Source organism: Paraburkholderia sp. HP33-1, assembly GCF_021390595.1.
In the GTDB taxonomy this organism is placed as follows: Bacteria; Pseudomonadota; Gammaproteobacteria; order Burkholderiales; family Burkholderiaceae; genus Paraburkholderia.
Genome location: NZ_JAJEJR010000001.1, coordinates 1998495 through 2113837, shown reverse-complemented (window position 1 = coordinate 2113837; position 115343 = coordinate 1998495). Strand labels below are relative to the sequence as shown.

The following is a 115343-nucleotide window of genomic DNA, read 5'->3' as shown; positions in this document are numbered from 1 at the left end:
TGGATGCGCTTGGCGGCTGAGCGTCCCGCGCGGCGCGCCGCGAGCCACGACCGCAAGACGGTCTCCCTTAATCCATTTCCTGAATGCTTCGTCCACCGATGAATCTGCTGAAACGTTACGCCGTGCCCGTTATCTGTGCGATGACCGTCCTCACGCTGGCGGCTTGCTCATCCACGAAAGACGAGCGCCGTGTGCCGACGCCGCTCACCGAGTTCAAACCTGTGCTCGACGTGCAGCAGTCCTGGTCGGCCAGCGTCGGCAAGGCGGGCCGCTACATGTTCTCGCCGGTCGCGGTCGGCAATGCCGTGTACGCCGCCGGCGCGAACGGCACGGTCGCCAAGATCGACGCGCAAACCGGCAAGGACGTGTGGCGCATCAAGCTGCATGACGACCTGTCGGCGGGTGTCGGCAGCGATGGCACGCTGACCGCGGTCGGCGGCCTGAAGGGCGATGTGTACGTGCTCGGCGCGGATGGCAAGCAGTTGTGGACCGCGAAGGCGCCGGGCGAGATCATTTCGCCGCCGCTCGTCGGCAACGGCCTCGTGATCGTGCGCACGATCGACGGTCAGATCGTCGCGTTCAACGCGCAAACCGGCGAGCAGAAGTGGAACTACCGCAACCGCGCGGTGCCGCTGAACCTGCGCGTATCGTCGGGCATGACGTTCGCGGGCGATGCAGCCGTGCTGGCAGGCTTCCCGGGCGGCTCGTTCGCAGCAATCAACCTGCAGACGGGCGACACCTACTGGCAGACGCCGGTGTCGTATCCGAAGGGTGTGACCGAGGTCGAACGTATCAATGACGTGACCGGCCCGCCTACGCTGGTCGGTTCGGAGACCTGTGCGGTGACGTTCCAGGGCCAGATTGGCTGTTTCGATGCGAACTCGGGCCGCGCGCTGTGGGGCAAGGCGTTCTCGAGCACAAGCGGCCTCGCGCAGGATGAGCACAGCGTGGTCGCCGCCGACGACTGGTCGGTTGTGTCCGCGTTCGACGTGAACAACGGCACGGTGCTGTGGAAGAACGAAACGCTGAAGAACCGCGATCTGAGCGTGCCGATGCTGCTCGGCCGCGCGGCCGTGTTCGGCGACTACCAGGGCTTCGTGCATTTCCTGTCGACCGCAGACGGCACGCTCGTCGCGCGGGTGAAGACTGACGGTAGCGCGATTACTGCGGCGCCGGTGCTGGCCGGCGACACGCTGGTCGTGCAGACGCGCGACGGCGGCCTGTTCGGCTATCGTCCGCGCTGATCGCGGCGCATGGTGTCTGGCGCGCAGGCCGGCTTTGCCGGCCGCGCGTTTTTTAATTGAAGTCTGAGTAGTAGAAGTCTGAGTCGGCCTTGACGGGCGGCTCCCGCGTCGGTTTGCCACGCTGCCCGTCGCATGATGGGGCAGGCTCAATCGAATCAATCGCCGGACGGGCGGGTCCGGCAAGTCGTGTCGAGGTGCCGGCCGCCATGCAAGGCCGTGCGTGCGCTTCGTCGGCGGCCTTGCAAACCAAAGACGCGCTCGAAACCGAGCCGGCGAGCCGTCGAGCAGCCCGGTCTGAAGCGGACGGCCCCCGGTGGCGTCTGTGCCGCCTACTCCCGTCCGCCTGGATGCGCATATCGATCGCGTATCCGGAGCAGGCTGAATTCGTGATAATTTCGTCAAAACGCCGCCGCGTGGCGGCCGCCTGGCGTCGCCACGCGCGCGATCGGTTGAGATCCCGCGTTTCACCGTGAACAACATCTGATGAAACCCGTTATTGCCCTTGTCGGGCGCCCCAATGTGGGGAAATCCACGCTGTTCAACCGCCTCACGCGCTCGCGTGACGCGCTGGTTGCCGACCTGCCCGGTCTTACGCGCGATCGCCATTACGGCGAAGGACGCACTGGCGAGCGGCCGTATCTCGTCGTCGATACCGGCGGCTTCGAGCCGGTCGCGAAAGACGGCATCCTGCACGAGATGGCGCGCCAGACGCGCCAGGCGGTCGAGGAGTCGGACGTCGTCGTGTTCATCGTCGACGGCCGCAATGGTCTCGCTCCGCAGGACAAGTCGATCGCCGACTACCTGCGCAAGGTCGGCCGGCCGATCTTCCTCGTCATCAACAAGGCGGAGGGGATGAAGTACACCAACGTCGCGGCCGACTTCTACGAACTCGGCCTCGGCGATCCGCGCGCGATTTCGGCGGCGCACGGTGACGGCGTCACCGACATGATCAACGAAGCGCTCGAAGTCGCGTATGCCGGTCAGCCGGAGGAGGGCGAGGAAGACAAGGAAGCGCGCGGCGTGAAGATCGCGATCGTCGGCAGGCCGAACGTCGGCAAGTCGACGCTGATCAATGCGCTGGTCGGCGAAGAGCGTGTGATCGCGTTTGACATGCCGGGCACCACGCGCGACTCGATCTACGTCGATTTCGAGCGCAATGGCAAGCCGTACACGCTGATCGACACGGCCGGCCTGCGCCGCCGCGGCAAGGTGTTCGAGGCGATCGAAAAATTTTCGGTCGTGAAGACGCTGCAGTCGATCTCGGATGCGAACGTGGTGATCCTGTTGCTCGACGCACGCCAGGACATTTCGGATCAGGATGCGCACATCGCCGGCTTCGTCGTCGAGCAGGGGCGCGCGCTGGTGGTCGGCGTGAACAAATGGGACGGTCTCGATCCGCATGTGCGCGAGCGCACCAAGGCCGACCTCGAGCGCAAACTAAAATTTCTGGACTTCGCCAAATTCCATTTCATTTCCGCTGCGGAAAAGACCGGAATCGGGCCGTTGATGCGTTCGGTCGACGACGCATACACGGCCGCCATGTCGAAGCTGCCGACGCCGAAGCTCACGCGCGCGCTGATCGAGGCAGTCGAGTTCCAGCAGCCGCGCCGTCGCGGTCCGGTGCGGCCGAAGCTGCGCTATGCGCACCAGGGCGGGCAGAATCCACCGATCATCGTGATTCACGGCAATGCGCTCGATGCGATCACGGATACGTATAAGCGTTACCTCGAAAATCGCTTCAGGGAAACTTTCAAGCTGACCGGGACTCCATTGCGAATAGAGTTCAGATCGTCGACAAACCCTTACGCGGACAAAGGCTGAAACAGGCTGAAGCTGGTCTGAAACCCGCATGTATCCTGGGTTTGGCCGCGGGGCCCGGCCCCGCGCGGCGAAATGAAAATCAGCTATAGTGTAGCGGTTGGCGGCGGATCTCTTTTTCTTCGCCGTCAATTCAGTCAACCTGCAAAAAAATACGGAGTTTGCTATGAGCAACAAAGGGCAATTGTTACAAGACCCGTTTTTGAACGCACTGCGTAAAGAGCATGTGCCGGTGTCGATCTACCTGGTCAACGGCATCAAGCTTCAAGGGAACATCGAATCGTTCGACCAGTACGTCGTGTTGCTCCGGAATACGGTCACCCAGATGGTCTATAAGCACGCCATTTCGACGGTCGTGCCTGCCCGTCCGGTGAATTTCCACCCGGATTCCGAACAGTCCTAACCCTCGTCGCGGCCGGCACAGCGTCGCCCGTCGGCGATCACTCCCGGCCGCGTCATTTTGATACCCTCCAATTTGATCAATGCAGCACTCGTTGGCATCGACTTCGGCAAGATCGATTTCGAAGCCAGTCTCGAAGAACTCAGCCTGCTCGCGCAAAGCGCGGGCGCGAATCCCTTAGTTACCCTCACCGGACGCCGTTCCAGTCCCGACGCGAAGATGTTCGTCGGTAGTGGCAAGGCTGAAGAATTGCGCCTTGCGTGTGAAGCGAACGACATCGAGCTCGTGATCTTCAACCACGCTCTGGCACCAGCTCAGCAGCGCAATCTGGAGCGGGCGCTTAATCGGCGTGTGGTCGATCGCACCAGTCTCATCCTCGACATTTTCGCGCAGCGCGCGCGCAGCCACGAAGGCAAGCTGCAGGTCGAGCTCGCGCAGCTGCAATACCTGTCGACACGACTGATTCGCGCATGGACCCACCTGGAACGTCAGAAGGGCGGTATCGGTTTGCGCGGTCCAGGTGAAACGCAGCTCGAAACCGACCGCCGGCTGATCGGCGAGCGCATCAAGGCGCTCAAGATCCGCCTCGACAAGCTGCGCCGCCAGCATGGCACGCAACGCCGCGCGCGTAATCGCAACCAGACGATGTCGGTGTCGCTCGTCGGCTATACGAACGCGGGCAAGTCGACGCTCTTCAACGCGCTGACCAAGGCGCAGGCGTATGCTGCCGACCAGCTCTTCGCGACGCTCGATACCACTTCGCGGCGCGTGTATCTGGGCGACGAGGCGGGACAGGTGGTGGTCTCCGATACCGTTGGTTTTATCCGCGAGCTGCCGCACCAGCTCGTCGCCGCGTTTCGCGCGACGCTCGAGGAAACCATTCACGCGGACCTGCTGCTGCACGTCGTGGATGCATCGAGCGCGGTGCGGCTCGACCAGATCGATCAGGTCAACGAGGTGTTGCACGCCATCGGCGCGGACACGATCCGTCAGGTGCTCGTGTTCAACAAAATCGATGCGGTGCCAGAGCTGGCGGCCCGTGGCGACGCGGTCGAGCGGGACGAATATGGTAATATTTCGCGCGTCTTTTTGAGCGCGCGCACCGGGCAGGGGCTGGATGCGTTGCGCGCTGCCATCGCTGAAATCGCTACTGCCGAACCGCTTTCCGAGATGCCGCTCGATGCGTCGGAAGTTGAACGCACGGCGCATCTGCGCGACGACCACAAGGTTCCAGAACTCGGGCACTGACCCGTTCCAATTGCACTGACCCGCTGTCTACTCTGGTGAACGAATACAGGTGAACGATTACAACGAGCGGAGTATCTGGCTGCGTATGCGCGCCTTGCTTTCACTGAACGATCCGCGTTGGGGTCGGGGCGACGGCAATGGCGACCGGCAACGGCCGAACGATCCGAAGCGTCCGGCACGCGACGGTGAAGGTCCGCCCGACCTCGACGAAATGTGGCGCGATTTCAATCGCCGTCTCTCGCGGATTTTTGGGCGCAAGGGCGGCGGTGTCGGTGGCGGCCGCCCCGACAATGGACGCGGCGCACGTATCGGCGTGGGTATCGTGATCGGCGTGCTGATCGCGATCTATCTCGGCAGCGGCGTGTTCGTCGTGCAGGATGGCCAGGCGGCCGTCGTGCTGCAGTTCGGCCAGTATCGCTATACCGCGGCGCAGGGTGTGCACTGGCGTTTGCCGTATCCGTTCGAGTCTCACGAGTTCGTCAATGTGGGGCAGATCCATCAGGTCGAGATCGGCCGTAGCAATGTGGTGCGTCTCGCGAGCGTGAAGGATGCGTCGATGCTCACGCGCGACGGCGACATCGTCGACGTGCGCTTTGCCGTGCAGTACCAGGTTCGCAAGCCCACCGACTTTCTGTTCCGCAGCGCCGATCCCGATCAGAGCGTGATGCATGCCGCGCAGGCGGCGGTGCGCGGCATCGTCGGTGCGCAAAGCACCAGCGAGATCCTCGATCAGGATCACGAAACATTGAGTCAGAAGTTGATCGCGGCGATCCAGCAGTCGCTCGATCAGTTCCAGTCCGGTCTCGCCGTCACGGGCGTGACGATTCAGAGCGTGCAGGTGCCCGAGCAGGTGCAACCCGCATTCGACGCCGCCGCGAAGGTGCGCGACGAAAACGAACGCGCGAAGCGTGATGCGCAGGCTTATGCGGCCGACCTTCTGCCGCGTGCGAAAACCGACGTCGCGCGTCAGCTCGAGGAAGCCAGAACCTACAGCGAGACCACGGTCGCGCAGGCGCAGGCTGAGGCCGAGCGCTTCAAGCAGGTCTACGCGCAATACGCGAAGGCGCCGGCCGTCGTGCGCTTCCGCCTGTACATGGAAACCATGCAGCAGATCTACGCGAACGCGACCAAGGTATTCGTCGACGCGAAGAACGGCAACAACGTGCTGTATCTGCCGCTCGACAGGCTCGTCGAACTGAACCGCGAGCGCCAGGCCGCGGCGGCGGGCGCCGGCGCTTCGGGCGCCGCTGCCGCGGGCGCGCCGCAAGCGGCGAGCGCGCCGCAAGCGGCGAGCGCGGCCGCAGCATCGGCCCCGCCGGCGGCTGAGACAGGTGCTGCGGCAGCCTCTGCCGCCGAAGCGGCGTCCGGTCCCGCCGCTTCCGCACCTGCGCCGGCGAGCCGGCCGAGCGCCGCGTCGCTGCGTTCGCGCGAAGCGTTCCGCAATCGCATGCGCGAAGAAGACGTTCAATAAGGAGCGCACCAGAATATGAACCGAATCATTGCGCTCGTCGTCGCCGTCGTCATCGTGCTGTTCGCGGCATCGTCGATGGTGTTCGTCGTCGATCAACGGCATATGGCCGTGCTGTCCGCCCGCGGCGACGCAGCGCCCACGCTGCTCGGCCCGGGGTTGCACGTGAAGCTGCCGCCGCCGCTGCAAACGGTCACGCTCGTCGACAATCGCATCCAGTCCCTCGACGCACCCGACGAAGACCATTACGTCACGTCCGACAAAACCGATCTGCTGGTCAATCCGGTCATCAAGTTTCGCGTGACTGATCCACTCAAGTTGATCGCCGAAACGAAGGGGGACCTGCAGAGCCTGCCGGACCGGCTCGCGCTGCTGTCGCGCGGCGCGCTCGGTGACGCGTTCGGCAAGTTCACGCTGTCCGACGCGCTTGCCAAGCAGCAGGCGGTCGCTGAAGAGGCGCGCGGTGCGATGGACAAGGGCGCTGCATCGCTCGGCGTGTCGGTGGTGGACGTGCAGCTCACGCGGGTCGATTTCCCGGCGGCAGTGGCCGACTCGGTATTCAAGCGGATGATTGCCGCGCGCGAGCAGGCCGCGGCCGACGAGCGCGCGAAGGGCGCCGCCGAGGCCAACCAGATCCGCGCGGACGCGCTTGCGCAGCAGCAGGCGGTGCTTGCAGAAGGGCTTGCGCAGGCACAGGGCATTCGCGGCGAAGGCGATGCGAAGGCCGCGGAGATCGCCGCCGAAGCGTTCGGCAAGGACCCGCAGTTCTACCAGTTTTATCAAAGCATGCAGGCGTACCGGAAGACCTTCAAGCCGGGCGATCTGATCGTGGTCGACTCCAGCAGTGAGTTCTTCCGCTTCATGCGTAGCCCGACCGGCGGCGCCGCCCCGGACGCTTCCGCGCCCGCTGCGCGCAAACGCTGATTACCGAAGGCCGCGGCATTCGCATCGCGGCCGCTTCACTCGCATGGACATAGCTGGTTCGTTATTGCTCGCGATCGCGTTGATGCTGATTATCGAGGGGATGTTTCCCTTCGTTTTTCCGAGCGCCTGGCGCGACACGTTCCGTAAAATAGCGGAACGGCCGCCGCATCATATTCGCGTCGGCGGGCTCATCGTGATGTTGCTCGGGCTGATTTTGCTGTTCATCGCGACCTGAAGCGGCCTTCCTTGTCTGACGAACGCCGCGTGCCGGCGCATCTTGCCGCGTGTTTTGCCCGCTCGAGCATGGCGCCGGCTGTCCGGCCAGGGCGCGGCGCGTCGGACGCGCGTCGCAAAACGCGGCGCGCGCGTTTGTACTCACCGCCAGAATCAAGCCGCTGCACGCCATTCACACTCATTCATCGGCGCTTCAAGACGCCGTGTTCAACGCCGTAGGACTGTATCGATGTCGACCTGGTTGCTTCCCGAGAATATTGCCGACGTGCTGCCGTCGGAGGCCCGCAAGATCGAAGAATTGCGGCGTCATTTGCTGGACCGTTTCCGCTCGTACGGCTACGAGATGGTGATGCCGCCGCTGCTCGAATACCTCGAGTCGCTGCTGACTGGCGGCGGTCATGATCTGAATCTGCGCACCTTCAAGCTCGTCGATCAGCTGTCGGGCCGCACGCTCGGTCTGCGCGCCGACATCACGCCGCAGGTCGCGCGTATCGACGCGCATCTGCTGAACCGCCAGGGCGTCACGCGTCTTTGCTATGCGGGCAACGTCGCGCACACGCGGCCGCGCGGCCTGCATGCGACGCGCGAGCAGATCCAGATCGGTGCGGAAATCTACGGCCACGCGGGCCTTGAAGCGGACCTCGAAATCCAGCAGCTGATGCTCGACGCGCTGCGTCTCGCCGGCCTCGCGAAGGTGCGTCTTGACCTGTGTCACGCGGGCGTGCTGGCGGCGCTGATCGAAGCCGAGCCGGCCGCCGAGGAACTCGGCGAGGCGCTCTACGACGCGCTTGCCGGCAAGGACGTGCCGCGCCTCGTCGAGATGACCGCGCAATTCTCGCCGGTGATTCGTGATGCGCTGCGTGCGCTGCCCACGCTGTACGGCGACGCGTCGGTACTCGAAGAGGCCCGCGCGCGTCTGCCGAATTCGCCGGCGATCGCCCGCGCGCTCGACGACCTCGCGTTCCTCGCGAGCCAGGTCGACGGCGCCGAAGTGATGATCGACCTCGCCGATCTGCGCGGCTACGCCTATCACAGCGGCGTGATGTTCTCCGCGTACGTGGACGGCGTGCCGAACGCGGTCGCGCGCGGCGGCCGTTACGACCATGTCGGCCAGGCCTATGGCCGCGCGCGCGCGGCAACCGGCTTTTCGCTGGATCTGCGCGAAGTCGCGCGCATCTCGCCGATCGAAGCGCGCAGCAGCGCGATCCTCGCGCCGTGGCGGCACGACGAAGCGTTGCGCATCGCGGTCGCGGCATTGCGCGATGGCGGTGAAGTGGTGATTCAGGCACTGCCTGGCCACAAGCATGATCTCGATGAATTCGCGTTCGACCGGGTGCTGGTCGAGCGCAATGGCGCGTGGGTAGTCGAACCGCGCGCTTGAGCCGCGCATCCCTCGCAATACTCAACATAACGTGCATACCGTTGAGCGGAAACGGAAAAATTCCGGAGCCTTCCGCGAACCTAGGTAAAATACGTTTTTAACCAGCTTACGAAACAACATGTCTGCCAGCGCAGTGAATGTGAACCCCGGGCGCAACGTCGTCGTCGTGGGTACCCAATGGGGTGATGAGGGCAAGGGCAAGATCGTCGACTGGCTGACGGACCACGCTCAGGGCGTCGTTCGCTTCCAGGGCGGTCACAATGCCGGTCACACGCTAATCATCGGCGGCAAGAAAACCATCTTGCGTCTGATTCCGTCGGGCATCATGCATCCCGGCGTCGCGTGCTATATCGGCAATGGCGTCGTGTTGTCGCCGGAAGCGCTGTTCAAGGAAATCGGCGAACTCGAAGCCGCGGGCATCGACGTCCAGAAACGCCTGTTCATTTCCGAAGCCACCACGCTGATCCTGCCGTATCACATCGCCATCGACCAGGGCCGCGAAGCGCGCCGTGGCGCGAGCAAGATCGGCACGACCGGCCGCGGCATCGGCCCGGCCTATGAGGACAAGGTGGCGCGCCGCGGCCTGCGAGTGCAGGACCTGTTCGATGCGCAAGCCTTCGCCGAGCGTCTGCGCGAAAACCTCGACTATCACAACTTCGTGCTCACGCAATACCTGGGCGTCGCCGCTGTCGACTTCCAGCAAACGCTCGACACGATGCTGAGCTACGCCGACCGTCTGAAGCCGATGGTCACCGACGTGTCACGCCGTCTGTACGACGTCAACGCGAACGGCGGCAATCTGCTGTTCGAAGGCGCGCAGGGCACGCTGCTCGACATCGACCACGGCACCTATCCGTTCGTCACGTCAAGCAACTGCGTCGCGGGTGCCGCGACGGCAGGCGCGGGCGTCGGTCCGCAAAAGCTCAACTACATTCTCGGCATCACCAAGGCGTATTGCACACGCGTCGGTTCGGGCCCGTTCCCGAGCGAGCTGTACGACGCGGACAATGCGTCGCGCCAGGACCCGATCGGCCTTGAACTCGCCACCGTCGGCAAGGAATTCGGCTCGGTCACCGGCCGTCCGCGCCGCACCGGCTGGCTCGACGTCGCGGCGCTGCGCCGCTCGATCCAGATCAACGGCGTGTCGGGTCTGTGCATGACCAAGCTCGACGTGCTCGACGGTCTCGACGAAGTGAAGCTGTGCACCGGCTACACGATCGACGGCCAGAACGTCGATCTGCTGCCGCGCGGCGCGACGGAAGTCGCGCGCTGCGTGCCGGTCTACGAAACGTTCGCGGGCTGGAAGGAAAGCACGGTCGGCATCAAGGAGTGGGACAAGCTGCCCGCTAACGCGCGTGCGTATCTCACGCGCGTGCAGGAAGTCGCGGGCATTCCGATCGACATGGTCTCCACCGGTCCGGATCGCGACGAAACGATTCTGCTGCGTCATCCGTTCAAGGTCTAAGCGATGCAAGGTGTACCGATGATCGCGATGAAAGATCCGCGTAACGACGACAAGAACCTGTGGGTTGGCTGGGACGAATATCACCGGCTGATCGAGGTGCTTGCACTTGCCGTGCACGAATCGGGCTGGAAGTTCGACCAGATCCTGTGCCTCGCGCGCGGCGGTCTGCGCGTCGGCGACCAGCTGTCGCGCATCTATGATCTGCCGCTGGCGATTCTGGCAACGAGCTCGTATCGCGAGGCGGCCGGCACGCAGCAGGGCGAACTCGACATCGCGCAATACATCACGATGACGCGCGGCGAACTGCACGGCAACGTGCTGCTCGTCGACGACCTCGTCGATTCCGGTGTCACGCTTGCGCGCGTGCAGCAGCATCTGAAGGACCGCTATCCGGCGATCACCGCGGTGCGCTCGGCGGTGCTGTGGTACAAGGGCTGCTCGAAGGTTAAGCCCGATTATCACGTGCAGTATCTGCCGACCAACCCGTGGATTCATCAGCCGTTCGAGGAGTGGGACACGGTGCGTCCGCACAACCTCGGTGCGTGGATCAAACGCGGTATCGCGCAGGCCGAGGAGTCGTCGGACAAGTAACGCGAAGCCGTGCGCGTCATGGCGGTATCGCAAAACGGAGCCTGATGGGCTCCGTTTTTTATGCGCGCGCCGCGGCTGTCGCGACACCGGGATCGCGGCAGACGCGTCCATACCGCAGTGCTACACTGCGCGGACATCCACGTGGCGTATCCACAACAAGGCGGGCGGTGCTGGATGGGCAGTTTAGAATAGCGGTCGTTTTTTCCGCCCGGAAACGGATTCCCTCGCGTCCATGACAGATAACAATCACGTACACAAGCAGCCGCTACCCTCCCTTGCGATTGCCGCGATCGGAGTGGTGTTCGGCGATATCGGCACGAGCCCGTTGTACTCGCTGAAGGAAGCGTTCAGCCCGTCGCACGGTATCCCGTTGACCGATCAGTCGATCCTTGGCGTGATCTCGCTGCTGTTCTGGGCGATCGTGATCGTAGTCAGCGTCAAGTACGTGCTGTTCGTGATGCGCGCCGACAACAACGGCGAGGGCGGCGTCCTCGCGCTGATGGCGCTGGCGCTGCGCTCGGTAGATCAGAAGACGAAAATGGCCGGCGTTCTGATGATGCTCGGCATCTTCGGCGCCTGCATGTTTTACGGCGACGCGGTGATCACGCCGGCGATCTCTGTGATCTCGGCGGTCGAAGGTCTTGAGATTGCCGCGCCGCATCTGTCGCATCTGGTGATTCCGCTGACCATCGTGATCCTGATCGTACTGTTCTGGATCCAGCGGCACGGCACGGCCACTGTCGGCCGTCTGTTCGGGCCGATCATGACACTGTGGTTCCTCGTGCTCGCTGCGCTGGGCCTGTGGCACATCATGCAGTCGCCGAATGTCGTCCGTGCGTTCAATCCGTACTACGCGTACACGTTCATGGCCGCGCACGTGTTGCAGGCCTACGTGGTGCTCGGCTCGGTCGTGCTGGTGCTGACCGGTGCCGAAGCGCTGTACGCGGACATGGGGCACTTCGGCGCGCAACCTATCCGCATGGCGTGGTACGTACTCGTGATGCCGTCGCTGGTGCTGAACTACTTTGGCCAGGGCGCGCTGCTGATGCGCGACCCGAAGGCGATCGAAAATCCGTTCTTCCTGCTCGCGCCTGACTGGGCGCTGCTGCCGCTCGTCGTGCTATCGACGGTGGCGACGGTGATCGCGTCGCAGGCGGTGATTTCGGGCGCGTACTCGCTGACGAGCCAGGCGATCCAGCTCGGCTACGTGCCGCGCATGAAGGTGCTGCACACGTCCGAGCTCGCGATCGGACAGATCTATGTGCCAGTCGTGAACTGGATGCTGCTGTTCATCATTCTGTGCATCGTGATTGCGTTCAAGAGCTCCGACAATCTCGCGGCCGCGTACGGTATCGCGGTGACGGCAACGATGGTGATCACGACCATTCTCGCCTGCGTCGTGATGGTGAAAGTGTGGAAGTGGAACAAGCTGCTTGTCGGGCTCATCATCGGCGTGTTCATGGTGGTCGACATGGGCTTTTTCGGCGCGAACCTGCTGAAGGTCGAAGAGGGCGGCTGGTTGCCGCTGTGCATCGGTGGCCTGCTGTTCTTCCTGTTGATGACGTGGTTCAAGGGCAGGATGATCGTGAAGGAACGCACGGCCGCCGACGGCATTCCGCTGATGCCGTTCCTGCAGGGCCTGCTCGCGCATCCGCCGCATCGCGTCTCGGGCACCGCGATCTATCTGACCGGCAGCGACGCACTGGTCCCGGTGAGCCTGCTGCACAATCTGAAGCACAACAAGGTGCTGCACGAGCGCACGATTTTCCTGACCTTCATCACGCGCGACATTCCGTATGTGAAAGATGCCGACCGCGTGACCGTGAAAGACATGGAGGGTGGCCTGTATCTCGTGAAGGCAGCCTACGGCTTTAACGAAACACCCGACGTCAAGGCGGTGCTGCTCGAGGTCGGACGCACGCACGATATGACCTTCGAAATGATGGACACGTCGTTCTTCCTCGCGCGCGAGACGGTGGTGCCGACGCAATTGCCGGGCATGTCGGTGTGGCGCGAGCGTGTGTTCGCGTGGATGCATCAGAATGCCGCGAAGCCGACCGACTTCTTCAGCATCCCGGCTAACCGGGTCGTGGAACTGGGAACGAAGATCGAGATTTGACGGGGTGTGCGGAAGCGCAAACAAAAAGCCCACGCGAATGCGTGGGCTTTTTGTTTATACGCGTGTGTAAGTCGCTTACTTCTGCTTGAGCTTCGCAAACGCGGCCGCCATCGCGCCACCCGGCTCGGGTTCGCGCGAGCGTTGCGGCGCGCCGCGTCCCGCGCCGCCGCGATTGGAGTTGGCCCCCGAGCCGCCGTGCTCCTGCGCTGCGCCGCCGCTGCGCGCGGCCGCCGCGCCGGGTTCGTCGTCGAGACGCATCGTCAGCGCAATGCGCTGGCGCTTCACGTCGACTTCGAGCACCTTGACCTTGACGATCTGACCGGCCTTCACGACCTCGTGCGGGTCCTTGACGAACTTCGTCGACATCGCCGACACGTGCACGAGACCATCCTGATGCACGCCGACATCGATGAACGCGCCGAACGCCGCGACGTTCGTCACGACGCCTTCGAGCACCATGCCCGGGATCAGGTCGCTGACCTTCTCGACACCTTCGCGGAACGTCGCGGTCTTGAACTCGGGACGCGGATCGCGGCCAGGCTTTTCGAGCTCGACCAGAATGTCGCGCACGGTTGGCAGACCGAAACGTTCGTCGACGAATTCGATGGGTGACAGTCCGCGCAACGCGTCGCGATTGCCGAGCACTTCGCCGGCCTGCTTGCTGATCTTCGCGAGGATGCGCTGGACGACCGGATATGCTTCTGGGTGCACCGACGAGCGGTCGAGCGGATTCTCGCCGTTGTTGATGCGCAGGAAGCCGGCTGCCTGCTCGAAGGTCTTGTCACCGAGACGCGGGACCTTGCGCAGATGCTCGCGCGACGGGAACGGCCCGTTCGCATCGCGATAGTCGACGATGTTGCGCGCGAGCGTTGCATTGAGCCCCGACACGCGGGCGAGCAGGGCGACCGACGCCGTGTTCGCATCGACGCCGACCGCGTTTACGCAATCTTCGACGACCGCGTCCAGCGAGCGCGCGAGTTCGCGCTGGTTCACGTCGTGCTGATACTGGCCGACGCCGATCGCCTTCGGCTCGATCTTCACGAGCTCGGCGAGCGGGTCCTGCAGACGGCGCGCAATCGATACCGCGCCGCGCAGCGACACGTCCATGTCGGGGAATTCCTTCGCGGCGAGTTCGGACGCCGAGTACACCGACGCGCCCGCTTCCGACACGACGATCTTCTGCAACTTCAGTTCAGGATGACGCGCGATCAGTTCGCTGGCGAGCTTGTCCGTCTCACGCGATGCGGTGCCGTTGCCGATGCTGATCAGCTCTGCCTGCGTCTGCGCGGCGATTCGCGCAAGCTTCGCGAGCGAGCCGTCCCAGTCGCGGCGTGGTTCGTGCGGGTAGATCGTGTCGGTCGCGAGCACCTTGCCGGTGCGGTCGACCACCGCCACCTTCACGCCGGTGCGTAAGCCCGGATCGAGACCGATCACGGCCTTCGGGCCCGCGGGCGCCGCGAGCAGCAGATCCTTCAGATTGCGCGCGAATACGCGAATCGCTTCGTGTTCGGCTTCGTCGCGCAGGTTGGTCAGCAGCTCGTTTTCGAGGTGCGGCTGCACCTTCACGCGCCAGCACCAGCGGCATACGTCGGAGAGCCACTTGTCGGCGGGGCGGTTCTGATTGGCGATGCCGAAGTGCCGCGCGATCAGCGCTTCGCCCGGATGCGGCACCTGCGCGTCGAGCTCTTCGCCAAGCCCGAGCTTGATCATCAGCACGCCGGCATTGCGGCCGCGGAACAGCGCGAGCGCGCGATGCGACGGCACCGTGCGGATCGTTTCGGCGTAGTCGTAGTAGTCGCGGAACTTCTCTTCTTCCGCGGTTTCCTTGCCTTCCACGACCTTCGACGACACCACGCCCTGGTTGAACAGGTAGTCGCGCAGCTTGCCGAGCAGCTCGGCCGTTTCGCCGAACTGTTCGGAGAGGATGTCGCGCGCGCCGTCGAGCGCGGCCTTCACGTCAGCGACGCCCTTTTCGGCGTCCACGTAGGCGGCGGCTTCGGTTTGCGGATCGAGCAGCGGATTGCCGAGCAAGGCGTCGGCGAGCGGTTGCAAACCGGCTTCGCGCGCGATCTGCGCGCGCGTGCGGCGCTTCGGCTTGTACGGCAGATAGAGGTCTTCCAGCACCTGTTTGCTGTCGGCGCCTTCGATCGCGCTGCGCAGCTCGTCGGTGAGCTTGCCCTGTTCCTCGATGCTCGCGATGATCGCCGCGCGCCGGTCTTCCAGTTCGCGCAGATACAGCAGGCGTTCCTCGAGATTACGCAGTTGCGTGTCGTCGAGATTGCCGGTCACTTCCTTGCGGTAACGGGCGATGAACGGAACGGTCGCGCCTTCGTCGAGAAGTTCCACCGCGGCCGCGACCTGGCGCGGCTGGACGGACAGTTCGGTGGCGATGCGCTGGACGATCTTGAGTGCTACGGTTTCCGTCATAAGGTCTTGGTGTTCCTGCGGACTCAGTGATGGGCCGCGCGCGGGCGGCAAATCGGGACAGGCCGGGCGTGTGCCGCGACCAGGTTGCTAGAGCGGGGCATTTTGCCATAAATGCCAAAGGGCTCAAGCGCGGGGTGTTAGAATTTCGGGCATGTTCCGTGGACCCTCTACGACGTTGCCAATCTCCTTGTCCATCAACCGCCTGGTCACTTCGCTGGCGTCAGGATCGCTGCCGGGTTCGTCTCGGGGCTCGTCTCAATTGCCGCTCGTTTCATCGCGCTTGTTCCGTCGTTCGCTCGTGTCGGTCGCGGTGTCGTGCGTGATCGCTTCGGCGCTCGCCGTGCCGGTGTCGGCGGTGGCGCAGAGCGCGGCGCCCGCGCAAGGCATGGCATCGGGGCCGCAAGCTGCCGCAACCGTCGGCAGCCCCCAAAGCGCGAGTGACGCAGCCGCGCTGGACAAATCGTTCGAGGAGCGGCAACAGGTGCTCAATCAGCGCTCCGACGACAACAACTATCAATACGCGGTCGCGCAGCACAACTGCTACAGCCGCTTCTTCGTCAATCACTGTCTGAACCGCGCGCGCGACGCGATGCGCACCGTGCAGGCGGACATCCGCAAGGAACAGCTCGCGCTCGACGCCGAGCAGCGCGCGCAGCGCGCCCGCGAGCGCGACGAGCGCACCGCATTGCGCCGCGCGCGAAGCGAGGCGGAAGCGCCGCAACGTGCCGCCGAAGACGCGCGCAACGAGCAGGCGTATCAGGAAAAGCAGCGTCAGCATGCGCTCGATCAGGCGCAGCGCGAGGCCGAGGCGCCGCAGCGCGAAGCCAATGCGCAGGCGTATCAGGAAAAGCAGCGCCAGCATGCGCTCGACCAGGCGCAGCGCGGCATTACGCCGGCACAGGCGGCGGCCAATCAGCAGGCTTACGACCAGAAGCAGAGCGATTACCAGCGCAAGCTCGAGGAAGCGCGTCAGCAGGGTGCGCAAAAGGCCGCGGAGCGCCAGCAGAAGCAGGAGAATTTCGAGCGGAAGCAGGCCGACGCCGCGCAGCATAAGCTCGATGTCGAAACGCGTCAGAAGCAGGCCGCCGAGAAGGCCGAGCAGAAGCGTCAGGACGAATTGAAGCAGCAACAACTCGAAGAGCAGCAAAAACAGCAACAAGAGCAACAGTAAATGTGCCGTAGTGGCTGTGCCGTAGCGTGAGCCGTCGCGCTCGTGCCCAGGGCCGCCGTAGTCGCCGTAATGCGTTTTGAGCCGGACAGCAACCTCAGGCATCGGACCGCGCGCACGCGGTTCGTGCCGCCGACCAGAGGAGGCGAGCATGCGCGATCGTCATCACGTCATCGACGCGAACACACTTCGCGACCGCATTCTGCAACTGGAATCGGAGCATAGTGGACTCGACCGCTTGATCGACCGGATGTCGGATGAGCCTGGCATCGACGACTTCGAGTTGCAGCGCCTGAAAAAGCGCAAACTCAAAGTCAAGGACACCATCATCTTGCTGCAATTGCAGCTCGAACCGGACGCGCGCGCCTGAGTTCGCGGCCTGGCAGGCGCCGGGCGCGCAGCGCGCGAGCCGGACTTAGCAGGAACGCTTGCCTTGAATTCACCGCATGACACTTCATCCCGGGCCGCGCCGGGCAACGCATCAGCATCCGGCACGGCCGCGTCGGTGCCGGGTGCGTCGCTGAGTCGGCGCCGCGCGAGCGAGCTCGAAGATATCTTCGCCGACAACGGTCTGCTTGCGAGGCAGATCGACGGCTATCGGCCGCGTGCGTCGCAGATCGAGATGGCGCGCGCGGTTGCCGCGGCGCTGGAAGCGTCGGGCCGCACGATGCCCGAGCCCGCGATGTTCGAGGCACAGAAGCGCCCGGGGCGGCGCTTGCAGCAGACGGGCGCCGATACCGCCTCGGAGTCGAGCGGGAACAGCGCCGAAACTGATGGCGTGGAAGGCGGTGAGAACACGTTGATCGTCGAAGCGGGTACCGGTACCGGCAAGACCTATGCGTACCTCGTGCCGGCCATGCTGTGGGGCGGCAAGGTGATCGTCTCCACCGGCACCAAGCATCTGCAGGATCAGCTGTTCCAGCGCGACATTCCGACCGTGCGCGACGCACTCGCGGTACCGGTGTCGGTCGCGATGCTGAAGGGCCGCGCGAACTACCTGTGCCACTACTACCTGCAACGTACCGCCGACAACGGCCGTCTGCCGTCGCGCCAGGAAACCTCGTATCTGCAGGACATCGTGCGCTTCGCGAAGATCACGCGCACCGGCGACAAGGCCGAACTCGCGAGTGTGCCGGAGACCGCGCAGGTGTGGTCGATGGTCACATCGACGCGCGACAACTGTCTCGGCCAGGAGTGTCCGCATTACAAGGACTGCTTCGTGATGCAGGCGCGCCGCGAAGCGCAGCAGGCCGATATCGTGGTGGTCAATCACCACCTGTTTTTCGCGGACATCATGTTGCGCGATACCGGCATGGCCGAGCTGCTGCCGACCGCGAACACGGTCATCTTCGACGAAGCGCATCAGCTGCCCGAAACCGCTACGCTGTTTTTTGGCGAGACGTTGTCGACCGCGCAGTTTCTCGAACTCGCGCGCGATTCGATCGCCGAGGGCCTCGGCCATGCACGCGATGCGGTCGACTGGGTCAAGCTCGGCGCGACGCTCGAGCGCGCGGCGCGCGACGTGCGCCTCGCGTTCAAGGAAGACACGGTGCGTCTGTCGATCGGCCAGTTGCCCGATGATCACCCGCTGTTCTCCGCGCTGGAGACGCTCGAAGCCGAGCTCGACGCGTTGGCCTCGGCGTTGGCGGGGCAGGCCGAGCGAGCCGAATCGCTCGGCTCTTGTCTGCGTCGCGCGCGCGAGTTGCAGGACGTGCTGGGCGGCTGGACCACGCCGCCGACGAGCGCCGAACGCGACGCGGTAGCCACACGCGACGGTGACGCCAACTCTGAGCGCGCCGATCCGAACGAAAAAGTGCGTTGGGTCGAGGTGTTCTCGCACACGGTACAACTGCACGAAACGCCGCTGTCGGTTGCGCCGATTTTCGCAAAGCAGCGCGCCGGTGTGCCGCGCGCGTGGATCTTCACGTCAGCGACGTTGTCGGTGCGCGGCGACTTCACGCACTATGCCGCGCAGATGGGCCTGAACTCGAAACGCTCGATGACATTGCCGAGCCCGTTCGACTATCCGACGCAAGGGCTCCTCTACGTGCCGCGCAACCTGCCGCAACCCTCATCGCCGACGTTCACCGACGCCGTGTTCGATGCCGCGTTGCCTGCGATCGAAGCATCCGGTGGCGGCGTATTCATGTTGTGCACGACGCTGCGTGCGGTGGACCGCATCTCGATGAAGCTGCGCGATGTGATCGAGGCGCGCGGCTGGGACTATCCGTTGCTCGTGCAGGGCGACGCGAGCCGTACCGAATTGCTCGACCGCTTTCGCGCGTACGGCAATGCGATTCTGGTCGGCAGTCAGAGCTTCTGGGAGGGCGTGGACGTGCGCGGCGACGCGCTGTCGCTGGTGGTCATCGACAAGCTGCCGTTTGCGCCACCGGACGACCCCGTGCTGGCCGCGCGGCTCGATGCACTGACGAAGAAAGGCTTGAGCCCGTTCGCCGTGCACCAGCTGCCGCAGGCCGTGATCACGCTGAAGCAGGGCGCGGGGCGGCTGATTCGTGCGGAGACCGATCGTGGTGTGCTGATGATCTGCGATACGCGTCTCGTCGATAAGCCGTATGGCCGCCGCATCTGGCAGAGTCTGCCGCCGTTCAAACGGACCCGGGAGATCGACGTGGTCCGCGAATTCTTCGAAGAGAACGCAGTGTCGCGAGCAAACACCCGATAAACCGGGTGAGGTTGTACGCTGGAATAAACGCCGCTATAAAAAGCGGCGTTTTGTTTTTCAGGCGACGGGGCCGTTATCGGGGCGTCAACGCGGGAAAAATCGCGCGCCAAAAAAGCAAAACGCCACGGAAATGAATCCGTGGCGTTTTGCCGGACTGCCCGGGAAATCGCGACGATTTCCCGGAGCAGTTTTCGCCCAGAGGCGAACCCTACGCGACAGCTTACTGGCTTGCGCCCGAAGCCGGAGCAGCAGCCGAAGCAGCTGCGTCCGAAGCAGCAGCGCCTGCGTCCGAAGCAGCAGCCGCTGCCGGAGCGGCTTCCGAAGCAGCGGCAGCCGGTGCCGATGCGACTTCGCTCGCAGCAGCAGCCGGTGCCGAAGCAGCAGCTGCATCGCTAGCCGGTGCAGCGGCCTGGTCGCTGCTCTTGTTGCATGCAGCGAGTGCCACAGCTGCCAACAGGGATGCTACGAGGAGGGATTTCTTCATGATCACGTCCTTTTATGGTTTAAAGGTAAGCAACAGCGCAAAATAAAACCGGTAATGTGCTCCAACACCGACCTGGGCCGCTGGTGGAGAAGCTCTTTTGATGAGCTGGAATCTTCCCTACGGCTTGGGCGGAAATTATATGCACTTTCGTACTGACAGTCGATAAATCCGGGGTCAATACGTTGTCTTTCTCATACAAAATTTCACTGTACGGTATAGCACGTGGGCAGAGTTACGCAACCTCGCCCACCTGTATCCAGCCCGCACGATACCACTCGTGTAGCAGTGCTGTCACCGATGAATCGTGTGATAGTGTTACAAAGCGTTTCGCACTCATGCATCGCAGATTTGCGAGATCAAACAGCCATTTTTTCGCGCCACTCCACGTTATTTCTTCTCCATTTACGAAGAAAAAACGACGTTCATACAACAGGTTAGTCTTGCGGTCGAGCCGCAGACCGGCTTTCGACACCGCGCCGGCGAAACGGGCTTCGTTGAGCGGCCGTTGCGGCGGATCAAACACCACACTCGGCTTCGGTTCGCTGAGGTAGGTGCCAAGGAACGACGCAATGTCCTGCTCATTCCACCGCACTTTAGCAAGGATCGCGCCCACCCGTTCGACGAGCGCCGCGGGCAGCTCGGCCGGCCGCTCGACGGCGGCCTGCTGCGGATCGCGATAGAGCGCGCCGGCCTTGCCCGCGGCCTCGCCGCGCTCGGCCAGATGGTAGAGGAACTGCGCGGTCAGCTCGCTCTCGGACGGCGCGCGAAAACCGATCGAACAGGTCATACATTCGCCTTCGGCAATGCCGTCGTGCGCGATGTGCGGCGGCAGGTACAGCATGTCGCCGGGCTCGAGCACCCACTCCTCGTCGGGCTCGAAGTGCTGTAAAACTTTCAAAGGCAAGCCGGGTTGCAATGTCAGATCTTTCTGCGCGCTGATGCGCCAGCGGCGCTTGCCCTTTACTTGCAAAAGAAACACATCGTAGGAATCGAAGTGGGGGCCGACGCCACCGCCGTCGCTCGCATACGAAATCATCAGGTCGTCGAGGCGTGCGTCCGGCACGAAGCGGAAACGGTCGAGCAACGCGCGCGCGCGGTCGGCGTGCAGGTCCACACCCTGCACGAGCAGCGTCCACGCGCGCTGCTTGACCGACGGCAGTTCGTCGGGCGCGAACGGGCCGTGCTCCAGCTGCCATTTGTTGCGGAAGTGCGTGATCAGGCGCGCTTCGACGTCGTCCTGATCGGCGAGCTCGAATAGTTCGTCGCGTGACAGCGGCGCTTCGATGTCGGGAACTGCCTGACGGATCAGCAGTGGCTTCTTCTGCCAGTAGCGGCGCATGAATTCCGACGGGCTCAGATTGCTGAGCAGTACGGTCGGAATGTCGGGCGAGGGCGGAACAACGGGTTGCGTGGCCGGCTTTGCAGCAGACGACGAATTGCGTGCCGAAGCTGCATCGGCCGGGAGGTGGTTGGGCCGCCTGGGCATCGTATAATGTGAGTTGTATTCTGGAGAGTCGAATGAAAATCGCAAAGAACACCGTCGTGTCGGTCGCCTACAAGCTATCGGATGCGCAGGGCAATCTGATTGAGGAAAGCGAAGAGCCGATGGTCTATCTGCACGGCGGCTATGATGGCACGTTCCCCAAGATCGAGGAAGAGCTCGACGGCCACGAAGCCGGCTTCGAGACCCAGATCCAGCTCGAACCGCAAGACGCGTTCGGCGAGTACGATCCCGAGCTCGTGAAGATCGAGCCGCGCGATCGCTTCCCGGAACCGCTGGAAGTCGGCATGCAGTTCGAAGGCACACCCGAAGATGGCGACGAGGAAATCGATTCGCTGGTGTACGTGGTGACCGACGTCGCGGAAGACAAGGTCGTGCTCGATGGCAATCATCCGCTCGCCGGCATGGCGCTGCGTTTCGCGTTGACCGTGAAGGACGTGCGTCCTGCTACCGAAGACGAAATCGAACACGAGCACGCGCACGGCGCGGACGGCCTCGAAGTCCTTGACGACGATGAAGACGAGGACGACGAAGACAGCTCAAAACCGACCCTGCACTGAGCTTGCAGGCATGCGCGGTGTCGTCGCGGGGGCAGGCGGCACCGATGCCGGCAAGGCTGGCGACGCTGGCAGTATCGACCCCGGCGGCATCGAAATCGCGGGCCCGTAGTCGCCACCACCCTGGTCGGACGGGATGTGCGGCTGCTGGTCCGGCGACTCTCCGGGCGTCTGCAATACCGGCGGCAATTCCGAAGCCGGCCCGAACCCTTCCACATTCGGCATCTCCGGCGCACCCGGCATCGACGCGCCGGATTCCTCGCGCGGCGAGGCGGGCGGCAAGACCGGCGGCGTGGTCGGAAGGGGCATCTGCTTCGGCACGTCGCGCACGCTGACCTTGAACGGCGTCCTCCTGCCGAAATCCGCTTCAATCTGAATCCACTGGTTATGACGATCACGCGGCGCAAGTGCAATGCGCGTGAGATTCGTCACGACCATTCCCTTGTCGTTGCGTAGCGGCTGGTCGATGACAAAACCGCCCGAAGCGCGTTCGTCGTCGGCATGAATGACGACTACGGGTCCGGGGAAAATCTGCGCGAGCTTGACGAGACTGCGCTTGAATTCGAGAAAGCCGTCACGGCGCGAGCTGTGTGCGAAGTGCAGCCATGCGAACCGTTCGGGCCGCTCGTAACGCTCGGGGTCGAAGTCGCCTTGAATGAACACGACGATCGCGCGGGCGTCGCGGCGCTTCGCATATTCGCCCGCGTGCTCGAGCCAGAATGCGTTGGCGATCACACGATCTTCGAACTCACCGTTGCGGCCGCCCGCGCTCAGGTAGTGATTGTTCGGACCCGGCGCATTCAGGCCGATGAAGACGATGTTGCCGGCTTTGTCGTTCGCTTTATCGTTCGCTTTGTCGTTCACCACCCAGCGCACGTTTTCGCGGAACGGTCGAAAGCGCGACACCTCGCTTTCGCGCGTCAGCGCGATCGGGTTCTGCCCCATCGATGTCGGATCGGCGAACATTGTTTGCCGCATCTGGTCGAGCCGCTCGACCGGATCGAAGCCGCCGGCTTCGGCCGTGCCGCAATCGACCCAGTCATGCTGGCCGGGGATAAAGAAGAGGGCCGCGCGCGAGCTGTCGAGCAGCGCGTGGCGGCGCTCGAACACCGCATCGCGGCATACCTCCTTCGGCCCCTTCAGATTGCCGTTGTAGACGATGAAGCGCACATCGCGCTCGCGCCCGATCGCCTCGAGCAGCCGTTGCGTGGCCGCTTCGTCGGCGGGGCTGTGCATCGTGTCGGAGATCACCGCGAACGCGAAGCGCGAGGTTTCGGCGTGCGCTGGCGCAGTCCACCCGCACACTGCCGCGAGCACAACGATGCCGCCCGTTGACGCGAGCACGTCGCGCAGCGCCGCGCGAATCCCGCGCGGGTGCAGCTGGCGCCTCGGGGTGTCAGTGGTCCGCATCCGGCGCGACGGCCAGTTCATGCAATTCGTACAGCAGATCGAGCGCTTCGCGCGGCCGCAGATCATTCGGGTCGATGCCGCGAAGGCGCGCGACGAGTGTCTGCATCGCGGGTGACGCTGATGTCGCGCTGGAATCGGCATCGTTGTCGTCGTCTGCGTCTTCGACGAGCATCGGTGACGGCGCGGCAAACAGATCGAGCTGCGGCGCGGGCTGCGCGGCCGATTGCTGCTCCAGATGCGCGAGATGCTTGCGCGCCGCGCGGATCACCGCGTTCGGCACGCCGGCGAGCTGCGCGACCTGCAGGCCGTAGCTCTGATTGGCTGGCCCTTCGTTGACCGCGTGCAGGAACACGATGCCGTGCCCATGCTCGACCGCCGACAGATGCACGTTGGCCGCGTGCGGAAACTCCGCGGGCAGTTGCGTCAGCTCGAAGTAGTGCGTCGCGAACAGCGTGTAGCAGCCGTTGTGCGCGAGCAGATGCCGCGCGATCGCCCACGCGAGTGCGAGGCCGTCGAACGTCGACGTGCCGCGGCCGATCTCGTCCATCAGCACGAGGCTTTGCGGTGTCGCGTCGTTGAGGATGGCGGCCGCTTCGGTCATCTCGACCATGAAGGTCGAGCGGCCGCCGGCGAGGTCGTCGGCCGCGCCGATGCGCGTGAAGATGCGGTCGATCGGTCCGAAGGTCGCGCGCCGCGCCGGCACGTAGCTGCCCACGTACGCGAGCAGTGCGATCAGCGCGGTCTGGCGCATGAAGGTCGACTTACCGCCCATGTTCGGGCCGGTGATCAGCAGCAGCTTGCGCTCGGTCGCGAGCGTGCAGTCGTTGGCGATGAACTGCTCGACCTGCGCCTCGACGACCGGATGTCGGCCCTGCTCGATGTCGATGCCCGCGTTGGCCGAGAACGTCGGTGCGACCCAGTCGAGCGCGCGGGCGCGTTCGCCGAACGCGGCGAGCAGATCGAGTTCGGCGAGCGCGAGCGCAACGCGCTGACAGTCGGGAATGAACGGCAGCAACGATTGCAGCAATGCGTCGTACAGCCCGCGTTCGCGAGCGAGTGCGCGTTCCTGCGCAGACAGCGCCTTGTCCTCGAAAGTCTTCAGCTCGGGTGTGATGTAGCGCTCGGCGTTCTTCAGCGTTTGCCGCCGGCGATAGTCGTCGGGCACCTTGTCGGTCTGGCCGCGCGTGACTTCGATATAGAAGCCGTGCACCTTGTTGTACTCGACGCGCAGATTGTTGATGCCGGTGCGCGCGCGTTCGCGTGCTTCGAGATCGATCAGGAACTGCCCGCAGTTCTCAGAAATATCACGCAGCTCGTCGAGTTCGGCGTCGTATCCACGCGCGATGACGCCGCCGTCGCGCACCATCGCGGCCGGCTCCTGCGCGACCGCGCGAATGAGCAGTTCGACGCACGCTTGCGGCGGTTCGAGCGCCGCGTCGATGCGCGCGAGCGAATCCGCGTTCGATGCCACCGCCGCGAGCTGCGCGCGCAACGCAGGCAGCGCGATGAAGGTATCTCGCAGGCTCGACAGGTCGCGCGGCCGCGCCGACAGCAGCGCGAGACGTCCGGTGATCCGTTCGATGTCCGAAATCTGCCGCAACGCGCTGCGCAACGTATCGAGATCGGCGCCCGGCGGCGCGTCGAGCAACGCACCGATCGCCTGCTGACGCGCCTGCGCGAGCGCCGAATCGCGCGGCGGATGATGCAGCCAGTGGCGCAGCAGGCGGCTACCCATCGTCGTGCAGCAGGTGTCGAGCAGCGAGCACAGGGTCGGCGATTCGGTGCCGCGCAGCGTCTCCGTAAGTTCGAGATTACGGCGCGTGGCCGGGTCGAGACCGATGTATTCGGATTCGTGTTCGACCTTCAGGCTGCGCACGTGACGCAACTGCTGGCCCTGCGTGGACGCCGCGTACAGCAGCAACGCGCCGGCCGCGCCGCATGCGCAACCGAGCGAATGCGCGCCGAAGCCATCGAGGCTCGCGACTTCGAGCTGATCGCACAGGCGCTTCGTGCCCGACGTAATATCGAAGTGCCAGGCGGGCACGCGCTTGAGCGCGCCGGCGTTGACGGGGGGTGCCCAACTGGCCGAATCGACGGTGGCATCGGCGACCAGAATTTCCGCGGGGCGGATGCGCTCCAGTGCGGCAGCGACCTGATCGGGCGCGACTTCGGCAAGGCGCAGCGCGCCGCTCGCGAGGTTGAGCCACGCGAGACCGACGCTCGTCGCGACACCGCGGCGATTGTGCGCGACGCACAGCGCGAGCAGATAGACGTCGCTCTTGTCGGACAGCAGCGCGGCGTCGGTCAGCGTGCCCGGCGTGACCACGCGCATGACCTTGCGCTCGACCGGGCCTTTCGACGTGGCCGGGTCGCCGATCTGTTCGCAAATCGCAACGGATTCGCCGAGCTTCACGAGCTTGGCCAGATACTGCTCGACCGAGTGATGCGGCACCCCGGCCATCTTGATCGGATTGCCCGCCGACGCGCCGCGCTGCGTGAGCGTCAGGTCGAGCAGGCGCGCGGCTTTCTCCGCGTCGTCGAAAAAGAGTTCGTAGAAGTCGCCCATCCGGTAGAACACCAGCGTGCCCGGATGCTCCGCCTTGATGCGCAGGTACTGCTGCATCATCGGCGTGTGTTGTGCGACGTCGTTGGCCGCTGCGGTTTGAATGCCCATCCTTCGTGTCTTCTTGCGGTAGATGCTCAGGGCGTGAGTTTAACCCGCCGGCGCGGCGAACGGACCCTGCCCGAACGGCCGATGGCTAACGCAAAAATCGTATGGCAGCATGATTGAACCGATCGCGGCCTGTGTTTCGCGAGCCACATCAGCAGCGCGATGAAGCAGCCGAACACGACGATGATCCACTTCGCCGGCATTTTCGCGGTGAGCATCATCGCGCCCATCGCGAGATCGGCTGCGGAGCGGATCAGCGGCACATACGCACGCGCGACGAAATGCCCGACGACCGTGCTGATCAGCGCACCGCCTTGCATCGTCCCGACGATTGGCGCGAGCAGCCCGTACGAGATCGCGAAGAAAGTCTGCAGCAGCGTTGTGACCCATGCGGCCGAGCGAATCACGGAACGGTCCCGGCCGAGTCCTGCCCTGGCAACTCCGAGCGTTGTCGCACGAAGCCTCGCGCGTTGCAGCGCCGCCAACAAAAAAGCGGCCGAAGCCGCTTTCTGCACCACCGTTACACGTCGTTGCCGCGGACCGGCCGCGGCGGCGCCCCTCAAGCCGACTGCTGATGCGTGCGGCTGAAGCGCGACAGGATAGGAATCATCTGCGCGTAGACCTTCGGGTTGCCCGCGACGACTTCGCCGACGTGCAGGAAGTCCGAATCGCCCGTGTAGTTGCCGACCAGACCGCCGGCTTCGGTGATCAGCAGGCTGCCCGCCGCGACGTCCCATGCGCTCAGGCCCTGCTCGAAGAAACCGTCCATGCGGCCGGCTGCGACGTAGGCCAGATCGAGCGCGGCAGCACCCGGACGGCGCAGACCCGCGCAGGCTTCGGTCATTTCGGCGAACTGGCGGCCGTACGATTCGAGGCTGTCCTGCGCGCGGAACGGGAAACCGGTGCCGATCAGGCAGTCGGCAAGGCGGTCACGCCTCGCTACGCGGAGGCGGCGATCGTTGAGGAACGCGCCACGGCCGCGCGATGCGGTGAACAGATCGTTGTGGTTCGGATCGTAGACGACGGCCTGCGTGACGACGCCTTTGTGAGCGAGCGCGATCGACACGCAGTAGTACGGGAAGCCGTGGATGAAGTTGGTGGTGCCGTCGAGCGGATCGATGATCCACTGGTATTCGGACTCGTGGTCCGACTTGCCCGACTCTTCGGCGAGGATGGCGTGATCGGGATAGGCGGTCTTCAGCGTTTCGATGATCGCCGCTTCGGACGCTTTGTCGACCTCCGTGACGAAATCGTTGTGCTGCTTCTTGCTGACCTGGATCAGGTCGAGATCGAGCGACGCGCGGTTGATGATCTGAGCTGCGCGGCGCGCGGCCTTCACAGCGATATTGAGCATGGGATGCATAAACTGATCCTTGAGCCGGGGCAGCACGGCTGCTGGCCGGTAAATGAGCGCGAAACCTGCGCCGACGGGCGCCGCAGCGACGCAAACACAGCACGGAACGCCAGCCGGCTATCATGCCGGAGCGCATTCCGTCGACGGAGACGAATTGAATAAGAACAGTGCGGCCGGTTCAGCGCAAGCCTGGGGCGAATGCCGGCGCCGGACGCGAAAAGCGGTATTTTACCTGAGTCCGCGCGTGCCCGCGCATCGGTCTGATTCGGCACCAGCGCCCGTTGGCGCTACCATACGCGTCTTGAGTCACCTGGCCAGCAGAGTTTCATCGTGGATCACACGCACCATTCTTCCGACCCCGCCGTGGCCGATTTGCGCGGCGGCTTTACCTCGACGCGTTTCGTGCTCGTCGAGCCCAGCCATCCGGGCAATGTCGGCGCCGCGGCGCGCGCGCTGAAAACCATGGGTTTTTCGCGGCTCGTGTTGGTGTCCCCGCGCGTGGCGAACGTGCATAGCGATCCCGAAGCAATCGCGATGGCCAGTGGCGCCGACGACGTGCTCGCCTCCGTGCACGTGGTGCCGACGCTCGCCGATGCGCTGACCGGCGTCCACTGGTCGGTCGCGCTGACCGCGCGTCTGCGCGAATACGGACCGCCCCAATGGGCGCCGCGCGCGGCGGCCGCCGCCGCGCACGAAGAGGCGGTACACGGCGAGATCGCGCTGGTGTTCGGCAACGAGCGCACGGGTTTGTCGAACGAGGACGTCGAGCGATGCAGCGCGCTCGCACATATTCCGGCCAATCCCGCCTATAGCTCGCTCAATCTCGCGCAGGCGGTGCAGGTGCTCGCCTACGAGCTACGCACTGCGTATCTCTCTGATGACGAAACGACCGACGGCTCGTCCGCTGGGGGAGCCGGGGCAGCGCAGGCCGAATCCGCCAGTACGCGCGCGCAGATGGCGGCGAGCGACGAGATCGAAAGCATGTTCGCGCATCTGGAAAGCGCACTGGTCGCGCTCGAGTTCCTTGATCCGGCCAATCCGAAGAAGCTCATGTCACGGCTACGTCGGCTCTTCGCGCGCTCAGGCCTGGAGCGCGAGGAGGTCAACATCGTGCGCGGCATCGCCAGGCACATCCTGCTGAAGACGAAGCGGACCGACTGACGGTCCATCGATCAGTCCGTCGCGGCGCATCGCATGCACCGCCTTCATCTGACGACAACCTTGCAGTCGGCGGGGGCTTCCGGCACGTTTCGCGCAATCAACCTACAATCCACGAAACGTTGGAAGCAAAGCTGCCGCGGTGCTAAGCGCGCGGACCCGCTCACGCAGACGGTTTTTTTCCCACAACACGATCCCTGCCATGTTCACGAGACTTCGCGAAGATATCGCCACGATCCGCGAGCGCGATCCCGCTGCCCGCAGTGCATGGGAAGTGCTCACGTGTTATCCGGGGCTGCACGCGCTCGTGCTGCATCGGTTCGCGCATACGTGCTGGCGCGCGAAGCGCCGCTGGCTCGCGCGTTTCGTGTCGCAGATGGCGCGCTTCATGACCGGCATCGAGATCCATCCGGGGGCGACGCTCGGGCGGCGCGTGTTCATCGATCATGGCATGGGCGTCGTGATAGGCGAAACTGCGCAAATCGGTGACGACTGCACGATCTACCAGGGCGTGACGCTTGGCGGCACGTCGCTCACGCGCGGCGCGAAGCGGCATCCGACGCTCGAGCGTGGCGTGATCGTCGGTGCGGGCGCGAAGGTGCTCGGCGGCTTCACGGTCGGTGCGGACGCGAAGATCGGCTCGAACGCGGTCGTGACGAAACCGGTGCCCGCGCGTGGCACGGCGGTTGGCAATCCGGCGCGGATCATCGTGCCGGCGGCGCCGGTCACTGAGGCCGCGAGCGGTGCGAACGCCGGGTCGAACCATGCCACGCGCGACGCGAAGCGCGGCAGCGAAATCAGCGCGTTCTGCGCGTACGGCATCACGCCGAACGCGGACGATCCGGTGTCGCTCGCGATTCACGGTCTGATCGATCATGCGGCTACGCAGGCGCGGCGTATCGATGAAATCGTCGCCGCGCTCGAGCGGCTTGGCTCGAGCCTCGAAGGACTGCAAGGCGCCGATGCGGCGTTGCTCGACTTGCGACGGCTGTCGGCAGCGATCGCGGGGAAGGTGGATGGGGTAGCGGCGGAGCGCTAGGTATCGGCGCTACGGCAGCGCAAAGCGCAAGCCGTACCCAACCCGTCAATCCAGCGGCAATACCCGAAACCCGTCGGCATCGATCTTCAGATAGCCGCCACGGCGCTGGCCGTGATCGAGATCCCAGTCCGGCAGGACCCAGCGCGTGCCACCCGGCTCGCGATGCCGCGCGGGCAGATGCGTGTGCCCATGAATGATCGTCGCCGTCTTCGATGTTTTGAACAGCGCGGCGACACCTTTCGGCGTTACGTCATACCTGATCGCCATCGGCCGCGTGCGACCTTGCTCGCTCTTCGAGCGCATGTTCTCGGCAAGCTTGCGGCGCCAGCGAAACGGCCACGCGAGAAACAGCGTCTGCGCGAGCCGATTGCGCGCGAAGCGTCTGAATAGTTGATAGCCGCGATCCGCGGTGCACAGACCATCGCCATGCGCGAGCGCGATGCGCGTGCCGAACGCGGTGATCACGAACGGATCGGGTAGCCAGATCGCGCCGGCCGCTTTCATGAAGCGCTTGCCCAGCAGGAAGTCGCGATTGCCGTGCATGATGTAGAGCGCGATGCCGCGCTCGGAAAGCGTGTGCAGCAACGCCGCAATACGCGCGACGAACGGCTCGCTCAGCATGTCGTCGCCGACCCAGTACTCGAACAGATCACCGAGGATGAACACCGAATCGGCCACGTCGGCGTTCACGCGGACGAAATGCTCGAACGCGGCGACCGTGCGCGGAATATCCCCGCTCAGATGCAGATCGGAGAGGAAGAAGAATGGGCGCGCGGCGTGCGGGCGTTGGCCCTCGCCCGGCACGCCCGCGGCGACGCTTCGCAGCGGCGTCTCTTGCAGCATTGAAGGTGCCTGATTTCAGTTCAAATGAGTCGACGCCCGCATGAGGCGCGACTCACTCACGGTTTAGCCGACGATGACAGCCTTTTCGATCACGACGTCATCAACCGGCACGTCCTGATGGAAACCCTTCGAGCCGGTCTTGACCTTCTTGATCTTCTCGACGACGTCCATGCCTTCGACGACCTTGCCGAATACCGCGTAGCCCCAGCCTTGCGGCGTCGGCGACGAGTGGTTCAGGAAGTCATTGTCGTTCACGTTGATGAAGAATTGCGCGGTCGCCGAATGCGGGTCGTTGGTACGCGCCATCGCGATCGAGCCGCTCTCGTTCTTCAGACCGTTGTTCGCTTCGTTGGTGATCGGCTCGGCCGTCGGCTTCTGCTTCATGCCGGGTTCGAAGCCGCCGCCCTGGATCATGAAGCCGTCGATTACGCGGTGAAACACCGTGTTGTCATAGTGGCCGGCCTTCACGTAGTTCAGGAAGTTCTCGACCGACTTCGGCGCCTTTTCAGCGTCCAGTTCGAGTTTGATGACGCCGTGGTTCGTATGCAGTTCAACCATGATGGAATCCTTGGATGTTCAGGTGGATAAAAGGCGCGGCGCGTCGTCATGCACTGACGGCAGGCCGCGCCGGGCGTGGGTTGCGCTCCGGGCTGCGGCCGCGCGGGTTCGCTTGCTCGTTCGCTCGCTTGTTCGTTGTTACTTGCTCACCACCGTCGCCGACTGGATCACGATGGCCTTCTGCGGCACGTCGGACATCGGACCGCGCGTGGTGGTGGGCGTGGCTTCGATGCGCTTCACGACGTCCATGCCGCTCGTGACCTTGCCGAACACCGCGTAGCCGTTGCCGTCCGGATTCGGGTAGTCGAGATTTGCATTGTCCACCGTGTTGATGAAGAACTGCGCGGTGGCCGAATTCGGGTCGCTGGTGCGCGCCATCGAGATCGTGCCCGTGGTGTTCTTCAGGCCGCTGCGGCTCTCGAGCGGAATCGGCGCGCGCGTCGGCTTCTCGACGAAGCTCTGCGTATAGCCGCCACCCTGAATCATGAAGCCCGGAATCACGCGATGAAAGATCGTGCCGCTATATTGGCCGGCCTTCACATAGTCGAGGAAATTGGCGACCGTCTTCGGCGCTTTCTCGGGATACAGCTCGACGCGGAAGTCACCCTCCGACGTCTTGAACAGCACGGACGGATGGGCGGCCTGCGTACCGGACTGCGCAAATGCGGGTGCATTTGCGATCAGGGCGGCGCTGCCGAGCGCCAACATCAACCATTTCATGAAAATCCTCGGGGTTGGAGAAAACGTGCGGCGGGGCAACGAGTTCGGCGTTCAGCGCGACGGCGCCATGTACGGCGGCATGGCGAGCGAGCCATTCGGGCCACCGAACTGGAAGCTCGGGCTGTCCGTGATGTCCGACGTGGGGTGCGCGGTGGGCTCGATCGTGGCCGCGGGCTGCGAAGCCGCGGGGGCGGGCGTCGCCGGCGACACCACTTTCTGGATCTCCGCCAGACGCTGCGCGGTCCTCGGGCTCGCCTTGCCGAGGCTCTGCGCGCGACGGTATGCGGCATCGGCGAGGCGCAGATAGAGGTCGCCAAGATTCTCGAATGCCAGGCCGTAGTTCGGATTGACCTGGGTGGCCATCTCCAGCGCGGCGCGCGCTTCGGTCAGGCGACCCTGCCTCGCAAAGAGCGTCGCGAGGTTGTTGTACGGCTCGGGCAATTCGGGATAAAGCTGCGTGAGTTCGGTGAACGCGGCGATCGCCTCGTCGTCGCGATTCAGATGCACGAGCACGTTTGCCCGTTTGAACTTCGCCTGCGCGTCGCGCGGATTCGCGGCGACGCGCGCATCGAGTTGGGTCAGTGCGGCTTGCCAGTTTTGCTGCGCGATGGAGGCGTCGATTTCGGGCGTATTGTCGCGTACGGCGGGGCCTTGCGGCATCACCGCGGCCTTCTGGGCATAGGCGCTCGCGACCGGCACCACGGCAAGCGCGGCAACCACGGTGACGCGCCACGCGAGGGTGCGCGCCGCTTCGAAAGTAACGCCGCCGACAACGCCGCCAAACGCAGTCGCGACGAGGGTCGCAGCGCTGCGCGCGCGGCCGCTGGAGTGTTTCATAGGCTCAGGTCTGGATGTTATACTCCGAGCCATTCTAACAAAAGGTCTGCGCGTTCCGTCGAACCGCCGACTGTCTTTTCGTCACTCGTGGCCGTCTCCGCCCGGTTCGCAGCTTCGTCTGCAGCCTGATCGCCGCACGAGGTGCGCCGGTTTCAGCTGTATGCGATGCACCCGTTGTCCTGTTCGTTTCGCGGGTCGCGGCGCGCATGAAGCACAATGCGGATTCTTTCGGCCCACGCACCGTTCTCTATGGAATCTCTGCGCATCTACAACACGCTCGCGCGTGACAAACAGACTTTCGTGCCGCTGCGCGAAGGTGTCGTGCGGATGTACGTCTGCGGGATGACCGTATACGACTATTGTCACGTCGGTCATGCGCGGGTGATGGTCGTGTTCGACATCGTGCAGCGCTGGTTGCGCACGCTCGGTTACAACGTGACCTACGTGCGCAACATTACCGATATTGACGACAAGATCATCAAGCGCGCAGTCGAGAACGGCGAAACCATCAAATCGCTGACCGATCGTTTCATCGCCGCGTTGCATGAAGATGCGGACGCGCTCGGCATCGAGCGTCCGGACATCGAGCCGCGCGCGACCGACTTCATTCCGCAGATGCTCGGCATGATCGAGACGCTCGAGAAGAACGGCTATGCCTACCAGGCGAGTGACGGCGACGTCAACTACGCGGTGCGCAAATTCGAAGGCTACGGCAAGCTGTCGGGCAAGTCACTCGAAGACCTGCGCGCGGGCGAACGCGTCGCGGCCAACGACGCGAAACAGGATCCGCTCGACTTCGTGCTGTGGAAGAAGGCGAAGCCCGAGGAACCCGCCGATACCGGCTGGGATTCGAAGTACGGGCGCGGTCGTCCCGGCTGGCATATCGAATGCTCGGCGATGGGCTGCACGCTGCTCGGTGAACAGTTCGACATTCACGGCGGCGGCCAGGACCTGCAGTTTCCGCACCACGAAAACGAAATCGCGCAAAGCGAAGCCGCGACCGGACAAACTTTCGTCAATTACTGGATGCACAACGGCTACGTACAGATCGACAATGAGAAGATGTCGAAGTCGTTGAACAATTTTTTTACGATTCGCGAAGTGCTAGCGCAGTACGATGCAGAGGTCGTGCGCTTTTTCATCGCGCGTGCGCACTATCGTTCGCCGCTGAACTACAGCGACGTGCATATCGACGACGCGCGCAATGCACTCGCGCGTTTGTACACGGCGTTGAAGGACGTCGCGCCTGATACCGCCACGCTCGACTGGAACGAAGCGTACGCGCAGCGTTTCCAGGCGGCGATGAACGACGACTTCAACACGCCGGTGGCCGTGTCGGTACTGTTCGAACTGGCCACGGAAGTGAATCGCACGCGCGACCCCGCGCTGGCCCGTCAATTGCGCGCGCTCGGCGCGGTGCTCGGGCTGCTCGGACGCGAACCGCGTGCGTACCTGCAGCAGGCAGCGGGTGCTGCGGCTGAAGGCGCGCTCGAGCCCGCCGCGATCGAAGCGAAGATCGCCGCGCGCATCGCCGCCAAGCAGGCAAAGGACTATGCGGCAGCAGACCGGATCCGGGCTGAATTGCTCGATGCCGGCGTTGCCCTTGAAGACAAACCCGGCGGGTTGACCGAGTGGCGGCGCGTGTGAGCGCCCCTCGTACTTCCCTCTGATCGACTCGCCAGGCAGGAGGCAGGATGGCAACGGCCACGAAGACGCCGGCTAAACGCGCGGCGTCTCAAACCAGTGCGGCAGCCGCAGCGTCGGCTGGCGCGGCTAAGTCGACGCGCGCGTCGACTCGCGCAAGCGGCGGCGCGATAGAGAAAGCGTCGTCGAAGGCGGGCGGGGCGGCGGCGAAAACCGACTCGGCCGCGGCGAAGAAGAGTGCGACCAAACGCTCGCTCAATGGCGGGGGTGGCGTGCTCACTGAAGCTCCGGATGCGCCAGCTGCGAAGCGCGCGAAAACGGCGTCGCGTGCCAAGGCCAATGGCGCATTGCCGGCCAAACTCGCGGCTGAGCTCGCCGGCGAAGTGCAGGAACTCGCACGCGATACGAACACAGGCGAAGTCGTGCGCAAGACGCGCGTGTCGGCCGCTTCGGCGAGTACGGCCAGTGCGAGCGGCGAAGCGGCCGGTGTCACATCGCTCGCGAACGAAGTCGCGGTGCCCGTACAGATCGGCGGTCTTGCGCCCGAGGTCACGCGTCCCGCGTATTGGGACAAGGCATGCGCGGATCTCGTCAAGCGCGATCGCATTCTGAAGAAGCTGATTCCGAAGTTCGGCCCCGTGCATCTGTTGAGCCGTGGCGATCCGTTCGTCACGCTTGCGCGCTCGGTGGTTGGCCAGCAGATTTCCGTCGCGGCCGCGCAGGCGGTTTGGGGGAGGGTGGAGGCCGCGTGCCCGAAGCTCGTGCCACAGCAGTTCATCAAGCTCGGCCTCGAGAAGCTGACCGCGTGTGGTTTGTCCAAGCGCAAGGCCGAATACGTGCTCGATCTCGCGCAGCATTTCGTCTCGGGTGCGTTGCACGTCGGCAAATGGACGTCGATGGACGATGAGGCTGTGATCGCCGAACTCACGCAGATTCGCGGCATCGGCCGCTGGACTGCGGAGATGTTCCTGATCTTCAACCTGTCGCGTCCCGACGTGCTGCCGCTCGACGACCTCGGCCTGATCCGCGCGATCAGCGTCAATTATTTCAGCGGCGAACCCGTCACGCGTAGCGAAGCGCGCGAGGTTGCCGCGAACTGGGAGCCGTGGCGTACTGTCGCGACCTGGTATATGTGGCGTAGTCTCGATCCATTGCCGGTCGACTACTGAAGAAGAACAGGAAACGAGGCCGTTTCAAAGACTATCGCGTACGTGATGTCGATAGTTGAGAAATGGTTTTGACATCGGCGCGCGCGGTTAGAATACGCGCTGCCCGGTAAGTCCAAGGATTACAACCAATGAAGACCACGTTTCTGGATTTCGAGCAGCCGATCGCTGAACTCGAAGCGAAGATCGAAGAATTGCGCTTCGTGCAGGACGATTCGGCCGTCGATATTTCGGAAGAGATCGAGCGGCTGTCCAAAAAGAGCCAGCAGCTCACCAAAGATCTGTACGCGAACCTCACGCCGTGGCAGGTATCGCAAATCGCCCGTCACCCGCAGCGTCCGTACACGTTCGACTACGTGAGCGAGCTGTTCACCGACTTCCATGAACTGCATGGCGACCGCAACTTCGCGGACGATCTGTCGATCGTCGGCGGTCTCGCGCGATTCAACGGTCAGGCGTGCATGGTGATCGGCCATCAGAAGGGCCGCGATACCAAGGAGCGCGCGCTGCGCAACTTCGGTATGCCGCGTCCTGAAGGCTATCGCAAGGCCGAGCGTCTGATGCGCCTCGCCGAGAAATTCGGCCTGCCGATCTTCACGTTCATCGACACGCCGGGCGCTTACCCCGGCATCGGTGCGGAAGAGCGCGGCCAGTCCGAAGCGATCGGCCGCAATCTGTACGTGATGGCCGAGCTGAAGACGCCGCTGATCGCGACGATCATCGGTGAAGGCGGCTCGGGCGGTGCGCTCGCGATCGCGGTCGCCGACAGCGTGCTGATGCTGCAGTTCTCGACCTATTCGGTGATTTCGCCGGAAGGCTGCGCGTCGATCCTGTGGAAGAGCGCCGCGAAGGCGCCGGAAGCGGCCGAAGCGCTCGGCTTGACCGCGCATCGTCTGAAGGCGCTTGGTCTGATCGACAAGATCGTCAACGAGCCGCTCGGCGGCGCGCATCGCGATCCGAAGGGCATGGCCGCCATGCTGCGCCGCGCGCTCGCCGATTCGCTGCGCCAGTTCCAGGGCATGAGCACCAACGACCTGCGCGAACGCCGTTTCGAACGGCTGATGGCGTACGGCAAATTCAAGGAAACGACGCCGGGCGCATAAGCCCGCGCGCGTTAGCCTGTCTCATTCGTCCACCGGCGCTTCCCGCGCTAACGACGTGACCACTACAGCCGACTCATCCGCCGAGCGCCTCGTAATCGATGCGCTCGGCGAGGCGCTGTCCGGGCTCGATCCGGACGTCCGTATCGCCCTCGCGTTCAGCGGTGGCGTCGATTCGAGCGTGTTGCTCGATGCGGCCGTGCGTGTCGCGGGTGCCTCGCGTTGTATTGCGCTGCATGTGCATCACGGTTTGAGTCCGCATGCCGACGCATGGCTCGCGCATTGCGAGGCATTCGCGCGCGAGCGTGGCGTCGAGTTCGACGCGCGACGTGTCGACGTATCGCGCGCGCCGGGTGTGAGCATCGAAGCCGCGGCGCGCGACGCGCGTTATCGCGCGCTCGACGCGATGTGTGAAACGCACGGCATTCATACGCTATGGCTCGCGCAGCATGCGGACGATCAGGCCGAGACCGTGCTGCTGCAACTGCTGCGCGGCGCGGGGCTCCCGGGTCTCGCGGCGATGGCGCCTGGTTCGCTGCGCGCGGGTGCTTCCACGACACGCGTGCGGCCGCTGTTGCATCTGCTGCGCGCGCAACTCGAACACTACGCCAGCGTGCGCAAGCTGCGCTGGATCGACGACGAGTCGAACGCGGACATGCGTTACGCGCGCAATGCATTGCGTCATCAGGTGATGCCGGCGCTCGCGGTGCATTTCCCCGGTTTTCGCGATGCGCTCGCGCGCACGGCCGCGCATGCGGCATCGGCACAGCGCTTGCTCGATACGCTCGCGCGCGCCGACATGGAGAGCGCGTCGCGCGACGAAGGACGCGCGCTTGCACACGATGCGCTGCTCGCACTCGACGACGATCGCGCGTTGAATCTGCTGCGCTACTGGATGCGCGCGCTTGGCTTCGTCGCGGCATCGAGCGCGCGTGTCGCGGATGCGCTGCGGCAGTTGCGTGAAGTTGGCGCTGGGCAGGACGGGCATCGTTTGCGCATCGATCATGCGGGGCATGCGTTGCGCAGCTATCGCGGCCTCGTCTACTGGGAAGCGGGCGAGAGCGGCGAGCCCGCCGACGAAACCGCGCTGGTCGAGCGCGAGATCAGCGAGCTCGTGTGGCGGGGGCAGGAGGTCTGGTATTTGCCGCAGTGGCGCGGCACGTTTGTGTTCGCGATGGTGGACGCAACCACTGCTTTCGACGTTGCCGAGGCATCCCGCGAAGCGTCCGACACCATTCCCGTCAGCGTCCTGCAACGAGCATCTCTGAGCGCGCGAGCGCGCGGCGGCGGCGAACGCATGCGCGTTGGCACGTCGAACGCGCCGAGCCGCACGCTGAAGAACCTGTTTCAGGAGCGCGGCATTCCCGCATGGAAGCGCGACGTGCCGCTGCTTTATATCGGCGACAAACTGCTGTTCGTGCCGCTGATCGGTGTGAATCGCGCGGCTGCGCGCGATACATCCCAGCACGGCGAAGCGCGCGTGAAAATCGCCTGGCGCGAGGATCTGTTGATCGCCTGACGGGCCGGGCGGATAGTCGCGTAACCCGTGCGCGCAAATGTCGAAATCGTGAAATAGGACGCAAATCAGCGATAAAACAGGCCATTGCAGGCCCGATTTGACGCATTTGGACGCTCGTTGCGCCTTGTCTTTTTGCGCTCAATCAGGTATTTTAGCTTGTTTGCCCGACCCGATTTCGCCGTCGCTTTTGTCGCTATCGGTCGGTAGTGCCGGCTGGCGAGCGTGATCCGTCGTCGCCGTTCAGTTCCGATCAGCCATTTGCGATCTCATCCCGGGCAAATCCGCGCGTGCTGCACGCGTGCTGCATTTACGCCGCCACACACTTTGCCGCCGTTCACGAGACGTTGCGCCCCTGTGCTTCTGTGCGGTTGTCTCCAGCGCGCCAGCGCGGTTTCTCTTCCAGTTCAGAACGACAATGGCACTCATCGTACATAAATACGGCGGCACCTCGATGGGCTCGGTCGAGCGCATCAAGAACGTCGCCAGGCGCGTCGCGAAATGGCACAAGGCTGGCCACCAGATGGTCGTCGTGCCCTCGGCAATGTCCGGCGAAACCAATCGCCTGCTTGGCCTCGCGAAAGAAATCACGACTCAACCGAGCCCGCGTGAACTCGACATGATCGCCGCCACCGGCGAGCAGGTCAGCTCGGGTCTGCTCGCGATCGCGCTGCAGGAAGCTGGCGTCGACGCGGTCAGCTACGCAGGCTGGCAGGTGCCGGTCAAAACGGATAGCGCGTTCACGAAAGCGCGCATTAGCGACATCGACGGCGAGCGCGTCACGCGCGACCTCGCGGCCGGCAAGGTGGTCGTGATCACCGGCTTTCAGGGTATCGACCCGAACGGCAACATCACGACGCTCGGCCGCGGCGGCTCGGACACGTCGGCGGTCGCGGTCGCGGCCGCGCTGAAGGCCGACGAGTGCCTGATCTACACGGACGTCGACGGTGTGTACACGACGGACCCGCGCGTCGTTGAAGAAGCGCGCCGGCTCGATCGCGTGACGTTCGAAGAAATGCTGGAAATGGCCAGCCTGGGTTCGAAGGTGCTGCAGATCCGCTCGGTGGAATTCGCCGGCAAATATCAGGTGAAGACGCGTGTGCTGTCGAGCCTGACCGATCCGCTGATGCCGCTCGACGAAGAAATGAAGTCGGGCACCCTGATTACTTTTGAAGAAGACGAGACCATGGAAAAAGCAGTCATCTCGGGCATCGCGTTCCAGCGCGACGAAGCTCGTATCGCCGTGATGGGTGTGCCCGACAAGCCGGGCATCGCGTACCAGATTCTCGGCCCGGTGGCGGACGCGAATATCGACGTCGACATGATCATTCAGAACCAGAGCGTCGAGGGCAAGACGGCGTTCACGTTCACGGTCGGCCGCGGCGACTATGCGCGCGCAATGGAGATCCTCACCGGCACGGTGAAGGCGCACGTGCAGGCCGAGCAGGTGCTGGGGGACCCGAAGGTGTCGAAGGTGTCGGTGGTCGGCGTGGGCATGCGCTCGCACGTCGGCATCGCTAGCAAAATGTTCCGCACGCTGTCGGAAGAGGGCATCAACATCCAGATGATCTCGACCTCCGAAATCAAGATTTCGGTGTTGATCGACGAAAAGTACATGGAGCTCGCGGTGCGCGCGCTGCATAAGGCTTTCGAACTCGATCAGGCGTAAATGGCGGGAAAAACGGGGCGATCGAGAGCGCCCCGTTTGTTTTGTGGCGGTTACGTGAACGAATTGCGTCGCGAGGCCCCACGCTGGCACAAAAAATGTTCTTCAGACATTGACCTTCTCGGCCTGGCCCGCTATTATCTTGGCTTCGTCGCACTGACTCCCTGTGCGACAGAAAGTTTGGGAGACGTGGCCGAGAGGTCGAAGGCACTCCCCTGCTAAGGGAGCATCTGGGCCAAAACCTGGATCGAGGGTTCGAATCCCTCCGTCTCCGCCAGCAATGGTGGCGAAACCCCGCAGAGTCTAGGCTCTGCGGGGTTTTTGTTTTTCGGCGGGGAAATGTCCGCTCTATGCGAGCGGCAGTGATATCCTGGGCATTGCCCGACCCGTCTGCGCATGACCACGTTCCGCCTGGATATGCAGGTCTCCTGATCAACGCCGGGAGGCGTAACCGCTGCTGCAAACCCGTGGCAACTTCGCCTCACATCTATCCGTCATGGCTCCATAAAACGCTCGATCCACCGGCATCGTGTCGCTTTACGCATGGTCCGATATGGCCGCAATGCGTTCGCCGGTATGCGTTTTAAGATTAATCAAGCCGTACCACGGGCTAAAACCGCGCACGCCTAGAATGCGTGCCGCAACCCCACCATGCCGACGAACTGCGACGGACCCGACGACGGCGTCGTGTTCTGCGAGTCGCCGACCACCGCGACCGCGTCGGCGATGGTCACGCCGCTGCCCGACGCGATCAGCGACTTGCCGCTTGCGTGCTGATAGGCCTCGAGAGCGTACAACGTGGTGCGCGTCGAGAGGTTGTAGGTCTGTTCGAGCGAGATCTGGTGATAGTGCGCCGGATCGGTGATGCCGTTCGCCCGGCTCGCCTGCGTGAAGCTGTAGCCGCCGCCGAAGGTCACGCTCGGCGTGATCCGGTACGTCGCAATCGCGCCGTACGTGTTGAACACGGCCTTGTCGAAGAAGAGCGAGCCGTGGCCTGGCGCGTATTGCACGTTCGAATAGTTGAGGCCCACCATCAGGTCATGCCACGTATAGCGGCCCGCCGCCGCGAACAGCTGCGCGCTGCGCGCGCTCGCGTAGCCGTTGTTGACCGGCGAGTTGATCGCGAAGCTGCCGAGCGCCGCGCTTGTCGCGATGTCCTTCAGCTTCACGTAGCCAGCCGCGAGCGACACCGGCTGGAAGTCGTAGCGCAAGGCCGCGCTGAACAGGCTGCCGTTCGCGATGCTGCCGGGCACGCCGCCGAGACCGTACTGCGCGCTTGCCTGCAGGCCCGCGATCGTCGGCGATAGGTAGGTCACCGAATTATTGAAGCGCAGCGTCGTGTCGAGGGCGTCGAGATCACCCGGGTGCGCGCCGGTCGCGCCGGTCAGCACGCCGGTCGGCCCGAGTGCACCGACCATATTGAAGTAGGGCGTGTACTGGCGGCCGAGCGTGACGGTGCCGTAGCGGTCGTTCGCGAGACCGACATAGGCCTGGCGGTTGAACAGATAGCCCGCGGTGCTTTGCGCGCCGGTCAGCGAATTGAAGCCGCTCTCCAGCCGGAAGATCGCCTTCGTGCCGCCGCCAAGATCTTCCGCGCCGAGGAAGCCGAACTTGCTCGCCTGCAGGTTGCCCTGGCTCATGTAGAAGTTCGAATGCCCTTTCTGGTTGCTGACATAGGCGAACGCGTTGTCGACGACGCCATACAGCGTGACGCTGCTTTGCGCCGCCGCGCTGGTCGACAACGCGGCGCTTGCAAACGGCAGGCAGCAGAGGACGAACGCGCGGGTGCGCGCGCGCTGGGTGGTTTTCATTGGGATGTCTCCAGACTGAGTGCACGGCCTGATCCCTCAGGCCGGTGAGGTTTGTTGTTCGGTGCCTAGTAGCGGGAGTGGGTGATCTTGTGTCTCAGTGCGTCAGCGCGATGGTCAGGCAGCGCCAGCCGTCCGCGTTGTGATCGGCCACGAGCGTGCTGTTCGTGCAAACGATCGCGCGCGTTTCGTGCATCGGCACAAACACGCGCACTTGCGACTGCGCGTGGAGCATCCATTGCGGACGTTCGAGCGTCACGCGCAACGTGGTGTCGTCGCCCGTCAGCGTGACGTTCCAGCGGCCTTGCTCGCCGTGGCGCCAGGCTTCGGTCTCGCCGTCGTCCTCAATCGAGCCGCCTTGCGCGGTGCCCGCGCCGGCATATGGCATCGCGAGGAACGCGCGCTCGTCGGCGGGACGGCCGAAGTGCTGCTCCGCGACGTTCAGTGGAATCACGCTGCCTTCGCGCAGCAGAAATACCGGACGTTCGAACGGCGCGGGCAGCGTCACGGTCTGGCCGCCGTCGAACGCTTCGCCGCTCCAGTACGACACCCAGCGCGAACCGGCCGGCAGGTACACGTCGCGCGTGCTCAGGCCTGGATCGACCACCGGCGCGACCAGCATCGACGAGCCGAGCATCATGTCGTCGCCATCGACGAGGCAGCGCGGGTCGTGCGGAAACTCCGCGAACAGCGGCCGCAGCACCGGCTCGTACGCGCTATGCGATTGCCACAGCAGCTCGTATAGATAGGGGATCAGGCGATAGCGCAGCTTGATCAGGTCAGCGACATGCCGCGTGACTTCGGGGTGCATCCACGGCTCGTTGACGGTGCCGTCGTCGTTCCACGAGTGAATCGAAAAGCGCGGCAGGAAGATGCCGAACGCGACCCAGCGCGCGAACAGTTCCGGCTCCGGCGCCGGACCCGAGAAGCCACCGATGTCGTGGCCGCTATTCGACACGCCCGACATGGCGAGCCCGAGCCCCATCTTGAGATTGAAGCGCAGCGTTTCCCACGACGTGTAGTTATCGCCAGACCACGTCTGTACGTAGCGATGCATGCCGACGCCGCCCGAGCGTGACACGAGAAACGGGCGTTTGTCGGGCGTGTGCTCGCGCTGCGCGTCGTGCGACGCGCGCATCATTAGCTGGGTCTGCAGTACCTTCGCCTCGTGCGCTGGATAAGGCTTGCCGAAGCCGTGCGCGATCGCATGCGGCGACCAGATCTCGAACTCGTTGTTGTCGTTCCACGTGGCTGCGATGCCGTATCTGAGCAGGGCTTCCTTCACGCGCGATTTCCACCAGTCGATCGTGGCGGGATTCGTGAAGTCGAGATACGCGCCGACTTCGTCCCAGAACTGCACCCATGCGGGGTCGCCGTCGGGCGCTTCGATCAGCAGGCCGGCCTTGGCGATGTCGTCGAACGCCGGGTGGTCCTGCAGCAGACACGGCTTGATGTTCGCGCACAGACGCACGCCGTGATCGAGGTAGCTTTGCACGAAGCCGTCGATGTCTGGAAACTTCTCGTGATTCCAGTTGAACACGTAGCGCTTCGGCCCGATCGACGTATAGCCCGACGACAGATGGAACGAATCGCACAGCACGTCGTGCTCGCGGCAGCGCTCGATGAATTCGCCCATCTGCCGCTGTGCGTCCGGCGCGTCGGTGTAGCTCATCGTCGAGCCCGAATAGCCGAGTCCCCACTTCGGCATCCACGCGGGACGTCCGGTGAGCCACGTGAAGCGGCGCACCGCGTCGAGCGGCGAGCCGGGCGACGCGATGAAGTAGTAGTCGAGATCGCCATGCTCGGCGATGAAGTGCCGGTAGTGGCCGTGATAGTTGTCGAGCTCGCGGCCCATGTCGAAGCGGCAATCGGCCAGCGTGTCGTAGAAGAGGCCAAAGCCCGTCGACGTTTGCGGCTGCCACGTCACGTAGAACGGGATGTGCTTGTACAGCGGGTCCGTGGTGCGCGCGCTGTAGCCCATCGCGTCGATGTTGCGCATCTCATAGCTTTGCTGCGCGCGATCGAGCGAGCCGGCACGCTCGCCGAGGCCCACGTACATTTCGTCGCGGCGCCGCTCCACGTAGTGATACACGCGCGAGTCCCACCAGCCGAAGTTATACGCCTGGGTTTTGCGATCGCTCATCACGCGCCGCCACGTGCCTTCGTGCAGGATGTCCCACGCACATGCACCTCCTTCGAGCGTGACGCTTACGCGCACGCGTGCCGTTTCGATCACAACCTGACCGGCGGCTTCTTTCACCGTGAACGGCGGCGGCGTGAAGCCGCTCATGTCGCGGCGCTCGCGGCCTTCGAGCGGCACGTCGTCCGCGCCGGGCGCAATCGCCCATGTGCGCGGGCCGCGGGTTTCGCCGTCCGGCAGCACGAGCACGCGGATGATGTCTTCGGCGAGCACGAACAGCTCGATGCGGCAATCCGGCTGTGCGGTCAGCACGACCGGGTTGCCCGCGGTGGGGGCGAGCGCGAAGCGCGGCGGATGCTTGAGATTGATCAATGAGCGCATGATGAGTGTTCGAGGGAGGTCACGCAGCGGTTCTGACACCGAGCTCGGCGCGGCGCGCGCGGCCGTGGCGCGGCACACCGCGCATCAGGATGATCAGTAGCGTCGCGCCGATGATGTCGAATGCGCCGAGCGCGCCGAACAGCGGCGTGTAGCCGATCGAATCGGCGAGCGCGCCGACCATCAGCGAGAAGCCGAGGCCGCCGATCCACGCGGCCATCCCCGCGAAGCCGGCGACGGTGCCGACTTCGCCCGGATCGAATACGTCGGCGGCAAGCGTGTTGACGAGCGCCGAGATCATCTGGTGCGCGAAGCCGCCGACACAGAAGAGGGCGATGGCCTGATACGGCGATGCGACGAGACCGATCGACGCCGGGCCGAGCATCATCAGCGCGCCGAGCACGACGCCCGAGATGCGCGACCAGATCAGCGGCACGCGAAAATGCTTCATCAGGAACGGCGACAGATAGCCGCCGAACAGGCCGCCCAGGTCCGCGGCGAGAAACGGCAGCCACGCGAACATGGCGATCTGCTTCAGGTCCATATGACGCTGGGTGGCGAGATAAAGCGGAATCCAGAAGCTGAACGTTTGCCACGCGGGCTCGGCGAAAAAGCGCGCCTGCGCGATCGCCCAGAAGCGGCGCGTGCGCAGCACTTCACGCACGCTCGCACGGCGCGCCGCGGGCGGTGCCTGACCTTCGACGATCGCGGTGCGCTCGGCATCGCTCACGCGCTTGTGCTCGGCGGGCGAGCGGTACAGCACGAACCATGCGGCGGCCCACACGAAGCCGAGCGCGCCGGTGACCGCGAACGCGCTCTGCCAGCCGTAGCGCAGCGACAGGAACACGACGAGCGGCGGCGCGAGCAGCGAACCGAGCGAGGTGCCCGCATTGAAGTAGCCGACCGCGACAGACTTTTCGCGATCGGGAAACCATTCGGCGACGACCTTCATACCGGCCGGAATCGCGACCGCTTCGGAGAGGCCCATGAAGCCCCGCAGCGCGGCGAGCGAAAACCAGCTGCCCGCGAAGCCGTGGAACACGCCGACCAGTGACCACAGGCACGCAAACAGGGCAAAGCCGAGACGCAGTCCGATCAGATCGATGATCAGACCGCAGACGGGCTGCATGACCGTATAGCCGACCTGGAACGCGCCGACCACGTACGAATACTGCTGCGTGCTCATGTGCAGCAGCTTCATCAGCTCGGGCGCCATCACGCCGAGCGCGTTGCGCGACAGATAGTTGACGATCGTCCCAACGCAAACGAGGGCGATGATCCACCAGCGCATTCCCTTGATCGTTTTCAAAATCAGTCTCCGTGGCGCATCGAGTCATTGCTTTCGAAGCAGCGTCCGTGTATGCGCGAATTCGAACATTTATTGGTTTTCGCTCGCAGTCATCCTACCACTCGGAAGCCGCCTAGATATTCGGGAAAACCATAGTTTATGCCGAACATTCCTTGATTTATCGGAATAAATTTATAATTTTCGGCATGGTCCGCACAAGTGATCGGATGACTTGCCGGATGTGTGTTGAATGAATATGTTCTTTCGAACATGAAAATGTTCGTTTGTGCGAAGCCTGCAGGCGAACGATCCGGCGCCCGCGCGGGCGGCGTTTTTTCACCGCCGTCCGACGGATGTAACCACGCGTTACGTCCCCGGCCGAGGGCGATTTTCAGCATCAGTTATTACAAAGTTGAAATACGGGCCTTGCTGCCTTGCGTTATATTTCCGCCAACAAAACATGTTCCTCCAAAGGTGATCAATGAAGTCCGCTCGTCTTGTTCCGCTTGTGCTCGGGGTGTTGACGTTGGCTGCATCGGGTGCCGCGATGGCTGCCGGGCTCAACGTCGGGGTCAATATCGGTATTCCCGCGCCGGTCTACGTCGCACCGGCTCCGGTCTACGCACCGCCGCCGCCTCCGCCGCCGCCCGTCGTCTATCAGCCGGCTCCCGTGTACTACGGCGGCCCGCAAATCGTGATTGGCTGGCATGGCGATCGTTACTGGGACGGCCGTCGCTACTGGGGGCGTGACGAATGGTATCGCCACCATCCGCCGGGCCACGGCGGCTATGCGCGCGGTCACTACGACGAGCATCGTGGCTGGCACTGAGTCGGCACGGGGTCGGCACTAAAGCGCGCCGATCTGCCGCAAGCAGGCAACAAACCGCCCCTCGAGGGCGGTTTTTGTTTATGCAGGCACAAAGGTCCTTCGGGCATTTCGTCGCAGCCGGCTGCCGGATCGAGCAAGGTAATTGGGTAGAATCCCCTCACATCGCCACTGCCCACTTACCAGCACGACTCCATGACAACTGGCTCGCGACGGGTTCAAACGCCTCAGCCGCTTCGACACAGCGTGATTCACGGACCCTTGAGCGCCGCGTTCGCCGCAGCGCTGCTGTGCGCGAGTCTGCTGGTCGCGCCGCACGCACACGCGGCGCATGCGATCGCGCAATACGGCGAGCCGAAATATCCGGCCGGCTTCAAGCATTTCGATTACGTCAATCCCGATGCGCCGAAAGGCGGCACGCTCGTGCTCGCGAACCCGAGCCGCCTGACGAGCTTCGACAAGTTCAATCCGTTCACGCTGCGCGGCAATGCCGCGCCCGGCCTCGAGCTGATGTTCGAGAGCCTGACGATCGGCAGCAGCGACGAGGTTGCGTCGGCCTACGGGCTGCTCGCCGACGACATCGTCGTCGCGCCCGACGGCCTGTCGGTTACGTTCCACATCAACCCGCGCGCACGCTTTTCGAACGGCGATCCGGTGACCGCCGACGACGTCAAGTTCTCGCTCGACACGCTGAAGAGCCCGCAGGCCGCGCCGCAGTATGCGTCGATTTTCGGCGAGATCAAGCGCGCGGTCGTCGTCGATCCGGCCACGGTGCGCTTCGAGTTTCGCGAGCGCAATCGCGAGTTGCCGCTGCTCGCGGGCAGCATGCCGGTGTTCTCGCGCAAGTGGGGGATGAAGCCTGACGGCAGCCGCATTCCGTTCGATCAGATCGCGTTCGAAAAACCGATCGGCAGCGGGCCGTATCTGATCGACAGCTACGATAACGGCCGCACGATCACGTTCAGGCGCGATCCGAACTACTGGGGCGCCGATCTGCCGGTGCGCGTCGGCATGAACAACTTCGATCGCATCGTCTACAAGCTGTATGCGGATAGCACCGCCCGGCTCGAAGCATTCAAGGCCGGCGAGTACGATGCGCTCGTCGAATACATCGCGCGCAACTGGGTGCGGCGCGACGTCGGCAAGAAGTTCGACAGCGGCGAGTTGATCAAGCGCGAGTTTGCGCAGCACAACGGCACCGGCATGCAGGGCTTCTTCCTGAACACGCGCCGGCCGCTGTTCCAGGACATGCGTGTGCGCAAGGCGCTCGATCTCGCGCTCGACTTTCAATGGCTGAACCGTCAACTGTTTTTCAGCCAGTACACCCGCATCGACAGCTATTTCGCCAACACTGAGTGGCAGGCGAAGGGGCTGCCGTCGCCAGGCGAGCTCGCGCTGCTCGAGCCGTTTCGCGCCCAGCTCGACCCGGCGGTATTCGGGCCGATGCCGAAGCAGCCCGACACCGATCCGCCCGGCTCGCTGCGCGCGAACCTGTTGCAGGCGCGCGATCTGCTGCAGCAGGCCGGCTGGACCTATCGCGACGGCGCGCTGCGCAACGCGAAGGGTGAGCCGTTCCAGTTCGAGATACTCGACGACGCGGGTTCGGCCTCGTCGATGGAGCCGATCATCGCGACCTTCACGCGCAATCTGCAGAAGCTCGGCATCACCGTCAATTTCCGCACCACCGACTTCGCCGTCTATCAGAAGCGGCTCGATGCATTCGACTTCGACGTGACGACGATTCGCATGCCCGACGTGCAGGTGCCCGGCGCCGAGCAGATCACCCGCTTCGGCAGCAAGACCGCCGATACGCCCGGCTCGGACAACGCGATCGGCCTGAAGTCGCCGGCCGTCGACGCGGTGCTGGACGCGCTCGTGCATGCGCAAACGCGCGAGCAACTGACCGACGCCGCGCACGCGCTCGACCGTCTGCTGACGCATGGCTACTATGTGGTGCCGCACTGGTACAGCCGTACGCATCGTGTCGCGTTCAGGCGCGGGCTCGCGTGGCCGAAGACTTTACCGCTGTACTATGGCGCGGAAGGCTGGATTACGACGATGTGGTGGTATGAGGATCCGCAGGCGCGCACGCAGACGCACAGCACTGATTGATCCGCAGACCCATCGCCCCCAATAACGCCTTCGCACGGGAATACCGCTATGTGGAGCTACATCCTCAAACGCCTGCTGCTGATGATCCCGACGCTGCTCGGGGTGCTGACGCTGACCTTCGTCGTGATCCAGTTCGTGCCGGGCGGGCCTGTCGAGCAGATGACGCACGAACTGCGCAAGGGCGCGGAGGGCGCCTCGCCGTTCGGACTGCGCACGCATAGCGGGGTCGATGCGCAACAGGTCGCGCAGCTAAAGCAACTGTACGGCTTCGACAAGCCGCCGCTCGAACGCTACGTGCTGATGCTCAAGCGCTTCATGACCTTCGATCTCGGTCAGAGCTATTTCCGTCATCAGAGCGTGTGGTCGCTGATCGTCTCGAAGCTGCCGGTGTCGATCAGCATCGGCCTGTGGACGTTCTTCCTGACCTATCTGATATCGGTGCCGCTCGGCATCGCGAAGGCGGTGCGCAACGGCTCGCACTTCGATCTCGCGACGAGCCTCGTCGTACTGGTCGGCTACGCGATTCCAGGCTTCGTGCTCGGTGTGCTGCTGCTCGTGCTGTTCGGCGGCGGCACGTTCCTGCAGCTCTTTCCGCTGCGCAACCTCACCTCCGACAACTGGGACCAGCTGAGCCTCGTCGGCAAGATCCTCGACTATCTGTGGCATATCACGTTGCCGATCACGGCGTCGGTGGTGGGCAGCTTCGCGGTCGTCACGATGCTGACGAAAAATGCGTTCCTCGACGAAATCCGCAAGCAGTACGTGTTGACCGCGCGCGCCAAAGGTTTGTCCGAGAGGCGCGTGCTGTGGAAGCACGTGTTTCGCAATGCGCTGCTGCCGCTGATCGTCAATTTCCCGGGCGCGTTCATCGGCGCGTTTTTCACCGGCAGCCTGCTGATCGAAACGCTGTTTTCGCTCGACGGGCTCGGGTTGCTCTCGTATGAATCGGTGATGCGGCGCGACTATCCGGTCGTGCTCGGCACGCTGTATCTGTTTACGCTGATCGGCCTCGTCACGCGGCTGATCTCCGACCTTTGCTACGTGTGGGTCGATCCCCGCATCCAATTCGAACAACTGGAGCGCTGATGAATCGAGCCCGCCTTTCCGCCGATGCGGCGGCGCGCACCGAACCCGCGCGCGCACTGATGTCGCCGGCGCCGGCGCGCCGCGTGTGGCGACGTTTTCGCCAGCAGCGCCTCGGCTACTGGAGCCTGATCATCTTCGTCGTCGCGTTCGCGGCGAGTCTCGTGGGGCCGCTGTGGTCGAACGACAAGCCGGTCGTCGTGCGCTACGACGGTCATCTGTATTTCCCGCTGGTCAAGACCTACGCCGAGACCACCTTCGGCGGCGACTTCCCCACGCCGACCGACTATCTCGATCCGTATATCCGTCATCGCTTCGATGCACCGGGCAACTTCGCGCTGTATCCGCCGAATCATTACTACTACGACACGCTCAACTACTTCTCGAAAGCGCCCAATCCGGCGCCGCCGTCGCGCGATAACTGGCTCGGCACCGACGACCGCGGCCGCGATCTGTTCGCGCGACTGCTGTACGGCTTTGGCGTGTCGGTCGCGTTCGGCCTCGTGTTGACCGTGATCAGCACGATAGTCGGCATAGCGGCGGGGGCGGTGCAAGGGTATTTCGGAGGACGAACCGATATCGTCGGGCAGCGTCTGATCGAGATCTGGAACGCGATGCCGCAGCTCTATCTGCTGATCATCTTTTCGTCGATCTTCGAGCGCAGCTTTGCGCTCCTGATCGTGCTGCTGTCGCTGTTCAACTGGATTGGGCTGTCGGATTACGTGCGCGCCGAGTTCCTGCGCAATCGCCAGCAGGACTATGTGCGCGCCGCGCGCGCGATGGGTCTGTCGCATGGGCAGATCATCTGGCGTCACGTGTTGCCGAACAGTCTGACGCCGGTCATCACGTTCCTGCCGTTCAGCATGAGCAGCGCGATTCTCGCGCTGACGAGTCTCGATTTCCTCGGGCTCGGCGTGCCACCGCCGACCCCGAGCCTCGGCGAACTGCTGGCGCAGGGCAAGGCGAATCTCGACGCGTGGTGGATCTCGATGTCGACCTTCGGCGTGCTGGTGGCCATGCTGCTGCTGTTGACCTTCATGGGCGACGCGCTGCGCAACGCGCTCGACACGCGTATCTCCGATGCCATGCGCGCCGGAGGTGGGCAATGAGTGCTCTGCCGCATATCGATCCGCAATCGACCGATACGCCGTTGCTCGAACTCGACCATCTGCGCGTCGCGTTCGGCGACACGGTCGCCGTCGACGACGTCACGCTCGCGATCGCGCGCGGCGAGCGTGTCGCGCTCGTCGGCGAATCGGGCTCGGGCAAGAGCGTGACCGCGCTGTCGGTGCTGCGCCTGCTCTCCGACGCGCAGGTGAGCGGCGCGATCCGCTTCGATGGCGAAGACCTGCTCGCGAAGAGCGAGCGCGCGATGCGCGGCCTGCGTGGCTCGGACATCGCGATGATCTTCCAGGAGCCGATGACCGCGCTCAATCCGCTCTACACGATTGGCGACCAGATCGCGGAGACGATCGTCGTGCACGATGGCGTCAGCGCGACCGAGGCAGCGAAGCGCGCGGTCGCGCTGCTCGCGCGCACCGGCATCGCCGAGCCGGAGAAGCGCGTGAACAGTTACCCGCATCAGCTGTCGGGCGGACAGCGGCAGCGCGCGATGATCGCGATGGCGCTCGCCTGCCGGCCGCGTCTGCTGCTCGCCGATGAGCCGACTACCGCGCTCGACGTAACGATCCGCGCGCAGATCGTCGAACTGCTGCTGGAACTGCAGCGCGACGAAGCGCAAAAGCGCGGCATGGCGGTGTTGCTGATCACGCACGACCTGAACCTCGTGCGTCACTTCGCACAGCGTGTCGCTGTGATGGAGCAGGGCGTGCTGGTCGAAACCGGCACGGTCGAGCAGGTGTTCGAGGCGCCGCGGCATCCGTACACACAGCGGCTGCTCGCGAGCCGGCCGCAGCGCGAGGTCGCGCCGGTGCTGCCGATCTCGCCGGTGCTGCTCGAAGCGCGCGACGTGTCGGTCGACTTCAAAACGAAGCTGCCTGGGCTGCGTGGCTGGTTGGGCTCGGGCCGCTTTCGCGCGGTCGACGCGGCGAACGTGTCGGTTCGCCAGGGCGAGACGCTTGGGATCGTCGGCGAGTCGGGTTCGGGCAAGTCGACGCTCGCGATGGCGCTGCTCGGTCTGCAGCGCACCGCGCACGGCGAGATCGAGTTTCAGGGCAGGGCGCTCGCGAGCTATCGCGGCGCCGAAAAAACTGCGTTGCGCTCGAACATGCAGGTCGTCTTTCAGGATCCTTTTAGTTCGCTTTCGCCGCGGCAGACGATCGAGCGAATCGTCGGCGAGGGGCTCGCGCTGCACCGGCCGCAAATGACGCCGCAGGCGCGGCGCGACAAGGTGGTCGCGGTGCTGCGCGAAGTCGGCATCGACCGGACGGCCCTGTATCGCTATCCGCATGAATTTTCGGGCGGCCAGCGGCAGCGCATCGCGATCGCGCGCACGCTGGTACTGGAGCCGCGCGTGCTGATCCTCGACGAACCGACCAGCGCGCTCGACGTCTCGATCCAGCAGCAGGTGCTCAAGCTGCTCACCGGCTTGCAGCACAAATACAACCTCGGCTTCGTGTTCATCAGCCACGATCTGGAGGTGATCGGGGCCATGGCGCACCGCGTCGTAGTGATGCAAAACGGATCGATCGTCGAGACCGGCGAAGTTGAGAAAATTTTTGCGACTCCGTCACATCCTTACACGCGAAAGCTACTGAAAGCAGCGCTTGACCGTTGATTTTTCACCCTTTCCCCAATTGGGTGCGTAACTCGATTGAATTTTCCTATTCCTTTTGACACGCAAATACTTACTGGCTAGTATCGATCAAACTTTTTTCCGCAGACCCCTGATTTTTTGGCAAAAACTACCGACCAATGCAGCAAAGAAACTTCACCCAGGCTTGCACGCGCGTCGTCGCCGGGATGTTCATTGGCGTCTTGATGGCAGCAACTCCCGGCGCGTTTGCCGACGAAGTAAGCAGTTTTAATCAGAATGCCTCGTATCCGAGCACCAACGGCTCGGATCCTCTCTCGCTCCTCACTCCGCAACCCCGAGCTGCCGACAGCAATAGCGGCGGCGCCAAATCGTTCCTTTCCGGCATGGCCGGCAAAGCGGGCGACGTGGTGGTCGGCGCGCTGAACATGATCGGTGTTCGCTACCGCTGGGGCGGCAATACGCCGGATTCTGGGCTCGATTGCAGCGGTTTCGTGCGCTACGTGTTCCAGGACACGCTTGGCCTCGCGCTGCCGCGTCGTGCCGAGGAAATGAGCCGCATGGGCGAGAAGGTGCGCGTTAGCGACCTGAAGCCGGGCGATCTGGTGTTCTTCAATACGATGCGCCGCACGTTCTCGCACGTCGGCATCTATATCGGCGACAACAAATTCGTGCACTCGCCGTCAACCGGCAGCACGATCCGCGTCGACGACATGGATGACGGCTACTGGGAAAAGCGCTTCACGGGGGCGCGCCGGATCGAGACCTCGTATCAGGGCGACGATTTGCGCAAGCGCGTGACCGCGACGATCGGCGGGAATAACTGATTCCGCGCTGAACTGGCGATAAAAAAGCCTGCTTCATTCGAAGCAGGCTTTTTGCGTTTGAGGCGCGTATTTTTGCGATGGCGGCGCGCGCAGACGGCGCGCCGCCCAAACCGCTTTCAGGCGCCCATCCGCCGCGCGGCGAGCTTGCGCTGCAATTCCGGCATCATCTTCGCGACCGCTTCCTCGCCGGCGAGGATCGCCGCGTTGCGCTGTGTGAAGTCGCTGCCGCTCATCGCGGCGAGATTCGGCCGGATCACCACGTCGGCGTACTTGTCGAGTTCGTAGGCCTTGATCGTCTGGCCCATGATCGTGAAAGTCTGCATCAGCACGTCGAACGAGCTTGCCGTCACGCCGGTTTCCGCTCGCTGCGAGATATCGACTGCGATCACGAAATCCGCGCCCATCTTGCGCGCGAAAGACGCAGGCACCGGGCTCACGAGGCCGCCATCCACGTACTCGCGACCGCCGATCTTCACCGGTTCGAAAATCGACGGCACGCTGCACGAGGCGCGCACCGCAATGCCGGTGTTGCCGCGCTGGAACAGGATCGGCTGGCCGGTTTGCAGATCGGTCGCGACCACGCCGAGCGGCCTGGCCATCTTCTCGATTGGACGGTTGTTGAGCGTCGTGTTCAGGTAGTTCTGCAGCGCGACGCCCTGCAGGAAGCCGCGCGTGCGAAACGGCATCGCCCAGTCGCTGATCGACGCTTCGTCCATCGACAGCGCGAGCTTGTTCAGCGCGAAGCCGTTCATGCCCGACGCGTACAGCGCGCCGACCACCGAGCCGGCGCTCGTGCCGACCACCAGATCGACCTGGATATTGCGTGCCTCGAGCGCCTTGATGACACCGATGTGCGCGAAGCCGCGCGCGGCGCCACCGCCGAGTGCGAGCGCAACGCGCACCGGCTTCTGTTGCGCTTTTTCAGGCGGCGGGGGAACGGTGGGCGTCGCGGTGATCGGCTCGCCACCGAGTTTGCCGCCGGTCGTGGTGCAGGCGGCAAGCACCGCGGATGCGGCCGCCAGCGAAAAGTTGCGGCGGCTCAAACGGGGGGATGAGGGTTTCAACGGGTTCTCCAGCAACGGTTCAGGCGACACAGGCGGCGTCGCGCATACCGTGATCAGGCTGAGGTCAGGCCAGGCGGATCGCCGGCGGCGATTCCATGCGCTGGGGGAGGGTACCACCGTGTATCGGATCGATGTGCGGGTCGGCCCCCATTGCAGCGCGCGCACATCTTAAAGCAAACGATCAGTTCGCGCGGTCCGCTGTAATGAAACGTTGCAGAGGAAGTATTCGGAACTGGCGCGGTTTTTTTCTAATTGGGTTGGGCGAGCGGAGGAAAGGCGCGTGCGCAATCGTCCGGACACCGTTCGCCCAGGCGCCTCGGGCCATGCGGGCGAGGGCGGCAACCCGCTTGCGGAAGGTATAATTCGACTCTTGCACTTATTTCCTTCGTGGCCGTGCGCGACGTCGCGCGCAGCATGGGCACGCTTCGCTGCCGCGCTTCGCAGTCATGTCCGCCTGAGCGCCGGCGCCCGTTTTCCGAGTAACCGCTAATGACCACCTCCGTTCGTACCCGTTTCGCACCGAGTCCCACCGGCTTCATCCACCTGGGCAACATCCGCTCCGCGCTGTATCCATGGGCGTTCGCGCGCAAGATGAAAGGGACCTTCGTGCTGCGAGTCGAAGACACAGACCTCGAGCGCTCCACGACCGCATCCGTCGACGCGATTCTCGAAGGCATGGCGTGGCTCGGCCTCGATTACGACGAAGGTCCGTTCTACCAGATGCAGCGCATGGATCGTTACCGTGAAGTGCTGAAGCAGATGCAGGACGCGGGGCTCGTGTACCCGTGCTACATGTCGACCGAAGAGCTCGACGCGCTGCGCGAGCGTCAACGCGAAGCGGGCGAAAAGCCCCGCTACGACGGCACGTGGCGACCGGAGCCGGGCAAGGTGCTGCCGCAGCCGCCCGCGGGTGTGCAACCGGTGCTGCGCTTTCGCAATCCGCTGACCGGTGTGGTTGCGTGGGACGACGCCGTGAAAGGCCGCATCGAGATCTCGAACGAAGAACTCGACGACCTCGTGATTGCGCGCCCGGACGGCACGCCGACGTATAACTTCTGCGTCGTCGTCGACGATCTCGATATGCGCATCACCCATGTGATCCGTGGCGATGACCACGTGAACAATACGCCGCGCCAGATCAACATTCTGCGCGCGCTCGGCGGCGAGCCGCCGGTGTACGCGCATCTGCCGACCGTGCTGAACGAGCAGGGCGAGAAGATGAGCAAGCGCCACGGCGCGATGAGCGTGATGGGGTATCGCGATGCGGGTTATCTGCCCGAAGCGGTCGTCAACTATCTGGCGCGTCTCGGCTGGTCGCATGGTGACGCGGAGATTTTCACGCGCGAGCAGTTTATCGAGTGGTTTGATCTCGAGCATCTCGGCAAGTCACCGGCGCAGTACGACCACGACAAGCTGAACTGGCTTAACGCGCATTACATCAAGGAAGCGGACAACGCGCGTCTCGCCGAACTGGCGAAGCCGTTCTTTGCGGAGCTTGGCATCGACGAAGCCACGCTCGCGCAAGGTCCGGATCTGGTCGGCGTGGTGGGCCTGATGAAGGATCGTGCGTCGACGGTAAAGGAGATCGCGCAGAACGCCGCGATGTTCTATCGCACGCCGGCACCCGATGCCGAGTCGCTCGCACAGCACGTGACCGATGCGGTTCGTCCGGCACTCGCTGATCTGACCGCCGCGTTGAAGACGGTGGAGTGGACGAAGGAAGCGATCGCTGCCACGCTGAAGGTCACGCTCGGCGCGCACAAGCTGAAGATGCCGCAGCTCGCGATGCCGGTGCGTCTGCTGGTGGCGGGGACGACGCATACGCCGTCGATCGATAGCGTGCTGATGCTGTTCGGTCGCGACGTCGTCGTTAGCCGTATCGAAAATGCGCTCGGCTGAACAGTTGCTGGTGGGCGTGAGAGACATCCTCATGCCGCCGGGAAAAATTCGCATGTAATTGCTCATAGGGTATTTACAAAGCGCAGATCACCCTCTAGAATCTCGTTTCTCTGATGTGCGCGGGGGTATAGCTCAGCTGGGAGAGCGCTTGCATGGCATGCAAGAGGTCAGCGGTTCGATCCCGCTTACCTCCACCAACAGAGCAGAGAAGTTAAAGTGGTTAAGAAGTCTGAGAGTTGTAGAAAAAAAGACTTCCCAAATCGCTGAAATGTAGTTAAAATAGCGGTCTTCGCAGTTGACGAAAACAACTTGGCGAATTAACTGAAAAGTTAGCGCGAGTTGAGTGAGTTAATAGCGAATTAAGACGGATCTGAAAAGATTTTGTCCCCTTCGTCTAGAGGCCTAGGACATCACCCTTTCACGGTGAGTACAGGGGTTCGAATCCCCTAGGGGACGCCAAACATCAGCGTCGCTTTAGTATTTGAGTAGTAGTAAAGCAGCGCAGCTTGCAGAGAATTAACCGACGCTCGCAAGCAGGGTGTAAAGACTGGAGTGGTAGTTCAGTCGGTTAGAATACCGGCCTGTCACGCCGGGGGTCGCGGGTTCGAGTCCCGTCCACTCCGCCAGACAAAGCCCGTTCACTAAAAACTGAACGGGCTTTTTCATTAAAGGTGTAAGCAGTACGTTGTCCCCTTCGTCTAGAGGCCTAGGACATCACCCTTTCACGGTGAGTACAGGGGTTCGAATCCCCTAGGGGACGCCAGAACATCGGCGTCGTTCGGTTGGAAGTTTGAACGGTGCAGCAGGCGGCGAGCATGGCTCGCAGGCTTGCGATGCAAAATCCGGAGCGGTAGTTCAGTTGGTTAGAATACCGGCCTGTCACGCCGGGGGTCGCGGGTTCGAGCCCCGTCCGCTCCGCCAGATTTGAGAAAGCCCACTTCGCAAGAAGTGGGCTTTTTTTATTTCCACTGCCCATCGCCGGCCGACACCCGGAAGGCTCGGGACAAACAGCCATTGCCAGCGTGCCCGGCCTGTTTTACCGTTGAGCCGACTCATCCTAGCGGTCCCGCCATGTTCGACCCCACCGAAGCTCCGTTGCCGTTCCATCTGCGTACGGCCAGCATGGACGATTTCGAGTTTGCCGAGGCGCTGACGCGCAACAACATGGGCGGCTACTATCGCCGGCATCATCTGGTCTGGCGCAGCGATCTGTTTCTGGGCAGTTGGCACGAATCAGAGAATTTCATTCTCGAAGTGGACGGCGTGCCGATGGGTGTGCTGCGTATCACCGAGGAGGGCGATTCGCTGCATATCCGCGACGTGCAGATTGCCGAAGGGTATCGGCGGCTTGGCGCGGGTACGTTTCTGCTCGACATCTCGCATCAATGGGCGCGTGAGCGCGGGCTGCGCGAGTTGCAGTTGCGCGTGTTCGTCGATAATCCTGCGGCGCGGCTGTATCAGCGCAAGGGCTATAAGCTCGCCGGGCCGCGGCTCGCGCAGCTAGGCGCAATCCGTCATCTGGCGCGGCGGGTTTGAGGCGGGGCCTGGGTTGATGGCCGACGCGCACCGCTAGTCATCGCCATTCACCGCTCACCCGCGTCCGCCGAACCGGCTTCCTCCTGCGCCGTTTCATCTTCCTCTTGCGCGTCGTCATGCTCGCCGTTGCTCGCGCGATGCTCAGCGCCTCGCTCGATAAACGCGCGTGGACTCGCGCCGAACGCACGCCGGAACATCGCCGAAAAAGCGCTCTGGCTTTGATAGCCCAATTCCTGCGCGACGTGCGACAGCGGCCGTCCCTGGCTCAACAGAGGAATGGCGCGCGCGAGAATTGCCTGCTGACGCCACTGCGAAAAACTCACCCCCAGTTCCTGGCGAAACAACCGCGCGATCGTGCGCGTGCTCGCGCCGACTGTCGATGCCCACTGCTCGAGCGACTCGCCATGTGTCGGGTCGGCGATCACGGCCTCGCAGAGCGCGCGCAGCCGCTTTTCACCCGGCATCGGAACGGACAGGGGCAGTGGCTCGGAGCGCGTCAGTTCGTCGAGCGCGAGCGAGCCGAGCAACTGCTCGCGCGCCGCGGACAGGTTAGGCGTATCGAGCGCGGCAATAACCTCCCGCAACAGGTTCGATACTTCGACGACGCGCGGCGCATCGAGCGCCGCCGGCACCGTGCTCTCGGTGATGTACAGTGTGCGCAGGAACGCATCCTCGACGGCGATCACTTCGTGCGTCACATGCGGCGGCAGCCAGATCGCGCGCGACGGCGGCACCATCCACGTCGTGCCCGTCGTCGCAACGCGCAGCACGCCGCGCGAAGCATAGGCGACCTGCGCCCATGCATGCGTATGGCGCGCGATATGCGAGCCGGCCGGCATCGGCCGCGAGCGCACGCGGATAGGATGCGTGTCGTTCGGCGCGAACTCCGGCGGTATATCGGCGAAACGCACGCGGCTCAACAGGTCGGAGTCGGCGGACGAGGTCATGGCAAGGTCGGTCGGATAACGGTGCAATGGGGGCGAAGCGTGGTTGCCGCCTGTCGCCGTCGTGGGCTTGAGCCATTGTAGAGCGTGCCCGGTTGATGTTGCCAACGGGTCTGCGCTGCATAATGGGCTGATTTCCCGAGCCACCAACTTCACCTCAGATCAGGGAGACTCAACAACGATGCAGACCGTCTTTGTCTACGGCACACTGCGTGCCGGTGAAGCGAACGACATCAGCGAAGCCGCCGCGCGCAACGAGCTTCCCGCGCCGAGCCTGCTCGGCAGCACCACCGTGCGCGGTCATCTGTTCGATTTTGGCGACTACCCTGGCCTCGTCGCCGACGAGGCTGGCATCGAAGTGCGCGGCGACGTCTATGAAATCGACGATGCGCTAGTCGCGGTGCTCGACGAAATCGAGGCCGTGTATCCGGGCGTCGAGGATCGTTTTCTGGCGCGCGAGGTGATGGTCAAAGTGGAAGGCAACGTCGTGAACTGCCGCTTCTATCCGGTCGCACCGAACGCGGTCAAAGGGCTGCCCGAAATCCGCTCGGGCGATTGGATCGAACATCGGCGCACGCGCTGACTGGGCACACGCAAAAAAAACGGCGCGCGAGGCATGTCCCCGGCGCGCCGTCGTTCAGCTTGTCTCGATGCGATCACATGGCTCGATCGCGCCTACCGCGCTCGAGCCACCATCATGAGCACCATCAAATCTCTTCGTAAAGCGGCAGCGTCAGAAAATCGGTGAACTGCTCCGCGGTCGACATCTGCTCGAAGATCTGAGCGGCACGCTCGTACGGCTTCGTATCGCCGCCAACCGTCTGTTTGACCTTGTCCAGCTCCTGCACCGCGAGCTCGCGCACCAGTTCGACCGTCACCTTGCGGCCGTCGTCGAGTTTGCCCTTCGGCGAGCGGATCCATTGCCAGACCTGCGAGCGCGAAATCTCAGCCGTGGCGGCATCTTCCATCAGGTTGTGAATCGGCACGCAGCCATTGCCCGCAAGCCACGAACCGAGGTAGTGAATGCCGACGTTGATGTTGTTGCGCAGACCCGCTTCCGTGATCGGCGTTTCGGGGCGGAAGTCGAGCAGGTCGGTCGCGGTGACGAGCACGTCGTCGCGCTGCTTGCCGATCTGGTTCGGCCTGTCGCCGAGCACCTTGACGAACTCTTCCATCGCGACCGGCACGAGACCCGGATGCGCAACCCATCCGCCGTCGTAGCCGTCGCCGGCATCGCGCGCCTTGTCCGAACGCACACCGGCCATCGCCTTGTCGTTCGCCGCGGCATCGTTCTTGATCGGAATCAGCGCGCTCATGCCGCCGATCGCCGGCGCGTCGCGTCGATGGCAGGTCTTCAGCAGCAGCAGCGCGTAAGCGCGCATGAACGGCGAGGTCATCGTGATCTGCGAGCGGTCGGCGAGGCAGAAGTCGCGGTCGCTCTTGAACTTCTTGATTGCCGAGAAGATGTAGTCCCAGCGACCCGCGTTCAGGCCCGAGCTATGTTCGCGCAGCTCGTACAGGATCTCGTCCATTTCGAACGCGGCGACGATCGTCTCGATCAGCACAGTCGCGCGAATCGTGCCGCGCGGCACGCCGACCGCTTCCTGCGCGGCGACGAAGATGTCGTTCCACAGACGGGCCTCGAGATGGCTCTCCATCTTCGGCAGATAGAAGTACGGGCCCGAGCCGCGCGCGATCAGTTCCCTCGCGTTGTGCACCATGTACAGCGCGAAGTCGAAGATGCCACCCGACACGCGCCTGCCGTCGACCTTCACGTGCTTCTCATCGAGATGCCAGCCGCGCGGACGCACGATCAGCGTGGCGGTCTTGTCGTTGAGCCGGTACGACTTGCCGTTCTGTTCAAGCGAGATCGTGCGGCGCACCGCGTCCCTCAGATTGATATGCCCGGTGATCTGGTTGTCCCAGCTCGGCGCATTCGAATCCTCGAAGTCGGTCATGTAGGAGTCCGCGCCCGAATTGAGCGCGTTGATGATCATCTTGCGCTCGACGGGACCGGTGATCTCGACGCGCCGGCATTGCAGGTCTTGCGGCAGCGGTGCGATTTTCCAGTCGCCTTCGCGCACGCTCTTCGTGGCGGCGAGGAAGTCGGGCCGCTCGCCCGCGTCGAGCCGCTTCGTGCGTTCGACGCGGGCCTGCAGCAACTGCTGACGGCGCGGCTCGAACGTGCGATGCAACGCGGCGACGAGTTCCAGCGCGTCGCGCGTGAGGATCGCTTCAAAGCCGGGCTTGATGTCTCCGGTGATTTCCATGCCCTGCGGCAGCGACAGCGAATGAGCCATGTTTTCTCCTTGGTCGGTCAGATTGCAGAAATGAGAAGGTTGAAAAGGGGGGAGTGGGTTGCCGCAGGCGTGGGCCGCCGTCATTCGCGCGGGCTGGCGCGTTTGCGACTGCCGGTCGCTCGCGGCGCCGCCGCGAGCGTCTCCAGAAAGCCCGGAAGATCGTTCATGCCGCCGCCAGTGCCACGGGGGCTCACGCCGAGTTCCTCAACGGGCAGGTTCTGCCGGTTCAGCCAGAACGTCGTGAAGCCGAACCATGTCGCCCCCGCCACATCCCAGCCGTTCGACGAGACGAACACGATCTCGCGCGCGGACACGCCGAACGCGTCGGGGCCGAGGGCATACGCGGCGGGCGAGGGTTTGTACGCGCGCACCGCGTCAACCGACAGCACGTGATCGAAGAGGGCGTTCATGCCGGCGCTCTTGACCGCGATGTCGAGCATCTGCGGATTGCCGTTCGACAGAATCGCAAGCCCCACGCGAGGCGCGGCGGTCGACTCGCGCAACGCGCGTAGCACGGGCACCGCATCGGGAAACGCGGACAGGCACGCGTATTCGTCCATCAGCCGCTTTTCGGCCGCGCGGCCGAGCGTGAGCTGCAGTCTTTTCGCGGCGAAGCGCAGTGCGTCGAGGGTGATGTCCCAGAACGGGCGGTAGTGTTCGCCTGGCAGGTCGGTACGCGCAGCAAGCGTGCGCAGTTGCGTGTATTCGATCTGCTTCTGACGCCACAGCTGCGACAGCGCGTCGCCGTGGCCGGGGAACAGTTGCTCCGCGGCGGCGATCACCGAATGCACGTCGAACAACGTGCCGTAGGCGTCGAAAATGACTGCTCGCGGGGAAGGTGTCGTTGTGGCCGACATTGCCATGCGCTCCTGTCAGAGGTCGGGATCGATTGTATTGGTGACTCTAGGTGTTAAAAAATAGGCTAAAAATCACTTGATCTTTTACTTTCATATACCTAATCTGACTCGCACCACTCACTTTTGCGCGTCGCCGTGGCGCATATCGTTCATGGACCGTTTCAAGCAGATCGAGACCTTCGCTACCGTCGCGGCCAAAGGAAGCCTGTCCGCTGCGGCGCTTGCCGAGGGTGTCGCGCCCGCGATCATCGGCCGACGCATCGACGCGCTCGAAGAGCGCCTCGGCGTCAAGCTGCTCGTGCGCACGACGCGCAAGATCACGCTGACCTTCGAAGGCTCGGCGTTTCTCGAAGACTGCCAGCGCATCCTTCACGACATGCAGAACGCCGAGGCGAGCGTGTCGGCGGGCGGCGTGAAGGCGAGCGGTCATCTGCGGCTGTCGGCGCCGGCCGGCTTCGGGCGCCGGCACGTGGCGCCGCTGGTGCCAGCCTTCACGATCGCGCATCCGGACGTATCGATCACGCTCGATCTGTCCGATCGCCTCGTCGACCTCGTCAACGAAGGTTTCGATTGCGCGGTGCGGCTCGGCGAGTTGCCCGATTCGTCGCTGGTGTCGCTGAAGCTCGCCGAGAACCGGCGCGTATGCGTCGCGTCGCCCGCATATCTGAGCCGGCGCGGCGCGCCGCACAGCCTCGCCGATCTCGCGCGCCACAACTGCCTCGCGCTCGGCGCGAGCGCGAACCAGCAGCGCGGCTGGATGTTCCAGCAGGACGGCAAGGTCGTGTCGATCAAGGTGTCCGGCACGATGGAGTGCTCGGACGGCGCGGTGCTGCACGAATGGTGTCTTGCCGGGCACGGACTCGCGTGGCGCTCGTGGTGGGAGGTCGGCACGGAGATCGCCGCAGGCCGCCTCGTCAGCGTGCTCGACGAATTTGCCGCGCCGCCGATCGGCATTCACGCGGTGTTCCCGCAACGCCGTCATTTGCCGTTGCGGGTGCGGCTGTTTCTGGACTTTCTCAAGCATACGTACGGAGAACCCGGTTACTGGGACTGATGCGCCAATCTCCAGACCGACACGAAGCCGATCCTTACCTACATTCACACGCACTACAATCGTTTCGAGCGGCCTGCACCCGGGGCTTGGTTGGACGCTGACGCCGCGCTGCGCGCAGCCGGCGACGGAGGGCATGATGTTCAGGCACATTCTGGTTCCGACCGATGGTTCAGACCTGTCACGCAAGGCGATAGCGGGCGCGATCGACCTCGCGCAGGCCGTCGGCGCGCGTGTCACCGCGTACGCGTGTCTGCCGCAATATCCGTACTCGCCGTTCTCCGACGTCGCGGTCGAACCGCCCGGCGAGTTCCTGCAACGCAGCGAGCGCGAAGCGCGCGTGCATCTGCGCGAAGTCGAGCATGCCGCGCACCGCGTGGGCGTCAGTGTCGAGAGCCGCACGAGCGTCCATCCGGCGCCGTATCTCGGCATCATCGAAGCGGCCGAGCAGGGCGGCTGCGACGTGATCTTCATGGCATCGCATGGGCGGCGCGGGCTCGGCAGCCTGCTGATCGGCAGTGAAACGCAGCGTGTGCTCACCCATACGAAGATTCCCGTGATCGTTTATCGCTGAAACGGCGCGCTGCCGGTTGCGTGCCGGCGCGCGCGCTTTCGAAAAAAAACGCGTCGGCGGCGAGACCGGCGCGTTCAGGTTCGCCGCACGCGGGCCGCGTGCTGGCTTCTCTCAGACTGTCCGGGCCGTCGGCATTCGCGGCGACGCTCCTGCCAATCCGGGACGGCACGGCCCTCCCTGTGTCGGCGGCACTCTGGCGGTGCCGCTCGACGTTTGCCAATCGTTCCTGCGCTCAGGCTACGGGACTGCTCAACCCGATCGGCTGATCTCAGGCGACCTTCTTGTCGAAGAACTGCTCGTTTTCCGTCGAACCGTGCAGCGCGGTCGTCGATGCTTCGCGCTCGACCGTCTGCGTCACGGCGTCGAAGTAGCCGGTGCCGACTTCGCGCTGGTGCTTGACAGCGGTGAAGCCCTTTTCGGCCGCCGCGAACTCCGCCTGCTGCATTTCGACGAACGCGGTCATCTGGTTGCGCGCATAGCCGTACGCGAGGTTGAACATCGAGTAGTTCAGCGCGTGGAAGCCGGCCAGCGTGATGAACTGGAACTTGTAGCCCATCGCGCCGAGTTCGCGCTGAAACTTCGCGATCGTCGCGTCGTCGAGGTTCTTCTTCCAGTTGAACGACGGCGAGCAGTTGTACGACAGCAGTTGGTCCGGGTACTCCTTGTGGATCGCGTCTGCGAATTTCTTCGCGAACTCGAGGTCCGGCTTGCCGGTTTCACACCAGATCATGTCGGCGTACGGGGCATACGCGAGACCGCGCGAGATCGCCTGCTCGAGACCCGGCTTCGTGCGGTAGAAGCCTTCCACGGTGCGCTCGCCGGTCAGGAACGGGCGATCGTTGGGGTCGATGTCCGACGTGACGAGGTCGGCGGCTTCCGCGTCGGTGCGGGCGAGCAGCACGGTCGGCACGCCCGAGACGTCGGCGGCCAGACGCGCTGCGGTCAGCTTCGCGACGGCTTCGCGGGTCGGCACGAGCACCTTGCCGCCCATGTGGCCGCACTTCTTGACCGATGCGAGCTGATCTTCGAAGTGCACGCCCGACGCGCCCGCTTCGATCATCGCCTTCATCAGTTCGAACGCGTTCAGCACGCCGCCAAAGCCCGCTTCCGCGTCGGCCACGATCGGCGCGAAGTAGTCGACGTAGCCTTCATCGCCGGGATTCTTGCCTTCCGACCACTGGATCTGATCGGCGCGCGTCAGCGTGTTGTTGATGCGCTTGACGACGAGCGGCACCGAGTTGGCCGGATACAGCGACTGATCCGGATACATTTCGCCGGCGACGTTCGCATCTCCGGCCACCTGCCAGCCCGACAGATAGATGGCCTTGAGACCAGCCTTCACCTGCTGCATCGCCTGATTGCCGGTCAGCGCGCCGAGCGAGTTGACGAACGGCTCGTTGTTCACGGCGGCCCACAGCTTTTCCGCGCCGCGCTTCGCGAGGGTATGTTCGGGCTGCACCGAGCCGCGCAGACGCACCACGTCTTCGGCCGAATAGGTGCGCTTGACACCCTTCCAGCGCGGGTCCGTTTCCCATTGCTGCTTGAGTTCCTGCACTTGCTGTTCGCGGGTCATGGTCATGATGTGCTCCTTCGATGCCTGTTATGGAGGATGGGTGACTCTGTCTTCTCGAAGCATCGGGCCCGGCAGGGCGCTCTGTTTCGTGAAGTCTTATATAAGAGTCTAGGCAAATCGATGGAGCCGCAATAGGCGCCGCAAAGCGTTTTTCAGATATTTATTTTTCTATTAAATCAATAGGTTGAATATGACGTTTCGCAATAAGAAACGATATTTTCCCTGTTGCAACGCCTCTTCTTGTGCCTTGCAGCATGATTTTTTACGACGCAAAAAATTTTTTTACATCGTGAAATTTGGGGTGGGCAGGCAAGGGGCAAAAAAAAACCGGCGCCTGAGCACCGGTTTTTTTCATGTCGACTGCGGGACGGCGTGAAGCCGTCCGAGGCTGTCAGGCTGCTACGCGCGCGATCAGCTGCCGCGACGCGCCGTGCGCGGACCGTCGTTGCGGCGCGCGCTGTAGCCGTCACGCGAGCCGCCGAAGCCTTCGCGCGAACCATAGCCGTCACGCGAACCGCCGGCCGACTTGTTGCCCCAGCCGCCGCCGTTGCCATTGCCGTTACCGTTGCTGTTGCCATTACGCGAGCCGCCGAAGCCGCCCGGCTTGCCCGAGCCGCTGCCGAAGCGGCGACCACCGTTACCGCCCGGACGGCCGCGGCCGCCGAAGCCAGGACGGCCATTGCCCGAAGGCGGCGCCTTGCGCGGCTCGAAACCTTCGACGACGTTGACCGGCAGCGGCGTGCGCACGAAGCGCTCGATGCGCTTGAGCGCGCCCTGTTCGGCGTGATGCACGAGGCTCACCGCGACACCCGAGCGGCCCGCGCGGCCTGTACGGCCGATACGGTGCACGTAGTCTTCGGCGAACTTCGGCAGGTCGTAGTTGAACACGTGCGTGATGCCGGGGATGTCGATGCCGCGAGCGGCGACGTCGGTCGCGACCAGCACGCGTACGCGACGCTCGCGCAGCGCGCGGATCGTGCGGTTACGCGCGCCTTGCGGCAGGTCGCCGTGCAGCGCGGCCGATTCGAAACCGGCGTCGGCCAGACGGCCGGCCAGCTGGTCGGCGTCCATCTTCGTTGCCGTGAAGACGATGGCCTGGTCGAGGCCTTCGTCACGCAGCAGATGGTCGAGCAGACGGTCCTTGTGATCGCGGTCGTCGACGTAGTGGACGGTTTGCGCGATGTTGGTGCGCTGCTCCATGCGCTGGACGATCTCGATGCGCTCCGGGTCCTTCAGCAGACGGCCGGTCAGCGAGCCGATCTTGCCGTCGAGCGTGGCCGAGAACAGCATGGTCTGACGCGTAGCCGGCGTTTCGGCGACGATCGTGTCGATGTCGTCGATGAAGCCCATGTCGAGCATGCGGTCGGCTTCGTCGAGCACGAGGATCTGCAGTTGCGACAGATCGATGCGGCCGCGCTCGAGGTGGTCGATCAGACGGCCCGGCGTCGCGACGAGGATTTCCGGATTCTTCGCGAGCAGCATCAGCTGCTGGCCATAAGCGACGCCGCCGAGAATGCTGACGGTGCGCAGGCGCTTCAGGTGCTTGCCGTACGTCGCGGCGGCGGTCGTGACCTGCATCGCGAGTTCACGGGTCGGGGTCAGCACCAGCATGGTCGGACGCGCGACCGGCTGCGGACGGCGGCCGCGGCCACCGTCGGCCGGGCGCGGTTCGCGCGGCTGGCTCGCCTGTGCCTTTTGCAGCTGGGAGAAACGCTCGATGGCGGGCAGCATGAACGCTGCGGTCTTGCCCGAGCCGGTCGGGCTCGAAACCAGCAGGTCGCGGCCGGCGATACCGGCCGGCACCGCACGTTGCTGCACCGGCGTCGGGTGCTCGTAGCCGGCGGCGGTCAGCGCGGAGACGACATCCGCGGACAGGCCGAGCGACGCGAAGGTCGGCTTGCCATCAGCCTGCGCGGCGGCTTCGGGAGCGGCGGGCGGAAGACCGAGTGCTTCGTCGGCGATGGCGTTCAACGGGCTGCTGGGGGTGTTGCTCAAAGTCATTTGAATCCTTGAATACGATCCTGGGTGGTTCATCGGATGAAAACGTCAACGCCAATCGGCATACCCAAGTCGTTGGATTCAGCGAGCAAAAAAGCAGCGAGCAAATCGAAAAACGGGGGCAACTCGCGACAATGAAGGCGAGTTTTTCGTTAGAAGCTGTATCGGATGCGACGTGCCAACATGGCGAGTCGCCAGCCTGGGACTTGAGCCCGTAGGGGGCTAGGCAGAAGGGGACAGGTTCTAAACTGGATTGGAGCAAACGCTATGGGACGCCGCGCCGCGAGGACCGCCGGAAAAACGGGCAAAGCAGTGAAGCGCAGGCGGCATTATAGCGGGGTTTGTTGCACTGCGCCACTATTCGGACAATTCCGATGAAAAAAGTACCGGAATGAAGTAGGGAGGTCAAGGCGGCGGCCCGGAACTTCGACTCCGCAGCCGCAGGGAGACCGTCACAGTCTTGCCGGACGGCCATTTCCGCAGATGATTCGCGCGCCGGAACCTCAGGCCGAGGCGCCACTCTTCAGCGATTCGACGAGCTCGACGTATTGCTGCTTCGCAGCGTCCTGCGCCGTGCCCTTCAGCGCGGCCCACGCGTCGTACTTGTATTTGCCGACGATGTCGGTGAAGCCCGGCTTGTCGCCGTGCACGTCGCCTTCGCTCGCCTGCTTGAAGAGCGCATACAGACGCAGCAGCGTCAGGTTGCCCGGGCGCTCGGGCAATTGCTTGACGTCTTCCTGGGCTTGCGCGAACTGGGAGTTGATGTCGGTCATGGTCGTTTGGCCCGCGTGGCGGGATAGATGAGATCGGCCGAAAATCATAACAATTGCCTGACGTCGTGGGACCGAGGGCTTATTCCAAACGGTGGTGATGGCCGCGAAGCCGGGCGGCGCATCGGCGCAATCCACCCGCAAACCACCATTCACGCGCAGCGCGCCGATTACAATACGGTCCATGACTCAAACAGTGCTCCTTGCCCTCGATACATCGACCGAATTCTGTTCGGCGGCGCTCGTGTCCGCGTCCGTCGATGCCGCCGGTCAGCCCACCGCGGAAGCCCGCGCCTGGGTCCGTCACGAACAGACCGGCGCGGTGTCCAGTACACGCCTGCTGCCGGCGATCCGCGAACTGTTCGACGAAGCTGGCCTCGCGCTGGCGGACTGCGACGCGATCGCGTTCGGCGCCGGACCGGGTTCCTTCACCGGTCTGCGCACGGCGACTGGCGTTGCCCAAGGCCTCGCGTTCGGCCTGAACCTGCCGGTCGTGCCGATCGGCACGCTGCTCGTGTGCGCGGAGAGCGCCCGCCTGCGCGATCCGTCGACGACGCGCGTGCTCGCCGCGCTCGACGCACGCATGGACGAAATCTACTGGGCCGACTACGCGTGGGATGACGCGCAACGCGAATGGCGTACCGTGCACGCGGCGTCGCTCGATGCTCCTGGGCGGCTCGTGCTGCCCGACGTGCCGTTCACCCTCGCCGGCAACGCTGCCGCCGCGTTCGGCGAGCGCTTGCCGGCGGTTGCGGCCGCGCGGAGCGTAGATGGTGAAGCGCTGCCGCATGCGCTGCCGCTTGCGTATGCGGCGCTGCGCGCGTTTCATGCGGGCCGCACGGTGGCCGCCGACCAGGCTGCGCCTGAGTACGTGCGCGACAAGGTCGCGCAGACGACCGCCGAGCGCATGGCCGACAAGGCGGCGAGATCGGCCAAAGCGGCCCAGGCAGCGCAAGCCGCGGAGCAGTCCGCTCAGCGCGCGCCCGACGGCGCGTCGGGTCAACATTCCCACGACGAGGCGCGTCCATGAGCGGTGTGCTGCTCACGGAACGCTATATGTCGCCGATGACCGAAAGCGACCTGGACGAAGTCGCCGCGATCGAGAAGCTCGCGTATGAGTTTCCGTGGAGCCGCGGCAATTTCGGCGACTCGCTGCGCAACGGCTATTTCGGCGTCTGCCTGCGGCACGTGACGGGGACGCTGATCGGCTACTGCGTGCTGATGCCGGTCGTCGATGAAATGCATCTGCTCAATCTGTGCGTCACGCCGCAAGCGCAAGGCGGCGGCGCCGGCCTTGCACTGCTGCGCGAGGCGGTGCGCATCACGCACGCGGAAAAGCTCGAGGGGCTGCTGCTCGAAGTGCGGCCGTCGAATCACCGGGCGATCCGGTTGTACGAGCGCTTCGGCTTCGCGTCGATCGGCCGGCGCAAAAATTATTATCCGGCGCGGCATCGCGGCCGGGAGGACGCGATCGTGATGCGTCTGTCGTTTGCCACGGAGGGCGCAGATGGCGCTGCATGAATCGGTGCTCGAAGAATTCGGACTCGCGCCGTTGTGGGTGCGTCGCGCAACGGCGACGCAAGCGGGCGAGCCGTTGCAATCCATGCGGGATGACGCCAACGACGAACGTCACGCGGAGCCAACGCCGCAACCCTCGCACGAACTGATGCGTGCACCTGCCGACATACCGCCACCGCAGGCGCCGCGCGAATCTGCGCCGCGTTACGACAAACCCGTGGCGCGGCCCGAAGCATCACAGCCGCAACCGCAACCCGACTTTTCAGCGCCGCCGACTTTCGACGCCCCGCCTGACGACGACTTCGCATGGTTCGACGATAGAGGCGCGCCGGCTCCCGAACCCGTCGAAGCGCGCCGCGACGCGCCTGCGCTGCCCGCCATCCACACGCTCGACTGGGACGCGCTCGCCGAGCGCGTCGCCGGATGCGAAGCGTGCCGGCTGTGCGAGAAGCGCACGAACACAGTGTTCGGCGTCGGTGATCGCGAGGCCGACTGGATGCTGATCGGCGAAGCTCCCGGAGAGGACGAGGACCGTCAGGGCGAGCCGTTCGTCGGCCAGTCCGGCAAGCTTCTCGACAACATGCTGCGTTCGCTTGCGCTTGCGCGCGGCACCAACGTGTATATCGCGAACGTGATCAAGTGCCGCCCGCCCGGCAACCGCAATCCGCAGCCGGACGAAGTCGCGCGTTGCGAGCCGTATCTGCAGCGTCAGGTGTCGCTGGTGAAGCCGAAGCTGATCGTCGCGCTCGGCCGTTTCGCCGCGCAGAGCCTGCTGAAGACCGAGGCGAGCATTGCGTCGCTGCGCGGCCGCGTGCATACGTACGAGGGCGTGCCGGTGATCGTCACCTATCACCCGGCCTATCTGCTGCGCAGCCTGCCCGACAAGGCCAAGGCGTGGGCGGACCTATGCCTCGCGCGCGAGACGTGGCTCGCGAACGGCGGGGTGCCGTTGAACGAATCAAAGTGACGATGTCCGAGGGACCGGCGGCGCGCATGCCCGCAGCGTCTGTCAGCCGCGCGGCGTTTTTCGATGCGTTGCTAGGTATGCGCGGCGATGTGTCGGTTGATGCGCTGCGCGATCCCGCCGTCCGCGATCTCGCGTGGCTGTTGCTGAGTCCCGATCTGCTGCGCCCCCAGCCTCCGACAGGCGCGCTCGCCGATCCCTTCGACACACCGCAGCACTTGCAGGCCGCGATCGACTGGCTGCGTGCGCTCGACGCCGCCCCGGAGCCGCTGCATCGCGATCTCGCGGCAAAGCGCATCACCCGTCTAGGCCGATACGCCGAACGCCTGCTTGGTTTTTTCCTGCAGCATGGACCGGCGATGCAATTGATCGCAGCCGGCGTGCCATTGCGACACGCCGGCCTCACGCTCGGTGAATGTGATTTTCTCGTGCGCACGCGCGAGGGTGCGCGACTGCATTGGGAACTCGCGGTCAAGTGCTATCTGCATGCGGGCGATACGAGTGGAGTACAGGCGGCGCGTCTCGCCGATTACGTCGGCCCCAATCTGAAGGACCGCTTCGATCTGAAGCTCGCGCATCTGCTTCATCATCAGTTGCCATTGAGCGCACACGAGGAATTTGCGTCGACGGGCTATGCGGGCGCCTGGACGCCGCAGATGTTCGTCAAAGGCTGGCTGTTTTACCGGCATGGCGACACGCCCATCGATCCCGCCGAACTCGATCCCGCGCATGGTCGCGGCTGGTGGATCACGCGTCGCGACTGGCCGGCTTTCGCGGCCGCGCATGCGAACCGGTGGCGGGCGTTGCCGCGGCTCGAATGGCTCGCGCCGCGATATCAGACGCAAGCGGGCGCGGACGGTGCGTGCTACATAGACGCAAACACGCTCGCCGCGCAGACATCACTTCAACACGGCCCGACGATGGTCGCCGCATTCATCGACGACGACTCGGGCCGTCTGCTTGAACGCTCGCGCGGCTTTATCGTGCCAGACGACTGGCCCGGGCACGCGCAGCGTTACGCGAAGCAATAACGTCGAGTGGAAGCGGCGACGATCCGAACAGAGGCGCCGCTCACCACCACCGATGAAAGTGATGCACGGGCCCCACGCCGTGGCCGACATCGAGCCGCTCGCTCGCCTGCAACGCGCCGGTCAGATAAACCTTCGCATCGGCCACGGCGCCAGCCAGATCGTCCCGTTGTGGAATCAGCGCCGCAATCGCCGACGACAGTGTGCAGCCCGTTCCGTGCGTGTTCTTCACCGGGACCCGCGGACCGCCGAGACGCAGCGTGCCGCTCTCCTGCACGAGCCAGTCGGGGCTATCGGTCGCGCTCAGATGACCGCCTTTCATCAGCACCGCGCGCGCGCCGAGCGCAAGCAGCGCTTCGCCTTGCTCGACCATACCGGCTTCATCGCTGGCGGGCTGCGTGCCGAGCAACGCCGCCGCTTCCGGCAGATTCGGCGTCAGCAGGTCGGCGAGCGGCAGCAGTTCGTCGCGCACCACCGCGACCGCATCGGGCAGCAATAGCGCGTGATTGCTCTTCGAGATCATCACCGTGTCGAGCACGATGTGCCTGGGCTGATGACGGCGCAGCGCGTCAGCGACCGCGCGCGCGATCGGCGCATTCGCGAGCATGCCGATCTTCACCGCGTCGATGCGGATGTCGTCGAACACCGCGTCGAGTTGAGCGGTGATGAAGCTCGGGTCCGGTGCATGAATCGCGGTGACGCCGCGGGTGTTCTGCGCAGTCAGTGCGGTAATCACACTCGCGCCATAGGCGCCGAGCGCGGAGAAGGCCTTCAGGTCAGCCTGGATGCCGGCGCCGCCGCCGGAATCGGAACCGGCGATCGTCAGCACATTGGGAATCGGTTGAGTCATGGTCAAGCGAGGAAGAAGGAGGGCGCGCCCGGGTGCCTCGCGGCCGGCCCGGTGCGGCTCATCAGTGCTTGGCTTCGCCGATCAGCGCGACCGAGTCGAACGCGCGCTGGTTCGCCTGATGGCGCCGCATCACGAGCCACATCATCACGCACACGAAGGTACCGAATAGCACGATCACCACGGTGACCGGCACGTCGAGCCACACGAGCACCGCATACAGGCACAGCATCACGAGCACGGACAGATTCTCGTTGAAGTTCTGCACGGCGATCGAATGGCCCGCCGACAGCAGCACATGCCCGCGATGCTGCAGCAGCGCATTCATCGGCACGACGAAAAAGCCCGACAGGCCGCCCACGAACATCAGGAAGATATACGCGAAGATCAGATAGCCCGGCACGTACATGCGGCCGAAATGGACGCCCCAGTGTGGGGGAAACAGATCGCGCGTGTAGAACGCCATCAGCATCACGGAGATGCCCATCATGATGCCGACCGGCAATACCGACAGAGACTTCTTCAACGGCACGCGCGAGGCCGCGAAAATCGCGCCGCCCGCGACGCCGACCGCGACCACCGCCTGCAGGATCGCCGCCTCGGACAGCGACATGTTCAGCGACACCTCGGCCCACTTGAGCACGATGAATTGCAACGTTGCGCCCGCGCCCCAGAACAGCGTCGTCACGGCGAGCGAAATCTGCCCGAGCTTGTCGCGCCACAGCACGAGGAAGCAGTCGGCGAAATCGGTGATCAGGCGGATCGGCCCGTGCTCCTGTCTCGGATAGCGCGCGCCGGTATCGGGAATGCGCAGATTGAACAGCGCGGCGATCACGTAAATGCCCATGATCACGAGCATCGCGGCTTCCGCGGGCGTGTTCACGGTGGGGACATGCCATCTGAGAATCGGCGCGGCGATATGCGGGCTGATCAACGCGCCGCCGAGCACCGTGCCGAGAATGATCGAGCCGACGGTGGTGCCTTCGATCCAGCCGTTCGCGGCGACGAGCCGGTCAGGTGGTAACAGTTCGGTGAGAATGCCGTATTTGGCGGGCGAGTACGCCGCCGCGCCGAAGCCGACGATGCCGTACGCAATCAGTGGATGCGCACCGCTCAACATCGTCACGCAACCGACCACCTTGATCGTGTTGGTGATGAACATCACGCGTCCTTTCGGACGGGAGTCGGCGAATGCTCCGACGAAGGCGGCAAGAACGACGTACGACAGCACAAAAAACAGCTTGAGCAGCGGCGTCATCCAGTTCGGAGCGTGAAGATCTTTCAGCAGTGCGATAGCAGCGATCAGAAGCGCATTGTCGGCCAGCGACGAAAAAAACTGCGCGGCCATGATGGTGTAAAAACCTTTTTTCATCTGATGCGATGCTGTCCTCGCTGCGGTCTGTCCGCCCCGGCCGTTTGCAAGGCGTCCGGGCTTATGCCGATCGAAATGGGTTGTGCGCACGGCTTTATATCATGAAAATAGGTGGATTCAGACTAGCAGAATCCTTGATCGCACCGCCCAGCGGGCCGCCGAGCGCTGAAAACGCCCTGTAAGCCGCTGATTCGCAAGTGTCTTTACGAAAAAATCTCATGCCGCGCCCCCTTTCCGCCACGATTCATACCGCCGCTCTCGCCAATAACCTTGCTGTCGCGCGGCGCTATGCGCCGAAATCGAAGATCTGGGCCGTTGTCAAGGCCAATGCATATGGGCATGGCCTCGCGCGCGCGTTCCCGGGTTTGCGCGCGACCGACGGCTTTGGATTGCTGGACCTCGAAGAAGCGGTGAAGTTGCGTGAATTGGGCTGGGCGGGCCCGATTCTTCTGCTGGAGGGTTTTTTTCGCCCGACCGATATCGACGTGATCGACCGCTACAGTTTGACCACGGCGCTGCATTCGGATGAGCAACTGCGCATGCTCGAAATGGCGCGTCTGTCGAAACCGGTCAACATCCAGTTGAAGATGAACACCGGCATGAACCGGCTCGGCTACACGGTCGAAAAATTCCGCGCTGCGTGGGAGCGTGCGCGCGCCTGCCAGGGCGTCGGCCAGATTACGTTGATGACGCATTTTTCCGATGCCGATGGCGAACGCGGCGTCGCGCATCAGTTGGAAGCGTTCGAACGCGGCGCGCAGGGCATCGCCGGTGCGCGCAGTCTCTCGAATTCGGCCGCGACGCTGTGGCATCCGGAGGCGCATTTCGACTGGGTGCGCCCGGGCATTATGCTGTATGGCGCGTCGCCGTCCGGCGTGACGGCCGCGATCGAAGACACGGGCCTGCAGCCCGCGATGACACTCGCGTCGGAACTGATCGCCGTGCAAACGCTCAGCGAAGGCAGCTCGGTGGGCTACGGTTCGACGTTCACCGCGCGCGGGCCGATGCGCATCGGCGTGGTGGCATGCGGTTACGCGGACGGCTATCCGCGCGTCGCGCCGGAAGGTACGCCGGTGATCGTCGATGGCGTGCGCACGCGGATCGTGGGCCGCGTGTCGATGGACATGCTGACCGTCGACCTGACGCCGGTGCCGACCGCCAACGTCGGCTCGCGCGTCGAATTGTGGGGCACCGCGCTGCCCATCGACGACGTCGCGCAGATCTGCGGCACGATCGGCTACGAGCTGATGTGCGCGGTCGCGCCGCGTGTGCCGGTTCGCGCGGAGTAACGCGTGGCGAAACCGAAGACGTTGTACATCTGCGGCGAATGCGGCGGGCAGTCGCCGAAGTGGTCCGGGCAATGCCCGTCCTGTCAGGCGTGGAACACACTGGTCGAATCGGTCGCCGAGGCGCCGTCCACGCACCGTTTCCAGTCGCTCGCGAAGAGCACGCCGGTGCGGCGCCTCGCCGACATCGAAGCATCGGACGTGCCGCGCTTTTCCACCGGCGTCAGCGAATTCGATCGCGTGCTCGGCGGTGGTCTCGTGCCGGGTGGCGTGGTGCTGATCGGCGGCGATCCGGGCATCGGTAAATCGACGCTGCTGCTGCAGTCGCTCGCGGAAATCGCCGCGGACAAACGCGCGCTCTATATCAGCGGCGAAGAATCGGGCGCGCAGATCGCGTTGCGTGCGCAACGGCTGGCGCTGCTCGAACCCGGCTCGAAGGCGAGCGAGCTGCAATTGCTGGCGGAAATCCAGCTCGAAAAAATTCAGGCGACGATCGCCGAGCAACGGCCCGAGGTCGCCGTGATCGATTCGATCCAGACTGTCTATTCGGATGCTTTGACATCCGCACCGGGCTCGGTCGCGCAGGTGCGCGAGTGCGCGGCGCAACTCACGCGCATCGCCAAGCAGTCGGGCACGACGATCATCATGGTCGGCCACGTGACGAAAGAGGGCGCGCTCGCGGGCCCGCGCGTACTCGAACATATCGTCGATACGGTGCTGTATTTCGAGGGCGATACGCACTCGTCGTTTCGCCTCGTGCGCGCGATCAAGAACCGCTTCGGCGCGGTCAACGAACTGGGCGTGTTCGCGATGACCGAGCGCGGCCTGCGCGGCGTCGCGAATCCGTCTGCGTTGTTCCTGTCGCAGCACGAGCAGTCGGTGCCGGGCTCATGCGTGCTCGTCACGCAGGAGGGCACGCGGCCACTGCTCGTCGAAGTGCAGGCGCTCGTCGATGCGGCCAATGCGCCGAATCCGCGACGCCTCGCAGTCGGCCTCGAACAGAACCGGCTCGCGATGCTGCTCGCGGTGCTGCATCGGCATGCGGGCATCGCCTGTTTCGATCAGGACGTGTTCCTGAACGCGGTGGGCGGCGTGAAGATCTCCGAGCCCGCCGCCGACCTCTCCGTGCTGCTCGCGATTCATTCGTCGATGCGCAACAAGCCGCTGCCGAAGGGATTGGTCGTGTTCGGCGAAGTGGGTCTTGCCGGCGAGATCCGGCCGTCGCCGCGTGGCCAGGAGCGGCTTAAGGAGGCGGCCAAGCTGGGCTTCTCGGTCGCGGTGATTCCGAAGGCCAATGTACCGAAACAGCCCATCGAAGGCTTACAGGTCGTTGCGGTCGAGCGCATCGAACAGGCCATCGATCGCGTCCGCACGCTCGAATAGACGGGCCTCCGGGACGGCTCGCCAGTACTTTGTACGCAGGCTGTTCCGTAATGCCCGGTAAATATCTCCATATTGGCTGTAACCCGGTCGCCATGCCATTTTCCTAAGCTGTAACGATATGCATCCCTTCTGATGCCCGAAAAAGGATCGCGCTTTGAAACAGTCAAATGAAACCGCCGCCGAGCATCACATCCACGTGCGCGGGTGCCGGGTCTCCGCACCGATTCATCAGCCGTGGGGCGGCGCTTGCCGGATCGTCGAGTGGATCGACACTGCGGGGCAGATCTCGCGGCGGGTGGTGGCCGAAGACGTGACGGCCGCCGAAGTGCGCGCCACGATCAGCCGTCATGTGGAAGGCCGCAAACACCTGCTGTACGACGACGAGAAATCGCCACGTCAAACGCTGCCGAGGCAGACGGTGACGCGGCGTTGACGCAGGCGCGTTTTTCAATGCCCAGGGTCTTGATGCCCGACGCTCCCGCTCCACGGCTTCGTCGCGCGCGTTAGGCCCCTTCGCTGTCGTCCTCCGCTTCGGCGGCGCTCGCGGCCATCGCCGCATACGCGTGCGGATTGAACAGCGGATGTTGAGCCGCTTCAGCCGGCGTCAGCACCGGCGACACGCAGCAGTCGAGCGACTCCAGCAACGCCATCCATTCGCCGAGCGTGCGCGTCGCAATCACATCGGCGAGTTCCTGAATGAGCGACAACGCATCGGGACCACTGATCGCCTGACCGAGGCTCCAGTGACGCGTCGCCCATTCGGGCCGATCGAGCGCCATGCACAACGTTTCCCAGAACTTTAGTTCGAGCGCGCCGACCGCGAGCCAGCGCTGATCGCTCGTGCGATACAGGTTGTAGCAGGGCACGCCGCCGTTCAGCAGACCGTTGCCCGCGGCGGGCGCTTTCCCTTCGTTGATCAGCGAGACTTGTGCGACGAAATTGTGCGCATAGCTCGTGTGCGTCATCGACACATCGACGAAGCGGCCTGCGCCGCCACGCGCGACGTGCCAGAGCGCAGCGAGAATCTGCGTGACCGCGCTCAATGCGCCGCCGAGCAGATCGGCGATCTGGAAGTTCGGCAGGATCGGCGCGCCGTCGCGGCTCGCCAGTTGATCGAGCACGCCCGCATAGCCGATGTAGTTCAGATCGTGGCCCGCATGATCCGCGAACGGACCGCTCGCGCCATATCCGCTGATCGCGCAATAGACGAGGCGCGGATTGGCTGCGCTGAGTGTCGCGTAATCGAGGCCGAGCCGCTCCATCACGCCGGGCCGGAAGCTCTCGATCAGCACGTCGGCTTCCGCCGCCAGCGCGCGCAGCACGTGGCGTCCCGCATCGGATTTGAGGTCGAGGCGCGTCTCGCGCTTGCCGCGATTGACCATCCGGTAGAACGCGCCGGGCCGCCCCGCGACGCGATCGCTCGACGACTGCATCATCGTGCGCGTCGGGTCGCCCACGCCGGGCGCTTCGATCTTCAGCACATCGGCGCCGAGCTCGGCGAGGCGCAGCGCTGCCACCGGACCCGGCAGCAGGCGCGTAAGGTCGAGCACCCGCAGTCCTTGCAACGGCGGCGGCGCTTCCGTTGCCGTTGCCGTTGCAGTTGCGGATGCGGATGCGGATGCGGATGCTGGGGCCGATGACCCGGACGATGAGTTCGCGAATGACAAAGCCAAGCTCCCGTGGATGCCGGCGCGGCCCGACTGTTGCGTGCCGCTAGCCGATCTGTTCGAGTTCCTCGTGCGTCTCGAGCCATTCGGCTTCGAGCGTATCGAGGCGCGCGTTCACGTCTGCCTGACGGCGGATCGCCTCCGTCAGCCTGCTTTTCTGTTCTGGCTCGTAGCTCGCGGGATCGGCGACGAATGCGTCCAGAGTCGTCTTCTCCGCGTTGAGCGCGTCCATTTCCTTTTCGATCTTCGCGATGCGGCCTTGCAGCGGCTTCTTCAGATGCGCGAGCTTCTGCCGCGTTTCCGCTTCGAGGCGGCGCTGCTCCTTGCGATTGACGTTGAGCTCGCCGCTTGCCGCTCCGTTGGACGCGGCGTCCGCCATGCCGGAAGCATTCGCCTTCAGCGCCGCGCGCTGTTCGGCCGCATGCTGAAGCAGCCAGTCGCGATAGTCGTCGAGATCGCCGTCGAATTCCTGCAGACGATGTTTGGCGACGAGCATGAACTGATCGGTCGTCGCGCGCAGCAGATGGCGGTCGTGCGATACCAGGATCAGCGTGCCTTCGAATTGCGCGAGCGCCATCGTCAGCGCGTGACGGGTTTCGAGGTCGAGGTGATTGGTCGGCTCGTCGAGCAGCAGCAGGTTGGGCTTTTGCCAGATGATCAGTGCGAGCGCGAGGCGTGCTTTCTCGCCGCCGGAGAACGGTGCGATCTTCGAGGTCGCCATGTCGCCGGAAAAGTTGAAGCTGCCGAGAAAGTCGCGCAGCTCCTGCTCGCGCGTATCGGGCGCGAGACGCGCGAGGTGCTGCAACGGCGTGTCGTCCGGGCGCAGGGTTTCGAGCTGATGCTGCGCGAAGTAGCCGATGCGCAGCCCCTTGCCTTCGCGTACGTGGCCGCTCAACGGTTCGAGCGTGCCCGCGAGCGTCTTGATCAGCGTGGATTTGCCCTGGCCGTTCGCGCCGAGCAGGCCGATGCGCTGACCGTTCTGGATCGACAGGATCACGCGCTCGACGATCGGAATCTCGGCGCCATCTTCGGCGTGGTAGCCGCAGCGCACGTCTTCCATCACCATCATCGGATTCGGCGCGGAATCGGGCGTGCGGAACTCGAACGTGAACGGCGACGCGACGTGCGCGGGCGCGATCAGCTCCATCTTCTCGAGCGCCTTCACGCGGCTTTGCGCTTGCCGGGCCTTGGTAGCCTGCGCCTTGAAGCGGTTGATGTAGCTCTGCAGATGCGCGACCGTGCGCTGCTGCTTTTCGTACGCGCTCTGCTGCAACGCAATCTGCTGCGCGCGCAGCACTTCGAATTGCGAGTAGTTGCCGCCGTAGCGCCTGATCTGCTGGTTCTCGAGATGCAGCGTGACGTTGCAGACGGAATCGAGAAACTCGCGGTCGTGCGAGATCACGATCAGCGTGCCCGCATAGCGATTGAGCCAGTCTTCGAGCCAGACGATCGCGTCGAGGTCGAGGTGGTTGGTCGGTTCATCGAGCAGCAGCAGGTCGGAGCGGCACATCAGCGCCTGCGCGAGATTCAGCCGCATGCGCCAGCCACCCGAGAAGCTGCTGACCGGCTCGCGCGTCTGTTCCAGCGTGAAGCCGAGGCCGAGCAGCAACGCTTCGGCGCGCGCCGGCGCAGTGTAGCCGTCGGCGTCCGCGAACGCCGCGTGCGCTTCGGCTTCGGCTGCGCCGTCGTGCGCCGCGGAGGCCGCTGCGATGCGCGCTTCGATGTCGCGCAGCGCGGCGTCGCCGTCGAGCGTGTAGGCGAGCGCGGTCTTGTCGACGGCGGGCGTTTCCTGCGCGACGTGCGCGATGCGCCAGGTGGGCGGGATCGAGAAATCGCCGCCGTCCGAATGCAGCTCGCCGAGCAGCACGGCGAACAAGGTCGACTTGCCCGCGCCGTTCGCCCCGACGAGGCCGGCCTTTTCACCGGGGTTCAGGGTGAACGTGGTGTTGTCGAAAAGCGGCTTGGTGCCGCGCGCGAGGCTGAACTGATTGAAGCGGATCACGACGTGGCCGGCTGAAGAAAACCGCTATTTTAGACTGCCCGGCGCGTTGCCGGGCGCGAGGCGCCGATTGCCCGGCTGTCACTGCGCGCGCAGCCGCCATCGGCCATTCGGCTGACTGTGTCGGCAGCGCTTTTGGCATAGACTGACGGCTTTCAGGGGAGAGCATATGACATCGATCTATTCGTTTTCGGCACGCGCGCTCGGCGGCGAGGAAGCGAGTCTCGCGAAGTACCAAGGCAAGGTTTTGCTGATCGTCAATACCGCGAGCGAATGCGGGTTCACGCCGCAATACGCGGGCTTGCAGAAGCTGTACGACGCCTACGCGGCGCGCGGGCTCGCGGTGCTCGGTTTTCCGTGCAACCAGTTCGGCAAGCAGGAGCCGGGCGACGCCGCGCAGATCGGCAGCTTCTGCGAGAAGAACTATGGCGTGACGTTTCCGATGTTCGACAAGATCGACGTGAACGGCCCGAGCGCACACCCGCTGTTCCGCTATCTGACCATCGAGGCGCCGGGGCTGCTCGGTCTCGAGGCGATCAAGTGGAATTTCACCAAGTTTCTGATCGGCCGCGACGGCAACGTCGTCAAACGCTACGCGCCGCTGACCAAGCCCGAGGCGATCACCGCGGATATCGAAGCGCTGCTGTAGGCGAGCCGCGCGCTTAAAGAATCGGCGAAAAGAGCCGCGCGACGTGCATCAGCATGCGTCGCAGCGCGTTCGACTTGCGGTACTCGTCACGGTCGATTTCGCGCGACTCGGCGAAGTCGTCGAGCAGCATCGTTTCGACTTCGAGCGCGAAGCCGCGGTCGACGGTCAGCACCATGATCTCGAAGTTCAGACGGAACGAGCGATTGTCGAGATTGGCGCTACCGATCGCGGCCGCGCTGCTGTCGATCAGCACGACCTTCTGATGCAGGAAGCCTGGCTGATAGCGGAAGATGCGAATGCCCGCGCGCAGCGAGTCGTACGCATACAGTTTCGACGCCGCGAACACCACCAGGTGATCGCGCCGGCTCGGAATCAGGATGCGCACGTCGACGCCGCGCAGCGCCGCCAGCCGCAGCGCGGCGAACACGGCTTCGTCGGGCACGAGGTAGGGCGTCGTGATCCAGATGCGTTCGCGCGCCGCGTTGATCGCTTCGACGAAAAACAGCGAGCAGGTCTCCTGCTTGTCGGCCGGGCCGCTCGGCAGCACGAGGCAGTGCATATTGTTCGCGGCGCGTTCGTTGGCGCCGTGGTCGACGGATGGGGCGGCTGAAGCGGCGGCCGGTACGTCGAACTCGGGTAACTGCTGGGTGGCCCAGTACCAGTCTTCGATAAAGACGAACTGGATGCTCGCAACCGCCGGGCCACGCACTTCGATGTGCGTATCGCGCCACGGCGACAGCGGCGGCTTCGCGCCCAGATATTCGACACCGACGTTATGACCGCCGATAAACGCGCGCTCGCCGTCCACCGACACGATCTTGCGATGATTGCGGAAGTTCAGCTGCAGACGGTTGACGAAGCGGCGGTTCGTCGCGAACGGATGCATCTCGATGCCGGCCGCGCGGAGCGCCGCGACGTAGCGGTGCGGCAGATCGAAGCTGCCGATACTGTCGTACAGGAAGTAGACCCGCACGCCCTGTTGCGCTTTCGCGATCAGCGCGTCCTTCAGCATGGCGCCGAGCGCGTCGTCGCGCACGATGAAGAACTGCACGATCACATAGCGGCGCGCGTTTTCGATCGCCTCGAAGATCGCCTCGAAAGTCGCCGTGCCGTTGACCAGCGTGCGCACGGTATTGCCGGGCAGGAACGGCATGCCGCCGAGGCGTGTCAGCGACTGCACGAGCCGGGAGCCGAGCTGCTGCGTCGGCAGCCCGGCCGACGACGCCTGGGTGTCCCACAGCTGCGGATGCGCGCGCTTGCGCAGCAACTCATTTTCGACGCGGCGCGCATCCGCGTAGCCGGCGAACTTGCTGCGGCCAAGGAACAGGTACGGCACGAGCGTCAGATAGGGCATCGCGACCAGCGACACGGCCCACGCAATCGCGCCTTGCGAGGTGCGGGTATGAAGAATCGCGTGAGCGGCCGCGACGATGCCGAGAATATGGGCAAGTAGAACCAGCGGGCCGACGTGAAGCAGGTCGAATGCCATAAGCTTGCGAACAGTTGGCGAAGCACCGCCGTTCAGGAGAGGGAGGCGGGCACAGCGCTCGGCGTGCGCGTCGCTTGCGAGATCCAACGCAAGCGGCCGCAAGCCGGCGCCGTGCACGCCGCCTGATCAGACAAGCAGCGTGCCGGACTCAGACCGGCAAGTCGTTGGCCTGGATCAGGAACACATTGTCATCACCGGCGCTGGTCGACAGCCATACGAGGTCGAGGCCGCCGAACGCCGCCTCGACGTGCTCGCGCTCGTTGCCGATCTCGACGACGAGCACGCCGTCTTCGGTCAGCCAGTTGCGCGCATCGGCGATGATCCGGCGCACGATGTCCATGCCGTCCGCACCGCCCGCGAGCGCCATTTCCGGCTCGTGCTTGTATTCGGCTGGCAATTCCTGCATCGACGTGGCGTTCACGTACGGCGGATTGCTGATGATCACGTCATAGCGGCGCTCGGCGAGCGGCGCGTACAGATCGCCTTCGAACAGCGCGATGCGGTCATCGAGGTGGTAGTCCACCACGTTGCGTGTCGCGACTTCAAGCGCGGGCGCGGACAGATCGACCGCGTCGACGTCGGCGTTCGGGAACGCGTGCGCGGCGAGAATCGCGAGGCAGCCGGAGCCGGTGCACAGCTCGAGCACCGCGCCGACTTGCTCGGGATCCTCGACGTACGGCTGCAGGCCGTCCTGCAGCAGCTCGCCGATGAACGAGCGCGGCACGATCACGCGCTCGTCGACGTGGAAGCGAAAGCCGTGCATCCACGCTTCCTGCGTAATGTACGCGGCCGGCACGCGGTCGGCGGCGCGCCGCTCGATCACCTTCAGCACCGCCTCGATTTCGGCCGTGGTCAGGCGTGCGTCGAGAAACGGATCGAGCAGGTCGAGCGGCAGATGCAGCGTGTGCAGGATCAGGTAGGCGGCCTCGTCGTAGGCATTGGCCGAGCCGTGGCCGAACGACAGTTTGGCCTCGCTAAAGCGCGACACTGCATAACGCAGCAGGTCGCGGACAGTGGAAAAAGGAAGCGTCATCGCAGAGTCCCTGGTTACGCGATCAGTTGTTCGAGCACGCGGCGATACACGTTCTTCAGCGGCTCGATGTGGGCGACTTCGATATGTTCGTCGATCTTGTGGATGCTCGCGTTCAACGGGCCGAACTCGATCACCTGCTGGCAGATGCGCGCGATGAAGCGGCCGTCCGAGGTGCCGCCGGTGGTCGACAGCTCGGTGTCGACGCCGGTCTCGTCCTTGATCGCCTGCGCGAGCGCGCTCGACAGCTCGCCGCGCGGCGTCAGGAACGGCAGGCCGCCGACGATCCACTTCAGGTCGTAGTCGAGGCCATGCCGGTCGAGGATCGCATGCACGCGTGCCTGCAGACCTTCCACCGTGCTCGCCGTCGAGAAACGGAAGTTGAACATCACGTCCGCGTGGCCCGGGATCACGTTGGTCGCGCCGGTGCCGCTGTGGATGTTCGACACCTGCCAGGTAGTCGGCGGGAAGTATTCGTTGCCGTCGTCCCAGCGTTCGGCGACGAGTTCCGCGAGTGCGGGCGCGAGCAGATGCACCGGATTCCTGGCCAGATGCGGGTAGGCGATATGGCCTTGCACGCCCTTGACGATCAGCTTGCCCGTCAGCGAGCCGCGCCGGCCGTTCTTGACCATGTCGCCGAACCGCTCGCTCGAGGTCGGTTCGCCGACGATGCAGTAGTCCATGCGCTCGCCGCGCTGCTGCAGCGCTTCGACGACCTTGACGGTGCCGTCGGTGGCGGGGCCTTCCTCGTCGCTCGTGATCAGGAACGCGATCGAGCCGCGGTGCTCGGGGTGCGCGGCGACGAACTCCTCGCTCGCGACGACGAAGCCGGCGATCGACGCCTTCATGTCCGCCGCGCCGCGGCCGTACAGCTTGCCGTCGCGCTGGGTCGGCTCGAACGGCGCCGAGTGCCACTGTTCGAGCGGGCCGGTCGGCACCACGTCGGTGTGACCGGCGAACGCGAGCAGCTTGCCCCGCGTGCCGTCGACGCCGCGCTTCACGGCCCACAGGTTGGTCACGCCGTTGGATTCGATCGTCTCGTGCTCGAAGCCGAGCGCCGCGAGGCGCTCGATCAGCAGACGCTGGCAGTGCTGATCGTCGGGCGTGACGGACGCGCGCGCGATCAGTTGTTCGGTAAGGGCGAGGGTGCCGGACATGGATTCAGTACAAGCCACATTGAAATGAAAAAATGCCGGCTCACGGTGAGGCACCGCAGCCGGCAACAGCCTTTGAACGACGCGGCGCGAGGCCGCGCGTTTGACTACCTTCTGCTTGAGCCTGACGCGTAAGCCAGGGCTCAGGCAAATAGCGCCGCGTACTCGTCCGCGGAAAAACCGAGCGACTTCACGCGCCCGTTCACGACGAGCACCGGCCGCTTGATCACCGACGGCTTGTGGATCATCAGCGCGATCGCGCCCGGCTGCGTTTCCGCGGCCGCCTTCATGTCGTCGGACAGAGCGCGCCACGTCGTGCCGCGGCGGTTCAGGAGCGCGTCGAGCTTGACGTCCTTGAGCCAGTCCTGCACGAGCGGCTCGCTCACGCCGGCCTTCTTGAAGTCGTGAAACTCGAACTCGACGCCATGCTCTTCGAGCCACACACGCGCCTTCTTCACGGTGTCGCAGTTCGGAATGCCGTAGACGACGGTTTTGGTGCCGCGCGCCATCAGTCGCCTCGCAGCAACTCGTTCAGGCCGACCTTCGCACGCGTCTTCGCGTCGACCTTCTTGACGATCACCGCGCAGTACAGGCTGTGGCTGCCGTCCTTCGACGGCAGGTTGCCCGCCACCACGACCGAGCCCGCCGGAATGCGGCCGTACGTGACTTCGCCGGTTTCGCGGTCGTAAATCTTGGTGCTCTGGCCGAGGTACACGCCCATCGAGATCACCGAGTTTTCCTCGACGATCACGCCTTCGACGACTTCCGAGCGCGCGCCGATGAAGCAGTTGTCTTCGATGATGACCGGGTTCGCCTGCAGCGGCTCCAGCACGCCGCCGATGCCGACGCCGCCCGACAGGTGCACATTCTTGCCGATCTGCGCGCACGAGCCGACGGTGGCCCACGTGTCGACCATCGTGCCTTCGTCGACGTACGCGCCGATGTTGGTGTACGACGGCATCAGCACGACGTTCCTGGCGATGAATGAGCCGCGGCGCGCGATCGCGGGCGGCACCACGCGGAAGCCGCCCGCGGCGAAGTCTTCAGCGGTGTAGTTGGCGAACTTCGACGGCACCTTGTCGTAGAACTGGCTGTAGCCGCCGGCCGGCATCGGCGCATTGTCTTCCAGGCGGAACGACAGCAGCACGGCCTTCTTCAGCCACTGGTTGACGACCCAGTCGCCGTCCTTCTTTTCAGCGACGCGGAGCAGGCCTTTATCGAGTTGCTCGATCGCGTAGGCGACGGCTTCGCGCACTTCGGCCGGCGCGGCTTTCGGCGACAGCTCGGCGCGGTTGTCCCAGGCGGTATCGATGATGCTCTGAAGTTGTTGCGACATATGCGTGATTTTCTGAAGGGTTGAAGTCTGAAGAAGGGGATGCGGCGCGGCTCGGGCTTTACTCAGTCGGCACTGAGCGAGCGGCAGAATTCGACGATCCGCTGCGCGCCCGCTGTGCATTCGTCGACGTCGGCGACGAGCGCGAGGCGCACGAAATTGCGGCCGGGGTTCACGCCGTGCGCGGTGCGCGCGAGGAACGAGCCCGGCAGAACCGTCACATTATAGTCGGCGTAGAGGCGCTGGGCGAACTCGGTGTCCGTGAGGCCGGTGCGCTCGACGTTGGCCCACAGGTAGAACGCGGCGTCGGGCAGGCGCACATCGAGCACATCGGCGAGCATCGGCGTGACGGTCGTGAACTTCTGCAGGTACTTCGCACGGTTCTCGCGCACGTGCGTCTCGTCGCTCCACGCGACGACGCTCGCGCTCTGGTACACGGTCGAGAGCGCCGTGCCGTGGTACGTGCGGTACAGCAGGAACGCCTTGAGAATCGCGGCGTCGCCGGCGACGAAGCCCGAGCGCATGCCCGGCACGTTCGAGCGCTTCGACAGGCTCGACAGCATGACGAGGCGCTCGAAGCCGCGTCCGAGCTTGTGTGCCGCTTCGAGGCCGCCGAGCGGCGGCTTCGACTCGTCGAAATAGATTTCCGAGTAGCACTCGTCCGACGCGATCACGAAGCCGTAGCGGTCCGACAGCGCGAACAGCTCGCGCCAGTCGTCGAGCGTGAGCACGGCGCCGGTCGGGTTGCCCGGCGAGCAGACGTACAGCAGTTGCGTGCGCGCCCAGACGTCGGCGGGCACCGCGGAGTAGTCGCACGCGAAGTTGCGCGCCGGATCACTGTTGACGAAGTACGGCTGCGCGCCGCCGAGCAGCGCCGCGCCTTCGTAGATTTGGTAGAACGGGTTCGGACAGAGTACGATCGCAGGCTCGCTGTTAGCCTTGCCGTGGGCGTCGCGGCGCGGATCGAGCACCGTCTGGGCGAGCGCGAACAGCGCCTCGCGCGAGCCCGACACCGGCAGCACCTCGGTGAGCGGATCGAGCGGCGGCAGGTTGTAGCGTTGCGTGACCCATTTCGCGATCGATTCGCGCAGCGGCGCCGAGCCGAGCGTGGCCGGATACGCGGCGAGGCCGCCGAGCGAATCGATGACGGCGTCGCGGATCAGCGGCGGGGTCGGATGTTTCGGCTCGCCGATGCCGAAGCTGATATGCGCGAGGCCGGCCGGTGGCGTGACGTCCTTGAAAAGCACGCGCAGCTTTTCGAACGGATAGGGCTGAAGGGAGTCGAGTAGCGGATTCACGGACGAAATGGCCTGATCGGGATGGACGCGAACGAAAGACGGGACAACCGGGCATGCGCGCCGGCGGGCGGCAGTGCCTCAAACATGAAACGGCATCCCTGCGCGCGACGAGCCGGCCACCAGCGGCGGCGAACGGACGATTATAGCGTGGCGCGTCCGGGGCGCGGCGGCCTAAGGGACAAAGCATGCGCTTGACGCGCGGCGCGGAAATAACCCGCCAGGCGGCGTACCAGGGCGTCGCGGCGCGAGCGGCGCGAACCCCACGTGGGTCGAGTAAAAGAACAGGCAGGAGCAGCAATGTACGCAGCAGTTCAGAAGGCAAACGCCCTCGCCAGTGCGAACCACGGCCAGGGCCTCGCGCCAACCACCCCTGACGCCCCCCGGAGCCCAGCCCCATGACGAACTGGCTCCGCAACGGCTGGCCGACGCTCGCGATCATGCTGGGCGCCTCGGTCTGGGGGATGGTCTGGTATCCGCTGCGCATGCTTGCCGCGCTCGGCGTGACCGGCACGGCCGCGAGCGCGCTCACGAGCGGCACCGGTTGCCTGTTCGTGCTGCTCGTGCGGCGTCGCGCGCTGAAGACCGTGCGGTGGCACTGGTTGCTGCCGGCGCTCGCGCTCGCCGCGGGCATCACGAATCTCGGCTTCGTGTGGGGCGCGATTCACGGTCAGGTGATGCGCGTGCTGCTGCTGTTCTATCTGACGCCCGCGTGGACCGCCCTGTTCGCGCATTTCATCCTTCACGAGCGGCTCACGTGGTCGGGCGCGGCGCTGGCCGCGCTGTCGCTGGCGGGCGCGATGACGATGCTGTGGTCGCCGCAGCTTGGCATCCCGGTGCCCGGCAATCCCGCCGAATGGGCCGGTCTCGCCGGCGGCATGGGCTTCGCCATGAGCAACGTGCTGATCCTGAAGACGAGCCGCGTGCTGCCGGACATGAAGCCCGAAATGCGCACCGCGACGATCTTCGGCGGCGCGGCACTGTTCGGCGCGCTCGCGTCGCTGTTCGAGCCGATGCCAGCGCCGCCCGTCGGCGCGCATCTGGGCACCGCGGCGCTGCTCGTGCTTGGTCTCGGTCTGCTGCTCGCATCGAACAACATGCTCGTGCAGTACGGTCTCTCGCGCGTTCCGGCCAATCGCGCGTCGATCATCATGTTGTTCGAGCTCGTCGTGACGGCGCTGTCGGCGTGGCTGTTCGCCGGTGAGATACCGGGCCCGCGCGAATGGGCGGGCGGCGCATGCATCGTGCTCGCCTCGGCGCTGTCGAGCTGGGTGCATCGCACGAAGACGGTGCCGCCCGATCCGTCCATCGCGGACACGGATCCGCCCAGCGAGCACGGCGGCGGCGAGCACCGAAAGGGCGGTAAGAATCGTCCACGCGCGATGGTATGATTCCCCCTCATTAGCCGGGGCGTGCGTACCCGAGGTGCGCATGAGCGCATGCAGCCGGCACCAAATTGCGAAGGCTCGCGAGGTTGCGTGGGCCGTCCCGCCACGGCGGTGAACGACCGGTGCAACCTCGCGAGCCACCTACCACTCTCTCTTTCGAACAGCGAAATCGCCGTGCGTCTCACCTCGATCAAGCTCGCTGGCTTCAAATCCTTCGTCGATCCCACGCATTTTCAGGTCCCCGGCCAGCTAGTTGGCGTGGTCGGACCGAACGGGTGCGGCAAATCCAACATCATCGACGCGGTGCGCTGGGTGCTCGGCGAATCGCGCGCATCTGAATTGCGCGGCGAGTCGATGCAGGACGTGATCTTCAACGGCTCGACCGCCCGCAAGCCCGGCAGCCGCGCGAGCGTCGAACTCGTGTTCGACAACGCGGACGGCCGCGCCGCCGGCCAGTGGGGCCAGTATGCGGAGATTGCCGTGAAGCGCGTACTGACGCGCGACGGCACGTCGAGCTACTACATCAACAATCTGCCGGCGCGGCGCCGCGACATCCAGGACATCTTCCTCGGCACCGGTCTCGGGCCGCGCGCCTACGCGATCATCGGGCAGGGCATGATCTCGCGGCTGATCGAGGCGAAACCGGAAGAGCTGCGCGTGTTCCTCGAAGAAGCCGCCGGCGTGTCGAAGTACAAGGAACGGCGCCGCGAGACCGAGAACCGTCTGCACGACACGCGCGAGAACCTGACGCGTGTCGAAGACATCGTCCGCGAGCTCGGCACGAATCTCGAGAAGCTGGAGGGCCAGGCGGTCGTCGCGACGCGCTATCGCGAGCTGCAAGGCGACGGCGAGGAAAAGCAGCGTCTGTTGTGGCTGTTGCGCAAGAACGAGGCGGCCGGCGAGCAGCAGCGCCAGCAACGCGCGATCGAGCAGGCGCAGATCGACCTCGAAGCGCAAACCGCGAAACTGCGCGAGGTCGAGGCGGAACTCGAAACGCTGCGCGTCGCGCACTATTCGGCGAGCGACGCGATGCAGGGCGCGCAAGGCGCGCTGTACGAAGCGAACGCGGAAGTGAGCCGGCTGGAGGCCGAGATCCGCTTCATCGTCGAATCGCGCAACCGCGTGCAGGCGCAGATCGCGGCGCTGACGGCTCAGCGCGAGCAGTGGCAGTCGCAGGCTGAGAAGGCGCAGGACGACATCGCCGACGCTGAAGAGCAACTGGCCGTCGCCGAAGAAAAAGCCGTGCTCGCCGAAGAGGACGCCGCCGCCAAACACGACGCGCTGCCCTCACTCGAAGCGCGCTGGCGCGACGCCCAGGCGGAGCTGAACGCCGAGCGCGGCGGCATCGCGCAGACCGAGCAGGCGCTGAAGCTCGAAGCCGCGCATCAGCGCAATGCCGATCAGCAGTTGCAGCAGTTGCAGCAGCGCCATGAGCGGCTGAAATCGGAAGAGGGCGGCCTCGACGCGCCTGACGAAGCGCAGCTCGAGGAGTTGCGCATGCAACTCGCCGAGCACGAGGAAGTCCTGCGCGACGCGCAGGGCCGCCTCGCCGACGCGCAGGAGACGCTGCCGCGGCTCGATGGCGAACGCCGCGCCGCGCAGGAGCGCGTGCAGGCCGAAAGCGCGCAGATCCATCAGCTTGACGCGCGGCTCGCCGCGCTCAAGCAGCTGCAGGAAAACGTGCAGACCGAAGGCAAGATCCAGCCGTGGCTCGACAAGCACGAGCTCGGCAGCCTGCCGCGTCTGTGGAAGAAGCTGCATGTCGAGGCCGGTTGGGAAACCGCGCTCGAAGCGGTGCTGCGCGAGCGCCTTGCCGCGCTCGAAGTGTCGAATCTCGACTGGGTCAAGGCGTTCGCGACCGACGCGCCACCGGCCAAGCTCGCGTTCTACGCTCCGCCCGCGGCCGGGCAGCCGGCCCCGGCGGCCGGGGCGCTGCGGCCGCTGCTGTCGCTCGTGCGCATCGAGGACGCGGGCATCCGCGCGGTGCTGAACGACTGGCTCGGCCTCGCGTTCGTCGCCGACGATCTGCAGCAGGCGCTTTCCATGCGTGCGCAACTGCCCGAGGGCGGCGCATTCGTCGTGAAGGCGGGGCATGTGGTCACACGCGTCGGCGTGCAGCTGTATGCGGCCGATTCCGAGCAGGCCGGCATGCTCGCGCGTCAGCAGGAAATCGAAAACCTCGGCCGCCAGGTGCGCGCGCAGGCATTGCTCGCCGACGAGGCGAAGGCCGCCGCGATCCGCGCCGAAGCCGCGCACACGCAGGCCGCGCAGGCGCTCGCCGAGATGCGCCAGCAGACCGAACGCGCGACGCAGCGCGTGCACGCGTTGCAGATGGACGTGCTGAAGCTCACCCAGGCGCACGAGCGCTACACGCAGCGCAGCACGCAGATTCGCGAGGAACTCGAAGAGATCACCGCGCAGATCGACGAACAGCGTGCGCTGCGCGCGGAATCGGAAGCGAACTTCGAGCGCCACGATGGCGAGCTCGCCGAACTGCAGGCGCGCTTCGAAGATCACCAGCTCGCGTTCGAAGCGCTCGACGAAGAGCTGACGACCGCCCGCGGCGAAGCGCGCGATCTTGATCGCGCCGCCACCGATGCGCGCTTCGCCGCGCGCAACATGGCTAACCGCATCGACGAGTTGAAGCGCAGCATCCAGGTCGCGCACGAGCAGAGCGAGCGCGTCGCGGGCTCGCTCGAAGACGCGCGTGCCGAACTCGAAACGATCAACCAGCAGACCGCGCACACTGGCCTGCAGGACGCGCTCGACATTCGCACCGCGAAGGAAGAAGCGCTGCGCGCCGCGCGCGTCGAACTCGACGACCTGACCTCGAAGCTGCGCGCGGCCGACGAAACGCGCCTCACCGCCGAGCGTGCGCTGCAGCCGCTGCGCGATCGCATCAACGAATTGCAGTTGAAGGAGCAAGCCGCGCGCATCAACGGCGAGCAGTTCGTCGAGCAGCTGGCGGCAGCCGGCGTCGATGAGGCCGAGCTGCAAGCCAAGCTGACGCCGGACATGAAGCCGTCGTACCTGCAAGGCGAAGTCACGCGCATCAACAACGCGATCATTGCGCTGGGGCCGGTCAACATGGCCGCGCTCGACGAGCTGAAGGCCGCGACCGAGCGCAAGAGCTTCCTCGATTCGCAGTCCGCCGACCTGACGAGCGCGATCGAAACGCTCGAAGACGCGATCCGCAAGATCGACGCCGAGACGCGCACGCTGTTGCAAAGCACGTTCGACGAAGTGAACCGTCATTTCGGCGAGCTGTTCCCGCGTCTCTTCGGTGGCGGCCAGGCGAAGCTGATCATGACCGGCGACGAAATCCTCGACGCCGGCGTACAGGTGATGGCGCAGCCGCCGGGCAAGAAGAATTCGACGATTCACCTGCTGTCGGGCGGCGAAAAAGCGCTGACCGCGACCGCGCTCGTGTTCGCGATGTTCCAGCTGAATCCCGCGCCGTTCTGTCTGCTCGACGAAGTGGACGCGCCGCTCGACGACGCCAACACCGAGCGTTTCGCGAATCTGGTACGGGCGATGTCGGACAAGACTCAGTTCCTGTTCATCTCGCACAACAAGATCGCGATGGAAATGGCGCAGCAGCTGATCGGCGTGACGATGCAGGAGCAGGGCGTTTCGCGGATCGTCGCCGTTGACATGGAAACGGCGGCGGGTTTCGCCCAGAATATCGTTTGAGTTAAAGCCTTCGCGGGCATTCGCATCCAGCGCAGCGGCCTGATTGAGTGCCGCGCGGTACGTGGAGCGGCCGAGAAGCCCGCGCGGATAGAAGAATTGCTGATGGAGCATGCATGGACGAGTTGACACTCGGTTTGATCGGCGCGGGTGCCGTGGTGGTGGGGGGCGTGGTCGTGTACAACGCGTGGCAGGGCGCGAAGGTGCGCCGCAAGATGCCGCGGCCAATGCCGGCCGACACCGCCGAGAGCTTTGCGCGCGACGAGCATGAGGAGCAGAGCCCGTTCATCGAGCCGGCCCGGCCGACCACGCGGCGCGAGCCGAGCGTGAGCGCCGAGGCGGCCTCGGCCGCGGACCCGACCGCCGCGCGCGTCGAACCGACGTTCGGCACGGGTGTCGCACCGCTCGATACGCCGGCCGATATCCAGGCCGAGATGACGTCGCCGAACGGTTATCCGTCGGCAGAGGCCGACACCGTGAGCGAAGGCGTGCACGCGGTGGCACCGGGCGCGGACGCAGAGCGACCCGCGACCGAATCGGCCGCCATCGAGCCCGCGTCCGTCGGGCAGGAGCGCGTCGAACCGATCCAGCCTGCCGCCACGACGATTTCGTCGGCGCCGCCCGCGATCGTCGATCGACGCATCGACTGTATCGTGCCGATCCGGCTGAACGGACCCGTGGCCGGCGACAAGGTGATTCCGCTCGCGCAGCGCTTGCGTCGCGCGGGCAGCAAGCCGGTCCATATCGAAGGCAAGCCCGAGGGCAGCGGCGCGTGGGAGCTGCTGCGGAACGGCGCGCGCTATGAAGAATTGCGCGCCGCCGCGCAGCTCGCGAACCGCAGCGGTGCGCTCAACGAGCTCGAATTTTCCGAGTTCGTGACCGGCGTGCAGCATTTCGCCGACGCGCTCGACGCGGCGCCTGAATTCCCCGACATGCTCGAAACCGTCGCGATGGCGCGCGAACTCGACGGCTTTGCCGCCCAGTGCGACGCGCAGCTGTCGATCAACGTGCTGTCGGACGGCGCGCCGTGGTCGGCCAACTACGTGCAGGCGGTCGCGTCACAGGACGGTCTGCTGCTCTCGCGTGACGGCACGCGCTTCGTCAAGCTCGACTCGCGGCAAAGCCCGGTATTCATGCTGCAGTTCGGCGACACCAACTTCCTGCGCGATGACCTTACGTACAAGGGCGGCGAGATGATCACGCTGGTGCTCGACGTGCCGGTCGCCGACGAGGACATCCTGCCGTTCCGCCTGATGTGCGACTACGCGAAGTCGCTGGCCGAGCGTATCGGCGGACGTGTGGTCGACGACGGTCGCCGGCCGCTGCCGGAAAGCGCGCTGCTCGCGATCGAAAAGCAATTGATGACGCTGTACGCGAAGCTCGAACAGGCGGGCATTCCGGCGGGTTCACCGGCGACGCGGCGCCTGTTCAGCCAGTAAACCTTCTTCGGCGTTCTATGCGTTTTGACGACGGCCGCACGATGTGCGGCCGTCGTCGTTTCCGGCTCGCGTTGCAGCACGGCGCGCACCCCATTCGGCGATGTAAAGGGGCACGCTTCCTGCGATAATCCGATGTCCGACTTTCACCTCGAGAAGCTTCCGACAGCATGGCCCGATCCTCCGTCCCTTCTTCTACAAGCAGCGCTCCGGCCGAGCGGGCCGCGTGGCTGCGCGCGGAACTCGAACGCGCGAACTACGCGTACTACGTGCTCGATCAGCCAGAGTTGCCGGACGCCGAGTACGACAAGCTGTTCAAGGAGCTGGAGCGCATCGAGGCCGAGCATCCGGACCTGATCGTGCCGGACTCGCCGACGCAGCGCGTCGGCGGCGAGGCGGCGAGCGGGTTCGAGCCGGTCGTGCACGATCAGCCGATGCTGTCGCTGAACAACGGCTTTTCCGATGAAGACATCCTCGCGTTCGACAAGCGCATCGGCGACGCGCTCGGCAAGAACGGCAGCGAGCCGGTACCCGTCGATTACGCGGCCGAGCTGAAATTCGACGGCCTCGCGATCTCGCTGCGCTACGTCGACGGCGTGTTCGTGCAGGCCTCCACGCGCGGCGACGGCACGACCGGCGAGAACGTCACCGCAAACGTCCGCACGATCCGCTCGATTCCGCTGAAGCTGAAGGGCAAGCGCGTGCCGCACGTGCTCGACGTGCGCGGCGAAGTGCTGATGTTCAAGCGCGATTTCGAGCGCCTGAACGAACGCCAGCGCGCCGCCGAGCAACGCGAATTCGCCAACCCGCGCAACGCGGCGGCGGGCAGCTTGCGGCAGCTCGATTCGAAGATCACCGCGCAGCGGCCTCTGTCGTTTTTCGCGTATGGCATTGGCGTGCTCGAAGGTATCGAGATGCCGGCCACCCATAGCGAACTGCTCGACTGGTACAAGGAGATGGGCTTGCCGGTCAACGGCGAGCGCGCCGTCGTGGAGGGTGCGGAAGGCCTGCTCGGGTTTTTTCACGCGGTCGGCGAGAAGCGCGACAGGCTGCCGTACGACATCGACGGCGTGGTCTACAAGGTCAACCGGCGCGACGAGCAGGACACGCTCGGCTTCGTGTCGCGCGCGCCGCGCTTCGCGCTCGCGCACAAGTTCCCCGCCCAGGAAGCGCTGACGAAGCTCGTCGCGATCGACGTGCAGGTTGGCCGAACCGGCGCGATCACGCCGGTCGCGCGGCTGGAGCCGGTGTTCGTCGGCGGCGCGACGGTCACGAACGCGACCTTGCACAATGAAGACGAAGTGCGCCGCAAGGACATCCGCATCGGCGACACGGTGATCGTGCGGCGCGCCGGCGACGTGATTCCGGAAGTGGTCGGCGCGCTGCTCGACCGCCGCCCAGCCGACGCGCGCGAGTTTGTGATGCCGACGCAGTGTCCGGTGTGCGGTTCGTCGATCGAGCGGCTGCCCGACGAGGCGATCGCGCGCTGCACGGGCGGGCTCTTCTGTCCGGCGCAGCGCAAGCAGGCGCTGTGGCACTTCGCCCAACGGCGCGCGCTCGATATCGATGGCCTCGGCGAAAAGATCATCGATCAACTGGTCGAGCAGAACCTGGTGCGCACGCCGGCCGATCTGTTCAATCTTGGCTTCGCGACGCTCGCCGAACTCGACCGCTTCGCCGAAAAGTCGGCACAGAACCTGCTCGACTCGCTCGAAAAAGCCAAGCACACGACGCTTGCGCGCTTTATCTACGCGCTGGGAATTCGCCATGTCGGCGAATCGACCGCGAAGGATCTCGCGAAGCACTTCGGCTCGCTCGATCCGATCATGGATGCGTCGCTGGAAGAGCTGCTCGAAGTCAACGACGTGGGGCCAGTGGTCGCCGAATCGATCCACCAGTTCTTCGCCGAGGACCACAACCGCACGGTGATCGAGCAGTTGCGTGCGCCGGGCAAGGTTACGTGGTCCGAAGGGCCGCCCGCGCCGAAGGCGCCGCAGGGCGTGCTGGTCGGCCAGACGGTCGTGCTGACCGGCACGCTGCCCAACTTGTCGCGCGAGGACGCCAAGGAAATGCTCGAAGCGGCCGGCGCGAAGGTGGCGGGGTCGGTATCGAAGAAAACCAGTTACGTGGTGGCGGGCGCCGACGCGGGCAGCAAACTCGCGAAGGCCGAGGAACTCGGCATCCCCGTACTCGACGAAGATGGTATGCGCAAGCTCCTGGAGGGGCACTCATGATTCACGACATTCTGAAGATGGGCGATCCGCGCCTGCTGCGAATCGCCGACCCCGTCGATCACTTCGACACCCCCGAGCTTCACCGGCTCGTGGCGGACATGTTCGAGACCATGCACGACGCGAACGGCGCGGGTCTCGCCGCGCCGCAGATCGGCGTCGATCTGCAGGTGGTGATCTTCGGCTTCGGTTCGAACGAGCGCTATCCGGACGCGCCGCCGGTGCCGGAAACGGTGCTGATCAACCCGACCATCACGCCGGTGTCGCAGGACATGGAGGAGAGCTGGGAGGGCTGCCTGTCGGTGCCGGGGCTGCGCGGTGTGGTGAGCCGGTTTTCGATGATCCGGTATCACGGCTTCGATCAGTTCGGCAATCAGATCGACCGGGTCGCCGAAGGCTTTCATGCGCGCGTCGTGCAGCACGAGTGCGATCATCTGATCGGCAAGCTGTATCCGATGCGGATCACCGATTTCTCGAAGTTCGGCTTTACCGAGGTCCTGTTTCCGGATCTCGATCCGAATAGCGACGATTGACGCAGCTGCCGCAAACAAAAAACCCACGCCTTTGTGCGTGGGCTTTTTGTTGTCCCGATGCGCCTGCTTTCAGCAGCCAGGCGCGGTGGACGGGCCTCAGAACGACTCGTCTTCCGACAGATAGCGCCACTGTCCCGGCGGCAGCGCGCCGAGCATCACCTGGCCCATGCGCACACGCTTCAGGCCCACCACGTCGAGACCGACCAGCTCGCACATGCGGCGAATCTGACGCTTCTTGCCTTCGCGTAGCACGAAACGCAACTGCTCGCCGTTCTGCCAGCTGACCTGCGCGGGTTTCAGCGCCACGTCGTCGAGCGACAGGCCGTGGCGCAGCAGCGCGAGTTTTTCCGCCGGGAAGTGGCCTTCGACGTCGACCGTGTACTCGCCGTATGCGACGCGCACCAGATACTCCTTGTCCACCTCGGAGTGACCGCCGATCAGCTGCTTTGCGATGCGGCCGTCCTGCGTCAGCACGAGCAGGCCCGTCGAATCGATGTCGAGACGCCCGGCCGGCGCGAGCTGGCGCAGATGCGACGCCGAGAAGCGGATGCCCGAGCGATCGCCTTCCCAGCGATTCTCCGGTGTGACGAGCGTGATGGCCGGTTCATAGCCGTCCTCCGCCTGGCCCGACACGAGGCCGACCGGCTTGTGAACGATCACGGTCACCTGGCTCGACTGATAGGCTTCGGCGGCCGGATCGATGTCGATGCGTTGATCCGGGAACACCTTCGTGCCGAGTGTATCGACGCGCTCGCCGTCTACCATGACCCAGCCTTTCTCGATCCATTCGTCGGCCTCGCGGCGCGAGCACATGCCGAGCTTGGACATCAGCTTCGACAGGCGCAGCATGCCCGGCGCGTCTTCGCGATCGCGGCGGGGAAGGTGGGGGGTGTCGACGGATGCGTCGTGGGATTGGGCTGTCGTCGACGCCGCGGCGCGCGGTTTTGCGGCGCGGGCCGGACGCTCGTCGCCGAAGCGACGGCCCGCGGCTGGCAACGTGTCGTCGAAGCTGCGCGCGGGGCGCTCGCGGCGCTCGGAGCGTTCGCTGCCGCGTGCGGCGCGCTCGCCGGACTCGCGCCGGCCCGGCGTCCAGTCGCCGCGTGCACCGCGTTCGCCACGGTCGTCGCGCGTGGTGCGCGCCGGACGCTCGGTACGTTCGCCGTAGCCGCCTTTTGCCGGTTTCGCGAAGCCGCGATCGCCACGCTCGCCTTCGAAGCGGCGCGGCGCGCTGTCGCCGCGTGCGCCTCGATCACCGCCGCGACGCTGCTGCGATGCATCGCGATCGCTACCGAAGCGAGGACGATCAGCGGCACCGCGCTCGCCGCGCACCGGACGGTCGCCACGCGCGCCTTCCGTCGGACGGCCAGCGCCTGTGCGCGGGCCGCTAAACGGGCGGCGTTCGCCGTCGTCGCGACGCGGCGCACGATCACCAAAACTGCGCGGCGCGCGATCGCCGCGTTCCGCATTGCCTTCGAACCTACGTGGCGCGCGTTCGCGCTCGCTCGCACCCTCGAATCGACGTGGCGCGCGTTCGCGCTCGCCCGCACCCTCAAAGCGACGCGGCGCGCGTTCAGTCCGCTCACCGAATTCGCGCCGCGGTGCGCGTTCACCACGCTCTGCGCTGCCCTCAAAGCGACGCGGCGCGCGTTCAGTCCGCTCACCGAATTCGCGCCGCGGTGCGCGTTCACCACGCTCTGCGCTGCCTTCAAAGCGACGCGGCGCGCGTTCAGTCCGCTCACCGAATTCGCGCCGCGGTGCGCGTTCACCACGCTCTGCGCTGCCTTCAAAGCGACGCGGCGCGCGTTCAGCCCGCTCACCGAATTCGCGCCGCGGTGCGCGTTCACCACGCTCTGCGCTGCCTTCAAAGCGACGCGGCGCACGTTCAGCCCGCTCACCAAACTCGCGCCGCGGTGCGCGTTCGCCACGCTCTGCGCTGCCTTCGAAACGACGCGGTGCGCGTTCTGCACGTTCGCCTCGATCGGCGCCGCCTTCAACTCGGCGCGGCGCGCGCCCGCCCGCCGGCTTTGCGCCGCCGCCAGCCGCTGCCGCGCCTTCGCGCTTCGCGCCGCCCTCGGCTCCAAATGGCTTCGGCCGCGCCGGACGGGTCGGCTTACGCGCCGACGTGCTGCCGGGGCGGACAGGGGCGCGTTCGGACGACGCCGGCCGCGGATGCTTCGCTGTTAATTTGATTCGCATGAAATCTCACACTGCGATCGCGCGCAGCAGTTCCGTTTCGACCTGAATTTGCAGGCGGTTGTCGGACAGACCGTGTCCTTCGAGCAGGAACACGTCCTCGACGCGTTCACCGAGCGTATTGATCCGCGCCGAGGCGACGCCGACCCGATGCTCGGCCAGCACGCGCGCGATCGAATAAAGAAGGCCCGGCCGGTCGTTTGCCGACACGGACAGGATGTAGTATTGGCCGCGCTCGTCGGCCCGCAGGTCGACGCGCGGCGTGATCGGAAAGGTGCGCGACAGGCGCGACAGCCGGCCCTTCGACGGTCCCGGCAGCAACGTGCCATGGCCCGCGAGCCGCGCGGTGAGCTCCTGCTCGACCAGATTGGCGATGTCGCGATAGTGCACGTCCTCTTCGGTGTGCGTGACGAGGAAGTTGTCCAGCGCGTAGCCGTGGCGCGTCGTGCTGACGCGCGCATCGAGGACCGACAGTCCGTTGCGATCGAAATACGCGCAGATGCCCGCGAACAGATCGGGCTGGTCCTTCACGTAGACGAGCACCTGCAGCGCATCGCCGATCGGCGACGGCCGCGCGCGCACGAGCGGCGTCGCCGTTTCGACGTGGCGGTACAGCACGCGCGTCTGCCACGCGATGTCCGCCGCGTCGTGGCGCAGGAAGTAGCCGACGTCGAGCTGGTCCCACAGCGCCCGTTGCGCGCCTTCCGGCACCGTTTCGAGACGCAGGAGCGCGAGCGCCTCTTCCTGGCGCGACTTCAGTTCCGAATGCTCGTCCGGCCGCGCGCCGCCGAGCACGGCGAGCGTGGTGCGGTACAGGTCCTCGAGCAGCTTGCCTTTCCACGTGTTCCAGACCTTCGGGCTGGTACCGCGGATGTCGGCGACCGTCAGCAGGTAGAGCGCGGTCAGACGGCGCTCGGTGCCGACCAGCTCGGCAAAGCGCTTGATCACTTCGGGGTCGCTCGTGTCCTGCTTTTGCGCGACCTGGCTCATGGTCAGATGCTGCTGCACGAGCCATACGACCAGATCGCCGTCCTCGCCTTCGATGCCGTGTTGCCGGCAAAAGCGCCGCGCGTCAGCCATGCCCAGCGTGGAATGATCGCCGCCGCGCCCCTTCGCGATGTCATGAAACAGCGCGGCCACGTACAGCACCCATGGCCGGTCGAAGTTCGCGATCAGTTGGCTGCAGAACGGGTATTCGTGCGCGTGCTCGGCGATCGCGAAGCGGCGCATATTGCGCAGCACCATCAGGATGTGCTGATCGACCGTGTACACGTGATACAGGTCGTGCTGCATCTGCCCGACGATGCGCCGGAAATTCAGCAGATAACGCCCGAGCACGCTCGTCTGGTTCATCAGCCGGAACGCATGCGTGATGCCGGCCGGCTGCTTCAGGATTTCCATGAAGAGCCGGCGGTTTTCGGGATCACGCCGCCAGTGCTGGTCCATCACGTCGCGCGCGTTGTAGATCGCGCGCAGCGTGCGTGCCGACAGGCCTTTCACGCCGGGGGTGCGTTCGTAGAGCAGGAACGCTTCGAGGATCGCGTTCGGCTCGCGCTGGAACACGTCGTCCGACGTGATTTCGAGCATGCCCTGCTTTTCGACGAAGCGTTCCGACAACACGCGCGTGATGCCGCTCGTGCTCGGAAACAGCTGCGCCTCGATATTCTGGATCAGGATCGTCGCGAGCTGGGTGACCGCTTTCGCGGCCCAGTAGTAGCGGCGCATCAGCTGTTCGCTGGCGCGCTTGGTCGCGGTCGGCTTGAAACCAAAGCTTTCCGCGAGCGGCGTCTGCAGGTCGAACACCAGGATGTCCTGGCGACGGCCTGCGAGCACGTGCAGCCGCGCGCGCAGCGACTTCAGGAAGCCTTCGTTGTGGCGCAGCTCACGCGCCTCGCGCTCGGTGATGAGTTCGCGTGCTTCGAGTTCGCGCCAGCTGCTGCCGAAGCCGGCCGCCTGCGTGATCCACAGGATCAGTTGCAGATCGCGCAGCCCGCCCGGGCTTTCCTTGATGTTCGGCTCGAGCGCGTAGGGCGTGTCCTGAAACTTCGCATGACGCTGGCGCATTTCGAGCACTTTCGCCTGGAAGAACGCCTTCGGGTCGAGCGCCGCACGGTAGCGCTGGGCGAAATCGTCGAATAACGTGGCGCTGCCGGTGATACGGCGCGCTTCCAGCAGTGACGTGCGCACTGTGACGTCGTTGGCCGCCTCCTCGATGCATTGCGACACGCTGCGCACACTGCTGCCGAGCTCCAGCCCCAGATCCCACGCGAGGCTGATGAAGCGCTCGATACGCACGTCCAGATGCTCGAGCCGCGCGTCGGGCAGCAGCACCAGGATGTCGATATCGGAATGCGGCGCGAGTTCGCCACGCCCATAGCCGCCGACGGCGACGAGCGCGAGGTCGTCGGGCAGCTCGCAGGTGTCCCAGGCGGCGAGCAACGAATGGTCTGTGGCGCGCGCGAGGGCGGCCATCAACGTGTCGACGTTGGCGGCCGTTCGGAAGCGTTCCAGCAATTGGGCTTTGGCCACTTTGTAGTCCGCCTTGAGCGACGAGGCATGGGAGGGGGCGATGGCTGGAACGCTACTCATTGGCGGGCGGGCGGTGAGGTCGGAATCAGTCAGGCAGTGGCCGCGACTACGGGCGGACGCGCGGGCGTACCGGCCGATACGGTCAGCACGTCGTAGCCGGTCTCCGTGACGAGCACGGTGTGCTCCCACTGCGCGGACAGGCTGCGGTCCTTGGTCTTGACGGTCCATTGATCGGGCATCGTGCGGATGTCGCGGCGGCCGGCGTTGATCATCGGCTCGATCGTGAAGATCATGCCGGCCTGTAGTTCGAGCCCGGTACCGGGACGGCCGTAGTGCAGGATCTGCGGATCTTCGTGGAATACGGTGCCGATGCCGTGGCCGCAATATTCGCGCACCACGCTGTAGCCGAGACCTTCGGCGTGCTTCTGAATCGCATAGCCGATGTCGCCGAGATGCGCGCCGGGGCGCACCTGGTCGATGCCGAGCCACATGCATTCGAAGGTGGCCTGCACGAGGCGTTTCGCCATGATCGACCCTTCGCCGACGATGAACATCCGGCTCGTGTCACCGAAGTAGCCGTCCTTGATGACGGTGATGTCGATGTTCAGCGCGTCGCCGTTTTTCAGCGCCTTGTCGCCCGGAATGCCGTGGCAGATCACGTCGTTGACGGAAATGCAGGTGGCTTTCGGATAGGGCGGGTAGCCGGGCGGCTGATAATTGAGCGGCGCCGGAACCGTGCCCTGGTCGTTCAGCATGTATTCGTGACACAGACGGTCGAGCTCACCCGTGGTGACGCCGGCTTTGACGAAAGGCGTGATGTAGTCGAGCACCTCGCTCGCGAGCCGACAGGCGACGCGCATCTTCGCGATGTCGTCTTCGTTTTTGATCGTGATAGCCATGGTTTCCTCGGAAGCCTTGCTGTGTAAGGCTTGCTGGGTGTTGCGGTGGCCGGGCGGAGGGCGTCTGAAGGGCACGGAATGCCGGTCGATTCGTAACGATCTCGCGCGCGCAGCGGAATCGAGCCATTTTACAGCAGTGAGGGCCGCGTCGTTGCGCTGGATCGGGCGGCAATGGGCTCAACGCGACCAAAACCCGCTCATTGACTACGCTGAGGGCCAAAAGCCGGACTTCGGGCCCGGCCGCGCGATCCGGTACGCATGCCCATCGGCCGGTGGTCGGGCAGGTTGAGTCTGCCGGTGGTCGCGTGCTATACTCCTTGGCTAAGTCGGTCCTTGTCTGCTGTTGTTCGCGCATTCGCAAATTCGCGCATGGCGGCTGGACGGAACGGCTTCTCGCGGCACTCTGGTTGCCTGTGTCGTGAGGCGGAAAGTAGTGTCAGGCAGCCAATTCGCAAGCCGGCGCACCCAGGGTGTCGACGCGTTCCAGTCCCAGATCAGGGCGGGCGCGGTCGATGCGGCAGCCGGCTTAAGACCCAACCCTCGTGGAGAATTTCATGGCAGTTACGATGCGTCAAATGCTGGAAGCAGGTGTCCACTTCGGTCACCAGACCCGCTTCTGGAACCCGAAGATGGCCCCCTTCATTTTCGGTCATCGCAACAAGATTCACATCATCAACCTCGAAAAGACGCTGCCGATGTACAACGACGCGCTGAAGTACGCGCGTCAGTTGGCATCGAACCGCGGCACGATCCTGTTCGTCGGTACGAAGCGTCAATCGCGCGACACGATCGCCCAGGAAGCGCAGCGCGCTGGTATGCCGTTCGTGAACGCACGCTGGCTCGGCGGCATGCTGACCAACTTCAAGACGCTGAAGGTTTCGATCAAGCGCCTGAAGGACATGGAAGCGGCGCTGGAAGCCGGTGAAACCGAGCGCATGAGCAAAAAGGAAGCGCTGCTGTTCGAACGCGAAATGGCCAAGCTGCAGAAGTCGATCGGCGGCGTGAAGGACATGGGCGGCATTCCGGACGCGATCTTCGTGGTTGACGTCGGCTACCACAAGATTGCCGTGACCGAAGCGAACAAGCTCGGTATTCCGGTCATCGCTGTGGTCGATACGAACCACTCGCCGGAAGGTGTGGACTACGTGATCCCGGGTAACGACGACGCCAGCAAGGCCGTCGCCCTGTACGCGGCTGGCGTGGCCGACGCGATCCTCGAAGGCCGTGCCAACGCGGTCAACGAAGTGGTCCAGGCAGCACGTGGCGGCGACGGCGACGAGTTCGTCGAGGTCAACCCGGAGGCGTAAGGCTGCCCAGTGTCCGGCATAAAAGGGGGCTTTCGACAGGCCCCCTTTTTTTAAGTTGCGACGCTTGTAACAGGTGTTGTAACAGGCATCTGGCAGAGTGCATGAGGCGACGCGAGGCGCGTCGCTCGCAAAAAATACGCGAAAACGCTGAAACGAATTCCTGCCGCCGGCATCGAAGTGCGGGCGGCGTGTGACAGACAGAACCCAAGGAGCAAATGATGGCGGCAATTACCGCAAGCATGGTTGCAGAACTGCGCGCGAAGACCGACGCGCCGATGATGGAATGCAAGAAAGCGCTGACGGAAGCCGACGGCGATCTGGCGCGCGCTGAAGAGCTGCTGCGTGTGAAGCTCGGCAACAAGGCGAGCAAGGCGGCATCGCGCGTGACGGCTGAAGGCGTCGTCGCATCGTTCATCAACGGCAACGCGGGTTCGCTCGTCGAGCTGAACTGCGAAACCGACTTCGTCTCGAAGAACGACGACTTCCTCGCCTTCTCGAAGAAGATCGCCGAGCTCGTCGCGACGGAAAACCCGGCTGACGTCGCCGCGCTGTCGGCACTGCCGCTCGACGGCTCGACCGTCGACGCCGTGCGCCTCGCGCTGGTCGGCAAGATCGGTGAAAACCTGTCGATCCGCCGTTTCGTGCGCTTCGACACCGCGAACAAGCTGGCAGCGTACCTGCACGGCACGCGCATCGGCGTGCTGGTCGAGTACACCGGCGCGGACGAGCAGGTCGGCAAGGACGTGGCGATGCACATCGCCGCAATGAAGCCGGTGTCGCTGTCGTCGAACGACGTGCCGGCGGACCTGATCGCCAAGGAGCGCAGCATCGCTGAACAGAAGGCCGCCGAATCGGGCAAGCCGGCTGAAATCGTCGCGAAGATGGTCGACGGCAGCGTGCAGAAGTACCTGAAGGAAGTGTCGCTGCTGAACCAGACGTTCGTTAAGAACGACAAGCAGACGATCGAGCAGATGCTGAAAGCGGCCAACTCGAGCGTGCAGAAGTTCGCACTGTTCGTAGTCGGCGAAGGCATCGAGAAGAAGCAGGACGACTTCGCTGCGGAAGTGGCCGCTCAGGTCGCTGCTGCAAAGCAACAATAAGCTTTACCTAAGCTTCACAGCCGTACCGTTGCACCCGCGGCGAGGCAAGACCTCGCCGCGCTCGGCGGCACCGCAAGGCCGCGCACGGGTTGACCCTCGTCGCGCGGCCGCCACTGGCGAACCCCAAGGTTCGTCAATTTGGCGGCGCTTGCCCGAATCAGCATTTCACCCCTACATTAGTCCCTTGTTGTTGCCCTGTTCTGCGCGATCTGGATACCCCTATGCCCACTGCCTATAAACGCGTCCTGCTCAAACTCTCCGGTGAAGCTCTGATGGGCGACGATGCCTTCGGCATCAATCGCGCGACCATCGAACGAATGGTGGCGGACGTGGCCGAAGTGGTCCGTCTCGGAACGCAGCTGGCCGTGGTGATCGGCGGCGGCAATATTTTCCGCGGCGTCGCGGGCGGCGCGGCGGGTATGGACCGCGCGACGGCCGACTACATGGGTATGCTCGCCACGATGATGAACGCGCTGGCGTTGCAGGACGCGATGCGTCATGCCGGCATCGAGGCGCGCGTGCAATCGGCGCTGCGGATGGACCAGGTGGTCGAGCCTTACATCCGGCCCCGCGCGATCCGCCAACTTGAGGAAGGCAAGGTCGTGATCTTCGCGGCCGGCACGGGCAACCCGTTCTTCACGACCGACACGGCTGCCGCCTTGCGCGGCTCGGAAGTCGGCGCGGAAGTGGTGCTGAAGGCGACCAAGGTGGACGGCGTCTATTCGGCCGATCCGAAGAAGGACCCGAGCGCGACCCGCTACTCGACGATCAGCTTCGACGAGGCAATCGGCCGCAATCTGCAGGTGATGGACGCAACGGCATTTGCGCTGTGCCGCGACCAGAAGCTGCCGATCCGCGTGTTTTCGATCGTCAAACCCGGTGCGCTCAAGCGCATCGTGCAAGGTGATGACGAGGGCACCCTCGTCCACGTGTAAACTGTCTTTTACATTACGTGGGCTTTGACGCGAGCCCGGGCCGCCGCATCGCGCGTGCCGGGCGGCTCGCACCGTTTTGAAGGTTCGGAGGTTTAAAAATGTCTGTGGCTGATATCAGGAAGGGCGCTGAACAGAAGATGCAGCGCTCCATCGACGCGTTCAAGAACGACCTGTCGAAGATCCGTACGGGCCGTGCGCACACGGGTCTGCTCGATCATATCCAGTGCGACTACTACGGCTCGCCGGTGCCGATTTCGCAGGTCGCGAACCTGACGCTGATCGACGCGCGCACGATCGGCGTGCAGCCGTGGGAAAAGAAGATGATCCAGGTCGTCGAAAAGGCGATCCGCGAGTCGGACCTCGGTCTGAACCCGGCCACGCACGGCGACGTGATCCGTGTGCCGATGCCCGCGCTGACCGAAGAGCGTCGCCGCGAGCTGACCAAGGTCGTGCGCAGCGAAGCCGAAACGGCCAAGGTGGCCGTGCGCAACCTGCGCCGCGACGCCAACGAGCAGTTGAAGAAGCTCGTCAAGGACAAGGAAATCTCGGAAGACGACGAACGTCGTGCCGGTGACGACGTCCAGAAGCTGACGGACAAGTTCGTCGCCGAAATCGACAAGCTCGTCACGACGAAAGAAGCCGAGATCATGACGGTCTGACGCCGTTCGGCTCAGCACTTTCAGATTTCCACTTCTTTACTGGCATTACTGTCCCGACGGCCATGACCTATACCAGCTCAACCGTGCGCGTGCCTGAAGTCGCCGCGGTGCCGCGACATATCGCGATCATCATGGATGGCAACGGCCGTTGGGCCACCCAGCGGCGTCTGCCGCGCGTGGCGGGCCATACGCGCGGCGTCGACGCCGTGCGGGCGGCCGTCGAGGCGTGCGCGCGGCGGGGCGTCGAGTATCTGACGCTGTTCGCGTTCAGCTCCGAGAACTGGCGCCGTCCGAACGAGGAGGTGTCGTTCCTGATGCGCCTCTTCGTCACCGCGCTCGAGCGCGAGATCGGCAAGCTGCACGCGAACGGGATCCGCCTTCGCGTGGTCGGCGATCTCGAGCGTTTCGACGCCAAGATCCGCGATCTGATCAAGCGCGCGGAAACCAAAACCGCGCGCAACACCCGTCTCACGCTGACTATTGCCGCGAACTACGGCGGCCGCTGGGACATCATGCAGGCCACCCGCAAGCTCATCGAGCAGTCGGCGGCGGCGGGCAAGCCGGTCGAAGTCAACGAGGACTCGTTCGCCGAGCATCTGTCGATGGCGTACGCGCCCGAGCCAGACCTGTTCATCCGCACCGGCGGCGAGCGCCGCGTCAGCAACTTCCTGCTGTGGCAGCTCGCGTACACCGAGTTCTACTTCACCGACACGTTCTGGCCGGATTTCGACGCCGACGCGCTCGGTCATGCCATCGCGTCCTATGCCGAGCGGGAACGCCGCTTCGGTCGCACCAGTGCTCAGCTCGAGCCGCAATCGCAGAACGTCGATTCGCTTCCATGCTAAAGACCCGTGTCATCACGGCGATCGTGTTGCTGGCAGTGCTCCTGCCAGTCACGCTGTTCGCGCCGGTCGGCGCGTTCGGCGCGCTGATCGCTTTCGTCGTCGTGTTCGCCGCGTGGGAGTGGGCCCGCCTGCTGAATGTCGGCGGCGCGGGTCCGGTGCTGTACGCGCTCGTCGCGGCGCTCGGGCTTGTCACGAGCACGCGCGTAGGCGTCGGCACCGAGCATGCGCGGCCGTTCTTTCAGGCGGCGGCGATTTTCTGGGTGATCGGCGGTCCGTTCGTGCTGCTGCGCAAGCCCGTGCTCGCGCAGGGTGCGTGGCGCGCCTTTCTTTTCCTTGCCGGCATCGTTGCTTTCATCGCTTGCTGGCATGCTCTCGTCGCCGCGCGCATGCGGGGTGTACCGTTCGTGCTGTCGCTGCTGCTGTTGGTATGGCTCGCCGATATCGGCGCATACTTCTCCGGAAAGGCGTTTGGCAAGCACAAGCTGGCACCCGCCATCAGTCCGGGTAAAACCTGGGAGGGCGCGATCGGCGGCTGGCTGCTGGTTATGATCGTGGCGGCTGCGGCGGTCTTATTGCGCGCGTTCGAGCCGACCCTGTATTCTGCGCTGCTGGCGCAACTGGGCGCGCTTCGCACCGTGCTCGCGCTGACCCTGCTGGTGGTTTTCAGCGTGGTCGGCGATCTGTTCGAATCGATGATGAAACGCCAGGCCGGCGTTAAAGACTCGAGCGGCCTGTTGCCGGGGCACGGCGGTGTGCTCGATCGCATCGACGCGTTGTTGCCGGTGCTGCCGCTCGCCATGCTGCTGCTCGGCTAGAGAAAGAGATATGCAAAAACGTCTGACATTGCTCGGTTCCACGGGCTCCATTGGAGACAGTACGCTCGACGTGGTCGCACGCCATCCCGAGCGCTTTTCGATTTATGCGCTGACCGCGCATCGCAACGGCGACAAGCTCGTCGAGCAATGCCTGCGCTTTGCGCCCGAGGTGGCGGTGGTCGGCGACGCCGGCACGGCCGCGAAGGTCGCCGCGAAACTGCGAGAAGCGGGCAGCAGGACCGAGGTCACCTACGGGCCACAGGCGCTCGTCGACGTCGCGAAGAGTGAGGGCTGCGACACGGTGGTCGCGGCGATCGTCGGCGCGGCCGGTCTTGCGCCGACCCTCGCCGCTGCGCGCTCAGGCAAGCGCATCCTGCTTGCAAACAAGGAAGCGCTGGTGATGTCCGGCGCAATCTTCATGGACGCGGTGCGCGACCACGGCGCTGTGCTGCTGCCGGTCGACAGCGAACACAACGCGATTTTCCAATGCCTGCCGCGCGAAGCGTCGCAGCACGGCGGCGTCTCGAAGATCATCCTGACCGCATCGGGCGGCCCGTTCCGCACCCGCGACCCGGCCACGCTCGTCGACGTGACGCCTGACGAAGCCTGCAAGCATCCGAACTGGGTGATGGGCCGCAAGATCTCGGTCGACTCGGCTACGATGATGAACAAGGGCCTCGAAGTGATCGAGGCGCATTGGCTGTTCAACCTGCCCGGCGAGCGCATCGATGTGCTGATCCATCCGCAGAGCGTGATTCATTCGCTCGTGTCGTACGCGGACGGCTCGGTGCTCGCGCAGCTCGGCAACCCCGACATGCGCACGCCGATCGCGCACGCGTTAGCGTTCCCGGATCGCGTCGATTCGGGCGTCGCGCAGCTCGATCTCGCTCAGGTTGCGTCGCTGTCGTTCGAAAAACCCGACTACGCACGCTTTCCGTGCCTCGCGCTTGCCACGAAGGCGCTTGCCGAAGGCGGCGTCGCGAGCGCGGCGCTGAACGCCGCGAATGAGATAGCAGTGGAGGCATTCCTCGCGCGCCGCATCGGCTTTATGGCGATTGCCGAGGTGGTCGACTCGGTGCTGGGCGCGTTGCCGAACCGCAGCGCGCACGCGCTCGACGACGTCATCGAAGCGGACGCCGCCGCGCGCCGCGCCGCGACCGAATTCATCGCGCGTCTGGCCGACGGCGCCCGCCGCACGGAACGCGCCGTCCAGTGAGGCGCTCATGAACCTGCTGATCGAACTGCTCGCTTTCGCGGTTGCGATTGGTGTACTCGTGGTGGTCCACGAGTACGGGCACTACAGCGTCGCGCGTCTGTGCGGCGTGAAGGTGCTGCGCTTTTCGATCGGCTTCGGCAAGCCGCTCGTTCAGTGGGTCAGTCGGAAAACGGGCACCGAGTGGACGATTGCCGCACTGCCGCTCGGCGGCTACGTGAAGATGCTCGACGAACGCGAATCCGGCCCTGGCTCGATTCCCGACGCGGATCTGCCGCATGCGTTCAACCGGCAGTCGGTGTGGCGGCGCTTCGCGATCGTCGTGGCCGGTCCGGTTGCGAATTTCCTGCTCGCAATCGTGCTGTTCGCGCTCGTGTTCGCGACTGGCGTGACCGAACCGGCGGCCGTGATCGCGACACCGGCGCCGAACACACCGGCCGCGCTGGCGGGCTTCGAGGGCGGCGAGACGATCGTCGGTGTGCGCACCGGCCATAGCGACGAGACCGAGCCGGTGAGGTCATGGTCGGATTTGCGCTGGAAGCTGCTCGGCGCCGCGTTTGATCAGCAGCGCATCGTGCTCAGTGCAAAGGATGGGCACGGCACGTCCGATTTTCCGATGGATCTGCGCGGCCTCGATGAGAAAGACATCGACGACGATCTGATGTCGCGCGTCGGCTTCGAGCCCGGCGGCGGCAAGCTAACGGTGGCGGGCGTGCAGTCGGGCAGCGCCGCGCAGAAGGCGGGGCTAGTCGCCGGCGACCGCTTGCGCGCGATCAATGGCACGCCGACCGATAATGCCGCGGCCTTCATCGCTTATGTAAAATCGCACGCCGGCGTGCCGGTCACGCTGCGGGTGGAGCGCGGTGGTCGCGGCGGTCATGCGGCGGGCGCGCTCGAAGAGATCACGATCGTGCCGCAACTGCAGCGCGATGCGGCGAGCGGGCAGCAGATCGGCCGCATTGGCGCGGAGCTGGCGACCCAGGTACCGTCGATCGACGTGCGCTACGGGCCGCTCGAAAGTCTGCGCCTCGGTGCCCGCCGTACGTGGGATCTCGCGGTGTACTCGGTAAGGATGTTTGGCCGGATGATCGTCGGCGAGGCATCGCTGAAGAATCTGTCCGGTCCGGTGACGATCGCCGACTACGCGGGAAAGAGCGCACGTCTGGGTCCGGCCGCGTTTCTGTCGTTCCTGGCCCTTGTCAGCATTAGCCTCGGCGTGCTGAACCTGCTACCAATTCCGGTATTGGACGGGGGGCATCTGTTATATTATTTGGTTGAAGCTGTGACCGGTAAAGTTGTCTCCGATCGCTGGCAACTCGTTTTTCAGAGGGCGGGTCTTGCCTGCATCGTCGCGTTGTCGGCGATTGCGCTGTTCAACGATCTGGCTCGTTTAATCCATTTTTAAAGTGTCCGGCGGCGTTCTCGAGGGCGCCCGCCAGGCCTGATGCAGCTATACACACTGGGGAAGCACGTTGTTCAAACCTCATCGCTTTGGTCCAAAGACGGTTATAGCCGCGGCGTTCGCCGCGCATGGGCTGGTTGCTCACGCAACGACGCCCTTCGTGGTGCAAGACATTCGCATTGAGGGATTGCAACGCGTCGAACCGGGTACCGTGTTCGCGTACCTGCCCATCAAGCAAGGCGATACTTTCTCCGACGACAAGGCGTCCGAAGCGATTCGCACGCTATATGCGACGGGCTTCTTCAACGACGTCAAGATCGCGACCGAAGGCAACGTGGTGATCGTGCAGGTGCAGGAGCGTCCGGCCATCGGCACGATCGACTTCGCCGGCATCCACGAGTTCGAAAAGGACAACCTGATCAAGGCGCTGCGCGCGGTCGGGCTGTCGCAAGGCCGCTACTACGACAAGGCGCTCGTCGACAAGGCCGAGCAGGAACTGAAGCGCCAGTATCTGACGCGCGGTTTCTACGCGGCTGAAGTCACCACGACGATCACGCCGATCGACCGCAACCGTGTCGGCATCCTGTTTTCGGTGGCCGAAGGTCCGAGCGCGAAGATCCGCCAGATCAACTTCATCGGCAACAAGACCTTCAGCACCGGTACGCTGCGCGACGAAATGCAGCTGTCCACGCCGAACTGGTTCTCGTGGTACACGAAGAACGATCTGTACGCGAAAGACAAGCTCACCGGCGACCTCGAGAACGTCCGCTCGTACTACCTGAACCGCGGCTACCTCGAGTTCAGCATCGAATCGACCCAGGTGTCGATTTCGCCGGACAAGAAGGACATGTACCTCACGGTCACGCTGCATGAAGGCGAGCCGTACACGATCTCGAACATTCGCCTCGCCGGCAACCTGCTCGACCGCGAAGCGGAGCTGAAGAAGCTGATCAAGATCAAGCCGGGCGATCGCTTCTCGGCCGAAAAGCTGCAGGCCACCACGAAGGCGATCGTCGACAAGCTCGGCGAGTACGGCTACGCGTTCGCGACCGTCAATGCGCAGCCGCAGATCGATCAGACCAACCACACGGTTGACCTGACACTGCAGGTCGATCCGAGCCGGCGCGTGTACGTGCGTCGCATCAACGTGGTCGGCAATACGCGCACGCGCGACGAAGTGGTGCGCCGCGAAATGCGCCAGCTCGAAAGCTCGTGGTTCGATTCGAACCGCCTCGCGCTGTCGAAAGACCGTATCAACCGCCTCGGCTACTTCACCGACGTCGACGTGACCACGATACCGGTCGAAGGCACGCCCGACCAGGTCGACATCGACGTGAAGGTCGCCGAAAAGCCGACCGGCGCGATCACGCTCGGCGCGGGTTTCTCGTCGACCGACAAGGTGGTGCTGTCGGCCGGTATCTCGCAGGACAACGTGTTCGGCTCCGGCACGAGCCTCTCGGTCAACGTGAACACCGCGAAGACATACCGCACGCTGACGGTCACGCAGGTCGACCCGTACTTCACGGTTGACGGCATCAAGCGGATCACCGACGTCTACTACCGCACGTACCAGCCGCTGTACTACTCGACGGATTCGAGCTTCAAGATCGTCACGTTGGGCGGCGACCTGAAGTTCGGCATCCCGTTCTCGGAAGTCGATACGGTGTACTTCGGCGCGGGCTTCGAGCAGAACCAGCTCGACATCGACGCGAACACGCCGCAAAGCTACAAAGACTACGTGAACGAGTTCGGCCGCGTGTCGAACAACGTACCGCTGACCGTCGGCTGGTCGCGCGACGCGCGCGACAGCGCACTGGTGCCAAGCCGCGGCTACTTCACGCAGGCGAACGCCGAGTACGGCACGCCGATCGGCGGCACGCAGTACTACAAGGCCGACATCAACGCGCAGTACTATTACTCGTTTGCGCGCGGCTTCGTACTGGGATTCAACTTCCAGGGCGGCTACGGTAACGGACTCGCCGGCAAGCCTTACCCGATCTTCAAGAACTACTTCGCCGGCGGTATCGGTTCGGTCCGCGGCTACGAGCCGAGCTCGCTCGGTCCGCGCGACAAGTCGACCAACGACCCGATCGGCGGCTCGAAGTTGCTTGTCGGCAATATCGAGCTTACGTTCCCGCTGCCGGGCACGGGCTACGACCGCACCCTGCGTGTGTTCACCTTCCTCGACGGCGGTAACGTGTGGGGAACGGAAGGCAACAGCGTCGGCGCGAACGGCCTGCGTTACGGCTACGGTGTGGGTCTCGCGTGGATCTCGCCGATCGGTCCGCTCAAGTTGAGCCTTGGCTTCCCGCTCGTCAAGCACACTGGCGACCAGTATCAGAAGTTCCAGTTCCAGATCGGGACGGCGTTCTGATCGGGCGGCGGGCGCTTCGGGTGGCCGGCTGCGGCGGCGGGCCCGGCCAAACTACAGTATCGAGAGGATGACTTTGCTAACCGGTATGTTTTCGAAACGTGTAGCGTGCGCATTGGCGCTGGCAATGACCCTGGGGGTCGGCATGGCGCACGCGCAGGAGGCGAGGATCGCCGCAGTGAATTCCGACCGCATCCTGCGCGAATCGGCGGCGGCGAAAGCCGCGCAGCTGAAGCTCGAGGCCGAATTCGCGAAACGCGACAAGGATCTCGCCGACATGGCGCAAAAGCTCAAGTCGATGTCCGATGCGCTCGACAAGAACGGCGCGACAATGTCGGCGACCGATCGCGCCCAGAAGCAGCGCGACCTGTCGCAGCTCGACTCGGACTTCCAGCGCAAGCAGCGCGAGTTCCGCGAAGACCTGAACCAGCGCCGCAACGAGGAACTCGCGGCGGTGCTCGATCGCGCGAACAAGGTCATCAAGCAGATCGCTGAAACGCAGCACTACGATCTGATCGTGCAGGAAGCGGTGTACGTGAGCCCCCGCATCGATATCACCGACCAGGTGCTGAAGGCGCTGGCGGCATCGGGCAACTAAGGGCGGCGCACGGGCTCGCAATGATTGAATGGGACCCGAGTAAGCGCCAAAGCGCTAACTCGGGTCGACATTGGAGACAGGATAGGCATGGCATTTTCGCTCGAGGACATCGTCCAGCGGTTCGGCGGTGAGGTAGTCGGTAACGGGTCGCAGTGCGTGAGCAGTCTCGCGCCGCTCGACCAGGCAGGCCCGGACCAGTTGGCGTTCCTCGCCAATCCGAAGTATCTGGCGCAGGTCGAAACGACCCGCGCCGGCGCGGTGCTGATCAATGCCGGCGATCTCGCGAAGCTCGCCTCGCGCGAAGGTCGAAACTTCATCGTCACGCCGAATCCCTACGCTTACTTTGCTCGCATCGCGCAGACCTTCATCGACCTCGCCGCGCCGAAGGCGGTGCCCGGCGTGCATCCGAGTGCAACCATCGATCCTTCCGCGCAGGTCGCCCCGAGCGCGGTGATCGGTCCGCGTGTCACCGTGGAAGCGGGCGCGGTGATCGGCGAGCACGCGCGGCTCGACGCCAACGTCGTGATCGGCCGCGGCACGCGTGTCGGTGCGAACGCGCATTTGTATCCGAACGTGACCGTGTACCACGGCTGCAAGCTCGGCGAGCGCGTGATCGTGCACGCGGGCGCGGTGATCGGTTCCGACGGCTTCGGCTTTGCGCCGGACTTCGTCGGCGAGGGCGATGCGCGCACCGGCAGCTGGGTGAAGATTCCGCAGGTTGGCGGCGTGTCGATCGCCAATGACGTCGAAATCGGCTCGAACACGACGATCGACCGTGGCGCGATGGCCGACACGATCATCGAGGAGTGCGTGAAGATCGACAACCTCGTGCAGATCGGCCATAACTGCAAGGTTGGCGCGTACACGGTGATCGCGGGCTGCGCGGGCATCGCGGGCAGCACCACGATCGGCCGTCACTGCATGATCGGTGGCGCGGTCGGCATTGCTGGACACGTGACGCTCGCCGATTACGTGATCGTCACCGCGAAGTCGGGCGTGTCGAAGTCGCTGCTGAAGCCCGGCATGTACACGAGTGCGTTCCCGGCCGTGAACCACGCGGACTGGAACAAAAGCGCTGCGCTGCTGCGCAACATCGACAAGCTGCGCGATCGCATCAAGGCGCTGGAGAGCGCGACCGCCGACAAGGCCGGCAATGCCACTGACGGCGCCGCAGGTCAACCCGCAGGCGACAAGATCTGACAGTTATCACGGCGGCCCACCGGCACCGCGTAAAATAGCGGTCCGGCATCATGAAGCAAAGCCGGTGGCCGTGACCGGGTGGCACGGCCACCGGTCACGAGAGGCGCCGGTCGCGCGCGTTTTCAACCCACCTGCACCAGCATCCGCAGTCATCATCGCGCAGTCAATGCGTGAGCAGAAACACCATGAGCACCGAAAAAATCAATCTCGACATTCATAAGATTCTCACGCTGCTGCCGCATCGTTATCCGATCCTGCTGGTCGACCGGGTGCTCGAACTCGAACCGCACAAGAGCATCAAAGCGTTGAAGAACGTGTCGATCAATGAGCCGTATTTCCAGGGACATTTCCCGACGCGGCCGGTGATGCCAGGTGTGCTGATTCTCGAAGCGCTCGCGCAGACCGCAGCGCTGCTGACGTTCTCGGAAGAGCCGAGCGATCCGTCGAACACGCTGTACCTGTTCGTCGGCATCGACAACGCGCGCTTCAAGCGCGTGGTGGAGCCAGGCGATCAGTTGATCCTGAACTGCACGTTCGAGCGTCACATGCGCGGGATCTGGAAGTTCAAGGCGCGCGCCGAAGTGGATGGCGTCGTCGCGGCGGAAGCCGATCTGATGTGCGCGGTGCGCCACACGGACAAAGACGCGTAAAGCCGACGTCCGGGCGGGTCGCGGCGCGGCACGGCACGCACGCGGCGGGCCCGAGGGCAGGTCCATCCAGAAAACGCAACAGAATCAGAAGCGAGGACGCATGAGCAGGATCCATCCCACTGCGATCATCGAAGCAGGCGCGCAGCTCGACGAATCCGTCGAAGTCGGGCCCTATGCCGTGATCGGCGCACACGTGACGATCGGTGCACGCAGCACGGTCGGCTCGCACAGCGTGATCGAAGGCCATACCACGATTGGCGAAGACAACCGCATCGGCCATTACGCCTCGGTCGGCGGCCGTCCGCAGGACATGAAGTACCGGGACGAGCCGACCAGGCTCGTGATCGGCAACCGCAACACGATCCGCGAGTTCACGACGATCCACACCGGCACGGTGCAGGACGCGGGCGTCACCACGCTCGGTGACGACAACTGGATCATGGCCTACGTGCACCTCGGTCACGACTGCCACGTCGGCAACAACGTGATCCTGTCGAGCAACGCGCAGATGGCCGGCCACGTGACGATCGGCGACTACGCGATTATCGGCGGCATGTCGGGCGTGCATCAGTTCGTGCGCATCGGCGCGCATTCGATGCTCGGCGGCGCGTCGGCGCTGGTGCAAGACGTACCGCCGTTCGTGATCGCGGCGGGCAACAAGGCTGAACCGCATGGCATCAACGTCGAAGGGCTGCGCCGCCGTGGTTTCTCGGCGGACGCCATTTCGGTGCTGCGCACCGCGTATCGTGTGCTGTACAAGAACGCCCTGTCGCTTGAAGAAGCGAAGGTGCAATTGAAGGAACTCGGTTCGGCCGGCGGCGACGGCGACGCACCAGTGCAGACGCTGCTCGCGTTCGTCGAAGCGTCGCAGCGCGGCATCATCCGCTAACCGATGGCCTTGCAACCCAGTCCACTGCGCGTCGCGATGGTGGCCGGCGAGCCGTCCGGCGATCTGCTCGCCGCGTCGCTGCTCGACGGTCTCGTCAGCCGGCTGCCGGCCGCCACGCAGTACTACGGCATCGGCGGTCCGCGCATGATCGCCGCGGGCTTCGACGCCCACTGGCCGATGGAAAAGCTGACAGTGCGCGGCTATGTCGAAGCACTGCGGCACATTCCGGAAATCCTCGGTATCCGCAACGAGCTGAAGCGTCAACTGCTCGCCGAGCCTCCCTCGGTGTTCGTCGGCGTGGACGCGCCCGA

95 protein-coding genes, 6 tRNA genes and 1 pseudogene (2 of these 102 cut by a window edge) are annotated in these 115343 nt (G+C 64.5%); 67 read left to right on the top strand and 35 right to left on the bottom strand.

What is annotated here, in order from left to right; all coding sequences use genetic code 11:
- From L0U81_RS09580 to L0U81_RS09525, 12 genes are all read left to right on the top strand, one after another.
- A protein-coding gene (locus tag L0U81_RS09580; RefSeq protein WP_233802064.1) for a YfgM family protein crosses the window boundary here: on the top strand, window positions 1-20 show its final stretch. It extends 610 nt beyond the left edge of the window; only the last 20 of its 630 coding nucleotides appear in the window; the start codon falls outside the window, past its left edge; the stop codon is at window positions 18-20.
- Between the two features lie 78 nt (window positions 21-98).
- Complete coding sequence (gene bamB / locus L0U81_RS09575; protein ID WP_233802062.1) at window positions 99-1244, top strand: outer membrane protein assembly factor BamB; 1146 nt, start codon at window positions 99-101, stop codon at window positions 1242-1244.
- 483 nt (window positions 1245-1727) lie between these two features.
- A complete protein-coding gene (gene der, locus L0U81_RS09570) occupies window positions 1728-3065 on the top strand; it encodes a ribosome biogenesis GTPase Der (RefSeq protein ID WP_233802060.1) in 1338 nt (445 codons plus the stop codon).
- Window positions 3066-3228: 163 nt separating this feature from the next.
- Window positions 3229-3465: an RNA chaperone Hfq gene (gene hfq / locus L0U81_RS09565; protein WP_006051315.1), complete on the top strand. Its 237-nt coding sequence runs from the start codon at window positions 3229-3231 to the stop codon at window positions 3463-3465.
- A gap of 57 nt (window positions 3466-3522) precedes the next feature.
- Window positions 3523-4710: a GTPase HflX gene (gene hflX / locus L0U81_RS09560; RefSeq protein WP_233802058.1), complete on the top strand. Its 1188-nt coding sequence runs from the start codon at window positions 3523-3525 to the stop codon at window positions 4708-4710.
- A gap of 49 nt (window positions 4711-4759) precedes the next feature.
- The gene (hflK, locus tag L0U81_RS09555) at window positions 4760-6181 is read left to right on the top strand and encodes an FtsH protease activity modulator HflK (RefSeq protein ID WP_233802056.1); all 1422 of its coding nucleotides are present in this window, start codon (window positions 4760-4762) and stop codon (window positions 6179-6181) included.
- A 15-nt stretch (window positions 6182-6196) separates the two neighbouring features.
- Window positions 6197-7102: a protease modulator HflC gene (gene hflC, locus L0U81_RS09550; RefSeq protein WP_233802054.1), complete on the top strand. Its 906-nt coding sequence runs from the start codon at window positions 6197-6199 to the stop codon at window positions 7100-7102.
- Window positions 7103-7145: 43 nt separating this feature from the next.
- The gene (locus L0U81_RS09545) at window positions 7146-7337 is read left to right on the top strand and encodes a DUF2065 domain-containing protein (protein ID WP_233802052.1); all 192 of its coding nucleotides are present in this window, start codon (window positions 7146-7148) and stop codon (window positions 7335-7337) included.
- Window positions 7338-7565: 228 nt separating this feature from the next.
- Entirely contained in the window at window positions 7566-8717 is a 1152-nt protein-coding gene (locus tag L0U81_RS09540) for an ATP phosphoribosyltransferase regulatory subunit (RefSeq protein WP_233802050.1), read from the top strand.
- 118 nt (window positions 8718-8835) lie between these two features.
- Window positions 8836-10182: an adenylosuccinate synthase gene (locus L0U81_RS09535; RefSeq protein WP_233802048.1), complete on the top strand. Its 1347-nt coding sequence runs from the start codon at window positions 8836-8838 to the stop codon at window positions 10180-10182.
- An 18-nt stretch (window positions 10183-10200) separates the two neighbouring features.
- Entirely contained in the window at window positions 10201-10773 is a 573-nt protein-coding gene (locus L0U81_RS09530; protein ID WP_233802046.1) for a phosphoribosyltransferase, read from the top strand.
- Between the two features lie 232 nt (window positions 10774-11005).
- Window positions 11006-12892, top strand: a complete 1887-nt coding sequence (locus L0U81_RS09525; RefSeq protein ID WP_233802045.1) for a potassium transporter Kup — start codon at window positions 11006-11008, stop codon at window positions 12890-12892.
- A 75-nt stretch (window positions 12893-12967) separates the two neighbouring features.
- Here L0U81_RS09525 and L0U81_RS09520 read toward each other — a convergent pair whose 3' ends face one another.
- Window positions 12968-15319, bottom strand: coding sequence for a Tex family protein (locus L0U81_RS09520; protein WP_233802044.1), 2352 nt, complete (start codon window positions 15317-15319; stop codon window positions 12968-12970).
- A gap of 319 nt (window positions 15320-15638) precedes the next feature.
- Here L0U81_RS09520 and L0U81_RS09515 point away from each other — a divergent pair, with 319 nt between their 5' ends.
- The 3 genes from L0U81_RS09515 to L0U81_RS09505 all read left to right on the top strand — a co-directional run bounded on the left by L0U81_RS09515 (window position 15639) and on the right by L0U81_RS09505 (window position 19170).
- The gene (locus L0U81_RS09515; RefSeq protein ID WP_442793418.1) at window positions 15639-16490 is read left to right on the top strand and encodes a hypothetical protein; all 852 of its coding nucleotides are present in this window, start codon (window positions 15639-15641) and stop codon (window positions 16488-16490) included.
- Between the two features lie 148 nt (window positions 16491-16638).
- Window positions 16639-16857, top strand: coding sequence for a DUF465 domain-containing protein (locus L0U81_RS09510; protein ID WP_013089766.1), 219 nt, complete (start codon window positions 16639-16641; stop codon window positions 16855-16857).
- 63 nt (window positions 16858-16920) lie between these two features.
- Window positions 16921-19170, top strand: coding sequence for an ATP-dependent DNA helicase (locus tag L0U81_RS09505; protein WP_233802042.1), 2250 nt, complete (start codon window positions 16921-16923; stop codon window positions 19168-19170).
- 220 nt (window positions 19171-19390) lie between these two features.
- Here L0U81_RS09505 and L0U81_RS33815 read toward each other — a convergent pair whose 3' ends face one another.
- Together L0U81_RS33815 and L0U81_RS09495 are read right to left on the bottom strand one after the other, a co-directional pair.
- Window positions 19391-19654, bottom strand: coding sequence for a hypothetical protein (locus tag L0U81_RS33815; RefSeq protein WP_442793399.1), 264 nt, complete (start codon window positions 19652-19654; stop codon window positions 19391-19393).
- A gap of 232 nt (window positions 19655-19886) precedes the next feature.
- Window positions 19887-21140, bottom strand: coding sequence for a cupin domain-containing protein (locus L0U81_RS09495; RefSeq protein ID WP_233802038.1), 1254 nt, complete (start codon window positions 21138-21140; stop codon window positions 19887-19889).
- A gap of 32 nt (window positions 21141-21172) precedes the next feature.
- Between L0U81_RS09495 and L0U81_RS09490 the strand changes: the two genes are divergently transcribed.
- Window positions 21173-21715: an FKBP-type peptidyl-prolyl cis-trans isomerase gene (locus L0U81_RS09490; RefSeq protein ID WP_233802036.1), complete on the top strand. Its 543-nt coding sequence runs from the start codon at window positions 21173-21175 to the stop codon at window positions 21713-21715.
- Here L0U81_RS09490 and L0U81_RS09485 read toward each other — a convergent pair.
- The 4 genes and pseudogenes from L0U81_RS09485 to L0U81_RS09470 form a co-directional block, all read right to left on the bottom strand.
- Complete coding sequence (locus L0U81_RS09485; protein WP_233802034.1) at window positions 21695-23143, bottom strand: metallophosphoesterase; 1449 nt, start codon at window positions 23141-23143, stop codon at window positions 21695-21697. The genes L0U81_RS09490 and L0U81_RS09485 overlap by 21 nt on opposite strands.
- Complete coding sequence (mutS, locus tag L0U81_RS09480; protein WP_233802032.1) at window positions 23109-25796, bottom strand: DNA mismatch repair protein MutS; 2688 nt, start codon at window positions 25794-25796, stop codon at window positions 23109-23111. The genes L0U81_RS09485 and mutS overlap by 35 nt, the downstream gene beginning before the upstream one ends.
- A gap of 26 nt (window positions 25797-25822) precedes the next feature.
- A pseudogene (locus L0U81_RS33810) lies at window positions 25823-26017 on the bottom strand (hypothetical protein); the annotation flags it as partial.
- Between the two features lie 335 nt (window positions 26018-26352).
- Window positions 26353-27156 (bottom strand): inositol monophosphatase family protein, encoded by an 804-nt coding sequence (locus tag L0U81_RS09470; protein WP_233802028.1) that lies wholly within the window; start codon window positions 27154-27156, stop codon window positions 26353-26355.
- Between the two features lie 321 nt (window positions 27157-27477).
- Between L0U81_RS09470 and L0U81_RS09465 the strand changes: the two genes are divergently transcribed.
- Window positions 27478-28308, top strand: coding sequence for an RNA methyltransferase (locus L0U81_RS09465; protein WP_233802026.1), 831 nt, complete (start codon window positions 27478-27480; stop codon window positions 28306-28308).
- A gap of 199 nt (window positions 28309-28507) precedes the next feature.
- A complete protein-coding gene (gene cysE, locus L0U81_RS09460) occupies window positions 28508-29344 on the top strand; it encodes a serine O-acetyltransferase (RefSeq protein WP_233802024.1) in 837 nt (278 codons plus the stop codon).
- A gap of 45 nt (window positions 29345-29389) precedes the next feature.
- Here cysE and L0U81_RS09455 read toward each other — a convergent pair whose 3' ends face one another.
- The 4 genes from L0U81_RS09455 to L0U81_RS09440 all read right to left on the bottom strand — a co-directional run bounded on the left by L0U81_RS09455 (window position 29390) and on the right by L0U81_RS09440 (window position 32302).
- Window positions 29390-30187 carry a UDP-2,3-diacylglucosamine diphosphatase gene (locus L0U81_RS09455; protein WP_233802023.1) on the bottom strand — a complete coding sequence of 266 codons (798 nt, stop codon included), beginning with the start codon at window positions 30185-30187 and terminating at the stop codon, window positions 29390-29392.
- A 63-nt stretch (window positions 30188-30250) separates the two neighbouring features.
- Window positions 30251-30745 (bottom strand): peptidylprolyl isomerase, encoded by a 495-nt coding sequence (locus L0U81_RS09450; RefSeq protein WP_008920148.1) that lies wholly within the window; start codon window positions 30743-30745, stop codon window positions 30251-30253.
- A gap of 138 nt (window positions 30746-30883) precedes the next feature.
- The gene (locus tag L0U81_RS09445; protein WP_233802021.1) at window positions 30884-31465 is read right to left on the bottom strand and encodes a peptidylprolyl isomerase; all 582 of its coding nucleotides are present in this window, start codon (window positions 31463-31465) and stop codon (window positions 30884-30886) included.
- Between the two features lie 51 nt (window positions 31466-31516).
- Window positions 31517-32302 carry a tetratricopeptide repeat protein gene (locus L0U81_RS09440; RefSeq protein ID WP_233802019.1) on the bottom strand — a complete coding sequence of 262 codons (786 nt, stop codon included), beginning with the start codon at window positions 32300-32302 and terminating at the stop codon, window positions 31517-31519.
- 249 nt (window positions 32303-32551) lie between these two features.
- Here L0U81_RS09440 and cysS point away from each other — a divergent pair, with 249 nt between their 5' ends.
- The 6 genes from cysS (at window position 32552) to L0U81_RS09410 (ending at window position 39671) form a co-directional block, all read left to right on the top strand.
- Window positions 32552-33949, top strand: coding sequence for a cysteine--tRNA ligase (gene cysS / locus L0U81_RS09435; RefSeq protein WP_233802017.1), 1398 nt, complete (start codon window positions 32552-32554; stop codon window positions 33947-33949).
- Window positions 33950-33996: 47 nt separating this feature from the next.
- Window positions 33997-35115, top strand: coding sequence for a DNA-3-methyladenine glycosylase family protein (locus L0U81_RS09430; protein WP_233802015.1), 1119 nt, complete (start codon window positions 33997-33999; stop codon window positions 35113-35115).
- Window positions 35116-35243: 128 nt separating this feature from the next.
- Window positions 35244-36215, top strand: a complete 972-nt coding sequence (locus tag L0U81_RS09425) for an acetyl-CoA carboxylase carboxyltransferase subunit alpha (protein ID WP_008920143.1) — start codon at window positions 35244-35246, stop codon at window positions 36213-36215.
- Between the two features lie 55 nt (window positions 36216-36270).
- The gene (gene tilS, locus L0U81_RS09420) at window positions 36271-37731 is read left to right on the top strand and encodes a tRNA lysidine(34) synthetase TilS (RefSeq protein ID WP_233802013.1); all 1461 of its coding nucleotides are present in this window, start codon (window positions 36271-36273) and stop codon (window positions 37729-37731) included.
- Between the two features lie 415 nt (window positions 37732-38146).
- Window positions 38147-39397 (top strand): aspartate kinase, encoded by a 1251-nt coding sequence (locus L0U81_RS09415; RefSeq protein WP_233802011.1) that lies wholly within the window; start codon window positions 38147-38149, stop codon window positions 39395-39397.
- A 180-nt stretch (window positions 39398-39577) separates the two neighbouring features.
- Window positions 39578-39671, top strand: a tRNA-Ser gene (locus L0U81_RS09410).
- 349 nt (window positions 39672-40020) lie between these two features.
- On the opposite strand, the gene L0U81_RS09405 is transcribed toward L0U81_RS09410, so the two are convergent.
- From L0U81_RS09405 to L0U81_RS09390, 4 genes are all read right to left on the bottom strand, one after another.
- Window positions 40021-41205 carry a porin gene (locus tag L0U81_RS09405; protein WP_233802009.1) on the bottom strand — a complete coding sequence of 395 codons (1185 nt, stop codon included), beginning with the start codon at window positions 41203-41205 and terminating at the stop codon, window positions 40021-40023.
- Between the two features lie 94 nt (window positions 41206-41299).
- Window positions 41300-43723: a glycoside hydrolase family 31 protein gene (locus tag L0U81_RS09400; protein ID WP_233802007.1), complete on the bottom strand. Its 2424-nt coding sequence runs from the start codon at window positions 43721-43723 to the stop codon at window positions 41300-41302.
- A gap of 19 nt (window positions 43724-43742) precedes the next feature.
- On the bottom strand, window positions 43743-45029 hold the full coding sequence (locus L0U81_RS09395) for an MFS transporter (protein ID WP_233802005.1): 1287 nt from the start codon (window positions 45027-45029) through the stop codon (window positions 43743-43745).
- An 89-nt stretch (window positions 45030-45118) separates the two neighbouring features.
- Window positions 45119-45406, bottom strand: coding sequence for a hypothetical protein (locus tag L0U81_RS09390; protein ID WP_233802003.1), 288 nt, complete (start codon window positions 45404-45406; stop codon window positions 45119-45121).
- An 83-nt stretch (window positions 45407-45489) separates the two neighbouring features.
- Here L0U81_RS09390 and L0U81_RS09385 point away from each other — a divergent pair, with 83 nt between their 5' ends.
- The 6 genes from L0U81_RS09385 to L0U81_RS09360 all read left to right on the top strand — a co-directional run bounded on the left by L0U81_RS09385 (window position 45490) and on the right by L0U81_RS09360 (window position 52569).
- Window positions 45490-45837 (top strand): hypothetical protein, encoded by a 348-nt coding sequence (locus tag L0U81_RS09385; RefSeq protein ID WP_233802002.1) that lies wholly within the window; start codon window positions 45490-45492, stop codon window positions 45835-45837.
- A gap of 192 nt (window positions 45838-46029) precedes the next feature.
- Window positions 46030-47946, top strand: coding sequence for an extracellular solute-binding protein (locus tag L0U81_RS09380; RefSeq protein WP_233802000.1), 1917 nt, complete (start codon window positions 46030-46032; stop codon window positions 47944-47946).
- Between the two features lie 48 nt (window positions 47947-47994).
- Complete coding sequence (locus L0U81_RS09375; protein ID WP_233801997.1) at window positions 47995-49032, top strand: microcin C ABC transporter permease YejB; 1038 nt, start codon at window positions 47995-47997, stop codon at window positions 49030-49032.
- Window positions 49032-50138 (top strand): ABC transporter permease, encoded by a 1107-nt coding sequence (locus L0U81_RS09370; protein ID WP_233801995.1) that lies wholly within the window; start codon window positions 49032-49034, stop codon window positions 50136-50138. Before L0U81_RS09375 ends, L0U81_RS09370 begins: the two co-directional genes overlap by 1 nt.
- The gene (locus L0U81_RS09365; protein WP_233801993.1) at window positions 50135-51766 is read left to right on the top strand and encodes an ABC transporter ATP-binding protein; all 1632 of its coding nucleotides are present in this window, start codon (window positions 50135-50137) and stop codon (window positions 51764-51766) included. The genes L0U81_RS09370 and L0U81_RS09365 overlap by 4 nt, the downstream gene beginning before the upstream one ends.
- A 137-nt stretch (window positions 51767-51903) precedes the next feature.
- Window positions 51904-52569 (top strand): C40 family peptidase, encoded by a 666-nt coding sequence (locus L0U81_RS09360; protein ID WP_233801991.1) that lies wholly within the window; start codon window positions 51904-51906, stop codon window positions 52567-52569.
- A gap of 116 nt (window positions 52570-52685) precedes the next feature.
- Here the strand turns inward: L0U81_RS09360 and L0U81_RS09355 are convergent, their stop codons facing one another.
- Complete coding sequence (locus L0U81_RS09355; RefSeq protein ID WP_233801989.1) at window positions 52686-53633, bottom strand: patatin-like phospholipase family protein; 948 nt, start codon at window positions 53631-53633, stop codon at window positions 52686-52688.
- Between the two features lie 489 nt (window positions 53634-54122).
- Between L0U81_RS09355 and gltX the strand changes: the two genes are divergently transcribed.
- From gltX to L0U81_RS09320, 7 genes are all read left to right on the top strand, one after another.
- Window positions 54123-55532, top strand: a complete 1410-nt coding sequence (gene gltX / locus L0U81_RS09350) for a glutamate--tRNA ligase (protein WP_233801987.1) — start codon at window positions 54123-54125, stop codon at window positions 55530-55532.
- A 121-nt stretch (window positions 55533-55653) separates the two neighbouring features.
- A tRNA-Ala gene (locus tag L0U81_RS09345) sits at window positions 55654-55729 on the top strand.
- A 186-nt stretch (window positions 55730-55915) separates the two neighbouring features.
- A tRNA-Glu gene (locus L0U81_RS09340) sits at window positions 55916-55991 on the top strand.
- A gap of 90 nt (window positions 55992-56081) precedes the next feature.
- Window positions 56082-56158, top strand: a tRNA-Asp gene (locus L0U81_RS09335).
- A 61-nt stretch (window positions 56159-56219) separates the two neighbouring features.
- Window positions 56220-56295, top strand: a tRNA-Glu gene (locus L0U81_RS09330).
- Between the two features lie 81 nt (window positions 56296-56376).
- Window positions 56377-56453 (top strand) — tRNA-Asp (locus L0U81_RS09325).
- Window positions 56454-56603: 150 nt separating this feature from the next.
- Window positions 56604-57068 carry a GNAT family N-acetyltransferase gene (locus L0U81_RS09320; protein ID WP_233801985.1) on the top strand — a complete coding sequence of 155 codons (465 nt, stop codon included), beginning with the start codon at window positions 56604-56606 and terminating at the stop codon, window positions 57066-57068.
- A gap of 47 nt (window positions 57069-57115) precedes the next feature.
- Here L0U81_RS09320 and L0U81_RS09315 read toward each other — a convergent pair whose 3' ends face one another.
- A complete protein-coding gene (locus L0U81_RS09315) occupies window positions 57116-58015 on the bottom strand; it encodes an AraC family transcriptional regulator (RefSeq protein WP_233801983.1) in 900 nt (299 codons plus the stop codon).
- Between the two features lie 178 nt (window positions 58016-58193).
- Between L0U81_RS09315 and L0U81_RS09310 the strand changes: the two genes are divergently transcribed.
- Window positions 58194-58595 carry a gamma-glutamylcyclotransferase family protein gene (locus tag L0U81_RS09310; RefSeq protein ID WP_233801981.1) on the top strand — a complete coding sequence of 134 codons (402 nt, stop codon included), beginning with the start codon at window positions 58194-58196 and terminating at the stop codon, window positions 58593-58595.
- A 124-nt stretch (window positions 58596-58719) separates the two neighbouring features.
- Here L0U81_RS09310 and aceB read toward each other — a convergent pair whose 3' ends face one another.
- The gene (gene aceB, locus L0U81_RS09305) at window positions 58720-60312 is read right to left on the bottom strand and encodes a malate synthase A (protein ID WP_233801979.1); all 1593 of its coding nucleotides are present in this window, start codon (window positions 60310-60312) and stop codon (window positions 58720-58722) included.
- Window positions 60313-60392: 80 nt separating this feature from the next.
- A complete protein-coding gene (locus L0U81_RS09300) occupies window positions 60393-61169 on the bottom strand; it encodes a haloacid dehalogenase type II (RefSeq protein WP_233801978.1) in 777 nt (258 codons plus the stop codon).
- A gap of 151 nt (window positions 61170-61320) precedes the next feature.
- Between L0U81_RS09300 and L0U81_RS09295 the strand changes: the two genes are divergently transcribed.
- A complete protein-coding gene (locus tag L0U81_RS09295) occupies window positions 61321-62223 on the top strand; it encodes a LysR family transcriptional regulator (RefSeq protein WP_233801976.1) in 903 nt (300 codons plus the stop codon).
- A 136-nt stretch (window positions 62224-62359) separates the two neighbouring features.
- On the top strand, window positions 62360-62794 hold the full coding sequence (locus tag L0U81_RS09290; protein ID WP_233804281.1) for a universal stress protein: 435 nt from the start codon (window positions 62360-62362) through the stop codon (window positions 62792-62794).
- Between the two features lie 268 nt (window positions 62795-63062).
- On the opposite strand, the gene aceA is transcribed toward L0U81_RS09290, so the two are convergent.
- From aceA to L0U81_RS09275, 3 genes are all read right to left on the bottom strand, one after another.
- Window positions 63063-64367 carry an isocitrate lyase gene (aceA, locus tag L0U81_RS09285; protein WP_233804279.1) on the bottom strand — a complete coding sequence of 435 codons (1305 nt, stop codon included), beginning with the start codon at window positions 64365-64367 and terminating at the stop codon, window positions 63063-63065.
- Window positions 64368-64778: 411 nt separating this feature from the next.
- Window positions 64779-66368 (bottom strand): DEAD/DEAH box helicase, encoded by a 1590-nt coding sequence (locus L0U81_RS09280; protein WP_233801974.1) that lies wholly within the window; start codon window positions 66366-66368, stop codon window positions 64779-64781.
- 500 nt (window positions 66369-66868) lie between these two features.
- Complete coding sequence (locus L0U81_RS09275) at window positions 66869-67138, bottom strand: acyl-CoA-binding protein (RefSeq protein ID WP_233801972.1); 270 nt, start codon at window positions 67136-67138, stop codon at window positions 66869-66871.
- A 181-nt stretch (window positions 67139-67319) separates the two neighbouring features.
- Here L0U81_RS09275 and tsaB point away from each other — a divergent pair, with 181 nt between their 5' ends.
- From tsaB to L0U81_RS09255, 4 genes are read left to right on the top strand one after another with little or no spacing between them, the layout of a single operon-like run.
- Complete coding sequence (gene tsaB, locus L0U81_RS09270; RefSeq protein WP_233801970.1) at window positions 67320-68165, top strand: tRNA (adenosine(37)-N6)-threonylcarbamoyltransferase complex dimerization subunit type 1 TsaB; 846 nt, start codon at window positions 67320-67322, stop codon at window positions 68163-68165.
- A complete protein-coding gene (gene rimI, locus L0U81_RS09265; protein WP_233801968.1) occupies window positions 68162-68656 on the top strand; it encodes a ribosomal protein S18-alanine N-acetyltransferase in 495 nt (164 codons plus the stop codon). The genes tsaB and rimI overlap by 4 nt, the downstream gene beginning before the upstream one ends.
- A complete protein-coding gene (locus tag L0U81_RS09260; protein ID WP_233801966.1) occupies window positions 68643-69620 on the top strand; it encodes a uracil-DNA glycosylase in 978 nt (325 codons plus the stop codon). Before rimI ends, L0U81_RS09260 begins: the two co-directional genes overlap by 14 nt.
- A gap of 2 nt (window positions 69621-69622) precedes the next feature.
- Complete coding sequence (locus L0U81_RS09255; protein WP_442793398.1) at window positions 69623-70648, top strand: DUF1853 family protein; 1026 nt, start codon at window positions 69623-69625, stop codon at window positions 70646-70648.
- 40 nt (window positions 70649-70688) lie between these two features.
- On the opposite strand, the gene thiD is transcribed toward L0U81_RS09255, so the two are convergent.
- The gene (gene thiD / locus L0U81_RS09250; protein ID WP_233801962.1) at window positions 70689-71495 is read right to left on the bottom strand and encodes a bifunctional hydroxymethylpyrimidine kinase/phosphomethylpyrimidine kinase; all 807 of its coding nucleotides are present in this window, start codon (window positions 71493-71495) and stop codon (window positions 70689-70691) included.
- A 61-nt stretch (window positions 71496-71556) separates the two neighbouring features.
- Window positions 71557-72864 carry a lysophospholipid transporter LplT gene (gene lplT / locus L0U81_RS09245; protein WP_233801960.1) on the bottom strand — a complete coding sequence of 436 codons (1308 nt, stop codon included), beginning with the start codon at window positions 72862-72864 and terminating at the stop codon, window positions 71557-71559.
- A 218-nt stretch (window positions 72865-73082) separates the two neighbouring features.
- Here lplT and alr point away from each other — a divergent pair, with 218 nt between their 5' ends.
- The 3 genes from alr (at window position 73083) to L0U81_RS09230 (ending at window position 75966) form a co-directional block, all read left to right on the top strand.
- Window positions 73083-74153, top strand: a complete 1071-nt coding sequence (gene alr, locus L0U81_RS09240; RefSeq protein WP_233801958.1) for an alanine racemase — start codon at window positions 73083-73085, stop codon at window positions 74151-74153.
- A 3-nt stretch (window positions 74154-74156) separates the two neighbouring features.
- Window positions 74157-75533 carry a DNA repair protein RadA gene (gene radA / locus L0U81_RS09235; protein WP_233801957.1) on the top strand — a complete coding sequence of 459 codons (1377 nt, stop codon included), beginning with the start codon at window positions 74157-74159 and terminating at the stop codon, window positions 75531-75533.
- A 154-nt stretch (window positions 75534-75687) separates the two neighbouring features.
- Window positions 75688-75966, top strand: a complete 279-nt coding sequence (locus L0U81_RS09230; protein ID WP_233801955.1) for a DUF2866 domain-containing protein — start codon at window positions 75688-75690, stop codon at window positions 75964-75966.
- Window positions 75967-76036: 70 nt separating this feature from the next.
- On the opposite strand, the gene L0U81_RS09225 is transcribed toward L0U81_RS09230, so the two are convergent.
- Window positions 76037-77098, bottom strand: coding sequence for a CaiB/BaiF CoA transferase family protein (locus L0U81_RS09225; protein ID WP_233801953.1), 1062 nt, complete (start codon window positions 77096-77098; stop codon window positions 76037-76039).
- A 148-nt stretch (window positions 77099-77246) separates the two neighbouring features.
- A complete protein-coding gene (locus L0U81_RS09220) occupies window positions 77247-79202 on the bottom strand; it encodes an ATP-binding cassette domain-containing protein (protein WP_326489821.1) in 1956 nt (651 codons plus the stop codon).
- A 166-nt stretch (window positions 79203-79368) separates the two neighbouring features.
- Between L0U81_RS09220 and L0U81_RS09210 the strand changes: the two genes are divergently transcribed.
- A complete protein-coding gene (locus L0U81_RS09210) occupies window positions 79369-79848 on the top strand; it encodes a glutathione peroxidase (protein ID WP_233801951.1) in 480 nt (159 codons plus the stop codon).
- Between the two features lie 13 nt (window positions 79849-79861).
- On the opposite strand, the gene cls is transcribed toward L0U81_RS09210, so the two are convergent.
- The 6 genes from cls to dapC all read right to left on the bottom strand — a co-directional run bounded on the left by cls (window position 79862) and on the right by dapC (window position 86152).
- Window positions 79862-81337, bottom strand: a complete 1476-nt coding sequence (gene cls / locus L0U81_RS09205) for a cardiolipin synthase (RefSeq protein ID WP_233801949.1) — start codon at window positions 81335-81337, stop codon at window positions 79862-79864.
- A 148-nt stretch (window positions 81338-81485) separates the two neighbouring features.
- A complete protein-coding gene (gene prmB, locus L0U81_RS09200; RefSeq protein WP_233801947.1) occupies window positions 81486-82370 on the bottom strand; it encodes a 50S ribosomal protein L3 N(5)-glutamine methyltransferase in 885 nt (294 codons plus the stop codon).
- A 14-nt stretch (window positions 82371-82384) separates the two neighbouring features.
- Window positions 82385-83524, bottom strand: coding sequence for a succinyl-diaminopimelate desuccinylase (gene dapE / locus L0U81_RS09195; protein WP_233801945.1), 1140 nt, complete (start codon window positions 83522-83524; stop codon window positions 82385-82387).
- Window positions 83525-83664: 140 nt separating this feature from the next.
- Window positions 83665-84030, bottom strand: coding sequence for an ArsC family reductase (locus L0U81_RS09190; protein WP_233801943.1), 366 nt, complete (start codon window positions 84028-84030; stop codon window positions 83665-83667).
- Window positions 84030-84857 (bottom strand): 2,3,4,5-tetrahydropyridine-2,6-dicarboxylate N-succinyltransferase, encoded by an 828-nt coding sequence (gene dapD, locus L0U81_RS09185; RefSeq protein ID WP_233801941.1) that lies wholly within the window; start codon window positions 84855-84857, stop codon window positions 84030-84032. The genes L0U81_RS09190 and dapD overlap by 1 nt, the downstream gene beginning before the upstream one ends.
- Before the next feature lie 62 nt (window positions 84858-84919).
- Window positions 84920-86152, bottom strand: coding sequence for a succinyldiaminopimelate transaminase (gene dapC / locus L0U81_RS09180; protein WP_233801939.1), 1233 nt, complete (start codon window positions 86150-86152; stop codon window positions 84920-84922).
- Between the two features lie 395 nt (window positions 86153-86547).
- On the opposite strand from dapC, the gene L0U81_RS09175 reads away from it, so the two are divergent.
- The 5 genes from L0U81_RS09175 to def all read left to right on the top strand — a co-directional run bounded on the left by L0U81_RS09175 (window position 86548) and on the right by def (window position 95427).
- Window positions 86548-87540 (top strand): DMT family transporter, encoded by a 993-nt coding sequence (locus L0U81_RS09175; protein WP_233801937.1) that lies wholly within the window; start codon window positions 86548-86550, stop codon window positions 87538-87540.
- Between the two features lie 171 nt (window positions 87541-87711).
- Complete coding sequence (gene smc, locus L0U81_RS09170) at window positions 87712-91230, top strand: chromosome segregation protein SMC (RefSeq protein ID WP_233801935.1); 3519 nt, start codon at window positions 87712-87714, stop codon at window positions 91228-91230.
- Window positions 91231-91343: 113 nt separating this feature from the next.
- Window positions 91344-92666 carry a cell division protein ZipA C-terminal FtsZ-binding domain-containing protein gene (locus tag L0U81_RS09165; RefSeq protein ID WP_233801933.1) on the top strand — a complete coding sequence of 441 codons (1323 nt, stop codon included), beginning with the start codon at window positions 91344-91346 and terminating at the stop codon, window positions 92664-92666.
- Window positions 92667-92833: 167 nt separating this feature from the next.
- A complete protein-coding gene (gene ligA / locus L0U81_RS09160) occupies window positions 92834-94897 on the top strand; it encodes an NAD-dependent DNA ligase LigA (protein ID WP_233801931.1) in 2064 nt (687 codons plus the stop codon).
- On the top strand, window positions 94894-95427 hold the full coding sequence (def, locus tag L0U81_RS09155; RefSeq protein WP_233801929.1) for a peptide deformylase: 534 nt from the start codon (window positions 94894-94896) through the stop codon (window positions 95425-95427). Before ligA ends, def begins: the two co-directional genes overlap by 4 nt.
- A 96-nt stretch (window positions 95428-95523) precedes the next feature.
- Here the strand turns inward: def and L0U81_RS33805 are convergent, their stop codons facing one another.
- Genes L0U81_RS33805 through map form a run of 3 tightly spaced genes read right to left on the bottom strand, consistent with a single transcriptional unit; the run spans window position 95524 to window position 101123 of the window.
- Window positions 95524-97623, bottom strand: coding sequence for a pseudouridine synthase (locus L0U81_RS33805; protein WP_233801927.1), 2100 nt, complete (start codon window positions 97621-97623; stop codon window positions 95524-95526).
- Between the two features lie 6 nt (window positions 97624-97629).
- Window positions 97630-100209 (bottom strand): [protein-PII] uridylyltransferase, encoded by a 2580-nt coding sequence (locus L0U81_RS09145; RefSeq protein WP_233801925.1) that lies wholly within the window; start codon window positions 100207-100209, stop codon window positions 97630-97632.
- Between the two features lie 29 nt (window positions 100210-100238).
- Entirely contained in the window at window positions 100239-101123 is an 885-nt protein-coding gene (map, locus tag L0U81_RS09140; protein ID WP_326489818.1) for a type I methionyl aminopeptidase, read from the bottom strand.
- Between the two features lie 479 nt (window positions 101124-101602).
- Here map and rpsB point away from each other — a divergent pair, with 479 nt between their 5' ends.
- The 14 genes from rpsB to lpxB all read left to right on the top strand — a co-directional run.
- Window positions 101603-102355 carry a 30S ribosomal protein S2 gene (rpsB, locus tag L0U81_RS09135; RefSeq protein WP_013089705.1) on the top strand — a complete coding sequence of 251 codons (753 nt, stop codon included), beginning with the start codon at window positions 101603-101605 and terminating at the stop codon, window positions 102353-102355.
- Window positions 102356-102573: 218 nt separating this feature from the next.
- Window positions 102574-103455, top strand: coding sequence for a translation elongation factor Ts (gene tsf / locus L0U81_RS09130; RefSeq protein WP_233804275.1), 882 nt, complete (start codon window positions 102574-102576; stop codon window positions 103453-103455).
- A gap of 221 nt (window positions 103456-103676) precedes the next feature.
- Window positions 103677-104390 carry a UMP kinase gene (pyrH, locus tag L0U81_RS09125; RefSeq protein WP_233801922.1) on the top strand — a complete coding sequence of 238 codons (714 nt, stop codon included), beginning with the start codon at window positions 103677-103679 and terminating at the stop codon, window positions 104388-104390.
- Window positions 104391-104488: 98 nt separating this feature from the next.
- The gene (gene frr / locus L0U81_RS09120; RefSeq protein ID WP_233801920.1) at window positions 104489-105049 is read left to right on the top strand and encodes a ribosome recycling factor; all 561 of its coding nucleotides are present in this window, start codon (window positions 104489-104491) and stop codon (window positions 105047-105049) included.
- 62 nt (window positions 105050-105111) lie between these two features.
- Window positions 105112-105894, top strand: coding sequence for a polyprenyl diphosphate synthase (uppS, locus tag L0U81_RS09115; protein WP_233801918.1), 783 nt, complete (start codon window positions 105112-105114; stop codon window positions 105892-105894).
- Window positions 105888-106709, top strand: coding sequence for a phosphatidate cytidylyltransferase (locus L0U81_RS09110; protein WP_233801916.1), 822 nt, complete (start codon window positions 105888-105890; stop codon window positions 106707-106709). Before uppS ends, L0U81_RS09110 begins: the two co-directional genes overlap by 7 nt.
- Before the next feature lie 10 nt (window positions 106710-106719).
- Window positions 106720-107925, top strand: coding sequence for a 1-deoxy-D-xylulose-5-phosphate reductoisomerase (locus L0U81_RS09105; RefSeq protein ID WP_233801914.1), 1206 nt, complete (start codon window positions 106720-106722; stop codon window positions 107923-107925).
- A 7-nt stretch (window positions 107926-107932) separates the two neighbouring features.
- Entirely contained in the window at window positions 107933-109327 is a 1395-nt protein-coding gene (gene rseP / locus L0U81_RS09100) for an RIP metalloprotease RseP (RefSeq protein ID WP_233801912.1), read from the top strand.
- Between the two features lie 67 nt (window positions 109328-109394).
- A complete protein-coding gene (gene bamA / locus L0U81_RS09095; RefSeq protein ID WP_233801910.1) occupies window positions 109395-111698 on the top strand; it encodes an outer membrane protein assembly factor BamA in 2304 nt (767 codons plus the stop codon).
- 73 nt (window positions 111699-111771) lie between these two features.
- Window positions 111772-112293, top strand: a complete 522-nt coding sequence (locus L0U81_RS09090) for an OmpH family outer membrane protein (protein WP_026225318.1) — start codon at window positions 111772-111774, stop codon at window positions 112291-112293.
- Window positions 112294-112380: 87 nt separating this feature from the next.
- Window positions 112381-113493, top strand: a complete 1113-nt coding sequence (lpxD, locus tag L0U81_RS09085; protein ID WP_233801908.1) for a UDP-3-O-(3-hydroxymyristoyl)glucosamine N-acyltransferase — start codon at window positions 112381-112383, stop codon at window positions 113491-113493.
- A gap of 185 nt (window positions 113494-113678) precedes the next feature.
- Window positions 113679-114143, top strand: a complete 465-nt coding sequence (gene fabZ, locus L0U81_RS09080; RefSeq protein WP_006048683.1) for a 3-hydroxyacyl-ACP dehydratase FabZ — start codon at window positions 113679-113681, stop codon at window positions 114141-114143.
- 100 nt (window positions 114144-114243) lie between these two features.
- Window positions 114244-115032 (top strand): acyl-ACP--UDP-N-acetylglucosamine O-acyltransferase, encoded by a 789-nt coding sequence (gene lpxA, locus L0U81_RS09075; protein ID WP_233801906.1) that lies wholly within the window; start codon window positions 114244-114246, stop codon window positions 115030-115032.
- Between the two features lie 3 nt (window positions 115033-115035).
- Window positions 115036-115343, top strand: partial view of a lipid-A-disaccharide synthase gene (lpxB, locus tag L0U81_RS09070; protein WP_233801904.1) — the start only. 862 nt of this gene lie beyond the right edge of the window; 308 of the gene's 1170 nt are visible here — the first part of the coding sequence; it begins with the start codon at window positions 115036-115038; its stop codon lies beyond the right edge, outside the window.

Coding starts and splice junctions, on each gene's coding strand:
- alr (WP_233801958.1), top strand. CDS start 73,083: ATGCCGCGCCCCCTTTCCGCCACGATTCATACCGCCGCTCTCGCCAAT.
- L0U81_RS09295 (WP_233801976.1), top strand. CDS start 61,321: ATGGACCGTTTCAAGCAGATCGAGACCTTCGCTACCGTCGCGGCCAAA.
- uppS (WP_233801918.1), top strand. CDS start 105,112: ATGACCTATACCAGCTCAACCGTGCGCGTGCCTGAAGTCGCCGCGGTG.
- L0U81_RS09375 (WP_233801997.1), top strand. CDS start 47,995: ATGTGGAGCTACATCCTCAAACGCCTGCTGCTGATGATCCCGACGCTG.
- L0U81_RS09425 (WP_008920143.1), top strand. CDS start 35,244: ATGAAGACCACGTTTCTGGATTTCGAGCAGCCGATCGCTGAACTCGAA.
- L0U81_RS09440 (WP_233802019.1), bottom strand. CDS start 32,302: ATGAAACACTCCAGCGGCCGCGCGCGCAGCGCTGCGACCCTCGTCGCG.
- cls (WP_233801949.1), bottom strand. CDS start 81,337: ATGGCATTCGACCTGCTTCACGTCGGCCCGCTGGTTCTACTTGCCCAT.
- L0U81_RS09290 (WP_233804281.1), top strand. CDS start 62,360: ATGTTCAGGCACATTCTGGTTCCGACCGATGGTTCAGACCTGTCACGC.
- aceB (WP_233801979.1), bottom strand. CDS start 60,312: ATGGCTCATTCGCTGTCGCTGCCGCAGGGCATGGAAATCACCGGAGAC.
- rimI (WP_233801968.1), top strand. CDS start 68,162: ATGAGCGGTGTGCTGCTCACGGAACGCTATATGTCGCCGATGACCGAA.
- L0U81_RS09415 (WP_233802011.1), top strand. CDS start 38,147: ATGGCACTCATCGTACATAAATACGGCGGCACCTCGATGGGCTCGGTC.
- L0U81_RS09360 (WP_233801991.1), top strand. CDS start 51,904: ATGCAGCAAAGAAACTTCACCCAGGCTTGCACGCGCGTCGTCGCCGGG.
- L0U81_RS09485 (WP_233802034.1), bottom strand. CDS start 23,143: ATGAACTGGCCGTCGCGCCGGATGCGGACCACTGACACCCCGAGGCGC.
- L0U81_RS09450 (WP_008920148.1), bottom strand. CDS start 30,745: ATGGTTGAACTGCATACGAACCACGGCGTCATCAAACTCGAACTGGAC.
- bamB (WP_233802062.1), top strand. CDS start 99: ATGAATCTGCTGAAACGTTACGCCGTGCCCGTTATCTGTGCGATGACC.
- cysE (WP_233802024.1), top strand. CDS start 28,508: ATGTTCACGAGACTTCGCGAAGATATCGCCACGATCCGCGAGCGCGAT.
- thiD (WP_233801962.1), bottom strand. CDS start 71,495: ATGACTCAACCGATTCCCAATGTGCTGACGATCGCCGGTTCCGATTCC.
- mutS (WP_233802032.1), bottom strand. CDS start 25,796: ATGGGCATTCAAACCGCAGCGGCCAACGACGTCGCACAACACACGCCG.
- L0U81_RS09430 (WP_233802015.1), top strand. CDS start 33,997: ATGGCAACGGCCACGAAGACGCCGGCTAAACGCGCGGCGTCTCAAACC.
- L0U81_RS09510 (WP_013089766.1), top strand. CDS start 16,639: ATGCGCGATCGTCATCACGTCATCGACGCGAACACACTTCGCGACCGC.
- L0U81_RS33805 (WP_233801927.1), bottom strand. CDS start 97,623: ATGCGAATCAAATTAACAGCGAAGCATCCGCGGCCGGCGTCGTCCGAA.
- L0U81_RS09385 (WP_233802002.1), top strand. CDS start 45,490: ATGAAGTCCGCTCGTCTTGTTCCGCTTGTGCTCGGGGTGTTGACGTTG.
- L0U81_RS09105 (WP_233801914.1), top strand. CDS start 106,720: ATGCAAAAACGTCTGACATTGCTCGGTTCCACGGGCTCCATTGGAGAC.
- L0U81_RS09165 (WP_233801933.1), top strand. CDS start 91,344: ATGGACGAGTTGACACTCGGTTTGATCGGCGCGGGTGCCGTGGTGGTG.
- L0U81_RS09370 (WP_233801995.1), top strand. CDS start 49,032: ATGAATCGAGCCCGCCTTTCCGCCGATGCGGCGGCGCGCACCGAACCC.
- L0U81_RS09470 (WP_233802028.1), bottom strand. CDS start 27,156: ATGCATCCCATGCTCAATATCGCTGTGAAGGCCGCGCGCCGCGCAGCT.
- L0U81_RS09275 (WP_233801972.1), bottom strand. CDS start 67,138: ATGACCGACATCAACTCCCAGTTCGCGCAAGCCCAGGAAGACGTCAAG.
- L0U81_RS09145 (WP_233801925.1), bottom strand. CDS start 100,209: ATGAGTAGCGTTCCAGCCATCGCCCCCTCCCATGCCTCGTCGCTCAAG.
- pyrH (WP_233801922.1), top strand. CDS start 103,677: ATGCCCACTGCCTATAAACGCGTCCTGCTCAAACTCTCCGGTGAAGCT.
- L0U81_RS33815 (WP_442793399.1), bottom strand. CDS start 19,654: ATGAAGAAATCCCTCCTCGTAGCATCCCTGTTGGCAGCTGTGGCACTC.
- L0U81_RS09300 (WP_233801978.1), bottom strand. CDS start 61,169: ATGTCGGCCACAACGACACCTTCCCCGCGAGCAGTCATTTTCGACGCC.
- cysS (WP_233802017.1), top strand. CDS start 32,552: ATGGAATCTCTGCGCATCTACAACACGCTCGCGCGTGACAAACAGACT.
- L0U81_RS09190 (WP_233801943.1), bottom strand. CDS start 84,030: ATGGCGCGCGGCACCAAAACCGTCGTCTACGGCATTCCGAACTGCGAC.
- L0U81_RS09310 (WP_233801981.1), top strand. CDS start 58,194: ATGCAGACCGTCTTTGTCTACGGCACACTGCGTGCCGGTGAAGCGAAC.
- rpsB (WP_013089705.1), top strand. CDS start 101,603: ATGGCAGTTACGATGCGTCAAATGCTGGAAGCAGGTGTCCACTTCGGT.
- dapD (WP_233801941.1), bottom strand. CDS start 84,857: ATGTCGCAACAACTTCAGAGCATCATCGATACCGCCTGGGACAACCGC.
- L0U81_RS09445 (WP_233802021.1), bottom strand. CDS start 31,465: ATGAAATGGTTGATGTTGGCGCTCGGCAGCGCCGCCCTGATCGCAAAT.
- L0U81_RS09380 (WP_233802000.1), top strand. CDS start 46,030: ATGACAACTGGCTCGCGACGGGTTCAAACGCCTCAGCCGCTTCGACAC.
- L0U81_RS09490 (WP_233802036.1), top strand. CDS start 21,173: ATGAAAATCGCAAAGAACACCGTCGTGTCGGTCGCCTACAAGCTATCG.
- prmB (WP_233801947.1), bottom strand. CDS start 82,370: ATGACGCTTCCTTTTTCCACTGTCCGCGACCTGCTGCGTTATGCAGTG.
- L0U81_RS09280 (WP_233801974.1), bottom strand. CDS start 66,368: ATGACTTTGAGCAACACCCCCAGCAGCCCGTTGAACGCCATCGCCGAC.
- dapE (WP_233801945.1), bottom strand. CDS start 83,524: ATGTCCGGCACCCTCGCCCTTACCGAACAACTGATCGCGCGCGCGTCC.
- L0U81_RS09520 (WP_233802044.1), bottom strand. CDS start 15,319: ATGACGGAAACCGTAGCACTCAAGATCGTCCAGCGCATCGCCACCGAA.
- L0U81_RS09390 (WP_233802003.1), bottom strand. CDS start 45,406: ATGCTGAAAATCGCCCTCGGCCGGGGACGTAACGCGTGGTTACATCCG.
- der (WP_233802060.1), top strand. CDS start 1,728: ATGAAACCCGTTATTGCCCTTGTCGGGCGCCCCAATGTGGGGAAATCC.
- aceA (WP_233804279.1), bottom strand. CDS start 64,367: ATGACCCGCGAACAGCAAGTGCAGGAACTCAAGCAGCAATGGGAAACG.
- L0U81_RS09495 (WP_233802038.1), bottom strand. CDS start 21,140: ATGCCCAGGCGGCCCAACCACCTCCCGGCCGATGCAGCTTCGGCACGC.
- L0U81_RS09210 (WP_233801951.1), top strand. CDS start 79,369: ATGACATCGATCTATTCGTTTTCGGCACGCGCGCTCGGCGGCGAGGAA.
- tsaB (WP_233801970.1), top strand. CDS start 67,320: ATGACTCAAACAGTGCTCCTTGCCCTCGATACATCGACCGAATTCTGT.
- L0U81_RS09315 (WP_233801983.1), bottom strand. CDS start 58,015: ATGACCTCGTCCGCCGACTCCGACCTGTTGAGCCGCGTGCGTTTCGCC.
- fabZ (WP_006048683.1), top strand. CDS start 113,679: ATGAGCACCGAAAAAATCAATCTCGACATTCATAAGATTCTCACGCTG.
- L0U81_RS09455 (WP_233802023.1), bottom strand. CDS start 30,187: ATGCTGCAAGAGACGCCGCTGCGAAGCGTCGCCGCGGGCGTGCCGGGC.
- gltX (WP_233801987.1), top strand. CDS start 54,123: ATGACCACCTCCGTTCGTACCCGTTTCGCACCGAGTCCCACCGGCTTC.
- frr (WP_233801920.1), top strand. CDS start 104,489: ATGTCTGTGGCTGATATCAGGAAGGGCGCTGAACAGAAGATGCAGCGC.
- L0U81_RS09255 (WP_442793398.1), top strand. CDS start 69,623: ATGTCCGAGGGACCGGCGGCGCGCATGCCCGCAGCGTCTGTCAGCCGC.
- def (WP_233801929.1), top strand. CDS start 94,894: ATGATTCACGACATTCTGAAGATGGGCGATCCGCGCCTGCTGCGAATC.
- rseP (WP_233801912.1), top strand. CDS start 107,933: ATGAACCTGCTGATCGAACTGCTCGCTTTCGCGGTTGCGATTGGTGTA.
- hfq (WP_006051315.1), top strand. CDS start 3,229: ATGAGCAACAAAGGGCAATTGTTACAAGACCCGTTTTTGAACGCACTG.
- L0U81_RS09405 (WP_233802009.1), bottom strand. CDS start 41,205: ATGAAAACCACCCAGCGCGCGCGCACCCGCGCGTTCGTCCTCTGCTGC.
- L0U81_RS09260 (WP_233801966.1), top strand. CDS start 68,643: ATGGCGCTGCATGAATCGGTGCTCGAAGAATTCGGACTCGCGCCGTTG.
- lpxA (WP_233801906.1), top strand. CDS start 114,244: ATGAGCAGGATCCATCCCACTGCGATCATCGAAGCAGGCGCGCAGCTC.
- ligA (WP_233801931.1), top strand. CDS start 92,834: ATGGCCCGATCCTCCGTCCCTTCTTCTACAAGCAGCGCTCCGGCCGAG.
- tsf (WP_233804275.1), top strand. CDS start 102,574: ATGGCGGCAATTACCGCAAGCATGGTTGCAGAACTGCGCGCGAAGACC.
- L0U81_RS09530 (WP_233802046.1), top strand. CDS start 10,201: ATGATCGCGATGAAAGATCCGCGTAACGACGACAAGAACCTGTGGGTT.
- lplT (WP_233801960.1), bottom strand. CDS start 72,864: ATGAAAAAAGGTTTTTACACCATCATGGCCGCGCAGTTTTTTTCGTCG.
- L0U81_RS09320 (WP_233801985.1), top strand. CDS start 56,604: ATGTTCGACCCCACCGAAGCTCCGTTGCCGTTCCATCTGCGTACGGCC.
- L0U81_RS09540 (WP_233802050.1), top strand. CDS start 7,566: ATGTCGACCTGGTTGCTTCCCGAGAATATTGCCGACGTGCTGCCGTCG.
- lpxD (WP_233801908.1), top strand. CDS start 112,381: ATGGCATTTTCGCTCGAGGACATCGTCCAGCGGTTCGGCGGTGAGGTA.
- hflC (WP_233802054.1), top strand. CDS start 6,197: ATGAACCGAATCATTGCGCTCGTCGTCGCCGTCGTCATCGTGCTGTTC.
- L0U81_RS09110 (WP_233801916.1), top strand. CDS start 105,888: ATGCTAAAGACCCGTGTCATCACGGCGATCGTGTTGCTGGCAGTGCTC.
- L0U81_RS09365 (WP_233801993.1), top strand. CDS start 50,135: ATGAGTGCTCTGCCGCATATCGATCCGCAATCGACCGATACGCCGTTG.
- L0U81_RS09535 (WP_233802048.1), top strand. CDS start 8,836: ATGTCTGCCAGCGCAGTGAATGTGAACCCCGGGCGCAACGTCGTCGTC.
- L0U81_RS09545 (WP_233802052.1), top strand. CDS start 7,146: ATGGACATAGCTGGTTCGTTATTGCTCGCGATCGCGTTGATGCTGATT.
- L0U81_RS09175 (WP_233801937.1), top strand. CDS start 86,548: ATGACGAACTGGCTCCGCAACGGCTGGCCGACGCTCGCGATCATGCTG.
- L0U81_RS09525 (WP_233802045.1), top strand. CDS start 11,006: ATGACAGATAACAATCACGTACACAAGCAGCCGCTACCCTCCCTTGCG.
- L0U81_RS09400 (WP_233802007.1), bottom strand. CDS start 43,723: ATGCGCTCATTGATCAATCTCAAGCATCCGCCGCGCTTCGCGCTCGCC.